109 protein-coding genes and 1 pseudogene (1 of these 110 running past the window's edge) are annotated in these 115,343 nt (G+C 38.4%); 75 read left to right on the top strand and 35 right to left on the bottom strand.

Translation table 11 applies throughout. The features are described from left to right. The 11 genes from DZB84_RS03950 to DZB84_RS03900 all read left to right on the top strand — a co-directional run. Positions 1 to 359, top strand: partial view of an NAD(P)-dependent oxidoreductase gene (locus DZB84_RS03950; protein WP_116350968.1) — the end only. The gene continues 1,012 nt to the left of window position 1, outside the view; the window shows 359 of its 1,371 coding nt (coding positions 1,013-1,371); the start codon falls outside the window, past its left edge; its stop codon occupies positions 357 to 359. Positions 360 to 388: 29 nt separating this feature from the next. Beyond that, positions 389 to 1,672, top strand: a complete 1,284-nt coding sequence (gene preA, locus DZB84_RS03945; protein WP_116350967.1) for an NAD-dependent dihydropyrimidine dehydrogenase subunit PreA — start codon at positions 389 to 391, stop codon at positions 1,670 to 1,672. A 19-nt stretch (positions 1,673 to 1,691) separates the two neighbouring features. Then, positions 1,692 to 3,110, top strand: a complete 1,419-nt coding sequence (gene hydA, locus DZB84_RS03940) for a dihydropyrimidinase (protein ID WP_116350966.1) — start codon at positions 1,692 to 1,694, stop codon at positions 3,108 to 3,110. A gap of 114 nt (positions 3,111 to 3,224) precedes the next feature. Beyond that, positions 3,225 to 4,700, top strand: a complete 1,476-nt coding sequence (locus DZB84_RS03935) for an NCS1 family transporter (protein ID WP_116350965.1) — start codon at positions 3,225 to 3,227, stop codon at positions 4,698 to 4,700. Positions 4,701 to 4,775: 75 nt separating this feature from the next. Then, entirely contained in the window at positions 4,776 to 6,098 is a 1,323-nt protein-coding gene (locus DZB84_RS03930; RefSeq protein WP_116350964.1) for a solute carrier family 23 protein, read from the top strand. Positions 6,099 to 6,125: 27 nt separating this feature from the next. Continuing rightward, positions 6,126 to 6,338, top strand: coding sequence for a hypothetical protein (locus DZB84_RS03925; RefSeq protein WP_116350963.1), 213 nt, complete (start codon positions 6,126 to 6,128; stop codon positions 6,336 to 6,338). 158 nt (positions 6,339 to 6,496) lie between these two features. After that, positions 6,497 to 8,104, top strand: coding sequence for a PucR family transcriptional regulator (locus tag DZB84_RS03920; protein WP_116350962.1), 1,608 nt, complete (start codon positions 6,497 to 6,499; stop codon positions 8,102 to 8,104). A 171-nt stretch (positions 8,105 to 8,275) separates the two neighbouring features. Further along, a complete protein-coding gene (locus DZB84_RS03915) occupies positions 8,276 to 9,742 on the top strand; it encodes a CoA-acylating methylmalonate-semialdehyde dehydrogenase (protein WP_116350961.1) in 1,467 nt (488 codons plus the stop codon). An 18-nt stretch (positions 9,743 to 9,760) separates the two neighbouring features. Then, positions 9,761 to 11,113: an aspartate aminotransferase family protein gene (locus tag DZB84_RS03910; protein WP_116350960.1), complete on the top strand. Its 1,353-nt coding sequence runs from the start codon at positions 9,761 to 9,763 to the stop codon at positions 11,111 to 11,113. Between the two features lie 95 nt (positions 11,114 to 11,208). Next, positions 11,209 to 12,309 (top strand): alanine dehydrogenase, encoded by a 1,101-nt coding sequence (gene ald / locus DZB84_RS03905; protein ID WP_116350959.1) that lies wholly within the window; start codon positions 11,209 to 11,211, stop codon positions 12,307 to 12,309. Positions 12,310 to 12,327: 18 nt separating this feature from the next. Further along, the gene (locus DZB84_RS03900) at positions 12,328 to 13,578 is read left to right on the top strand and encodes a M20 family metallo-hydrolase (protein WP_116350958.1); all 1,251 of its coding nucleotides are present in this window, start codon (positions 12,328 to 12,330) and stop codon (positions 13,576 to 13,578) included. Positions 13,579 to 13,775: 197 nt separating this feature from the next. On the opposite strand, the gene DZB84_RS03895 is transcribed toward DZB84_RS03900, so the two are convergent. Then, positions 13,776 to 14,093: a hypothetical protein gene (locus tag DZB84_RS03895; RefSeq protein ID WP_116350957.1), complete on the bottom strand. Its 318-nt coding sequence runs from the start codon at positions 14,091 to 14,093 to the stop codon at positions 13,776 to 13,778. Positions 14,094 to 14,241: 148 nt separating this feature from the next. On the opposite strand from DZB84_RS03895, the gene DZB84_RS03890 reads away from it, so the two are divergent. Genes DZB84_RS03890 through DZB84_RS03875 form a run of 4 tightly spaced genes read left to right on the top strand, consistent with a single transcriptional unit; the run spans position 14,242 to position 17,704 of the window. Beyond that, entirely contained in the window at positions 14,242 to 14,442 is a 201-nt protein-coding gene (locus DZB84_RS03890) for a hypothetical protein (protein WP_116350956.1), read from the top strand. A 47-nt stretch (positions 14,443 to 14,489) separates the two neighbouring features. Next, positions 14,490 to 15,635 carry a GNAT family N-acetyltransferase gene (locus DZB84_RS03885; protein ID WP_116350955.1) on the top strand — a complete coding sequence of 382 codons (1,146 nt, stop codon included), beginning with the start codon at positions 14,490 to 14,492 and terminating at the stop codon, positions 15,633 to 15,635. A gap of 11 nt (positions 15,636 to 15,646) precedes the next feature. Then, positions 15,647 to 16,912: a kynureninase gene (kynU, locus tag DZB84_RS03880; RefSeq protein ID WP_116350954.1), complete on the top strand. Its 1,266-nt coding sequence runs from the start codon at positions 15,647 to 15,649 to the stop codon at positions 16,910 to 16,912. Between the two features lie 48 nt (positions 16,913 to 16,960). Further along, a complete protein-coding gene (locus DZB84_RS03875) occupies positions 16,961 to 17,704 on the top strand; it encodes a hypothetical protein (protein WP_116350953.1) in 744 nt (247 codons plus the stop codon). 33 nt (positions 17,705 to 17,737) lie between these two features. Here DZB84_RS03875 and DZB84_RS03870 read toward each other — a convergent pair whose 3' ends face one another. Continuing rightward, positions 17,738 to 18,733 carry a zinc-binding dehydrogenase gene (locus tag DZB84_RS03870; RefSeq protein ID WP_116350952.1) on the bottom strand — a complete coding sequence of 332 codons (996 nt, stop codon included), beginning with the start codon at positions 18,731 to 18,733 and terminating at the stop codon, positions 17,738 to 17,740. A 268-nt stretch (positions 18,734 to 19,001) separates the two neighbouring features. Between DZB84_RS03870 and DZB84_RS03865 the strand changes: the two genes are divergently transcribed. Next, positions 19,002 to 20,048: a DmpA family aminopeptidase gene (locus DZB84_RS03865; RefSeq protein ID WP_116350951.1), complete on the top strand. Its 1,047-nt coding sequence runs from the start codon at positions 19,002 to 19,004 to the stop codon at positions 20,046 to 20,048. A gap of 92 nt (positions 20,049 to 20,140) precedes the next feature. Continuing rightward, positions 20,141 to 20,857 carry a gamma-glutamyl-gamma-aminobutyrate hydrolase family protein gene (locus tag DZB84_RS03860; RefSeq protein ID WP_116350950.1) on the top strand — a complete coding sequence of 239 codons (717 nt, stop codon included), beginning with the start codon at positions 20,141 to 20,143 and terminating at the stop codon, positions 20,855 to 20,857. 13 nt (positions 20,858 to 20,870) lie between these two features. Here the strand turns inward: DZB84_RS03860 and DZB84_RS03855 are convergent, their stop codons facing one another. The 3 genes from DZB84_RS03855 to DZB84_RS03845 all read right to left on the bottom strand — a co-directional run bounded on the left by DZB84_RS03855 (position 20,871) and on the right by DZB84_RS03845 (position 22,663). Further along, the gene (locus DZB84_RS03855) at positions 20,871 to 21,194 is read right to left on the bottom strand and encodes a hypothetical protein (RefSeq protein ID WP_116350949.1); all 324 of its coding nucleotides are present in this window, start codon (positions 21,192 to 21,194) and stop codon (positions 20,871 to 20,873) included. Between the two features lie 136 nt (positions 21,195 to 21,330). Continuing rightward, positions 21,331 to 22,329, bottom strand: a complete 999-nt coding sequence (locus tag DZB84_RS03850; protein WP_116350948.1) for an HAAS signaling domain-containing protein — start codon at positions 22,327 to 22,329, stop codon at positions 21,331 to 21,333. Continuing rightward, positions 22,316 to 22,663: a PadR family transcriptional regulator gene (locus tag DZB84_RS03845; RefSeq protein WP_116350947.1), complete on the bottom strand. Its 348-nt coding sequence runs from the start codon at positions 22,661 to 22,663 to the stop codon at positions 22,316 to 22,318. The genes DZB84_RS03850 and DZB84_RS03845 overlap by 14 nt, the downstream gene beginning before the upstream one ends. A 472-nt stretch (positions 22,664 to 23,135) precedes the next feature. On the opposite strand from DZB84_RS03845, the gene thiM reads away from it, so the two are divergent. Genes thiM through thiD form a run of 3 tightly spaced genes read left to right on the top strand, consistent with a single transcriptional unit; the run spans position 23,136 to position 25,378 of the window. Beyond that, positions 23,136 to 23,960 (top strand): hydroxyethylthiazole kinase, encoded by an 825-nt coding sequence (thiM, locus tag DZB84_RS03840; protein ID WP_116350946.1) that lies wholly within the window; start codon positions 23,136 to 23,138, stop codon positions 23,958 to 23,960. Then, positions 23,947 to 24,591, top strand: coding sequence for a thiamine phosphate synthase (thiE, locus tag DZB84_RS03835; RefSeq protein ID WP_116350945.1), 645 nt, complete (start codon positions 23,947 to 23,949; stop codon positions 24,589 to 24,591). Before thiM ends, thiE begins: the two co-directional genes overlap by 14 nt. Before the next feature lies 1 nt (position 24,592). Further along, entirely contained in the window at positions 24,593 to 25,378 is a 786-nt protein-coding gene (thiD, locus tag DZB84_RS03830; RefSeq protein WP_116350944.1) for a bifunctional hydroxymethylpyrimidine kinase/phosphomethylpyrimidine kinase, read from the top strand. 32 nt (positions 25,379 to 25,410) lie between these two features. Here the strand turns inward: thiD and DZB84_RS03825 are convergent, their stop codons facing one another. The 3 genes from DZB84_RS03825 to DZB84_RS03815 form a co-directional block, all read right to left on the bottom strand. Beyond that, complete coding sequence (locus DZB84_RS03825; protein WP_116350943.1) at positions 25,411 to 26,490, bottom strand: NAD(P)H-dependent flavin oxidoreductase; 1,080 nt, start codon at positions 26,488 to 26,490, stop codon at positions 25,411 to 25,413. A gap of 51 nt (positions 26,491 to 26,541) precedes the next feature. After that, complete coding sequence (locus DZB84_RS03820) at positions 26,542 to 27,312, bottom strand: class I SAM-dependent methyltransferase (protein ID WP_116350942.1); 771 nt, start codon at positions 27,310 to 27,312, stop codon at positions 26,542 to 26,544. Between the two features lie 124 nt (positions 27,313 to 27,436). Next, complete coding sequence (locus DZB84_RS03815; protein WP_116350941.1) at positions 27,437 to 28,699, bottom strand: sensor histidine kinase; 1,263 nt, start codon at positions 28,697 to 28,699, stop codon at positions 27,437 to 27,439. A 281-nt stretch (positions 28,700 to 28,980) separates the two neighbouring features. On the opposite strand from DZB84_RS03815, the gene DZB84_RS03810 reads away from it, so the two are divergent. Further along, the gene (locus DZB84_RS03810; protein ID WP_116350940.1) at positions 28,981 to 29,643 is read left to right on the top strand and encodes an oxidoreductase; all 663 of its coding nucleotides are present in this window, start codon (positions 28,981 to 28,983) and stop codon (positions 29,641 to 29,643) included. A 73-nt stretch (positions 29,644 to 29,716) separates the two neighbouring features. Here DZB84_RS03810 and trhO read toward each other — a convergent pair whose 3' ends face one another. The 3 genes from trhO to DZB84_RS03795 all read right to left on the bottom strand — a co-directional run bounded on the left by trhO (position 29,717) and on the right by DZB84_RS03795 (position 32,705). Continuing rightward, positions 29,717 to 30,622 (bottom strand): oxygen-dependent tRNA uridine(34) hydroxylase TrhO, encoded by a 906-nt coding sequence (gene trhO, locus DZB84_RS03805; protein WP_116350939.1) that lies wholly within the window; start codon positions 30,620 to 30,622, stop codon positions 29,717 to 29,719. Between the two features lie 66 nt (positions 30,623 to 30,688). Beyond that, complete coding sequence (locus DZB84_RS03800; protein WP_116350938.1) at positions 30,689 to 31,471, bottom strand: TatD family hydrolase; 783 nt, start codon at positions 31,469 to 31,471, stop codon at positions 30,689 to 30,691. Further along, positions 31,464 to 32,705: a helix-turn-helix domain-containing protein gene (locus DZB84_RS03795; protein ID WP_116350937.1), complete on the bottom strand. Its 1,242-nt coding sequence runs from the start codon at positions 32,703 to 32,705 to the stop codon at positions 31,464 to 31,466. Before DZB84_RS03795 ends, DZB84_RS03800 begins: the two co-directional genes overlap by 8 nt. Before the next feature lie 130 nt (positions 32,706 to 32,835). Between DZB84_RS03795 and DZB84_RS03790 the strand changes: the two genes are divergently transcribed. From DZB84_RS03790 to DZB84_RS25420, 6 genes are all read left to right on the top strand, one after another. Continuing rightward, positions 32,836 to 34,137, top strand: coding sequence for an MFS transporter (locus DZB84_RS03790; RefSeq protein WP_116350936.1), 1,302 nt, complete (start codon positions 32,836 to 32,838; stop codon positions 34,135 to 34,137). 257 nt (positions 34,138 to 34,394) lie between these two features. Continuing rightward, a complete protein-coding gene (locus tag DZB84_RS03785; protein ID WP_189655137.1) occupies positions 34,395 to 35,060 on the top strand; it encodes a GTP pyrophosphokinase in 666 nt (221 codons plus the stop codon). 74 nt (positions 35,061 to 35,134) lie between these two features. After that, positions 35,135 to 35,737, top strand: coding sequence for a TetR/AcrR family transcriptional regulator (locus DZB84_RS03780; RefSeq protein WP_116350935.1), 603 nt, complete (start codon positions 35,135 to 35,137; stop codon positions 35,735 to 35,737). A 111-nt stretch (positions 35,738 to 35,848) separates the two neighbouring features. Continuing rightward, a complete protein-coding gene (locus DZB84_RS03775) occupies positions 35,849 to 36,772 on the top strand; it encodes a DMT family transporter (RefSeq protein WP_116350934.1) in 924 nt (307 codons plus the stop codon). Between the two features lie 180 nt (positions 36,773 to 36,952). Beyond that, positions 36,953 to 37,738, top strand: coding sequence for an SDR family oxidoreductase (locus tag DZB84_RS03770; RefSeq protein ID WP_116350933.1), 786 nt, complete (start codon positions 36,953 to 36,955; stop codon positions 37,736 to 37,738). A gap of 150 nt (positions 37,739 to 37,888) precedes the next feature. Then, complete coding sequence (locus tag DZB84_RS25420; RefSeq protein ID WP_262983841.1) at positions 37,889 to 38,017, top strand: hypothetical protein; 129 nt, start codon at positions 37,889 to 37,891, stop codon at positions 38,015 to 38,017. 97 nt (positions 38,018 to 38,114) lie between these two features. On the opposite strand, the gene aspA is transcribed toward DZB84_RS25420, so the two are convergent. Continuing rightward, positions 38,115 to 39,533, bottom strand: coding sequence for an aspartate ammonia-lyase (aspA, locus tag DZB84_RS03765; protein WP_116350932.1), 1,419 nt, complete (start codon positions 39,531 to 39,533; stop codon positions 38,115 to 38,117). 291 nt (positions 39,534 to 39,824) lie between these two features. On the opposite strand from aspA, the gene DZB84_RS03760 reads away from it, so the two are divergent. The 6 genes from DZB84_RS03760 to DZB84_RS03735 all read left to right on the top strand — a co-directional run bounded on the left by DZB84_RS03760 (position 39,825) and on the right by DZB84_RS03735 (position 44,525). Continuing rightward, positions 39,825 to 40,478, top strand: a complete 654-nt coding sequence (locus tag DZB84_RS03760; RefSeq protein ID WP_116350931.1) for a pyridoxine/pyridoxamine 5'-phosphate oxidase — start codon at positions 39,825 to 39,827, stop codon at positions 40,476 to 40,478. A gap of 263 nt (positions 40,479 to 40,741) precedes the next feature. Continuing rightward, positions 40,742 to 41,053 (top strand): hypothetical protein, encoded by a 312-nt coding sequence (locus tag DZB84_RS03755; protein ID WP_116350930.1) that lies wholly within the window; start codon positions 40,742 to 40,744, stop codon positions 41,051 to 41,053. Between the two features lie 170 nt (positions 41,054 to 41,223). Further along, positions 41,224 to 41,793, top strand: a complete 570-nt coding sequence (locus DZB84_RS03750; RefSeq protein WP_116350929.1) for an RNA polymerase sigma factor — start codon at positions 41,224 to 41,226, stop codon at positions 41,791 to 41,793. After that, positions 41,768 to 42,571, top strand: a complete 804-nt coding sequence (locus DZB84_RS03745; RefSeq protein WP_116350928.1) for a hypothetical protein — start codon at positions 41,768 to 41,770, stop codon at positions 42,569 to 42,571. Before DZB84_RS03750 ends, DZB84_RS03745 begins: the two co-directional genes overlap by 26 nt. Beyond that, complete coding sequence (locus tag DZB84_RS03740) at positions 42,555 to 43,427, top strand: ABC transporter ATP-binding protein (RefSeq protein WP_116350927.1); 873 nt, start codon at positions 42,555 to 42,557, stop codon at positions 43,425 to 43,427. The genes DZB84_RS03745 and DZB84_RS03740 overlap by 17 nt, the downstream gene beginning before the upstream one ends. Continuing rightward, a complete protein-coding gene (locus DZB84_RS03735) occupies positions 43,428 to 44,525 on the top strand; it encodes a hypothetical protein (protein ID WP_116350926.1) in 1,098 nt (365 codons plus the stop codon). Positions 44,526 to 44,599: 74 nt separating this feature from the next. Here DZB84_RS03735 and DZB84_RS03730 read toward each other — a convergent pair whose 3' ends face one another. Continuing rightward, on the bottom strand, positions 44,600 to 45,253 hold the full coding sequence (locus tag DZB84_RS03730; RefSeq protein ID WP_116350925.1) for a carboxymuconolactone decarboxylase family protein: 654 nt from the start codon (positions 45,251 to 45,253) through the stop codon (positions 44,600 to 44,602). Positions 45,254 to 45,821: 568 nt separating this feature from the next. Between DZB84_RS03730 and DZB84_RS03725 the strand changes: the two genes are divergently transcribed. The 3 genes from DZB84_RS03725 to DZB84_RS03715 all read left to right on the top strand — a co-directional run bounded on the left by DZB84_RS03725 (position 45,822) and on the right by DZB84_RS03715 (position 49,895). Then, a complete protein-coding gene (locus DZB84_RS03725; RefSeq protein WP_116350924.1) occupies positions 45,822 to 47,387 on the top strand; it encodes an FAD-dependent oxidoreductase in 1,566 nt (521 codons plus the stop codon). A gap of 440 nt (positions 47,388 to 47,827) precedes the next feature. Beyond that, on the top strand, positions 47,828 to 49,462 hold the full coding sequence (locus DZB84_RS03720; RefSeq protein ID WP_116350923.1) for a S8 family peptidase: 1,635 nt from the start codon (positions 47,828 to 47,830) through the stop codon (positions 49,460 to 49,462). Positions 49,463 to 49,694: 232 nt separating this feature from the next. Next, the gene (locus tag DZB84_RS03715) at positions 49,695 to 49,895 is read left to right on the top strand and encodes a cold-shock protein (RefSeq protein WP_077617474.1); all 201 of its coding nucleotides are present in this window, start codon (positions 49,695 to 49,697) and stop codon (positions 49,893 to 49,895) included. Between the two features lie 125 nt (positions 49,896 to 50,020). On the opposite strand, the gene DZB84_RS03710 is transcribed toward DZB84_RS03715, so the two are convergent. After that, entirely contained in the window at positions 50,021 to 50,305 is a 285-nt protein-coding gene (locus tag DZB84_RS03710) for a hypothetical protein (protein ID WP_142759825.1), read from the bottom strand. 155 nt (positions 50,306 to 50,460) lie between these two features. Here DZB84_RS03710 and DZB84_RS03705 point away from each other — a divergent pair, with 155 nt between their 5' ends. Next, positions 50,461 to 51,159 (top strand): polysaccharide deacetylase family protein, encoded by a 699-nt coding sequence (locus DZB84_RS03705; protein ID WP_116350921.1) that lies wholly within the window; start codon positions 50,461 to 50,463, stop codon positions 51,157 to 51,159. A 115-nt stretch (positions 51,160 to 51,274) separates the two neighbouring features. On the opposite strand, the gene DZB84_RS03700 is transcribed toward DZB84_RS03705, so the two are convergent. Next, positions 51,275 to 51,469, bottom strand: a complete 195-nt coding sequence (locus DZB84_RS03700) for a hypothetical protein (RefSeq protein WP_116350920.1) — start codon at positions 51,467 to 51,469, stop codon at positions 51,275 to 51,277. A gap of 186 nt (positions 51,470 to 51,655) precedes the next feature. Here DZB84_RS03700 and DZB84_RS03695 point away from each other — a divergent pair, with 186 nt between their 5' ends. Further along, complete coding sequence (locus DZB84_RS03695) at positions 51,656 to 52,102, top strand: DUF6376 family protein (RefSeq protein ID WP_116350919.1); 447 nt, start codon at positions 51,656 to 51,658, stop codon at positions 52,100 to 52,102. A 43-nt stretch (positions 52,103 to 52,145) separates the two neighbouring features. Here the strand turns inward: DZB84_RS03695 and DZB84_RS03690 are convergent, their stop codons facing one another. After that, positions 52,146 to 53,597, bottom strand: coding sequence for an aldehyde dehydrogenase family protein (locus tag DZB84_RS03690; protein ID WP_223254389.1), 1,452 nt, complete (start codon positions 53,595 to 53,597; stop codon positions 52,146 to 52,148). A gap of 199 nt (positions 53,598 to 53,796) precedes the next feature. After that, positions 53,797 to 55,113, bottom strand: a complete 1,317-nt coding sequence (locus tag DZB84_RS03685) for a short-chain fatty acid transporter (RefSeq protein ID WP_116350917.1) — start codon at positions 55,111 to 55,113, stop codon at positions 53,797 to 53,799. 197 nt (positions 55,114 to 55,310) lie between these two features. Here DZB84_RS03685 and DZB84_RS03680 point away from each other — a divergent pair, with 197 nt between their 5' ends. After that, positions 55,311 to 56,672 carry a cytochrome ubiquinol oxidase subunit I gene (locus DZB84_RS03680; protein ID WP_116350916.1) on the top strand — a complete coding sequence of 454 codons (1,362 nt, stop codon included), beginning with the start codon at positions 55,311 to 55,313 and terminating at the stop codon, positions 56,670 to 56,672. A 12-nt stretch (positions 56,673 to 56,684) separates the two neighbouring features. Continuing rightward, positions 56,685 to 57,731 carry a cytochrome d ubiquinol oxidase subunit II gene (locus tag DZB84_RS03675; RefSeq protein WP_116350915.1) on the top strand — a complete coding sequence of 349 codons (1,047 nt, stop codon included), beginning with the start codon at positions 56,685 to 56,687 and terminating at the stop codon, positions 57,729 to 57,731. A gap of 455 nt (positions 57,732 to 58,186) precedes the next feature. On the opposite strand, the gene DZB84_RS03670 is transcribed toward DZB84_RS03675, so the two are convergent. Both DZB84_RS03670 and DZB84_RS03665 read right to left on the bottom strand, forming a co-directional pair. Further along, positions 58,187 to 59,587 (bottom strand): DUF4910 domain-containing protein, encoded by a 1,401-nt coding sequence (locus DZB84_RS03670; protein ID WP_116350914.1) that lies wholly within the window; start codon positions 59,585 to 59,587, stop codon positions 58,187 to 58,189. Positions 59,588 to 59,844: 257 nt separating this feature from the next. Next, positions 59,845 to 60,309, bottom strand: coding sequence for a DUF2663 family protein (locus tag DZB84_RS03665; RefSeq protein WP_116350913.1), 465 nt, complete (start codon positions 60,307 to 60,309; stop codon positions 59,845 to 59,847). A 269-nt stretch (positions 60,310 to 60,578) separates the two neighbouring features. On the opposite strand from DZB84_RS03665, the gene DZB84_RS03660 reads away from it, so the two are divergent. The 7 genes from DZB84_RS03660 to DZB84_RS03630 all read left to right on the top strand — a co-directional run bounded on the left by DZB84_RS03660 (position 60,579) and on the right by DZB84_RS03630 (position 68,453). After that, positions 60,579 to 61,208, top strand: coding sequence for a helix-turn-helix transcriptional regulator (locus DZB84_RS03660; protein WP_116350912.1), 630 nt, complete (start codon positions 60,579 to 60,581; stop codon positions 61,206 to 61,208). A gap of 155 nt (positions 61,209 to 61,363) precedes the next feature. Further along, positions 61,364 to 62,749: a tryptophanase gene (locus DZB84_RS03655; protein WP_116350911.1), complete on the top strand. Its 1,386-nt coding sequence runs from the start codon at positions 61,364 to 61,366 to the stop codon at positions 62,747 to 62,749. A 54-nt stretch (positions 62,750 to 62,803) separates the two neighbouring features. After that, the gene (locus tag DZB84_RS03650; protein ID WP_116350910.1) at positions 62,804 to 63,523 is read left to right on the top strand and encodes a ribulose-phosphate 3-epimerase; all 720 of its coding nucleotides are present in this window, start codon (positions 62,804 to 62,806) and stop codon (positions 63,521 to 63,523) included. A gap of 17 nt (positions 63,524 to 63,540) precedes the next feature. Continuing rightward, positions 63,541 to 64,698, top strand: coding sequence for an iron-containing alcohol dehydrogenase (locus DZB84_RS03645; protein ID WP_189655136.1), 1,158 nt, complete (start codon positions 63,541 to 63,543; stop codon positions 64,696 to 64,698). A gap of 39 nt (positions 64,699 to 64,737) precedes the next feature. Beyond that, complete coding sequence (locus tag DZB84_RS03640) at positions 64,738 to 65,373, top strand: transaldolase family protein (protein ID WP_116350908.1); 636 nt, start codon at positions 64,738 to 64,740, stop codon at positions 65,371 to 65,373. Beyond that, a complete protein-coding gene (locus DZB84_RS03635) occupies positions 65,370 to 66,797 on the top strand; it encodes a Sapep family Mn(2+)-dependent dipeptidase (protein WP_116350907.1) in 1,428 nt (475 codons plus the stop codon). The genes DZB84_RS03640 and DZB84_RS03635 overlap by 4 nt, the downstream gene beginning before the upstream one ends. 48 nt (positions 66,798 to 66,845) lie before the next feature. Then, the gene (locus DZB84_RS03630; protein ID WP_116350906.1) at positions 66,846 to 68,453 is read left to right on the top strand and encodes a PTS transporter subunit EIIC; all 1,608 of its coding nucleotides are present in this window, start codon (positions 66,846 to 66,848) and stop codon (positions 68,451 to 68,453) included. Between the two features lie 276 nt (positions 68,454 to 68,729). Here DZB84_RS03630 and DZB84_RS03625 read toward each other — a convergent pair whose 3' ends face one another. Continuing rightward, positions 68,730 to 69,296: a permease gene (locus DZB84_RS03625; RefSeq protein ID WP_116350905.1), complete on the bottom strand. Its 567-nt coding sequence runs from the start codon at positions 69,294 to 69,296 to the stop codon at positions 68,730 to 68,732. Between the two features lie 561 nt (positions 69,297 to 69,857). On the opposite strand from DZB84_RS03625, the pseudogene DZB84_RS03620 reads away from it, so the two are divergent. The 4 genes and pseudogenes from DZB84_RS03620 (at position 69,858) to DZB84_RS03605 (ending at position 77,128) form a co-directional block, all read left to right on the top strand. Further along, positions 69,858 to 71,035: pseudogene (locus DZB84_RS03620) on the top strand (iron-containing alcohol dehydrogenase). A gap of 283 nt (positions 71,036 to 71,318) precedes the next feature. Further along, positions 71,319 to 73,730 carry an AAA family ATPase gene (locus DZB84_RS03615; protein ID WP_411266253.1) on the top strand — a complete coding sequence of 804 codons (2,412 nt, stop codon included), beginning with the start codon at positions 71,319 to 71,321 and terminating at the stop codon, positions 73,728 to 73,730. After that, the gene (locus tag DZB84_RS03610; protein ID WP_116350904.1) at positions 73,699 to 76,209 is read left to right on the top strand and encodes a restriction endonuclease-like protein; all 2,511 of its coding nucleotides are present in this window, start codon (positions 73,699 to 73,701) and stop codon (positions 76,207 to 76,209) included. The genes DZB84_RS03615 and DZB84_RS03610 overlap by 32 nt, the downstream gene beginning before the upstream one ends. Positions 76,210 to 76,366: 157 nt before the next feature. Further along, positions 76,367 to 77,128: an NERD domain-containing protein gene (locus DZB84_RS03605; protein WP_116350903.1), complete on the top strand. Its 762-nt coding sequence runs from the start codon at positions 76,367 to 76,369 to the stop codon at positions 77,126 to 77,128. A 346-nt stretch (positions 77,129 to 77,474) separates the two neighbouring features. Here DZB84_RS03605 and DZB84_RS25175 read toward each other — a convergent pair whose 3' ends face one another. From DZB84_RS25175 to DZB84_RS03575, 8 genes are all read right to left on the bottom strand, one after another. Further along, positions 77,475 to 77,783, bottom strand: coding sequence for a hypothetical protein (locus DZB84_RS25175; RefSeq protein WP_223254376.1), 309 nt, complete (start codon positions 77,781 to 77,783; stop codon positions 77,475 to 77,477). An 84-nt stretch (positions 77,784 to 77,867) separates the two neighbouring features. Next, positions 77,868 to 78,572: a DUF4236 domain-containing protein gene (locus DZB84_RS25170; protein WP_223254375.1), complete on the bottom strand. Its 705-nt coding sequence runs from the start codon at positions 78,570 to 78,572 to the stop codon at positions 77,868 to 77,870. Between the two features lie 152 nt (positions 78,573 to 78,724). Next, positions 78,725 to 78,889 carry a hypothetical protein gene (locus DZB84_RS24800; protein ID WP_189655135.1) on the bottom strand — a complete coding sequence of 55 codons (165 nt, stop codon included), beginning with the start codon at positions 78,887 to 78,889 and terminating at the stop codon, positions 78,725 to 78,727. 45 nt (positions 78,890 to 78,934) lie between these two features. Next, positions 78,935 to 79,573, bottom strand: a complete 639-nt coding sequence (locus tag DZB84_RS03595; protein WP_411266252.1) for a DUF2238 domain-containing protein — start codon at positions 79,571 to 79,573, stop codon at positions 78,935 to 78,937. A 145-nt stretch (positions 79,574 to 79,718) separates the two neighbouring features. Beyond that, a complete protein-coding gene (locus DZB84_RS03590) occupies positions 79,719 to 80,879 on the bottom strand; it encodes a Ger(x)C family spore germination protein (RefSeq protein WP_116350901.1) in 1,161 nt (386 codons plus the stop codon). Between the two features lies 1 nt (position 80,880). After that, complete coding sequence (locus DZB84_RS03585; protein ID WP_116350900.1) at positions 80,881 to 82,311, bottom strand: spore germination protein; 1,431 nt, start codon at positions 82,309 to 82,311, stop codon at positions 80,881 to 80,883. After that, on the bottom strand, positions 82,308 to 83,393 hold the full coding sequence (locus DZB84_RS03580; protein WP_116350899.1) for an endospore germination permease: 1,086 nt from the start codon (positions 83,391 to 83,393) through the stop codon (positions 82,308 to 82,310). Before DZB84_RS03580 ends, DZB84_RS03585 begins: the two co-directional genes overlap by 4 nt. A gap of 225 nt (positions 83,394 to 83,618) precedes the next feature. Continuing rightward, positions 83,619 to 83,957, bottom strand: coding sequence for a hypothetical protein (locus DZB84_RS03575; RefSeq protein WP_116350898.1), 339 nt, complete (start codon positions 83,955 to 83,957; stop codon positions 83,619 to 83,621). A 295-nt stretch (positions 83,958 to 84,252) separates the two neighbouring features. Here DZB84_RS03575 and DZB84_RS25165 point away from each other — a divergent pair, with 295 nt between their 5' ends. Together DZB84_RS25165 and DZB84_RS03565 are read left to right on the top strand one after the other, a co-directional pair. Then, a complete protein-coding gene (locus DZB84_RS25165; protein ID WP_223254374.1) occupies positions 84,253 to 85,074 on the top strand; it encodes a M15 family metallopeptidase in 822 nt (273 codons plus the stop codon). 126 nt (positions 85,075 to 85,200) lie between these two features. Then, a complete protein-coding gene (locus tag DZB84_RS03565) occupies positions 85,201 to 85,809 on the top strand; it encodes a class I SAM-dependent methyltransferase (RefSeq protein WP_189655134.1) in 609 nt (202 codons plus the stop codon). 10 nt (positions 85,810 to 85,819) lie between these two features. Here DZB84_RS03565 and DZB84_RS25160 read toward each other — a convergent pair whose 3' ends face one another. Next, the gene (locus DZB84_RS25160; RefSeq protein WP_116350896.1) at positions 85,820 to 87,631 is read right to left on the bottom strand and encodes an HD-GYP domain-containing protein; all 1,812 of its coding nucleotides are present in this window, start codon (positions 87,629 to 87,631) and stop codon (positions 85,820 to 85,822) included. A 132-nt stretch (positions 87,632 to 87,763) separates the two neighbouring features. Next, positions 87,764 to 89,041, bottom strand: a complete 1,278-nt coding sequence (locus DZB84_RS03555) for an MFS transporter (protein ID WP_116350895.1) — start codon at positions 89,039 to 89,041, stop codon at positions 87,764 to 87,766. A 95-nt stretch (positions 89,042 to 89,136) separates the two neighbouring features. On the opposite strand from DZB84_RS03555, the gene DZB84_RS03550 reads away from it, so the two are divergent. From DZB84_RS03550 to DZB84_RS03535, 4 genes are all read left to right on the top strand, one after another. After that, on the top strand, positions 89,137 to 89,787 hold the full coding sequence (locus DZB84_RS03550; protein ID WP_116350894.1) for a nucleoside deaminase: 651 nt from the start codon (positions 89,137 to 89,139) through the stop codon (positions 89,785 to 89,787). A 43-nt stretch (positions 89,788 to 89,830) separates the two neighbouring features. Beyond that, positions 89,831 to 90,997, top strand: a complete 1,167-nt coding sequence (locus DZB84_RS03545; RefSeq protein WP_116350893.1) for an LL-diaminopimelate aminotransferase — start codon at positions 89,831 to 89,833, stop codon at positions 90,995 to 90,997. A 144-nt stretch (positions 90,998 to 91,141) separates the two neighbouring features. Further along, complete coding sequence (locus DZB84_RS03540) at positions 91,142 to 91,666, top strand: CBO0543 family protein (RefSeq protein WP_116350892.1); 525 nt, start codon at positions 91,142 to 91,144, stop codon at positions 91,664 to 91,666. A 96-nt stretch (positions 91,667 to 91,762) separates the two neighbouring features. Next, on the top strand, positions 91,763 to 93,007 hold the full coding sequence (locus tag DZB84_RS03535; protein ID WP_116350891.1) for an MFS transporter: 1,245 nt from the start codon (positions 91,763 to 91,765) through the stop codon (positions 93,005 to 93,007). 42 nt (positions 93,008 to 93,049) lie between these two features. On the opposite strand, the gene DZB84_RS03530 is transcribed toward DZB84_RS03535, so the two are convergent. After that, on the bottom strand, positions 93,050 to 94,018 hold the full coding sequence (locus DZB84_RS03530; protein WP_116350890.1) for a sugar phosphate isomerase/epimerase family protein: 969 nt from the start codon (positions 94,016 to 94,018) through the stop codon (positions 93,050 to 93,052). Positions 94,019 to 94,211: 193 nt separating this feature from the next. Here DZB84_RS03530 and DZB84_RS03525 point away from each other — a divergent pair, with 193 nt between their 5' ends. From DZB84_RS03525 to DZB84_RS03500, 6 genes are all read left to right on the top strand, one after another. Then, positions 94,212 to 95,201 (top strand): LacI family DNA-binding transcriptional regulator, encoded by a 990-nt coding sequence (locus DZB84_RS03525; RefSeq protein ID WP_116350889.1) that lies wholly within the window; start codon positions 94,212 to 94,214, stop codon positions 95,199 to 95,201. 48 nt (positions 95,202 to 95,249) lie between these two features. Then, positions 95,250 to 96,272 (top strand): Gfo/Idh/MocA family protein, encoded by a 1,023-nt coding sequence (locus tag DZB84_RS03520; protein ID WP_116350888.1) that lies wholly within the window; start codon positions 95,250 to 95,252, stop codon positions 96,270 to 96,272. 460 nt (positions 96,273 to 96,732) lie between these two features. Then, a complete protein-coding gene (locus DZB84_RS03515; protein ID WP_116350887.1) occupies positions 96,733 to 97,737 on the top strand; it encodes a Gfo/Idh/MocA family protein in 1,005 nt (334 codons plus the stop codon). Positions 97,738 to 97,894: 157 nt separating this feature from the next. Beyond that, positions 97,895 to 98,878, top strand: a complete 984-nt coding sequence (locus tag DZB84_RS03510) for an ABC transporter substrate-binding protein (RefSeq protein WP_116350886.1) — start codon at positions 97,895 to 97,897, stop codon at positions 98,876 to 98,878. 107 nt (positions 98,879 to 98,985) lie between these two features. After that, positions 98,986 to 100,488: a sugar ABC transporter ATP-binding protein gene (locus tag DZB84_RS03505; RefSeq protein ID WP_116350885.1), complete on the top strand. Its 1,503-nt coding sequence runs from the start codon at positions 98,986 to 98,988 to the stop codon at positions 100,486 to 100,488. Position 100,489: 1 nt separating this feature from the next. Continuing rightward, positions 100,490 to 101,548, top strand: coding sequence for an ABC transporter permease (locus DZB84_RS03500; protein WP_116350884.1), 1,059 nt, complete (start codon positions 100,490 to 100,492; stop codon positions 101,546 to 101,548). A 128-nt stretch (positions 101,549 to 101,676) separates the two neighbouring features. On the opposite strand, the gene DZB84_RS03495 is transcribed toward DZB84_RS03500, so the two are convergent. Then, positions 101,677 to 102,612, bottom strand: a complete 936-nt coding sequence (locus tag DZB84_RS03495; RefSeq protein WP_116350883.1) for an amidohydrolase family protein — start codon at positions 102,610 to 102,612, stop codon at positions 101,677 to 101,679. A gap of 242 nt (positions 102,613 to 102,854) precedes the next feature. Between DZB84_RS03495 and DZB84_RS03490 the strand changes: the two genes are divergently transcribed. The 10 genes from DZB84_RS03490 (at position 102,855) to DZB84_RS03445 (ending at position 112,182) form a co-directional block, all read left to right on the top strand. Beyond that, positions 102,855 to 104,318, top strand: coding sequence for an aldehyde dehydrogenase (locus tag DZB84_RS03490; protein ID WP_116350882.1), 1,464 nt, complete (start codon positions 102,855 to 102,857; stop codon positions 104,316 to 104,318). 16 nt (positions 104,319 to 104,334) lie between these two features. Beyond that, positions 104,335 to 105,111 carry a 2-keto-4-pentenoate hydratase gene (locus DZB84_RS03485; protein WP_116350881.1) on the top strand — a complete coding sequence of 259 codons (777 nt, stop codon included), beginning with the start codon at positions 104,335 to 104,337 and terminating at the stop codon, positions 105,109 to 105,111. 21 nt (positions 105,112 to 105,132) lie between these two features. Continuing rightward, positions 105,133 to 106,017 (top strand): acetaldehyde dehydrogenase (acetylating), encoded by an 885-nt coding sequence (locus DZB84_RS03480; RefSeq protein ID WP_116350880.1) that lies wholly within the window; start codon positions 105,133 to 105,135, stop codon positions 106,015 to 106,017. Positions 106,018 to 106,034: 17 nt separating this feature from the next. Next, entirely contained in the window at positions 106,035 to 107,057 is a 1,023-nt protein-coding gene (gene dmpG, locus DZB84_RS03475; RefSeq protein WP_116350879.1) for a 4-hydroxy-2-oxovalerate aldolase, read from the top strand. 12 nt (positions 107,058 to 107,069) lie between these two features. Then, on the top strand, positions 107,070 to 107,852 hold the full coding sequence (locus DZB84_RS03470; RefSeq protein ID WP_116350878.1) for a 2-keto-4-pentenoate hydratase: 783 nt from the start codon (positions 107,070 to 107,072) through the stop codon (positions 107,850 to 107,852). Positions 107,853 to 107,868: 16 nt separating this feature from the next. Next, positions 107,869 to 108,051 carry a 4-oxalocrotonate tautomerase gene (locus DZB84_RS03465; protein ID WP_116350877.1) on the top strand — a complete coding sequence of 61 codons (183 nt, stop codon included), beginning with the start codon at positions 107,869 to 107,871 and terminating at the stop codon, positions 108,049 to 108,051. A 120-nt stretch (positions 108,052 to 108,171) separates the two neighbouring features. Next, positions 108,172 to 109,020, top strand: a complete 849-nt coding sequence (locus DZB84_RS03460; RefSeq protein WP_116350876.1) for a DODA-type extradiol aromatic ring-opening family dioxygenase — start codon at positions 108,172 to 108,174, stop codon at positions 109,018 to 109,020. 31 nt (positions 109,021 to 109,051) lie between these two features. Continuing rightward, complete coding sequence (pobA, locus tag DZB84_RS03455) at positions 109,052 to 110,260, top strand: 4-hydroxybenzoate 3-monooxygenase (RefSeq protein WP_116350875.1); 1,209 nt, start codon at positions 109,052 to 109,054, stop codon at positions 110,258 to 110,260. Between the two features lie 93 nt (positions 110,261 to 110,353). Beyond that, entirely contained in the window at positions 110,354 to 111,970 is a 1,617-nt protein-coding gene (locus DZB84_RS03450; protein ID WP_116350874.1) for an ABC1 kinase family protein, read from the top strand. A gap of 11 nt (positions 111,971 to 111,981) precedes the next feature. Further along, complete coding sequence (locus DZB84_RS03445; protein ID WP_317616339.1) at positions 111,982 to 112,182, top strand: DNA-directed RNA polymerase subunit alpha C-terminal domain-containing protein; 201 nt, start codon at positions 111,982 to 111,984, stop codon at positions 112,180 to 112,182. Between the two features lie 16 nt (positions 112,183 to 112,198). Here the strand turns inward: DZB84_RS03445 and DZB84_RS24790 are convergent, their stop codons facing one another. Beyond that, positions 112,199 to 112,375, bottom strand: coding sequence for a hypothetical protein (locus DZB84_RS24790; RefSeq protein ID WP_189655133.1), 177 nt, complete (start codon positions 112,373 to 112,375; stop codon positions 112,199 to 112,201). A 143-nt stretch (positions 112,376 to 112,518) separates the two neighbouring features. Here DZB84_RS24790 and DZB84_RS03440 point away from each other — a divergent pair, with 143 nt between their 5' ends. After that, entirely contained in the window at positions 112,519 to 113,874 is a 1,356-nt protein-coding gene (locus tag DZB84_RS03440; RefSeq protein ID WP_116350872.1) for an MFS transporter, read from the top strand. A gap of 316 nt (positions 113,875 to 114,190) precedes the next feature. On the opposite strand, the gene DZB84_RS24785 is transcribed toward DZB84_RS03440, so the two are convergent. Further along, the gene (locus tag DZB84_RS24785; protein ID WP_189655132.1) at positions 114,191 to 114,355 is read right to left on the bottom strand and encodes a hypothetical protein; all 165 of its coding nucleotides are present in this window, start codon (positions 114,353 to 114,355) and stop codon (positions 114,191 to 114,193) included. A gap of 54 nt (positions 114,356 to 114,409) precedes the next feature. Continuing rightward, positions 114,410 to 114,655 carry a DUF2164 domain-containing protein gene (locus DZB84_RS03435; RefSeq protein WP_116350871.1) on the bottom strand — a complete coding sequence of 82 codons (246 nt, stop codon included), beginning with the start codon at positions 114,653 to 114,655 and terminating at the stop codon, positions 114,410 to 114,412. Positions 114,656 to 114,692: 37 nt separating this feature from the next. On the opposite strand from DZB84_RS03435, the gene DZB84_RS03430 reads away from it, so the two are divergent. Further along, positions 114,693 to 115,112, top strand: a complete 420-nt coding sequence (locus DZB84_RS03430; RefSeq protein WP_116350870.1) for a hypothetical protein — start codon at positions 114,693 to 114,695, stop codon at positions 115,110 to 115,112. The last annotated feature ends 231 nt before the right edge of the window (positions 115,113 to 115,343 follow it).

Genomic DNA, 115,343 nt, shown 5'->3' with positions numbered 1-115,343 from the left:
TTAAAGCAATTGAGTGCATCAAAATGGAGCTCGGTGAGCCAGGAGAAGATGGCAGAAGACGTCCTATACCAGTTGAGGGGTCTGAGTTCATTCTAGAGGTTGATGTGGTTATTAAGGCAATTGGGCAAACAAGATATATAGAACTTATTGAACAGTTTGATCTTGAGCATGATGGAGGAGTTGTAAAAATTAATCAAGAGACTCTTCAAACATCTAATAAAAAAGTATTTGCTTGTGGGGATGTGATTTTTGGTAAGGGTCAAGGAGAAGCAATGGTTGTTTCTGCTGCACAGCAAGGCAAGGATGCGGCATATGCAATTCATAAGGCAATGTTTGGTGCAGTATCTGAGATCGCGTAATAATTGATAAGGCAAAAGGAGGTTTATCGATGGCAGATTTACGAATTAATCTAGCAGGGATCGAATCCCCTAATCCGTTTTGGTTAGCATCTGCTCCTCCAACAAATTCCGGTTATCAAGTCCAACGTGCATTTGATGCTGGATGGGGCGGAGCGGTATGGAAGACATTAGGTGACCCGATTTTGAATGTTACCTCACGATTTGGAGCAGTAAGCTTCAATGGGCAAAGAGTGGCGGGCTTTAACAATATTGAGTTAATTTCAGATCGACCTATTGAGGTTAACTTAAAAGAGATCAAAGAAACAAAGAAGCTATTTCCGAATCATACGATTATTGCTTCATTGATGGTTGAACCAAAACAAGAAAAGTGGCACGAAATTGTAAAAAGAGTGGAAGAAGTGGGCGTAGATGGTTTAGAACTCAACTTTGGCTGTCCACATGGCATGGCTGAAAGAGGAATGGGGTCGGCATCTGGCCAGGTACCTTCACTTGTAGAGCAACAAACCTATTGGGTAAAAGAGGTAGCGCAAACGCCCGTCATTGTTAAGCTAACGCCAAATATTACGGATATCACAGCTACTGCGGAGGCTGCTACTCGTGGTGGTGCTGATGCGATTAGCATGATCAACACCATTAATAGTTTAGCAGGAGTTGATTTAGATACATGGAACACGATTCCACATGTCGGAGGTAAGGGTGCGCATGGCGGATATTGTGGTCCTGCTGTAAAGCCGATTGCCCTCAATATGGTCGCTGAATGTGCTAGAAGTCCACATATCAATATCCCGATTTCTGGGATTGGTGGAATTTCAACCTGGCAGGATGCGGTCGAATATATGCTGATGGGTGCCTCTGGAGTTCAAGTGTGTACGGCAGCAATGCATCATGGCTTTAGAATTGTGGAAGACATGATCGAAGGGTTGGATAATTATCTCGATCAAAAAGGGATTGCTTCGGTTATGGATATTGTTGGAAAGACGGTTCCAAAGTATTCTGATTGGGGTGACCTTGATCTTAACTATAAAATAGTAGCCCGTATCAATAACGATATTTGTATAAATTGTAATAAATGTCATATTGCATGTGAAGATACGTCACATCAATGTATTGATATGCTTAAGGATGGAAATGGCTACAACATCCTAAAGGTTAGAGAGGAAGACTGTGTTGGCTGTAACCTATGTTCAATCGTATGTCCGGTTGATGGAGCGATTGAGATGGTTGAAGTCCCAAGTGGGTTACCTCCAATGACATGGAATGAGCGCCAGGCTGCTATTGGTGCGGTAAGTTGTAAAGTAGACTCAGTAAAGTAATTTCTAGGGGAGGGTTATGATGAAGAAGATAATTAGAAATGGAACCATTGTAACAGCAACAGATACGTATCAAGCAGAAATTCTTGTGGAGAATGGCGTAATCAGCCAAATCGGGATGAATCTTTCGACTGAAGGTGGTGAAGTAATTGATGCAAATGGGTGCTATATATTTCCAGGTGGAATCGATCCTCATACCCATCTAGAAATGCCTTTCGGAGGTACAGTCACAAAAGATGATTTTGAAACCGGAACAATTGCCGCTGCCTTTGGAGGAACAACGACAATTATTGATTTTTGTTTATCCAATAAAGGTGAACCTTTAAAAGATGCGATTGATACATGGCACGGGAAATCAAAGGGCAAAGCAGTTATTGATTATGGCTTTCACCTTTCAATTGGAGAAGTAAATGATGCAGTATTAAATGAACTTCCATCCGTGATTGAAAATGAAGGGATCACATCCTTCAAAGTATTTATGGCCTATAAAAATGTCCTTCAGGCGGATGACGAAACCTTATTTAAAACACTACTTGCTGCTAAAGAATTAGGTGCCCTCGTCATGGTTCACGCTGAAAATGGAGATGTCATCGACTATCTTGTGAAAAAGTCTCTGAGTGAAGGAAAGACAGATCCAATCTATCATGCATTAACAAGACCTCAAGAGATAGAAGGAGAGGCAACAGAAAGAGCTGCAACCTTCGCAGGACTTGCGAATTCTCAGCTTTACGTCGTTCATGTTACATGTGCAGACGCTGTTAAAGCCATTACTGAAGCAAGAGAAAAAGGCTTTGATGTGTGGGGAGAAACATGTCCACAATATTTAGTTCTCGATCAATCGTATCTGGAAAAGCCCAATTTTGAAGGGGCTAAGTATGTCTGGTCACCACCATTACGTGAAAAATGGAATCAAGATGTACTGTGGAATGCACTAAGAACAGGGCAGCTTCAGACATTTGGTTCAGATCAGTGTTCGTTTGATTTTAAAGGTCAAAAGGAGCTTGGTTTAGGTGATTTCTCGAAAATTCCTAATGGGGGACCAATGATTGAAGAGCGATTAACGGTTCTATTCTCAGAAGGTGTCAAAAAAGGAAGAATTACCTTAAATCAGTTTGTAGACTTAACATCTACTAGAGTTGCGAAATTATTTGGACTGTATCCAAAGAAGGGTACAATCGCGGTTGGAGCGGATGCCGATATTGTGATTTTTGATCCAAATATCGAGCGTACCATATCTGCTGAAACTCACCATATGGCAGTTGATTACAGCGCCTTTGAAGGGATGAAGTTTACCGGCGAACCCGTATCTGTTTTATCTAGAGGGGAATTTGTTGTTCGTGATAAACAATTTGTTGGAAAACTAGGTGCAGGTCAATTCATTAAACGTGCAAAATACGGTGAGAATTTTGAAATGGCAAAGGATAAAACAGCCACAGTGTAATGTTAGTGAAAGGAGGGAGTTGATGCTCCTTCCTTCATTTAAGAAAAGGAAATGAGGTGAGTTCCGGTTTTATAATTCAGAATATTCAAAATAAAATCCAGAAAGGGTGTTGTCATGAAAAAAAACAGTAGTTATCTGAAATCTCCAGACTTGTTTCCTATAGGCCATGGGGCTAGAAAGATAAGTGCGCTTGGTTTCTCCTTGATTTGGGTTGGTATGGCAATTTTACTAGCGGCTTTTGCGATCGGGGGAGACGGGGTTAGACATTTACCTCTTGGATGGGTGATTGTTGCTACCATCATAGGCTCAGTGTTAATAGGTGTTTTTATGACGTTTATCGGTGATATTGGAGTAGAGCATGGGCTTTCCTTTCCAGTCTATATGAGAGCTCCTTTCGGTACGATTGGAACTCATATACCATCAGTAGTGCGTGGTGTAACAGCCTCTTGTTGGTTTGGAATTAATACCTATTTTGGTGCAACCGCCATGAATGCAATTTTAAAAACTCTCGTGGGATTTGATAACTGGTTTATCTGTTTTTTATTGTTTGCTGCCTTTCAGTTAGTTAACACAGCTCTTGGAATGAAAGCCATTGAGAGATTTGCAGATTTAGCTGCCCCTATCATTTTACTTATCTCGTTTTGGATGTTTATTTCCCTATCTGGAAAAGCGGCTGACCAAGGCAGAGATATTTGGACATGGGTTGAAAGTCCAGTTAATGGAACTGCTGCAATAACTGCATTTATGGTGGTTGTTATGGCAAACATGGGCTTTTGGGCAACACTTGCTGCTGATATGCCATCGTTATCCAGATTCTTTAAAGCTCCACGGTATGAAAGAAACTGGTTTAAACGAAACAAAGCCCAAATTGCGGGCAATGTTGTCGTTATGCCACTTGTCAATTTATTAATGATTATCATTGGTGCGGTGGCGTACGTTGCAGTCTTAAATTATGATCCTGTTGTTGCCTTACAAGAAGCAGCTAGTGGAATTGTATTAGTTATCCTTTTATTAATGATTGTTCTTGCTCAATGGTCAACAAATACTGCTGCTAACGTAATACCTGCAGCAACTATCTTTTCCAATGTGGGAGGACCAAAATATCCATTTTGGGCAGGCGTTATTACGGCCGGAATCATAGGGGTTATCATACAGCCTTGGAAATTATTTGGAGTCATCATTCCAGCACTACTTATTATTGGGGGAGTTCTATCAGCTATTGTAGGAATTTTATTTACTGATTATTACATCCTTAGAAAGAGACGTGTTAACGTTCCAGAGCTTTATGAGAGTGAGGGACAGTTTAGATATTCTAATGGAGTCAATTGGGCAGGTATGATGGCTTGGATCATTGGAGGTACTGCATCTTATTTCTTCTCCGCATATTCATTCTTTGTCGGATTTGGTGTGGGAGCGGTTATTTATTATGTACTCGCAAAATATTGGTATTTCAAAAAGTTTACCCAGGCAGAAATTGTTGATCCTGATGATGAAAAGTATTTAGGTATCACAGTGGGGCGTGACTGGGAAATCTCAGAAAATGAGGAAGTTGTAATTGCATCAGAAACGACGGTAGATTCAAAGATTTAGTTTTCTCAAAAGAGACGTAAACACAGTATTGGTTAAGTAATTATAGAAAAAAGCGAAAGTAAAGGGGGAAGAGGAATGAGCGGTGTAGATTCAAAAAAGGTTGTTTTAGGGATAAATGAGACACCACCTCCAGGGAAGTTTTTAGTATTAAGCATTCAGCACTTGTTTGCGATGTTCGGAGCAACAATCTTAGTTCCGTATCTTGTTGGGTTATCCCCAGGTGTAGCCCTTATTTCAAGTGGAATTGGAACGTTGACTTTTCTCATTATTACAAAGGGGCAGGTTCCTGCCTATGTTGGTTCCTCATTTGCATTTATCGCGCCAATCATAGCTGCAACCGCAGCGGATGGTCCAGGTGCCGCAATGATTGGTAGTTTTTTAGCAGGTCTTGTATACGGGATTGTTGCTCTCATTATTAAAGGAACGGGCCATAAATGGCTAGTTAAATTACTTCCACCAGTTGTTGTTGGACCCGTTATCATTGTAATCGGTCTTAGCCTTGCACCAACTGCAGTCGGTATGGCAATGAATGACGCAAATGGTGAATATAGTCTACTTCACTTTTCGGTTGCACTAGTTACACTGCTTATTGTAATTTTAAGCTCCATCTTCCTAAGAGGTTTTTTAAATTTAATTCCCGTTTTGATTGGGATTGTTGGCGGTTATATATTTGGTGCCATCGTTGGATTGGTAGATCTATCAGGTGTTAAGTCTGCTAAAATTTTTGAAATGCCAGATTTTCTTTTTCCTTTTGTCCATTATTCCCCCACAGTGACATTAAGTATTATTGCGTTAATGGTACCCGTTTCGATTGTTACATTATCTGAACATATCGGTCATCAAATGGTATTAAGTAAAGTTGTTAGTAAAGATTTGATCCAGAGACCTGGTTTACATCGCTCAATTATGGGAGACGGTCTTGCTACCATGCTTGCAGCCTTAATGGGTGGTCCTCCAAATACGACGTACGGAGAAAATATTGGTGTATTAGCGATTACGAGAGTATTTAGCGTTTTTGTTATCGGCGGTGCAGCAGTGTTTGCGATATTGTTTGGGTTTATCGGAAAAATTACGGCACTCATTAGTTCGATTCCAACTGCAGTAATGGGTGGAATTTCCCTATTATTATTTGGAATCATTGCTGCTTCTGGATTACGGATGCTTGTTGATAGTAAAGTAGATTTAGACGATAAACGTAACCTAATCATTTCATCCGTCATTTTAGTGGTTGGGATTGGTGGAGCTATCATGAAGTTTACAGCAAACTTTGAAATTCATGGGATGGCTCTGGCAGCTATTTTAGGGGTTCTATTAAATTGGGCTCTACCTGGAGGCGTAACTGGTGAAGAAGTTAATATGTATGAGGTTGAGTTAGATCAGAAAACAACTGCACAATAAAAGTATGATTCAAAGGAGTGTCCATACATGTCAGAATACCAAATCTTTTTACAAGAGAGAGACAAAATAGATTTTTTACTTCAAAAAGGCTATAAAATGACGAGTGTCATCGAAAATCTAAGTGGGGCATTCGTAGATTTTGAGAATAACGTTCAAAAAGAGACTTTACACATTATTACACCAGAAGGGCGTAAATATTTTGCGGTAATGCTTATCAAGCAACAACAGGAAGGTGCTTAAGAGTCTGTATCAAGATCAACATGTCAAAGCCGGTGTCTTTACTTAAAAGAGACTGGCTTTTTTAGCTGGTAAAAATTATTGGGAAAAACCCCCCTTTTATTCACCAATATCGTATATACTATAGGTAGTCTGAAAATTCAGTATAGGGGAGCTGTAGATTGAAATCATCTATTACCGTTGAAGATATTTTAAGTCGAAGGCATTTTGAAAACAGTAAAGTGATTGCTGGTAAAGAAGGACTCGGGCGACAAGTAAAATGGGTCCACGTTGTTGAAGTAACAAATATCAGGAATCTTTTAAATGGAAATGAATTAATTCTATCAACAGGAGTTGCTTGGAGGGATAATAAGGAAAAATTCATCTCAGTCATTGAACAGTTAATTGATTCACAGGCAGCAGGAATCTGTATTGAAATAGGAACATATACCTCATCGATCCCACCCGAAATTATTGATATTGCAAATAAGTCCCACTTTCCAATTATCCTTTTTTTACAAGAAGTCCCGTTTGTTGAAATTACCCAAGACATCCATGGACTTCTTATTAATCGCCAATACCAAGTGATTTCAAACCTTGAAAGTTACTCACAAGCATTAAATAAAAGATTATTAACAATCGATCATTATGTTGACATTCTAAAATTTATTAGAGGCTACCTCCATGTTCAAGTAATCATCCTCTTTAATAACAATGAATCTCTATTTATTCCAGAAGCTACCGAACAAAAACGTATGAACCTATTAGAATGTATAAAATCTCAGTCTGAAGATTCTACCTGTGTGGCGAAAAGCACCATCCATTTATTAGGTGAACGCTATGCCGAATTGGCGATCATCACTGAGGACAGAGAATTAACCGAATTTGATCACCTGATTTTAGATCGAACAGCAACAGCTCTTGCTCAGCTTTTTCTTCGAAACCTCTATGTCGAGGAAAAGCAAAAAGTAGAAGCAACTGAATGGATCAATGATTGGTTAGAAGGTGAACAAAGCCAAGAGTCAATCAATGAATATTTAGCATTGAATTCAACAAGTAAACCAAAAGGAGCCGTTGTTTGTATTTGTAAATTGGATGCAATTGGCGAGTACACAACAAGTGATTTAACCTATTTCAAAATGTTTAGCCGGGCTATTTTTGAACAGCGGGGTTTTACACTTTTTGTGGCTGAAAAAAGAAACAACATCGTTTTAATTATGCTCAATGAGCGAACAACTACGACATGGAAAGAAAGAGTTCAAGAGGGTATCCAAAGGCTTTTAAGCTCTGACATACATCGTGTAAAAGCAAAGCTTCAACCGGTACTTGGTATTGGAAAATTTGTAGAAGAGTTAACAGATGTGCATAAAAGCTATCAAACGGCTTTTGAAACAATTCGAATTCAAAACCGGATGTCTGTTCCAGCACAGAGTTATTTTTATGATGATTTACATATTTTTCGACTAATTTCATTGCTTCACAGACATATTGATTTACAGGAGGTGGTTCTGGAATATTTAGAACCAGTCATCGCATATGATAAAAAATATAATGGAAAGCTAATGGAAACACTTAAAACCTATTTATCATGTAACGGCTCTAAACAAGAAACAGCAAAGCGCTTATTTATTGTGAGGCAAACACTATATCACCGTATTCAAAAGCTAGAAAAACTACTAGGCTCAGACTTTATGAATCATGAAAAACGACTTGCTATTGAGTTTATGATTTTATCGTACGAGTTTTTAGTTTCATCCAAGCAGTTAAAAGAGAAAAAGGAAGTTCTTTAGCCCACTTTGTGAGTGGGTTTTTTAGTGCAAAGGTATTATTCATAATGTGGAAAAATTACAAGCAGTTATTTTACAGAATGTCTAATGAAAGCACTTTCAAATTAAAGGATAATGAACCCATAGGGTAAGGGCTAGGAATCGTTCGATTACGAAAAGGAGGAAATGCAAAATATGACTGTAGTTAAACGTGAAACAGATGTACTAAAAAACTATATAAATGGAGAATGGGTAGATGCTCTTGGAACAGAGACACTTGAGGTGCCGAATCCTGCAACAAAAGAAACATTAGTACGTGTGCCGCTTTCTTCAAAGGAAGATGTAGAACTCGCTGTAAAAGCTGCTAGAGAAGCATTCAAAACCTGGAAAAATACCCCGGTTCCAAAACGGGCAAGGATCTTATACAAATATCACTATTTACTTTCTGAGAACCATGAAAGGTTGGCAAGACTGGTTGTTCAAGAAAACGGTAAAGCATATAAGGAAGCACATGGTGAAGTGTTACGAGGAATTGAGTGTGTGGAATTTGCAGCAGGTGCTCCTACGTTAATGATGGGTGAGACATTATCCAACATTGCGGAGGATATTGACTCTGAAATGTTCCGCTACCCATTGGGGGTAGTAGGCGGAATTACCCCATTTAACTTCCCAATGATGGTTCCAATGTGGATGTTCCCTTTAGCCATTGCATGTGGAAATACGTTTGTATTAAAGCCATCTGAACGGACACCTATGCTTGCGAATGAGCTTGCACGCTTATTTACGGAAGCGGGGGCACCAAATGGAGTGTTAAACGTTGTTCATGGGGCACACGATGTTGTAAATGGTTTGCTAGATCATCCGAATGTAAGTGCCATATCATTTGTTGGCTCACAGCCTGTTGCCAAATATGTATATGAGCGTGCAGCTGCGCAAGGCAAGCGAGTTCAAGCCTTATCTGGTGCGAAAAACCACCATATTGTCATGCCAGATGCAGATATGGAAAAAGCGGTAGCTAATATTATCAGCTCTACTTTTGGTAGTGCAGGACAACGTTGTATGGCTTGTAGTGCAGTTGTCGTTGTGGGAGACGGTGAAAAATTTGTTTCAGCGTTAAAGGATGCTGCAGATCAACTAACAATAGGGAATGGAATGGATGATGAGGTGTTACTAACTCCCGTTATTCGCGAGTCACACTTGAATAAAGTTCTGGGCTACGTGGAAAAAGGGCTTGAGGAAGGTGCGGAACTCATAAGGGATGGAAGAAAAGAAATGGATGAGATGCCAGAAGGAAACTTTTTTGGACCTACTATTTTTGACCATGTGACTCCAGATATGACGATTGCTAAGGAGGAAATCTTTGCACCTGTTCTAAGTCTGTTACGTGCTAAGGATTTAGATGAAGGTCTTGACTATATTCGAAAGTCACGTTTTGGAAATGGCGCCACCATCTATACAAAGGATGCAAGGGCAGTCAGACAGTTTAGAGAAGAGGCAGAAGCAGGAATGCTTGGTATCAATGTTGGTGTACCAGCAACAATGGCGTTTTTCCCATTCTCGGGTTGGAAGGATTCCTTTTACGGTGACCTCCATGTAAATGGGAAGGATGGAGTGAATTTCTATACACGTAAAAAGATGATAACGTCCCGTTTCGACTATTAAAAAAGGAGGGAAGGCGGTATGACAAAGGTTACACACGGGGAAGACCTGTTAACAAAGGATAAGGATTATGTATGGCATTCGATGAAGCCATATAATCCGAATTCAACTCTTGTGATACAGAAAGCAGAAGGGTCATGGTTAACAGATCATAATGGGAAGCGGTATCTCGATGGAATGTCAGGGCTTTGGTGTGTGAATGTGGGGTATGGAAGAAAAGAGCTTGCGGATGCTGCTCATGAACAGCTTAAAGAAATGGCCTATTATCCACTAACACATAGCCATGAACCTGCGATAAAACTTGCTGAAAAGTTAAATGAAATGCTTGGAGACGAGTATGTCATCTTCTTTTCCAATAGTGGTTCGGAAGCAAATGAAACGGCTTTTAAATTAGTAAGGCAATATCATCAACAAAAAGGGGAGCACTCCCGTTACAAATTTATCTCACGTTATCGGGCCTACCATGGAAATTCAATGGGGTCGCTTGCCGCAACTGGTCAAGCGCAGCGTAAATATAAATATGAACCACTCGCACCAGGTTTTCTCCATGTTGCACCACCTGATTTATATCGATCAGAAGAAAAAGCAGATGCAAAAGCATCGGACCTACAGTCAGTAAAAGATATTGATCGTATGATGACGTGGGAGCTTAGTGAAACAATCGCAGGGGTGATTATGGAACCAATCATTACTGGTGGAGGTGTCATTGTTCCACCTGACCAGTACATGGCGGGGGTAAAGGAAGTATGTGAAAAACATGGTGCACTTTTAATTGTGGATGAGGTCATATGTGGGTTCGGTCGTACCGGTAAAGCATTTGGTTATATGAATTACGGGGTGAAACCAGATATTATTACAATGGCGAAGGGCATTACAAGTGCGTATCTGCCATTATCTGCAACGGCCGTCAAAAAGGAAATTTATGAAGTATTTAAAGGCTCAGAGGAATATGATTATTTCCGCCATGTGAATACATTCGGTGGAAACCCAGCGGCTTGTGCCTTAGCCCTTAAAAATCTAGAAATTATGGAAAATGAAAAACTCTTTGAGCGATCACAAGATCTTGGGATTCGATTAAAAGACGGTCTTTCGGCAGCTTTAGCGGACCATCCGTATGTGGGTGACATAAGAGGGAAAGGGTTATTGATTGGACTTGAATTAGTCAAGGACAAACAAACGAAAGAACCTCTTGAAGTTAATCAAGTGAATAAAGTCATAGCGGGCTGTCTGCAAAAGGGTCTTATTATCGGGAAAAATGGAGCCACTGTGGCAGGATATAATAATGTGCTAACCCTCGCTCCACCACTTGCGATTTCTGAGGAAGACTTAGAATTTGTCCAACAAACTTTGGTAGAAGAAATAATGGACTTGTAAAGAGAAATGCAACCAACACTCGTAATCTATTTGTTATTCTCATAGATTACGGGTGTGTTTGTCCTAAGAAAATGGAATGAGAAAGGTGGATGGGGATGAGGATTGGAGTACCTAAGGAAATAAAGAATAATGAAAATCGTGTAGCCCTGACTCCTGCTGGTGTCTCACAACTGGTTCAACATAATCACGCGGTTTTTATCGAAACAGGCGCGGGCAAGAACTCTGGATTCTTCGATGAGCTCTATATGGAAGCTGGAGCAACGATTGTCCAATCGGCTGCTGACGCATGGGCTTGCGATATGGTAATAAAGGTAAAAGAACCAATTCAAGAGGAATATCCATACTTTTATGACGGACTCATTTTATTTACGTATTTGCATCTGGCTGCTGATCGAGAACTGACACAAGCCTTGATGCAAAAGAATGTTGTGGCCATTGCCTATGAAACCGTTCAATTAGAGGATCGAAGTCTTCCTTTACTTACCCCAATGAGTGAGGTAGCGGGTCGAATGGCTACACAAATCGGTGCTTCCTTTCTTGAAAAAACAAAAGGCGGTAAAGGAGTTCTTCTTGGTGGCGTTCCTGGAGTAAGCCGAGGGAAAGTAACTATTATCGGTGGTGGGGTCGTTGGAATGAACGCTGCAAAAATAGCAGTAGGACTTGGTGCACAAGTTTCGATTTTGGATGTCAGTCCAACAAGATTACGAGAATTAGATGATATTTTTGGAAATTCGATTACGACCCTCATGTCTAATCCTTATACGATTGGCCAAGCGGTAGCTGAATCAGACCTTGTGATTGGTGCTGTATTGATCCCAGGTGCTAAAGCACCAAAGCTAGTGACTACTGAAATGGTTCGCTTAATGGAGGAAGGCTCAGTCATTGTGGATGTTGCTATTGATCAGGGAGGAATATTTGAAACAGCAACACATGTGACAACACATGCAAATCCTACATATACGAAACATGGAATCGTTCATTACGCAGTTGGAAATATGCCTGGCGCTGTCCCAAGAACGTCCACAATGGCACTCACGAATGTAACAGTTCCTTATATCCTACAGATTGCGAATAAAGGCTATGAGCGGGCTTTCGCAGAAAATAGATCCTTACAAAAGGGTCTAAATGTGATTGCAGGAAAGATCGTTTACGAAGGAGTTGCCAAAGCACATAATCTACCGTATGTAACTATTTAAAAATAGGAGGCTGATGCTATGAATGTCCAAACACTAACCATTAATAAGGAACGGCTTGAAGAAAGAATAACAGCTTTATCGAAAATAGGGAAAATTGGTGAAACAGGAGTGTGCCGCCTCACACTTTCTAAGGAAGACCGTCAAGCCGTCGAAACGGTGAAAGGTTGGATGGAGGAAGCGGGGTTAAGTGCTAGAATCGATCATTTTGGAAACTTAATTGGTCGATTGGAAGGGAAAAATCCAGACGAACCCATTTTAATGCTAGGGTCTCATATTGATTCCCAGCCCTATGGTGGAAGGTTTGACGGAGCGATAGGTGTATTAGGTGCCATTGAGGTTATTCAAACGATGAAAGAAAATCAGATTGTTCCAAACCAACCCATGGAGGTCATTGCTTTTTCTGACGAGGAGGGATGCCGTTTTAATAAAGGGTTATTTGGAGTTAGGGGAATCCTAGGGCAGCTTGAAGAAGGGGAGTTAGAACGGAAGGATAAAGATGGTGTAACCAGAAGAGAGGCTCTTATTGAGTTTGGATGTGATCCATCAAAATTTAAAGAATCAGAATACCCAAAAGGAAGTATTGGGGCATTCCTTGAGATGCATATTGAGCAAGGACCCGTTTTAGAAAGCATGAATAAACCGATTGGAATTGTAAGTGGGATTTCAGGTCCATTGTGGTTAACTGTTGAGTTTGAGGGCTTTGCAGGGCATGCTGGATCCGTTCCGATGCCGATGAGGAAGGATGCACTTGTTGGTGCAGCTAAGATTATCGTTGCTCTAAATGAAATCGCAAGCCAAGAACCTGGTGCTCCAACTGTTGGTACCGTTGGAAGCTTGCGAGTTTTCCCAGATTCACGAAACATCATCCCTGAAAAAGTAAGCTTTACGGTGGACTTGAGAGATATTGACATAAATAGACGTCACCGGCTTGAAGCCCAATTACGTAGTAAAATTAAAGAAATTACCGAGGAACATCAACTCCTTTGTAAAATTACCGAGGATACGAATAGTGAACCTCGTTATTGCGCGGAGTGGATTAAAGAAATCATGCGTAATGAGATGCAGAATATCGGATTGGAGCCAATGGAGCTCATGAGTGGTCCTTTTCATGATTCACTAGCGATGTCCTATGAATGTGATTACGGGATGATTTTTGTTCGATGTAAGGATGGAATCAGCCATAATCCAAAGGAATTTTCAACTTTTGAGGATATCTCACTTGGAACTGAACTTTTGTATCGCACTACCGTAAAAATGGCACAAGAATAAAAATAAAAAACGAATGTAGAACCTAGCTCTACATTCGTTTTTCTTCATTATTTATTTGTAAAAAAGTCTTTAAATGCCTGGGTTATTTCAATTCCTTGGAAAATGAATAGGCTTGTCACCGTTAACGAACATAATCCAATCATAATAAATCGAAACCACATATTTTTTCTCCTCCTTGATTTTTAAAGTTTAAAAAATCAAAGGGCCTTCACCACATAATTCGATTGATAAAAAATGGGCGTCATCCATGTGAGTTTTCGAATCGATTGGTTCACATCGATATTCTTTAACATCCCTTGAAGGACGAGTAATATGGATGTGATCGAAAAAAGCACCCAAGAAATCTTTAGTTTACCATCATCATTAAAAGTAAGATTATCATACGAAACTCCACTAATCGTTACCGTATTCTCTTGAATGTCTGATGATTTAAACGCATGGGAGTGTGCAATTGTAGCTGAAAAAGACATAATGGCTACAAACATAATGATGGCAAAGACTAATTGCTTCCTCATTTTTACCATCTCCCCATTGTTAATGTTACTATCATACATCGGATGAAATGAAAAATCCACAAAAAACTTTTTACAAAAACTGCGTAAAATTTTTTCTGAGAAATTGAAAAATGTGGTAATTGTGTTACCCTTAAGGAGGGGTGATGGAATGAGTAAAAGTAGGAGAAATCTCCTCATTGCCATTATTGGCAGTCTTCTAATAGTAACTTTTGGGGTTTTGAGGATACTAGAAATCAGGGATAACCATAAAATAAACATGAATCTAGCAGAAGCATGTATGGATAACGGTGGAACAGTCGTATTTGAAACAAAACATATTTTTAGTCTAACAGATGTTAGTTGTGAGTAAATATAAGTAGACTTTTGAATAATTACATATATTGGAGTTGTAGAATTATGGCAATCGAGAGAATGACAGAAGATCGATTTATGGATTCCGTTCGTTTATCGGAGTACGCCTTTCAGTATAAAGTCTCTGAAGAACAGCAAGAAGCTATCTTCAAGAAGCTTAAAAAGCATCAAATATATGGAATCTATGAAAATACATTGTTAGCTGCAAAGTTTCATCTCATTCCACTTACTACATATGTGGGAGAACAGTCTTTTAAAATGGGCGGAATTGCAGGTGTAGCGACATATCCGGAATACCGCAGGAGAGGCTATGTAAAGGAATTACTTACATATGCGCTTGACACAATGAAGAAACAAGGGTTTACCGTGTCGATGCTGCATCCATTTGATGTTTCTTTTTATCGAAAATATGGGTGGGAGCTTTTCAGTAATCGCTTAAAAACGGTTTTCCAGCGATCTGATTTAGTTATGCTTAAGCCAGTAGAGGGTTCGGTGAAGCGGTATCTCTTTGAAAATGTGAATTTAGATGAACTTAAGATGATATATCGTCAATATGGGTCACAGTTTTCTGGAATGCTAGTTCGTGAGGATGAATGGTGGAAGAGTGTGGTTGATGACCTACATATTGCGATTTACTATGATGCCTCTGAACAGCCAATTGGGTATATCCTATATGAATCCAAGGACAACAAGATGACTGTTGAGGAGTTTGTTGCCATCGATTTTGAAGCACGTCGTGGCTTGTGGAATTTTATATGTCAACATGACTCCATGATATCTGAACTCGAAATGATTACGTATGAAAAAGAACCATTGTTTTTTGCATTGAAGAAACAAAAAACAGTAAAACGAGAGGTTTTACCATATTTTATGGTTCGCATTGTCGATGTTGAGTCATTTTTAAAAGAATATAAATTTGCTGGAAACGAGACATTGAGGCTTCAGATTTCTGACCCTTTTGCATCTTGGAATGAAAAAACATTCCTTGTAAAAGAGGGTGAGGTTCGTGTTGTGAATGCAACAGAAGGTGCACTAAAGTTGTCTATCAATGCATTATCAGTGGCACTTTTTGGTCACAAGCGTCCAACTGAATTATTAGCGGCTGGAATGATTGAGGGAGCTGACCAGGATATAGAAGCTTTTGAAAAAATGATTCCGAACCGCGATGCCTACATGTACGATTTCTTTTAAGGAGGAAATCCATGTTTTTAGAGCAAGCTAGGAAACTAGATAGGGAAGATCCGCTCGCCAAGTTTCGAGAAGAATTTTATCTACAAGCAAATACCAATTATATGGACGGGAACTCGCTCGGTCTATTATCAAAGCGGGCGGAACAATCTTTGCTAGATTCATTGGAAGACTGGAAAGAATTTGGGATCGATGGCTGGACACAAGGGAGGCAGCCGTGGTTTTATATGTCAGAAAAAGCAAGTGAACTACTGGCTCCGCTTGTTGGCGCTTCACCTGAGGAAGTAATTATCACGGGCTCAACGACTGTTAATCTGCATCAATTAGTTTCTACTTTTTATCAGCCAAAAGGGAAACGAGCAAAGATTGTAGCGGATGAATTGAATTTTCCTTCCGATATTTATGCCTTGCAAAGCCAGGTTCGGATTCACGGATTTAATCCAGAAGAACAATTAGTTCGTGTTAAAAGCCGTGACGGTCGTTATTTGGCTGAAGAGGATATCATAGATGCAATGACGGACGAAGTTGCCTTAGTAGTTTTACCATCAATCTTGTATCGCAGTGGTCAAATCTTAGATATGGAGCGCTTAACGAATGAAGCCCATAAACGCGGAATATTAATCGGGTTTGATGGCTGCCATTCAGTCGGTGCAATCCCTCATTCTTTTTCCGAATGGGATGTGGACTTTGCGTTTTGGTGCAATTACAAGCATCTCAATGGAGGGCCAGGGGCAGTTGCCGGTTTGTATGTGAATCGCAAACATTTTGGAGTACGACCAGGTCTTGCGGGTTGGTTTGGGTCCAATAAAGAAAAGCAATTTGACATGGAGCATACGTTTACCCCTGCGGAAAGTGCTGGTGCGTTTCAAATCGGAACACCACATGTGCTGAGTTTGGCTCCGCTCCTTGGTTCACTTAACATGTTTGCTGAGGCAGGGATTGAACATATCCGAACGAAATCTCTTTTATTGACGAATTTTTTAATAGAGCTAATCGATACAGAACTTGTTGGCATGGGATTTACGATCGGCACACCACGTGAGGAATCTGTAAGGGGAGGCCATGTAGGTCTAGAGCATAATGAAGCAGCACGAATTTGCAAGGCTTTAAAAGAAAATGGAATCATTCCTGACTTTCGCGCTCCAAATATGATTCGACTTGCACCCGTTCCTCTCTATAATTCTTTTGAGGATGTTTGGAATGTCGTTCAAATGTTAAAAACTATAATGGAAGAAAAGCAATACGAAAAATATAAAAATGAACGGGACGTAGTAGCTTAAGGTATACCAATTTCGGTATACCTTTTACATCTTAAGGGAGGGAATTCTGTGGCAATCGCACCTTATTCAAAATTTGATACATATAAAAATAAAATATTGTCATTGCCAGTGGACTATATAGAAGAGGACTTGAAAAATGAGACATTTTTGTTGGAAAGGGACGAAAAGAAAAACCTAGAAATCTATTTTGCTCCGTTTGAATACGTGAATGAAGCCGCGAAGGTTTTGATTGTCGGTATCACACCAGGCATGCATCAGATGAAACGCTCCTATTCAACGATTCTCGATCCAACCAATAAGGGTCTAACCGATGAACAACTTCTTCATCAGGTCAAGAAAAACTCGAGTTTTGAAGGACCGATGAGGAAGAACTTAATTCAAATGTTGGACGAGCTGGGGTTGCACTCCCATTTAGACATTGCATCTACAAGTGAGCTGTTTTCAACGGCAAGTCATCTCGTTCAAACAAGTTCTGTGATTACATATCCTGTGTTTTATAAAGGAAAAAATTACAGTGGTTCGACGCCGAAAATGTTAAAAACAGATGTATTAAAGAAGTATGTGGTGGAATGTTTTGTAGAAGAATTAAAGAGTCTTCAAAATCCACTCATTATCCCTTTAGGGGTGAATGTGACCGCTGTGTTGGACTTTCTTGTGGAAAATGGCTATGTATCACCCGATTCCGTATTATATGGTTTCCCCCATACATCAGGAGGAAACGGACATCGTCATCGTCAATTTGCTGAGAATAAAGAACAAATGAAACAGAAATTGGTGACCTATTTTTCATGAAAAACTGCACCCTCAGATGGGGTGCAGTTTTGGTTACTCTTCAATTTTAATCGCAATTTTTCCGAACTGTTCTGCCTCATCAATCCGTTGCAATGCTTTGGCCGCATCTTCGAGAGGGAACACTTTATCGAGGACTGGTTTGATTTTATGTTCATTCACAAAGTGAAGCATTTCATTGAATTCTTCTGTGCTCGCCATCGTGGACCCAAGTAACGTATACTGGCCATAGAAAAATTCACGTAGATTGAAGTCCACCGTATCACCTGCAGAAGCCCCAAATGTGATCATTTTTCCACCTTTTCGGAGTTGTCCAAGGGATTTATGGAAGGTAGCTGCTCCAACTGTTTCAACTACAATATCCACTTTTTCACCATTAAGTGCTTCATTCCAGTCACTATTACTGTCAATCGCAACATCCGCACCTAATTCGAGTGCACGCTTAAGCTTAGCTTCTGAGCGTGAGGTAACAATGACCCGAGCCCCAACAGCCTTTGCAAAAAGTAAGAGGAACGTAACTGCGCCACTGCCGATTCCTGGTAAAAGCACGGTATCGGTTTCTGTTATTTGTGCTCGAGTGAATAACGCACGATAAGCAGTCATAGCCGCAAGTGAAAGTACGCCAGCTTCATCCCATGATAAATGTGTAGGCTTTGGACCGACATTTTCTGCAGAAATTGTAATTTTTTCAGCGAATGTTCCGTGGTCAGGTAATCCAAGAATCTCATGACCTTCAGGAGGTGCGTCACTTTTTTCTTTCCAGCCTAATGAAGGATTGATAATCACTTCATCCCCAACCTTAACGCTCTCGACACCAGGACCCACTTTCTCAACAACCCCAGCTCCATCTGATCCAATTACTAGAGGTGGCTCAGTCTCTTTATGTCTATGTAAAATAAATAAATCCCGGTGATTGAGGCCTGCACTTTTTAGTTTGACCTTCACTTCTCCGGCTTTTGGTTCTACTTCCTCAATATCTGAATAGGATGTTCCATCCATTCCAGGCACTTTATAATGTACAAACGCTTTCATATTTAGTTGTCCCTCCTCATTTGTAAGTATGATAGTTTTATTTTAATTGACCTTTACAGAAGATTTCAACTTATTGGATTGGGGAGGGGTGTTTGTTTGGATAAAACTAGAAGGTGCAGATCCGGAAAGTGTTTTAAACAAAGTTTTGCAACACCCCAAAACAAAAATCTTTTCTTTAAATTAACAAATATTCTCCCAACTTATACTCAACCTCATTTATCTAGCCTATACTTATAACAAACACCAAATCAGAAAGGGCTTATCAAACATGCAAAAAAGATTACGAGATTATGGGATTCAAATCGGCACCTTACCAACGGGGCCATTAAATAAAATCACAGATGTACAAGGTGTCAAAGTGGGGCACTCTACGGTTTCAAACGGAGACATCCAAACCGGAGTTACGGCCATCATACCCCATGAACAAAATATTTTTAACAATAAAGTGGTTGCTGCTTCATATGCTATGAATGGGTTCGGTAAGACGATGGGCACTCTTCAAATCGATGAGCTAGGGACAATTGAAACACCCATTTTGCTGACAAATACAATGAGTGTGGGGGTGGCTGCTAATCATCTCATCGGCTATAGCTTGGCGCAAAATAAAGAAATTGGTGACACCACCGGAACTGTTAATCCTGTAATCGGGGAATGTAATGATATGTTTTTAAATAATATTCGTAAGCAGTCTATCACGGTAGAACATGTTAGAGAAGCTATCGAAACCGCCGATACCCATTTTGAAGAAGGTAGCATTGGTGCTGGAACGGGTATGAAATGTTTTGGATTAAAAGGAGGCATCGGGTCGTCATCACGCATTCTTACATACCCGCACGGGACGTATACTCTAGGCATACTAGTGCTCTCAAACTTTGGGGAAATTGATCAGTTCCGATTAAATGGAATCCATGTCGGACCCTTAATCAAAACCAAGCTTCCTGTAAAAAGTCCAGATGGCGACAAAGGCTCCATCATGATAATAATCGCAACCGATTTACCTGTGACATCACGCCAATTAAAACGTATCATCAAGCGAGCTTCAGTGGGATTAAGCAGAACTGGTTCATTTATTGGAAACGGAAGTGGGGATGTCTTCATTGGTTTTTCAACTGCAAATGAAGTCAGTCATGAGAACAATGGCACATTACAGAAAATTGAAGCAGTGCATGAAGATGACTTGGATCAAGCGTTTTTAGCAACGGCTGATGCGACAGAGGAAGCCATTTTACAATCTTTAGTTACGGCAAAAACAACTACAGGTCGTAATGGAAACACACTTTATTCATTAGCTGAATTTATGGATGAAGTACTATAAAGAGTCGACGCAAATCAGCGGATTTGGACGTGAAAATGCTTGAACGGATGCAAATCCGCAAATCGAGAAGTAAAAAATGAGGAGGAGTCCAGATGAATAAACCAATTATTGGTGTGACATCTCATGTTGAGTTGGATTCTAAGCATACTCTCTCAAATGATTACATTCAAGCCGTCATTCAAGCGGGTGGCATTCCGGTTATTTTGCCAATCGGGATTGACGAGGATGTTTCACAGCTTGTTACTAATTTGGATGGATTGCTTTTAACAGGTGGGGGAGATATTGATCCTTTTCTTTTCGGAGAGGAACCGCATCCAAAGCTTGGAGCGATTTCGCCTGGACGGGATGATTTGGAACCGGCCATTATTAAAGAAATGATTGCCGCGGATAAGCCAATCCTTGCGATTTGTCGAGGGATTCAAATCTTGAATATTGCCCTTGGAGGAGACATGTATCAGGATATTTATTCGCAGCATGAGACCCAACTGCTTCAGCATTCTCAAAAAGCACCGAGGTATCATTTTGCCCATTTTGTAAAAGCGAAGGAAGGTAGTTTACTAGCATCGATTGCAGGGACTACCGAGTTTAAGGTAAACACAGATCACCATCAATCAGTCCGCCATGTTCCATATCCTCTTGATGTGTCCGGGGTTGCATCGGATGGAATAATCGAGGCAATTGAAAGCACCGGTCATTCATTTGTTTTAGGTGTTCAGTGGCATCCGGAAGGCTTGGCGGTTCGAGGGGATCAGATTTCAAAGCGTATTTTTAGTAGATTTGTAGAAAGTTGTTCAGAAAAAGGAGTTTAGCTTGGCTAAACTCCTATCTCCAGTACTCCAAATACTCATAATTGTCAGTGGGCACCTTTTTAATGACTTCGTTTGCTTCATTGCGATAAACCTCATACTCCCGGTAGATTTCAACTTTATTTCCGTTCACAATTTCCGTATCGAAGAACTGCATTTCTAATTCAGGAATTAATCCTTTGATTGCGTTTTCCTCATCCGAATTTGCGGTTACTTCTTCATCAGGAGAAAGACCAGAAACAGAAATGGCATTTTTGTATTCGAAGACATCATCTGCTTCAATTACACCGGTCACAAAAATGATAAAAACAATGCCAATTGCAGCCAAAAATTTATTCAATGTTACCAAACTCCTTTTTCAAAGTCTACTACTCATCTATATGCATCCTGAAAAAAGATTAGGACAACTAATCCCACAAGAGCCATAGGTAGTTTGGTAAATAAGACAAGGAGCCAGGAGAACCGTCCCTGTGGTCCTAGCGGATGTTGGATTTGCGGAATCCGTCAAAGATGCTGATGGCTGCAGAGACGATGAATGAAATGAGTACGGTTGCGATGAACCATGTTGTAAATTGGTGATCCTGAGTGTCAAATATGTTTGTCATATGCTTGATAAAGTCTTGGTTTAAGATATTGGGATTTATGAAGATTACGATGAATACAATGGCTGAAAATACTTGAAGGCCCGTATTGTAAATGGCCATTCTTTTCGTCCATTGCCCTTTGATAAATTTATATAGGGTCAATCCGATTTCCAAACCAATCACAACTAGAATAATCGGCCAAAATCCAAGCAACGCCTCTTGATTTAAAGCGGGGGTTACAAATTCGAGACCATCCTTACCGCCCTCATAGATACCTAGAAGTTGATTGGCATAAAAATATAGGGTTGCCCAGATTGCAGTCCATAATAGAGCACCAAATACTTCACATTTTGAGATAGCCTTCTTCTTTGGGATATAGGTGATATTTTTTAAATCATCTGGAGTCCATTTTTTCAGACTGGTGGTTAGTGGCTGATCATCTTTACCTTTATCCATTCTTTCAATAATGGCGAACACTAGTGTAAACCAAAGGAATGTTTGCATCGAAACGTCAATCATTCTCCAAATCCCCAAACCAATTAAGTCCAATACCACATTAATGATGGCTTCTTCCGCTTGATACCCGATAAAAAATTCGGCAACCACGGAGATGAGAGCAACTACTGCGGCAATCGGTACAATCATTTTCAGTAAGCTAACGTACACGTCAAAATAACGTGGACCAATAAGGTGCATGGGGCGGTCGAGATAATTATTCGCCAATTTTACAGGGCTTCCTAATTTCTCGAGTACGGTTTTTGTATCTTCTTCGTTGTAATCGTCAGGCAACATATCCTCAATGGTCGATCGTAGTTCAAGTGCGATATCGTCACGCATTTTTTCAGGCAGTCTTCTTGTAACCTCCTGAATGTAGATATCAATCAGATTCATAATCTTCCTCTCCCTCTAAAAGGCTGTATAGCTCTTTTGAATTTTGTATCCATTCCTTTTTTAACTGTAAAAAGATCTCGAGCCCGTATTCACTTAATACATAGTACTTACGGGGTCTGCTTTCAGTTGTATCCCAGCTGCTCGTCACCAATTCTTGTTTTTCTAGGCGGCGTAGCAGGGGATATAAGGTACTTTGGTCAATGGCAATTCCGGAGCCCTCTAACAATTGAACAAGTGAATATCCATATTGAGGGGTTCGTAATTGACTTAAAACCGCTAGTGTCAACGTTCCTCTTCTAAGCTCTGTCATTAATGAGTTTAATAAGTTACTCATTCACCCACCTCATTCTTTATTACTATATGTCATACAGTATTTAGTTTATACTATGTATCGTACACTATTGTTGTTCCGAAAGCAATGACCCAATTTAAAATAATGACAGAATTTTTTCGTATGGTATAATAAAGACAATTAAATATGAGTAGGGGAGCTCACACATGTGGGCTGAGAGTAAGCGAAATGTAGCTTAGACCCTTTAAGTGAGTGTTCAAAAAGGTAACAAATCAGAAGCAAGAAGATCAAGGAACTCGTGACTCGAGGACCGTAGCGTATGTTGTTGATACGTGAGGACCGGAGAGGTCGAGTGACGCAGAGATTCGCTGCTTATCATTTGGTGACTTTTTGAACATCCGCTTTAACCTGATTTGGATAATGCCAACGTAGGGAATTTATGAAAGTATGTGCGTTCATGCGGTATATCTATTTTAGGTATACCGCATTTTTATTTTGGATAGGAGGATGAAGGATGTTTGAACAGATTTTAGCTAATGTTAGGAATAAAACACCGCTTGTACATAATATTACAAACTATGTGACGGTAAATGACGTTGCAAATATGGTCCTTGCTTGTGGGGGTTCACCAATTATGGCGGATGATCCTAAGGAAGTAGCAGATATTACGAGCATTTGTAACGCTCTTGTCATTAATATTGGAACATTAAACGAGCGTACGATTGAATCCATGATTTTAGCAGGAAAAGCTGCAAATAAAATTGGGAACCCGGTTATTTTAGACCCAGTTGGGGCGGGTGCATCTAGCCTAAGAACAAACACCGTCTACCGTCTATTAAACGAAGTTCAGTTTTCAGTAATCCGAGGGAATCTTTCTGAAATAAAAACCGTTCATGCTGGCAGTGGTAATACTAAAGGTGTAGATGCCGCCGCTGAAGATGTCATCAATGAAGGAAATCTTGATGAAATGGTTCAATTTGCAAAAATGGTAAGTGAGCAAACACATGCTGTTATCGCAATTACGGGTGCGATTGATATTGTGGCAAATAAGGATGAAGCTTATGTAATCAGAAATGGTCATCCAATGATGTCAAAAATCACAGGAACTGGTTGCATGCTAACATCAGTTGTAGCTGCTTATTGTGGGGCGAATCCTCAGGAAGTTTTAAAAAGCACGGCCGCTGCGGTGAGTGCGATGGGATATTGCGGAGAACTAGCTCACCAAAAAGTAGAAGAATTAAACGGTGGAACTTCATCATTTAGAACGTACTTGATTGATTGGATGAGCAAGCTAGACTATACATTACTCCAAGGTGGGATGAACATTGAAAATCGATAAAAATGCAATGCTTTTATATGCAGTAACCGACCGTGCTTGGACAGGCAGTCAGACTTTAGTCGAGCAGGTAGAAGCTGCACTAGTGGGTGGAATTACCTTTCTTCAGCTCAGAGAAAAAAATCTCGGGTATGATGAATTTTTACAGGAAGCAAATGAACTTAAAAAGCTAACGGCTTTCTATCAAGTTCCATTTGTTATTAACGATAATGTCGAGATTGCGCTAGCATGTGATGCAGATGGGATGCATGTTGGACAAGAGGATATGGCAGTTGAAAAAGTTCGGGAATTGATTGGACCAGATAAAATTCTTGGAGTCTCCGCTCAAAATGTAGAACAAGCCATTGCCGCTGAAAAAGCGGGGGCGGATTACCTTGGTATTGGCTCTGTATTTCCAACGAACACCAAGTCAGATGCAAAGCCGATGACATTTGAAACTGTCCAAGAAATTTGCCGAAGTGTTTCGATTCCAATCGTTGCAATTGGCGGTATTACAAAAACCAATATCATGGAATTGAGTGGAAGTGGGGTAGACGGCGTTGCTGTTGTATCCGCACTCTTTGCACAGTCTGATATCACCGCAGCGACTAAGGAATTACGAAAACTTTCAACTGAGATGGTAGGGAGAGATTGACATGAAAAAGGTACTGACGATTGCTGGCTCTGACTGTAGTGGGGGAGCAGGAATTCAAGCCGATATTAAAACAATCACCGCTCATAAAATGTATGCAATGAGTGCAATCACGGCTCTGACTGCTCAAAATACAACAGGGGTATACGGGGTGCTTGATTCGACTCCAGAATTTGTTGGTCAGCAGTTAGATTGCATTATGACTGATATTTTTCCGGATAGTGTAAAAATAGGGATGGTGTCCTCACCTGAAATTATCGATAAAATCGTGGAAAAGCTAGAAGAATATCAACCTTCGAATATTGTCGTGGACCCTGTTATGATTTCTACAAGTGGTAGTAGACTATTGAGTGAGTCAGCGATGGATGCCCTCATTACGAGATTGATTCCACTTGCTACGATTATTACCCCTAATATACATGAGGCTGAAGCGCTTTGTGGCATGGAGATTCACTCGAAAGAAGACATGCAAGTGGCAGCCCAAAAATTATCTAACATGTATAAGGGTGCGATTTTGATCAAAGGGGGTCATCTTGAGGATACAGCAGATGATCTCTTATATAGCGATGGGGAACTCACATTGTTCCCAGGAGGTCGTATCGATAACCCAAATTCCCATGGTACAGGGTGTACGCTATCCTCAGCGATTGCTTGTAATTTAGCAAATGGCTTGGATATAAAATCAAGTATTCAAGAGGCAAAAGGGTATATTACGGGAGCTTTAGAAGCGGGACTTGACCTTGGAAAGGGAAGCGGACCGCTTAATCATTGCTATGCCTTAAAGAACTAAAAAAAATAGAAGCAGTGGATTTTAAGTAAAATTCACTGCTTCACTATTTTACTTTTTACATCGGAAATGATGGATTCTATTAACGTTTTAACACTTTGATTTTTGGATAACCGTGGACTTTGTCCAGACCAAAGGGACATGTAATCCTTGTTATTTTGTGAACCTGAAGCTTTTCGAATATCCTGTGTAAGTGAATTTTGAACCGGGAACTCAGGCAGATCTTTTTCGTATTCCCTCATGTTTAAAATAAAGGGGTTTATGAGTCCGCGTGCCGGCTTGCCCGAGAATGAACGGGTCACGACTGTTTCGTCTTCGAAAGCGTGAAGAATCGCCTCTTTATGTACTTGATGTGCTCCACTTTCAATACAAGTCAAAAATGCAGTTCCCATTTGAACAGCCTGTGCGCCTAAGCAAATGGAAGCCATTAAACCTCTTCCATCCATTATTCCCCCAGCGGCAATAACGGGAATATTTACATTGTCAGCAACCTGTGGGATAAGAGACATTAAGCCTATTAGGTTTTCCTGCTCCTCATTCATAAAGCTCCCACGATGTCCGCCTGCTTCACTACCTTGAGCAACCACAATATCCATTCCTGATTTTTCAACTTCAATGGCTTCTTTAACAGTCGTTGCTGTCCCGATTAACATAATATTATGTTGCTTTAATTCCGCGACCACACTTTTGGAAGGAAGTCCAAACGTAAAAGAACAAATCGGTACCTTTTCCTCAATGACAATTTTGATTTGTTCAACATATTTTTCATATGCATCGTGAAAAGAAGGAAGTTCAACATGATCCGTTGGAGGTAAATTTAATTTTTCTCGAATCGGGTTGAGTAAATGATTAGTTGATTTGACCTCCTCTTCTTTAGCGTTAAATTCGTTTGGAACAAATAAATTAATTCCGAAAGGCATGGAAGTTAATTGTTTGATTTCACTAATTTGTTCGCGAATTTGAGCGGGCGTCATATATCCTGCTCCAATCATACCTAAGCCTCCGGAATTTGAAACTGCAGCCACTAAATCCGAAGTTGTAATGCCACCCGCCATTGGAGCTTGAATAATGGGGTGTTCAATTTTTAACAGATTGGTAACTTGATTCATCAACAAACCGAACGCCTCCTCATGAAGATAAAGTGGAGGAATTCCTCCACTCTACTCCTAAAGTTTTGTTCCTTTTAATACTACGGCTTCTCCTTGGAAGGAAATGATTTTATTATTCTCAATTTGAATACGAAATTTTTGTTTTATTTTACTGGAAGCATGTAGCATATAGTCGGTTAATTCTGTTTTCTCAAGATCTGACAAATGCATCCGGTTACACCAACTCTCAAATTCAAAAGTCTTTTCAAAACGATAGAGTTCTTGGATTTCAAAACCTTCATTTTCTAGCATTTGGAGCCATTCACTCTTTTTCCAAGCACGGAAATGACTGTAGTCACGCTTTTTTTCTACCGTATTATAAAACTCATCAAATTCATCATTTTCTGGAGCAACATTATCATCTAACAAGAACTGACCACCTGGTTTTAATACTCGTGATACTTCACTTACGAAGCTAGTAATGTTAGGAAAATGGTGAGGTGCAATTCGGCAAGATACGATATCAAATGTTTCATCGGAGAATGGTAGATTTTCAGCATCCCCTTCAACAAATTCAACATTTAGATGACCATTTCCTTTAATGAATTTTTCCGCAGCCGCTAACATTTCGGGTGTTAAATCAAACGCTGTAACCTGCCCTACGAGAGGGGCGAGAGCATTTGCAGTATGTCCACCACCAGTAGCAATATCCAGAGCCAGTTCTGTGCCTTTGGCATCTGCCATTGATACTAATGTTTGTAAATCTCCACCTTTACGATGTCCTTCACTTGTTACGTAAGATGCAGCGCTTCGACCAAATTGTTTTTTTACGTCACTTTTTATGTCCATTCTGTTGCCTCCATTCGCTTAATACCTTCATTTTATAGGAAAACCTTACATAAGGATATTATTAAAAGATTATATAATGAGATAAGAAAATGTTATGGAAAGGAGGATTGAAATAGCCCCAATCTTACTCATGGGGCTCAGTTAAGGTAAGGGCAGAAGGGAATTGGAAGGTAAATTCGGTTCCTTCCCCAACAGTGCTTGTAACACGAAGTGTCCCTTTCATGGCTTTGACTATTCCGTAGACAACCATCATGCCTAGACCTGTTCCTTTTGATCCTTTAGTAGAATAATAGGGCTCACCAAGTCGATCAATTTGTTCCTTTGTCATCCCGATTCCTGTATCTCGAATGATAATGCTTACATTTTGCCGGTCGTAGCGGGTTTCTATGTATAGTTGTCCTCCACCGGGCATTGCCTCGATGGCGTTTTTCATCACATTGATAAAACATTGGTGAAACTTCTGACGATCTCCTTGAATCGTGCCTACCAAAGAAAAATTCGTAATCACTTCCACGGAGTGCTGATTTGCAGTGGGCCTTAAAATTGAAATAACCTGTTGCAATTCCCGTTTAATTTGAAGAGTTTCCACCGTATCTAATGCAGGTTTTGAGAATGTCAAATAATCTTGAATAACCCTTTCAGCGGATCTTAATTCATCTTTAATAATTAATAGGTACTCCTTTTGTTTGTGTCGGGGGAGGCTATTTGACATTAATAACTGTACAAATCCCATTGCAGCGGTTAAAGGATTTCTAATTTCATGGGAAATCGCTGCACCCAATTGTTCGACGGCATGAAGTTTTTCAGATTTTACAATCGTTTGCCGCATGAGGATATTGTTTCGAAAAAATTCAGTTAAATAAGCCATAATGCCTAATCCAATCGCTGGTATAACTAAATAAGCAAACCACGCATCGTAAATATTGATATGTGGTCTTGAAACTATAAGCGATGAAGCAGTTAAGAAGGATAAAACAAATGTCACAAGAACCGAAACACATATCCGTTTCATTGAATGCTGTTTCCAAAACCAAGGATATAATTTCCACAAAATAATAGCGGATGGTAAGTAAAGGGTAATCGTCGCATAAAACCCAAAGTTTATGCCGTAAATTCCTCTTATCACAATCACCGTTAAGCATAAAATCGGACCAATCCCAAGATAAAGACCACCTATTAAAACAGGAATCAGTCGAAGGTCAAAAAAGTGTGTAGGGGTTGGTCGATAAGAAAATATAAAGCAAACCAAGATAAGCACAACTAATCCGATGTAAGCTTCCCATTTTGAAAGGGTAAGGTTTCTTTTTCGTTCAAACCATATTAAGCCTATAAATGAAAGAATAATTAATAATGAAAGGTTAACCAAAATGTGCTTCGTAATTTCCATAACTCACCTTCCAAAATAGTATTAAAGTTTTATAAAATATAAAATAGTTCGACATTATAAGATGATTATAATATAGATTTAACTTTTTTGGTTAATATAAGCAAAATTTTTGGCGAATAACAGAAAAATGATCAATAAAAATAGTACATATTGCCCATCTTTCATACGCTAGTAAACAATTTTTTTTACAAAATGTAATTCAATAGATAATCAAACATGCATATTTTTTAATATTGGTTATACTTGTGAGAGAATCGTTTTCGTGAAGGGAAGTTGGCAAAGTGGAAGGGAAAACAGCATTAATCGCAGGGGCGACAGGGTTAATCGGAAATGAACTACTTCGGCTTTTGCTGGAGGCGTCTGAATATAAAAAGGTGTATGCCTTAGTTCGAAGACCCCTTGAAATACATCATTCGAAATTAATAGAGGTTGTTGTTGATTTTGATCGTCTTGACGAAGATAAGCAGTATTTTGCGGTTGAAGATGTGTTTGTCTGTTTAGGAACAACCATAAAAAAGGCAAAGACACAAGATGCGATGTATAAAATAGATGTCGATTACCCTGTTGAGATAGGGCGAATTGCGAAGGAGAGTGGTGCAAAGCATTATTTAGTGGTCAGTGCCATGAACGCAGACATCCAATCTAAAATATTTTACCCAAGGATGAAAGGTGAACTTGAGGAAATTGTTCAAAAACTAGGCTTCGAAAAGCTATCTATCTTTCGACCTTCTCTACTTCTTGGAAACAGGGACGAATTTCGCCTTGGGGAAGAATTGGCTGCGGTATTGATGAAGGGATTAAAGTTTCTATTTGTGGGTCCCCTCCGAAAATATCGAGCTGTTGAGGGGAAAACGGTGGCAAATGCGATGTACAAAGTAGCCCTTGAAAAAGAACAAGGGAAAATATTTTTTACTTCCCAGGAGATACAAGCAATTGGAAAGTGAGAAAAGGCGGAGATTTTCTTAGAAAAATAAGCTTGAAAAAAACTGCTCAGTTTTGATCTGAGCAGTTTTACATTTATACCAATTGATGTTCTTTTACATACCGGTTGTGTGGGTGGTCCTTGCATTCTTGGCTGCAGGCTCTGTAATGTTCGTGCTCACAGTCCTCGCAAAGAAGAAGATGCTTGTTACACTCTGGGTTTCCGCATTTCACGTAACGTTCTTCCGGTTTTCCACAATGATGGCATTTCCCAACGATCGTTTCCTCACCAGTACGGTTAACAGGTACTGAAATTCGTTCGTCAAAAACATAGCATTTTCCGTCCCATAAAGCACCTTTAGCCTCTGGGTCATATCCGTAAGTGATGATGCCGCCTTCAAGCTGTGAAACATCTTTGAAACCTTCCTTTACCAGAAAGCCTGAAAACTTTTCACAACGAATGCCGCCTGTACAATAGGTTAAGATTTTCTTATCCTTGTACTCACTTAAGTTTTCCTCGACCCATTTTGGCAGTTCGCGAAAGGTTTCGATGTCGGGGCGAATCGCTCCTCTAAAATGGCCAAGATCGTATTCATACGTATTACGCGCATCAAGAATAATAACATCCTCCTGTTGCATCGTTTCAAGAAATTCCTTTGGAGGGAGATGCTTGCCAGTGATTTGATTGGGGTTTAGGTCCTTTTCAAGACTCAAATTGACAATCTCAGGCTTCACCTTCACTTTTAACTTTTTAAAAGCATGTCCTTCACTTTTCTCTATTTTGAAGATCATGTCTGAAAAACGAGAATCGCTTCGCATGAACTCCATGTATGTTTCTGTTTGCTCCACAGTACCCGAAACCGTACCATTGATTCCTTCAGTTGCAACAAGGATTCTACCTTTTAATCCTAGTTCAGTGCAAAATTCAAAATGTGCATCTCTAAAAGCTTGCAGGTCATCGATTTCGATGTATTTGTAATAAAGTAAAACTTGATATTCCAATTTTTTTCACCTGTTTCATTTAATGCTTTTTGCTTTTTCTTTAAGTATGATATCAAAAATAGGGGTTCATGTTAAAGTACTTTTTATTTCCTGGTAACAACGATGTGTATTTAACACGAGTTGTTCTCGTATTTTATGTTCATTGATTCCATACAGAGTGGCAAGTTGACTACTTATTTTTCCTAAAAATAATGGGGAAGTGGGTTGATTTTTAAACTCATCCTCGAACGGCCACGGGCCATCGGTTTCGATTAAAAGTTGTTGAAGTGGAACCTGTTTTGCAAGCTTTTGATCGCGGACCCTGTAGCAAATTTCAGGTGTAACGGAAATATAATAGCCAGCATCAACTATTTTTTTCACCACATTCTCAGGGGCCTTTAGCCAATGGAAATGTGCAATTGGAACTTGTTTTTGCTGCAATAGGTCAAAAACAAGTTCTGTTTTATCATGAACGGCATGCAGAGCAACAGGTAGCTGATGTTGTACAGCAACCTCAAGACAGCGAGATAAAAAATCAAAATAATGCTCCAGAGAAAAGGAAAGTATTTCAAGATTGTAATGAGGTAGCCCAATTTCACCGATTGCCACGATCTTCTCCCTTTCAGCTTGTACTAATCCCCTCCACTCTAAAAAATCTTGTTCAACTGGTAGTGGTTGTTCAGGATGAAATCCAATAGCAGCATGGACAAAGTCTGGAAATTTATCTCGTAATTCAAGCGTCCGATAGGAGGAGGGGAGATCATTGGAAACAGCAATGACTCCTTTAACTCCGGATTCCTGCCATTTTTCTATTTGTGTCGGAAGCTTTTTTACATCATATTGTTCAAGATGAATATGAGCATCAATCATAAGTTTCTCCTTTTAGCGCGCTAATCTTATGAAAGGTTTCCTTACTTAATTCTTTAAAAGGAGAATCAGGCAGATGATCAAATAAATCAACTGCTTTTTTAGCTGCTAATAATGACTCATCTATTTTTCCAAGTTCAACTAGACATTGCGCCGTATAGGTTTCTTTTAAATAGAATTGTGACAAGTCAAAAGGATGGTGATGATAGGATGGAATGGCCACTTTTTCAAAAAAATGAATGGCTTCCTCATAACGTCTTAATCCCTGTAATGCTTTTCCTTTTTCAAGATAGAACCAATCCCTTAATCGCTGTTGGTTAAATTCAGGGTTATCTAAAAATTGATCCACCATCGTAAGTGCTTCATGATAATTGTGCTTCACCGCATTAAGAGATTCAACTTGAAAAAGTTTTGCAGTGATTTTTGCCATCTGGTCATCTGAAAAAACGGCATACTGATTCAATTTGGTTAGGTAATAATCATATTGCTCCCATTTCTTAGACATCATCGAATCAGCAGCTGCAAGCCGATACAAATCATCAATTCGATAAAATATTTTATTTTTTTGGGAGAAGGAAATGGCATCTTCCATGACCTTTTTTGCAGCTTCGGTATTGCCAACAGCAAAATAGAAAATGGCCTCATTATAATCAAGGTCTAATCTTGACATGGGATCGATATATGCATGATTTTTTTCTATTTCATATCGTTCCTGTAAGATAGTTTCTAATGCTTTTTCATAATCATGGTCAATAAAATAAGCGAGGCAGCGAAAAGATGCAATGCTCACTCTTTTTGTTGTAATATTCATTTGATCGTACAGATTTGCTGCTTGTTCAAGTGGTTGTTTCTCGTCGCCTTTCTTTTCAAAATAGCAACTGTATCCGTATAGCTCCAGCAATCTAGCAGCTTCGTACCCCTGGTTTAATTGGGAAACAAAAGGCTCAATTAGAGTTAACAATTTTTTATATTTTTCAGGGTATTCTTCGGAATCAACCATATATAGTTTTTCGGCCTCATCTAACACTTTTCTTAATTCATCCAAATTATCCTCATTTAAAAGCTGCGATAACTCAATCTCAAGTCTTTCTGCAATATAGTTTAAGCTCTCCATTGAAGGATTTGCTTTGTTATTTTCAATAAGGCTCAGCATGCCCTTTGTCAATTTTGTTCCAGCAAGCTCTTCTAATGTTAGTTTCTTTTGTTTGCGTAATTTACGAATGCGTTCACCAAGCATGATAAATAGGCACTCTCCCTATTTTTTATATTTTTGTTTAATTATATTAAACTTTTTGTTGAAAAGAAAGTATAATGGTGATATGATTTGTTTAATTAAATTAAACTTTTCCATTAATGGAGGAATTTGCATGAATGAACAACAAAAGCTTAAAAGAGCAACCTATCATTTATTTACCTTCACGATTAGTAAAATTATTTCCTCATTCGGCGCACAAGTTTACGCATTCGCAATAAGTTTTTATATACTTCAATTGACAGGCTCTGCAACAAGCTTTGCAACGAATCTCATTTGTAATTTATTACCGAGGGCGCTTGTGGCACCGCTTGCTGGTTATGCGGCAGACAAATATTCTCGGAAAAAAATCGTGATCATCTCACAACTCGTGACGACGTTAGCGATAGTCGGGCTACTTATTGTGAGTTTGACCTATGGTTTATCACTGATAGCGATTTATACGACAACGGTTGTGCTATCCATTGCCACCTCATTTACAGGTGTAACCTTTACATCATCGGTAACTGGCTTGGTTGATGAAGATCGTATCCAAAGAGCGATGTCGCTTAATCAGATTTCAATGTCATTTGCAGCGATTGGAAGTCCAGCAGTTGGCGGACTATTATATGGGACTGTCTCAATGGAAGTATTTTTAGAAATGTATATTGCAGCTTCCGTGCTTGCTGTTCTTCTTGAATCAACAATGAACTTTAACCTATTCTCAAAACGAAAGGCGAAGGAAGAGCAAGATCAAAAAGAAACCATGTGGCAAAGTATGAAAGCAGGAATCGGCTATTTAAAGACAAAACAAGTTCTGATGACAATGATCTGGATTTCTTTAATTATTAACTTCTTATTTGGGGCATTTGAGGTCGGTTATTCTTTCATTTTAATTGAAAAATTGAAGTTAGCTTCTCAGCATTTCGGTTTCACTCAAGGAGCATTTGCAGTTGGAATGCTACTATTTTCGATTTACTTCTCAATTCGAAAAGAAGTGAAGTTCCCGTTCCTTGTATCAAAGCGCGGAATTATTGGATTAGGGGTCATTATGGGCGCAATGGCAATTCCGTTAATGATTTCGCTATCCTATTGGTCCATTTTTACGTACTATTTTATCGCCATGTTTACATTCGGAGCTACGATTATTGTTGTGAATACACCAATCCAAGTGATGATGCAAAAAATGATTGATGATGATTTCAAAGGTCGAGTGTTCTCTATTCTTGAATCAATGGCTGTTGCATTAATGCCGCTTGGCATGATTATTTTCGGTTATTTGTATGATGTAATGCCAGGTCAATATATTCTAATTACTTCAGCGGTGGTATTAATTGGGGTAGTATTAGTCCTCGCAAGACCAAGTGTTGTCAGAGATGCACACCCTGAATTAAAGGAAAAAAATACTGTCGTTGAAAAAACAAGTACAGCACTGTAGACCTTTGGCCTTTCTCTAGAAATGGGGAAGGCTTTTTTTTGTGAAAGTAATGTGACAATGTGTCATTTTTGATTGACTAGTGACACCGTGTCATCTAAAATTTAGATAGTGAGGTGACACGATGCTATGTTAAAAACTGAATCTAAAAATGATCTAAACAGATTGAAGTTACGAAAGCTTGTTAAAAGGCTGCAAAAAATAGGTGTCAAAGCGTCAATCATAAAGAAACCAATTACATCTCATTAAGGAGACGAATGATGTCTGTAGGTATTAGAATGGACCAGCTAAAAGATATCAAGGTTGAGCTACTACGATTTATGATGTCGTATAAGTTTGCCCTTGAAGAAATGATGACCAAAATCAATATTTTAAAACAGGAATTTAAATACATCCATGATTACAACCCAATCGAACACGTTTCATCGCGATTAAAGTCGCCTGAAAGTATTTTAAGTAAAATCGACCGCAAAGGGTATGACTATACAATCGAGTCAATAAAAGAAAACATCCGTGATATTGCAGGAATTCGCATCACATGCTCGTACATCTCAGATATTTATAAAATCAGTGAAATGCTGCACCAACAAAAGGATGTAACGTTAATTGAATGTAAGGATTATATTAAACATCCAAAGCCAAACGGGTATCAAAGCCTGCATTTAATTGTCCAAATCCCAATCTTTATGTCTGACCGTGAGGACCATGTTTTCGTAGAAATTCAAATTCGAGCGATTGCAATGGATTTTTGGGCAAGCTTAGAACATAAAATTTATTACAAATATAATAAAGAAATTCCTCAGCATATGAAGGATGAATTAAAAGAAGCGGCCATCACTGCATCTCAATTAGATAAAAAAATGGAAAAGCTTCAGCAAGAAATGAACAAGCTAAAAGAATCAGCAAAAAGCGGAAGAGCTTTATAAAAATGATGAACGAATCCTTCTTCCATATGACTTTCTATCGTTAGTCAAATAACAGCAAAAAGGGAGAGGTGGAAGTGCCAAAACTTACATTTTTTAATTTACCTGAGGATAAAAAACAAACGTTAATTGACGCGGCTAAAAAGGAATTCTCCAGTGCCCCTTTGTTTGACGCTTCGATCTCAAATATTATCAAATCAGCTGGAATCTCACGTGGGAGTTTTTATCAATATTTTGAAGACAAGGAGGATGCTTTTTTCTTTTTATTAGGTGAGTTTGCGAAAGAGAAGAAGGCAGCGTTTCTTTCCATGCTCGAAAAGCATGAGGGTGACTTGTTTCAAACCTTTATTGACTTTTTTGAGTTGTTCTTACATGAAGATGAAAACCTGACATTTTTAAAAAATGCACTGCTCAATATGACCCATAAAATTGAGCGTACGTTTGATCGAATGATTAGTGAACATGAAGTAAACGAAAACTTTAAAATGCTTTGCTTACGAATTGACATCCGTAAAATGAATGTTTCAGACGAGGTAGAGTTATTCCATGCTATGCAAATCATTACATCCGTCTTGTTACGCAATTTAATCCATGCATTTGCCCATGACTTACCACGTAATGTGGCTATGAAAAATTTTATGACAGAAATGAATTTATTGAAAAAAGGACTTGTCCGGTAGGAGCCCAACTTGTGCTCCTTTCGGACATTTTATTTTTTTCGAGCCATTTTTCAATAGAAATGAAGTATAATAGATTGCATTAAGTATGGACTTCAGATTGGATGGGTGTGTGTGCAGAAACATTATTTATATGGCATTCTGTTGTTTGTGATGATGGCATGGGGGCTAAATATTGTTGCGATTAAAATATTGGTCCAAAACTTTCCTCCGTTCACCATTACTGGTTTACGAATTCTTGCTGCTGGTCTCGTCATTTTTGTCTTTTTATATGTAAAAAAGGATCTCCAGAAAATGAATCTACATGAGTTCGGCTATGTCGCACTAAGTGCAGTAACGGGAATTCTAGGTCACCAAGCCTTACTCTCCATTGGGTTGGTCAACACAAGTGCTACAAACGGCGCATCCATTCTAGCCTTAATACCGCTTGTCACCAATATTTTAGCGGTACTTTTCTTAAAGGCGAAGATGACATTTTTAAAGATATGCGGTGTACTCTTTGGTATGATTGGCATTTATTTTATACTGGTCCTTGGTGGGGGCTCTTTTACGGAGCTTTCAAGCGGCGATTTATTTGTGTTTCTATCAGTCATTGCGCAAGCGTTAAGCTTCATTTTTATCCGGAAAGCCTCTTACACATTAAATCCTAAAACGATTACTTGTTATGCGCTATTAATGGGGGCAGGGTTTTTGGTGATGTTAAGCTTTGCGGTAGAGGGTCAGTACATCCAACAGATTGGAACAGCCCCAGCTTATGTGTGGTGGGTTTTCATTGCATCAGCGATTATCTCGACCGGAATTGGAAACCTATGCTACAACTTTGCCATTTCGCAGCTCGGTGCGGGTGAGACGGCCATTTTCTTAAACCTTTCGCCGTTCTTTTCATTAATTGGATCGGTACTATTTTTAAATGAAGCCTTCAAATGGATCCAGTTAGTTGGATTTATTTTAATTGTGATCGGTGTTTTATTGGGGACAGAATTATTTGAACGAAAACAGCGGGTTGAAAGACAAGTCGGGGTTTCCGTGTCAAAATAGATAAGTAGGGTCAGCTCGTATTAGACGGGGCTGGCCTTTTTTTGGGGAGCATAGGTTGAGGGGGAGTGCACATAGGTAACAATTTATTAGTAATGGGGGAGAATTTTCCAGAGATTAACACAAAACGAAAAAAGTGAGCTAAAATTGAAGAATAGACTAATCTAAAGGAGTGACATACATATGGATTTGAATTTAGATGGAAAAACGGCCATTGTGGTGGCATCAAGTCAAGGACTTGGCAAAGCAATTGCAACACAGCTTGTACAAGAAGGCGCAAATGTCATGCTCGCAAGCCGCAACGAGGATAAATTAAAAAACGTCCAATCAGAGCTTTCAGCATTCAACAAGGGGAGAGTCTCTTATCTTCAAACAGACATCACAAACAAAGAAGATATCGAAGCATTTATAAAACATACTGTAGATACGTTCGGTACAATCGATATTCTTATTAACAATGCAGGAGGACCTCCTGCAGGAACATTTGAACAATTAGATGATGAAGCCTGGCAGGGGGCATTTGAATTAAATCTGTTAAGCTATATTCGAATGATTCGTGGAGCACTACCCTATATGCAAAAAAATGGTGGAAAAATCATCAATATTGCTTCTTCTTCCATCAAGATGCCTCTTCCTGGATTGATTCTGTCTAATACGTTTCGCTTAGGTATTGTCGGTTTAGCGAAGACATTAGCCGACGAATTAGCTCCATATAATATCTTAATTAATACGATCGCGCCTGGACGGATTGCGACAGATCGAGTGGCGCATTTGGACCAAGTAAATGCCGAGAAACTCGGAAAGCCGATTGAAGAAGTGGAGCAAATGTTCAAAGAAACCATTCCGTTAAAACGCTATGGCACGCCTGAAGAATTCGCAAACTTTGTTACATTTTTAGTATCTGATGTTAATACATATTTGACTGGTCAAGCCTACTTGGTTGACGGAGGTATGGTGAAGGCGATTTAGAGGAAGGAACCTGTTTCCCGAGAATAAAAGGGAGGCGGGTTTTTTGTTTCGACATATAAGATGGAGAAGCAAATCAGCCTCATGAGCGAGGACGCAAATCCTCCATATTTAATGATGAAAAAATGAAGGGGATTTCGGGAGGACTATCTTGTGGTTTTCCTCTTCATCATCGTTATGAAGGGGATTCCGAGCGAGCATCTTCGCTTTTATCCCCTTCATCAACGCTATGAAGAGGAATCCATGCGTGAATTCCCTCAGCTTTCCTCTTCATCTAGATAAGTAATAAAAAAGGTATCATATTCTCAACTATAGTGAGAGATGATACCTTCTTTCCCAAAGGGACAGTTTCAGTGCACTAGTGGTGCTCGACCGTTATTTAATTTCTCTCCAGCAAGGATGCTCCCGAAATCCCGGGTTCTGTCATTTCGTAAGGATTCAAAATAAGATCTAATTCCTCTTCGGTTAACACATCGTATTGCAAGCAAAGTTCACGTACTTGTTTACCATTAATAATCGCTTCTCTTGCGATACGAGCTGCGACTTCATAGCCGATATGTGGATTTACAGCCGTAATAATTCCAACGCTTTTTTCTACATATTCCTTCATACGGTCCTCATTTGCTTTGATACCTGTTAGACAGTATTCAGTAAATACATGAAATGCATTCTTCATAATGCTGAGTGATTGAATTAAATTAAATGCTAATACTGGCTCCATCACGTTTAACTCTAATTGTCCAGCTTCTGTAGCTAAGCAGATGGTATGATCATTTCCAATCACCTGGAATGCGACTTGGTTAATCATTTCAGGCATAACAGGGTTTACTTTTCCTGGCATGATGGAAGAACCCGGTTGTCTTGCTGGTAGGATGATTTCCCCAAGTCCAGCACGAGGACCTGATGCCATTAACCGCAAATCATTGGCGATTTTAGACATATTCATCATACTTATTTTTAATGCAGCGGAAACTTCCGCATAGGCATCGATATTTTGAGTGGCATCGACTAGATGTTCAGCACCAACTAAAGGAAGCCCACTAATATCTGCTAAATGTTTGACGACATTTTCAATATAACGAGGTGAAGCATTTAGCCCCGTTCCAACGGCAGTTGCCCCCATGTTCACCTCATACAAATGCTGGCGAGATTGTTGAATACGTTTTATATCACGTTCGACAACGCGAGCATATGAAGCGAACTCTTGTCCAAGACGAATTGGTACGGCATCCTGGAGATGGGTTCTACCCATTTTGATAATATGGTCAAATTCCGTTGCTTTTTGCTGAAAAACATCTTTCATATGTTCCATGGTTTTAACTAATTTATCAACTAAATTGAGTGTGGCAATATGAAGTGCTGTTGGAAACGCATCATTTGTAGATTGGGACATATTTACATGGCTGTTTGGGCTTAATTCATAATATTTTCCTTTTTCATGTCCAAGTATCTCAAGTGCACGATTAGCAATGACTTCATTTGCATTCATGTTAATCGATGTCCCTGCACCACCTTGGATTGGATCTACGATAAATTGGTCATGCAGTTTTCCATTTATAATTTCATCAGCGGCTTGTACGATTGGATTGCCCAGACCTTCATATAAATGCTGTACATCCATGTTTGCCAATGCCGCGGCTTTCTTAACCATAGCTAATGCGATAATTAAATCCTCATGAATCCGGTAACCAGTTAGCGGGAAATTTTCTACTGCCCGAATGGTTTGAACACCATAATAGGCATCAACCGGAACCTCTTTTTCTCCAAGAAAATCTTTTTCAATACGATATTGACCCATGACGTTCTCTCCCTTGTCCATATGCATGTCATCTATAATTTTTAAAAAGATGGATACAAATCATCCATCCCATTATATCATTTATTTTTTCTTTTTCACTAAAACGCTTTCATTATATTGAAATTCTATTATTTGGAAGTAAGCTATGCTCTGTTTTTGTCCGGACTAAGAGACGAAAAAGATGAATATGATTATTCTGAATCTCTTTTATGTAAATAATGGTATCCTTTGGGGGAATACCTATGACACTTATAACATCCAGCAAGACCATTGATGATTGGAGGATTTTATATGGAAGACATTCGAAAAGTGATTATACAGAGTAGAACCCTGACCGGACCTTTTCCCTCATTTGATGTGAATGATACACCCGACTATCCTCATGAACTATTCTTTGAATGGTTTAAAGAAGCTGTAAAGAATGGGGAACACGAACCTCATGCAATGATACTCTCAACAACAGACAATCATGGTTTTCCAGATGCCCGCGTTCTTATTGTGAAAGATGTAGATCAGCATGGCTGGTATTTTGCATCGAGCTCTCAAAGTGAAAAGGGTAAACAAATGAGGATTAATCCAAATGTAGCTTTAACTTTTTATTGGTCCCTGATAGGAAGACAAGTCAGAATACGTGGCAAAGTAGTTGAAATGGATAAAGAACGAAGTGCCAAGGATTTTTTAAAGCGTGGTACTCGAGCACGAGCAATTGCTTTACTTGGAAAACAAAGTTCGATACTTAATAATCAAAATGAGTTAGAAGAAGCAATATATAATGAAATGAAAAAGATACAACAGCATCCAAATATCATATATCCTTATTGGACTTTGTATAGAGTAAATCCAATAGAAGTAGAGTTTTGGCAAGCGGATGAAGAGCGGAAGCATACAAGAGTAAAATATAGGATAGAAGGGGACAAGTGGAGAAAGAACCTTTTATGGGCTTAGTTTTTACTCAATTTATTTGAAGGACCAATGTGATGCCTTGGGGAGTAGCTCTTGGACTTGCTACTATTTCCTACTATTATCGTCGTCGTGGGAAATGTAAATATTGCTATAGAGATGAAAAAATGTAAACATAGGTCAGGCCATTTTCACGTCAGGACTAAATGATTAAAATGCGGAATAGGATGATACTAAGTATTCTGAAACTTTTCTCGCGCTCATTCGTAAGTAATGGTATCAGCAGTTTGAGAAAGGAGGTTGAAAAAATGGTACGATACATGACATATGCGCTTCTGATTACTGCCGTAGAGGTAGCAGTTCTGTTTGGGATTTCCCTTTACTTCGATGCAAACATGTTAACTACCATGTTTTTCGGCTCTTGTTTCTTTATTCTAGTTGCATTCCTAATGGGCTCCTCGGGCGATATTTTCACAAAGAACTCAGAGGTTGCCGTTTTCAATTCATTTCTAGGAAGCTATAAACCAAGACATGAAAAAGCAAAACTAACCATCAGTCCATTTTTAACAGGATCACTTCTATGTCTTGTTGTGTATTTTGTAGCGGACTATATTCTATAAAAGCTAGATAAGTTTTGGCACCTTTCCGTTTGGAGGGGTGCTTTTTTGCGTGAACCCAAACAGCACCATTGCAACCTCTCCATTCTAAATAGATAATTTAAGCAGAAAACTTTTTACAGAATTTAAATCCTTTTAAAAATCTTTTCGTCTTAGTAATTGAGGTGATAAAAATGCCCGAGGATCAGGAACTGATCGAGGAAATCTTGCAAGGTAGCCAGGCGGCGATGGAGGTACTAACTAGGAAGTACTACAAACCCATCTATGCGTTTGTTTATCGAAAAGTAGGAAACAAGGAAATGGCCTATGATTTGACACAGGAAATCTTTATAAAAATGATGCAGCGAATCAAATCGTATTCAAATAAGGGAAGTTTTAAAAGTTGGCTCTACACTATCGCCGTGAATCATTGTCGGGATTACTGGAGAAGTGCCGCCTACAAACAAACATCTAAGCAAACAGAGCTTCAAGAAACAATTAAGAGTGAATACAGTAATATTCCTTACATATTTGAACGAAAGGAAACGAGGGAGCAGGTGAAGGCAGCGATTAATAGTCTACCAGATATACAGCGGGAGGCCGTGATTCTGAAATACTATCATGACATGAAAATACAAGAGATCGCAGATATCACGAATGCAAATGTATCGACTGTCAAATCAAGGCTGAAGCAAGGACTCGGAAAAATTGCAACAGCTTTAGAAAGAGGTGAAGGATATGGACAACAACAGACAAAAAGATAAATTCGATGATGAAATCTTTGAGTTGGAACAGGAACTAGAGATGTCACTTGATGAATTTGATGTGGAATTTCCAAGTGAATCTGAACTTATGATGACCATTGATGCTATGAGACCTTATGTCCCTTCGAAAGAAAGTAAATGGGAAGCTCTTGTTGCCAGTGTATCAAATGTCCTCATGCATTCAACAAGGGAAGTCTTTTATTTTTCAGCATTGTTTTGGGGTTTAAATCTTTTGTTTTTAGTATTCGGTGTATTATCAGTCTTTATTTACAAAATAGATCCCTATCTCATCATGTTGTATGTTGCACCACTTCCAACAATTGTCGGGTTTATAGAGGTGTTTAAAAGTAGTAATACCGAAATGGTGGAATTAGAGTTGTCTTTTAAATTTAGCCTGCAGGAGATTATTTTTTCAAGAATGCTAGTCGTGGGCGTTTTTAATGTCGCTTTAAATGTTCTTTTAACGATAAGCTTCACCATCCTGTTACCCGAGCTTATGCTTGGAAAGTTAATTCTTTATTGGGCAACGCCTTTAACCATCATTGCAGCCATTATGTTAGTAGTATCCTCAAAGTATCGCAGTGCACACACGTTTAGCGGTGGAATTGTCCTTTGGACTGTAGCGGCACTAGCGCTCACGCATCAAGATGTCATCGAACGAATCGAAACGATCTCGGCATTGGCTTATATTTTGGTAACAGTTGTGGCATTGATTTTTATCGTTGTTAAAATGATGACTATTTATAAAAGGGGAATTTCATATGAATTTAACGATTGAAAATGTGTCAAAAGTCTTTGATGATAAAAAGGCTTTGGACTCCATAAATTTAGAATTTACAACCGGTGTGTACGGGATTTTAGGTGCGAATGGTTCAGGGAAGACGACATTGATGCGTATTCTCGCGAGTGTGATGAAACCTTGCTCCGGAAGAGTTTTACTAGATGGTGAGGACATTGCTGTAATGGACTACCGATATCGAGATGTGATCGGGTACTTGCCACAGCATGTTGGCCTTTATAAAAATTTCACGGCTGAAAAATTTCTACTTTATATTGCGACCCTGAAAGGGCTAACGAAAGAAGAGGCAAAGGTTAAGGTTGCGGATACATTAGAGTTGGTTGGGCTAGCCGATCAAGCGAAGAAAAAAGTAGGAAAGTTTTCAGGTGGGATGAAGCGCCGTGTTGGCATCGCACAGGCTCTACTAAACGACCCGAAAATTATAATCGTGGATGAGCCGACAGCAGGTCTTGATCCTAAAGAAAGAATCCGGTTTCGAAATCTTTTATCGCAAATCTCAACAAATCGAATCGTTTTGTTATCCACACATATTGTGTCAGATATTGAGTTCATTGCGAAGGAAGTGCTGATTTTAAAAGCAGGAAAACTGGTTCAAAAGCAAACACCTCAAGATTTGTTAAGAGGAATCGAAAACAAGGTGTGGTCGGTTACTGTAAAAAATGAATCTGAAATCACGAGATTCCAATCGATTTACAAGGTGGGCAATATTGCACGTGTCGGCGACAGCTTTCAGCTTCGGATTTTGAGTGATGTCAAACCTCATCTAAGTGCTACACATGAACATCCTAATTTAGAGGATTTATATCTTTACTACTTTGATGAGGAGGTGGCATAAATGGAGTTGTTGAAATTTGAGTTATATAAAATTTTTAAACAAAAAGTGGTTTATATTGCGTTTTTGCTATTGATTGTGTTCTCGACGGGCTTTACATATTATCCTGGTGCTCACCAAGAGAGAGAATTGTATAAGCCGTGGGAAGGGACGCTTACGGAGGAAAAGGTAGAGCTTGCAGCAAAGGAAAATGATGCTTTCAATAAAAAAATGGAAGATATGGATGAATTCGCTGTGTTGTCTGATGAGGAATGGACCAAGAGTGGAATATACGAAACCATCGCATGGGGTAAACAGGTAGAAAGCAATGCGGTGCAAAAAATAAAATATCTTGCAAAGGAAAGTAACTATAATACTAAGCTTGAAATAGCCATGCTAAAAGACATTGATACAACCTATTTTGCTTATAACAAAGGACCGAAACAAATTATTGATTATGCGAGTATATTTTCGCTAATGATAACAGGAGGTATGCTGCTAGTTGGGCTTTCTACCATTTACACACAGGAATATAGCTCTGGGGTTGATAACTACATTCTTAGCTCAAGAAATGGGAGAAGGGCGCTTTTATGGTCAAAACTAGGTGCCGCCTTAATCTACACAATTGTGGTTGTCATTGGATGGGAGATCTTCAATCTCGCGTGGAATCTTATTCAATATGGAAATGGTGGTTGGGAGACGTCGCTACAGTATTACTTTAAATACTACTTCTCACCTTATAGCTTTACGATGCTAGAATTCCATCTTCTTCAACTAGGTTTCCATTTACTTGGGGCATGTAGTTTTGCCATCATGATTGTGCTTGTATCGGCTATATGTAAAAATGCGTTGATTTCTCTTATCATTAATGGGGCAATTTTTGCGATACCATACTTTCTAGTCGAGTTGGCTAGATTACCTGGATGGGTAGAGGATATTTTCCAATTTTCCTTCCTTTACTTTATGAATGTCGAGCCATTCTTTGATGATTTTAAAACAATCAATCTGTTTGGGTTACCCGTTCTTTACTCAATCGTTGCGGTAGTTGTGATGATTGTTGTCGTAATTGTGGTTCCTTTCGTAACATCACTAGTCGTGAAACATAAAGAAGTTACGTCTTGAATGTAATCACCTGCTCCGAGGAGTGGGTGATTTTTTTAAAAAAGCCCCAGTGCATACTGGGGTAGAAGGTTAACTTATTCTTCGTAGCTTTGGATTAGATTGGCTAGGTGGGCATAAGCACCGCCTGCCCGAAGTGCTGCAGTTACCAAAATTGCCTCGGCAAGCTCCTCACTCGTTGCCCCTAGCTTTTCTGCATTCTTTGAATGAACATCAATGCAGTATGGACATTGAGTGGCGTGTGCAACGGCAACAGCAATAATTTCTTTAAACTTTCTACTCAATTTTCCTTCTTTTGTGGCTGTCGCACTAAATGCACCATACGCTTTGAAGCCATCTGGGGCAAACTTTCCTAATTGGCCAAGATGTTTTAAATTTGATCGAGCGTAAAGTGTATCGGGAGCATCTTGATTTTTTGCATTATGTACATGTGTACTATGGGTTACAGCACCACCGGCTTCAATCGCAGCTACAACAAAGACGGCTTCAGTTAACTCTTCTAAAGATGCACCGGCTTTTTTCGCACCTTTTGTATGCGCATCAATACAATAAGGACACTCTGTAACATGTGCAATCGAAACCGCAATAATTTCCTTTTCTTTCTTAGATAATGCTCCTTCTTTCATAACTGCCTCGTCAAATGCATTCATCGCTTTTAATTGTTCTGGCGCAAGGTCCTTAATTTTCGTAAAGTGTTTTACATTTTCTTTCGGATAAAAGCTCGAAGCCATATGGAAACCTCCTTTTCGATTCAAGATAGTTTTACCATTCTTTTTGAATAGCATTCGGTGAGTCGTTCTTGTTATAGGTGGCGGGTGATTGGTTCCGAACGGTGGCTTGTTAAACCAGGAAAGTTCTTCATAATCCGGATAAAGACCCGAACGAAAGCCGAACGAATCAGGAAGTGCCTTCATAATCCGGATGAAGACCTGAACGGAGGCAGAATGAGTCAGGAAGTGCCTTCATAATCCGGATGAAGACCTGAACGGAGGAGAGATGAGATAGGAAGTGCCTTCATAATCCGGATGAAGACCTGAACGGAGGAGAGATGAGATAGGAAGTGCCTTCATAAGCCAGATGAAGACCCGAACGGAGGCAGAATGAGTTAGGGAGTGCCTTCATAACCCGGATGAAGACCTAATTGAATGCCGAATGAGTTAGAATAATCCTTCATTCCACGGACCATTTTTCAATGGGCTCTATTTTATACATAGCCCTATTCTCTCCCCCCATGTATGATACCCAAATTACTGGAAAACCTAATGGCAAAATTACTTTTTTAGGAAATGAGGGTTTATTGTGGCAAATGAGAAGAAGCTTCCTGAAACACCTGAGCCATTATGGAGGGTCGATGTTGACATTCCAACTTTTCCTTCGCTTGAGGAGGATCTTGAAGTCGATGTAGTGATTGTGGGTGGGGGGATAGCCGGCCTAACCTCTGCTTATGTATTAGTAAATGAGGGACTGAAAGTTGCCGTATTGGAGGCTGATCAAATACTCAATGGTACCACTGGACACACGACTGCGAAGGTAACCGCACAGCATGATCTCATCTATGATGAATTCATCACGAACTTCGGGAAGAGCACAGCAAGGCTTTACTATGAAGCAAACACTGAAGCCATTCAATTCATCGAAAAAACAGTAAACGAGCATCAAATTGATTGTGATTTTAGCAAGCAAGATGCCATCATCTACTCAACAACCGATGAATATGCACAAAAGCTTGAAAAAGAAGCACAAGCGTATGAAAAGATTGGAATTGATGGTGAACTTGTTGGTAGTGTTCCTTTTAAAATTGAAGTGAAAAACGCACTAATCATGAAAAATCAAGCACAGTTCCATCCAGTCAAATATTTAGCACATCTCGTTAACATCATAAAAGAAAAAGGTGGACTCATTTTTGAACATACAGTTGCCGTGAATGTTGAAACGGGAGAAAAGCCAGTAGTCCTTACACGTAATGATAAGCGGGTTAAAGCTGGTTTCGTTCTGGCTTGTTCTCATTTCCCTTTTTACGAGGGGGCGGGTCTCTATTCTGCAAGAATGAAAGCAACACGTTCATACATAGTCGCTGTGAAAGCAAAGGAACATTATCCAGGTGGCATGTATATTAGTGCGGATAAACCTACACGTTCGCTTCGTTCTGCTTCAAAAAATGGGGAAGATTATATTTTAATTGCTGGAGGTAACCATCAGACTGGTGAAAGAAATGACACATTGGAAGACTATAATGCATTAGGTTCGTTTGGTGAACAGGTATTTGACTTAGAAGATATTCAATACCGCTGGTCGGCGCAAGATCTTCAAACATTGGACAAAATCCCGTATATCGGGGAAATCACAACGGGTGAACCTAATATTTTGGTTGCAACAGGGTTTCGCAAATGGGGCATGACAAATAGTACAGCAGCTGCTCTATTATTTAGAGATATCATCCTTAAAAGAAATAACCCGTATCGTGATTTGTATTCACCGGCTCGTTTCTATGCACATCCTTCTCTGAAAAATTTCTTTGTTAACAATGCGAAAGTCGTCAAGCATTTAATCCAAGGGAAGATGGAAATGCCGCAAAAAAATGTGGCGGATATTCCGAATGGGGAAGGTGCGGTCATTTCTATCGAAGGGCATCGAAAGGGAGCCTATAAAGACGAGAACGGAAAACTCTACATTGTAGACACAACATGTACACATGTAGGCTGTGAAGTACATTGGAACAATGGTGAAAAATCATGGGATTGCCCTTGCCATGGTTCTCGATTCTCCTACACGGGTGAAGTCCTAGAAGGTCCAGCAGAAAAGCCATTACAGCAATACGATTATACCATGCTCGATAACCTCACATCAGAGGATTCGGGGTATTAGAGCCATAGGGACGGTTCCTGTGGTCCCCAAAAAATGGGGACCACGAGAACCGTCCCCGTGGTCTCTTTTAACGCATAACAGCGTTGATTCCCTATGAAAGACTATTATACTACCTTTTTTGGATATTTTGGCTTGTATAGATTTGTAGTGAGAATAACTTTGTGGTAACAAATAACTGAATATTGCAAATGGTATTGACGTCTGCGATTGAAAAATTGTAGTGTAATGGAGGGCAGAGTCCATTTCACTTTTCTATCCACGAAATTCAACTAATCTCTTAAAATAAAACTTTCCCATTACATAATTCACGGCAGTCAAAGTAAAAAAGCTACAGATGTCTTTTTTACTTTTTAACTGTAGATATGATACATAGAAGGGAGCGTGCCATTTACAATACCATACTCTTTCTTTGACCAAAACTAAAAAATGGAGGTATGTGAATGAAGAAATTAGTTAGTTTTTCGATTGTTCTTTTACTCATGTTATCGATGTTTGCAGGGGTATCCTTTGCCGATCAGCCAGACAATGTAGGGAAAGGAAATCTAGATTTTGTTGAAGGTGAACTCATCGTTTCGGTTGAACCGAAACAAAAGGGGAATGCTGATCTTACGATTCAAAGTGCAGATAGTTTAAAGGGACAGGAAGACGTGCTAAAAGCGAAAGGATTCTCAATCATTGACACTCTCCACGTAGAAGATACTTCAGTCAAACCACTTCTTAGTAAAAACTTTAACAAAAAAGTCGTCGACAAAATGGGCTTGGTCTACTTAGTAAAATACTCTCCGGACAATTTCAAATCTAGCACTCTTGCAAAAAATGAATTACGCAAAGAGCTAATGAATCTTGGTTTCAAGGTAAGATATATTTCAGAAAACTATAAGATGATGGCCATAGAAGGAACAGCGACAATTCAAGCTGTTCACCAAAATCAAAAATGGCAATACGACATGATTAAGGCGCCACAGGCTTGGACGATCACGAATGGTTCGAGTGCGGTTAAGGTTGCTGTATTGGATACAGGGATTGACCATAATCACCCTAGTCTAGCAAACTTTGTTAATACTAGCTTAGGTAGGAGTTTTGTAGGTGGAACGACGATGGATGTTCAAGGCCATGGCACCCATGTGGCAGGAACGATTGCCAGCTATGGCTCAGTTTCAGGAGTGATGCAAAATGCAACTCTTATCCCTGTGAAGGTTTTAGGTGATGATGGCTCTGGTTCCTTATACGGAATCACACAGGGAATTTTATATGCTGCTGATATTGATGCAGATGTCATTAATATGTCTTTAGGTGGCGGCGGGTATAACCAAAGCATGGATGAGGCAGTTCAAACTGCCACTGCTCAGGGAACAATTGTCGTTGCAGCTTCTGGTAATGATGGTGCATCAAGTATTTCCTATCCAGCAGCATATAGTAGTGTAATTGCGGTTGGGTCTGTAACTTCAAGCGGAACTCGCTCAAGCTTTTCAAACTATGGATCTGGTCTAGAGTTAATGGCACCTGGCTCAAGTATCTATAGCACCTATCCAAATAGTCGATATGCCACTTTATCAGGAACATCGATGGCGACACCGCATGTTGCTGGGGTAGCGGGGTTAATACGAGCGGCTAATCCGAACATTTCAGTATCACAAGCTAGACAAATTTTACGTGATACAGCTCAAGCAACTGGAAGCTTTACGCAATACGGGTATGGAATAGTCGACGCTCATGCAGCAGTTGTTGCCGCATCTGGAGGCGGTGGAACCCCACCACCACCATCCTCAACGGAAACAGTCACAACAGTGTCAACGAATTACAGCTACTATTATCGTGGGGAAACAGTTTATGTCACAAGTACGGTAAAAGATTCCAATGGGGCAGCAGTTGCAAATGCAACCGTTAACTTCAAAATCACACGTCCAAATGGAACAACTGTTACATCTTCCGCAACAACAAACTCATCAGGTGTAGCCACGTGGTCAATCGGAACGAACTATTCAACTGCAACGGGAACATATCGCCTAGATGCAACCGCATCAAAAAGCGGATATTCGAGCAGCACCGCATCAACTACGTTTAGAATTTACTAGGTAGCACAAGGGCATAGGGACGGTTCTTCGTGGCACCTTAAAATTGGGAGCCACAAGAACCGTTACCAAAGTTTAAAATTATTATTTGCTATTTCTAATCATATCTGTTATTCTTAAGAAGAATTATCTTTGTTCTTTTTCAGATTAAGAATGTATTTTTGTTTTTCGTCTAAGGTATTTGAACACTGATAGTAACACATGTGTGGATCGACACACTAGGAGGCAAATTAATATGGAACAAGGTAAAGTTAAATGGTTTAATGCAGAAAAAGGTTTTGGATTCATCGAGCGTGAAGGTGGAGACGACGTATTCGTACACTTCTCAGCAATCCAAGGCGAAGGTTTCAAATCTTTAGACGAAGGTCAAAGTGTAACATTTGATGTAGAACAAGGACAACGTGGTCCTCAAGCATCTAACGTTAGAAAAGCGTAATAATAACCTTTAACAACCAAGAGGTGTACCGATTTCGGTATACCTCTTTTTTGATTTTAGAAACCAAAAGGACGGTTCCTGTGGTTCCTAGGGCACCACAAGAATCGTCCCCGTGGTCCTACAGTTCAATCCATTTTCCACAATTTCACTGTTTGCGCAGGTGCCATTCTAGATTCCATTGAAATGGTCAGTTCATATTTTACCCCATCAATCAGTAGTTCTGAGACTTTGTTGCTCGTTACATGTTTCACAATGGATAGGGTCTCTACTTCTTTTCCTTCCTCTGTTAGGTATTCAACAACTGCATAATGAAACTTCTCTGGTTCTTCATACCATTTATACCAATCTTCTAATTCAAGTTGAATCACATTGCCCTTTTCAAAAAATGATTTAATGAACCTCTTAAACAAGTAAAATCTCCCCATTCCAAAAACTGGTTTTCTATATGTATCTAATTTTAATATAATGGAAGTTGATAAAAATGAAAAGGAAACCAGAGGGACGGTTCCTGTGGTTCCATTGGGAAACACAAGAACCGTCCCCGCGGTCCAAAAGGAAGTTATATATGAAAAGAAAAATTGTGGTTAGTGGTCTCGTCATTTTGTTTTTGTTTCTGATGTTATTTGGAACATATAGGTTAATGAATTCTAGGTCATTCCAGTTATTTGGGGGGCTTACACAGCAAGTTGAAACAGATCGAAAGGTGGTTGCCCTCACATTCGATGATGGTCCATCTGAAAATGTGAACGAAATCTTACCGTTATTGGAGAAGTATGATGTGAAGGCAACGTTCTTTTTAATTGGTCAAGATATGGAGAAATTTCCGGAAGAAGCAAAGAGAGTTGTGGAAGCGGGGCATCAGGTTGGGAATCATACGTATTCTCATAACCGAATGGTGTTCAAATCACCTTCCTACATAAAAGAAGAAATCAATAAGACCAATCAACTTATCCGCGAAGCAGGATATGAAGGTGAGATTGATTTTCGCCCACCAAACGGCAAGAAGCTCGTCGGTTTACCTTATTATCTGCATAAACAAAATATAGATACCATCACATGGAATCTTGAGCCTGATAGCTATTTCACAACTCCGGGAGAAAAAATAAAGTATGTAAAGGAAAAAACTTCACCTGGATCCATTATTTTGCTTCATCCAATGTACGATGATATTGATAAAGTGCTAGCGGAAATTGAAGGTGTCATTCATGTATTAGTTGCAGAGGGATATTCGTTCGTAACTGTTAATGAGCTTCAAGAGTTGTGACCAGTTTGAAAAACCGGACAAATCCAGTTGCATACAAAAAAAGAACCTATTCATACAAATGGGTTCTTTTTCCTTTTTATGTTGTTAAGTATGAGTACGTGCATCAGATTGCTTATTAAACACCCATTTTTCTGCGAGTATTGCTTGGTTTCTTCGTTTGTTGGCTTTTCATCTTTTTGGTTGATAGATCAGCATTCATTTTTCCTTTACCACTAGAGGACTGGTTCTTTTTATTTGCAAGCTGCTGCTTCATTGCTTCTTGCAGGCTGATTTTCTTTTTTGGTGCTTCGGATTGATTATTCTCGGTCATAGGAATGACCTCCTTTTTATAAAAATGGTAGTTATTCCAGTATAATCTATTTTCGTTTAATAAGAAAGAAGGTACTGAGTGAAACCAATCTCTACGTTTTGGTAAAAAAATCCTCAATCCCGAAATATGAAACCTTTCCCGTTTTCTATCGTATATAGAGTATGCTTACAAAACGGAGGGGATTATTTGAAGAAAGGTTTTATAGTGTTTTCTCTACTCGGGTTGCTTTTTCTTGGGGCTTGTTCCGTCCTAGAGGATGTTAATAATACAGTAACGTATGTGAATGAGGCGACAGATTATGTCAATGAGGTGAGTACCTTTATTAATGAGGCACCAACGCTGGCAGAGCAGGCGGTTACTGATGAACAGGCTAGAGACGATCTGGAGACAAGGCTAACTGAAATTCAGGCTGATATGGTAGCATTCAACGAACTACAGCCACCAGAAATGGCTGCAGACCTTCATCAACAAATCGTTGATTATAACCAACAAGCAGAAGAAGGGATTACTCTTTATTTAGATAATATTGAGAGTGGACAAATTGATCCAGCTCTTTTTGAAAATAGTGAAGTATTTCAAACGTTACAGAACGTAACCAATACAATTGATCAAATTAAAAATTTAGGTGAATAAAACGAGGCGCATCCTTCATATAGGGTGCGCCTGTATGTTTACATTAAAAAGGGTATTTCCGGTCCGTTGTTTGAACTGAAACCCATTTTGTGACGGTAAATTCATCGACCATCCAAGGATTTCCGAATCTACCTAAACCACTTGCTTTATTTCCTCCGAATGGGATGTTTGGTGCATCGTTAACTGTTTGGTCATTCAGATGTGTCATGCCACTGTCAATTTGCAAGGCTAATTCTTCTCCACGTGCAAGGTCACTTGTGAAGATTGCTGAGCTAAGTCCGTATTCGGTATCATTTGCGATTTCAATGGCCACTTCATCGCTTTCGGCCTTAATAATGGTGGCTATTGGGGCAAATAATTCAGTTTGTGCTAGTTTGCTAGAACGATCCACATCTACAAACACATATGGTGTTAAGACATTGCCGATTCGCTGCCCCTCTAAGGCTAATGTGGCTCCATCCTTTTTAGCATCTTCAATAAATGCAACCGCCTTTTCAAGCTGACGTTCATTAATGAGTGGGCCAATAATCGTCTTCGGATCACGTTGATCCCCATAAGGAACAGCCTTAGCTCTTTCTACAAACTTTTCAACAAATTCATCATAGACATCCTTATGGACAATCATTCGGTTGATAATCATACAAATTTGACCTTGATGTATAAACTTTCCGAAGATGGCAGCATGAACTGCTTGGTCAACATCTGCATCAGAAAGTACCACAAAAGGGCTGTTTCCACCCAGTTCAAGGGCAACTCGCTTTAAGTGCTGTCCCGCAATTCCACCTATATGACGACCTACTGCAGACGACCCAGTAAAACTAATAAGCTTTGCGTGCTTGTTTGTTAGCATGGCATCGCCGATTTCATTAATATCCGTCAACACCACATTTAATACACCCTTCGGAAGACCAGCATATTCAAATGCCTTGGCAATGATGGAACCACCTGAAAGACCAACCTGAATATCCGGTTTGTGTACGACACTGTTTCCAAGTGCAATAGCAGGTACAATCGACCTTAATGATAGATTCAAAGGAAAATTAAAAGGGGAAATAGATGAAATAACTCCTAATGGTAACCTATAGATATGGTTCATCTTTTCTGCTGAACCTGGAATTTCTTTTACCTGATAGATTTCATCCGCATACTTAATCGATTCCTCTAGTATTTCCAACGCAAGATGATGTTCAATATTGCTTTTTAAAATACTTCCACCTGTTTCGAGATTAAGGATTTCTACGATTTCTTCACGATTATTTTTAAGAAAATCTGCAACCTTTTGAAGCACCTCTCTTCGTTGGTTAACAGTAGATTTAGCCCATTCTTTTTGAGCGTTGCTGGCTATTTCAAATGCCTCTTCTACCTGGTCTTTCGTCGCCAACTTGACACTTGTAATAACGGAACGATCGAAAGGATTAAGGATATCATAGGTCACGTCACTATTTCCATTTACCCACTCGCCATTAATATAGCTTTTACTTGTTTCTGCATTGATCAAATGATTTGTCACTTCTTTAAATTGCTGCATGTAAAAACCCCTTCCTCTTAAAAGTTTGGTAGCGCTTACAAAAAAGTATAACAACTGAATAAAATATGGAAAGCTAGTTGTTACTCTATGTGGAACACTTTGGACTTTTTTCGGAAAAATACCCAAAGAGAAGCTACGATGATCAGCCGTAGCCTCTCGTTACAGATTAATACACAAAATAAATCAAAATCGATGTCACAATCCCAATCCACACACTTAGTAGAATACAATATCCCATGATATGACGGATATGGAGTCCTACAATACTTAAAATCGGTAACGCCCAGAACGGTTGAATGAGATTCGTCCATGCATCTCCCCAGCCGACAGCCATGGCAACAACCGCTGGGTCAGCACCAAGCTCAATCCCGGCAGGAACTTGAAGTGGTCCCTGAAGTGCCCATTGGCCACCGCCAGATGGTGCAAGGATGTTGACGAGTCCGGCGGTCCAGTAAGTGAACACACCGAATGAATCGGCGCTCGAAATCGAAGTCATACCGGTAATAATCGCATCTGCAAGCCCAGAGCTACCTAGTAGTGCAATAATTCCCGCATAGAATGGAAATTGTAGAATAATAGGGGAGATAGATCCAGCTGCTTCTTTAAAAGCCTTCCCGTATTGCCCAAGTGAACGATGGAAAATCAATCCTAGTGATAAGAATAGAATATTAATAAGGTTCAAGTTTAAATCCACACTTTTTGAGAACTGAAGCAATACATAAATGATTCCAACTAAACCAATTAATATTCCCAAAACAGGTGTGTTTTCTAACCGTATGGCAGGCGAATTCTTTTCATCATTGGATACCATCTCTAGCTGTGGCTGTTCTGGTTTTGCCGTATACGGGATGATATTCTTTTTCGGAGCCATGAGTAGGATAAAAATAGGAATGGTAATAAGTAGTGCAAAGAAAATGATAATCGTACCTGGGTGGAAGATCGTTTCAGAGGTTGGGATAACACCCATTACATCAGCTAGAAAGTGATTTTCTGTAGCGATTGTTAGAAGGATGGAACTGGAAAGTCCTGCAGTATAAAGTACGGTAGGTGCGTATGCACATGCGACCAACAGGGGGAAGTGGGCATTTTTATTCCTTTTTCCGACCTCACGAGCGACGATAGCACCAACAACCACCGCAAGTCCCCAGTTAATGTAATACGCGGCAGCAGAAATCAAAAATGTAAATAAATAGGCCTTTGTTGCCGTATTGGCTTTAGCTGAAATTGCCTCTAAGCCTTTTCGGACAAACGGAACCGAAGCAAGAACCATCCCTGTCATAAGCAAGAGCACCATCTGCATCGTAAAAGCTAAATAAGTCCAAAATCCATCCCCATACGACTGAAACAAATTCAACGGATCGGCAGGCGCCGTAAAAAAGGCCAAGACAAATACAAACAACGTCATCAACACAGCAATAACAAATGCATCAGGCAAATACCGCTGAATCACACGTGAAAAGCGTTCTGACACCCTGTTTAACATGTTTTCCCCTCCTTTTACTACAAAAGTATGATGGTAAGGATTTTTATATGTCTGATTAAAATCGAGAAAACACGTTGTCCGTTAAATGTCTCGAATTGCTTATTAATGATGGAATTTACGATTATTCCTTACATACTTTTTCTCATTCAAGAAGAAAATACATTAGGTGGGAAAATTAGGAAGGGATGTAAAGACATATGGATGACTTATTTATAGCACGTTCCTTATTCGGTACGACAATGGCATTTCATATCATATTTGCAACAATTGGAGTTGGGTTACCATTCATGATTCTTATTGCAGAGCTAATATACCAGAAAACGAAGAACTATGAATATGTTGTGATGGCAAAGCGTTGGACTAAAGCTTTTGCGGTTCTACTTGGAGTTGGTATTCCGACAGGCACCATAGCAGGTGTACAGCTGTCCTTACTATGGCCGGGTTTCATGGAGGTTGTTGGACGTGTTATGCCACTTCCTTTTCAAATTGAAATTTACGCTTTCTTTGTTGAAGCTCTTTTTATGTCAATATATGTGTATGCTGCAGAAAGAATAGCCCCATGGATGAGGATTGTCAGTTTAACCTTAGTGGCTTTAGGTGCACTTGCATCTGCAGTATTAATTACAAATGTTCATGCTTTTCAAGGAACCCCAGCAGGCTTTCGCTATGAAAACGGACAATTTGTAGATATTGATCCATGGGCTGCCTTTTTTAATCCAAGCTTTTTTGTCACTGCCTTACATGTTGCATTATCAGCCTATGTCGTCGGTGCATTTGTAGTTGGTTCTGTCTCTGCATACAAAATGTTAAGAAATAAATATGGATCAAGACTTTATTTATTCCATCAAAAAGCATTAATGATCAGTCTTGTCATTGGCGGTATTTTTTCTTTTCTAACGGCTATAAATGGGCATGAATCAGCTCAATATTTACATAGATATCAACCTGAAAAACTTGCTGCTGCTGAAGGTCTGTTTGAAACTCAATCACGTGCTCCTTTAGCAATTGGGGGTTTTACAGATAGGGAAACAGAAGAAGTGAAATGGGCCATAGAAATACCTTGGGCTTTAAGCTTTCTAGCTGGGAATAGCTTTGATACAGTCGTTGTCGGATTAAATGATTTTCCTGAAGAGCTATGGCCGCCATTATTTATACACACTCTTTTTAATGTAATGGTTGGAATTGGTTCTCTACTTATTCTTATTTCTTTATTCGGACTGATTTGGAAAAAAACATTAAAGAAAAAACAATTTCCAAAAATCTATCTTTGGTTCATGGTTCTTTCCGGTCCACTAGCAATTGTTGCAATAGAGAGCGGATGGATTTTCGCTTGTACTGGCCGTCAACCGTGGGTTATTTATCACGTATTAAAAACGGCCGATGCTGCAACTACGGCTCCAAACTTAGGAATTCTATCCTTATTATTCTTTAGTGTTTACCTTATTTTAGGGATATCGGTTGTTTCCGTACTTTTGTATTATTTTAAAAAGAATACAGTGTTTGATGATTTCAATAGAGCTGAAAAAAAAGGTATTCCTTTATTCGGTTCAAATTCTTAGGAGGAAGTCAACATGGCTGATGCTCTTATTGCGATTACTGTTCTGTGGGGATTTGTGTTTATCTATGCTGTCATGGCAACAATGGATTTTGGAGCAGGTTTTTGGTCGATGATTTATTTAAATCGAGACAATGTAAGTGCTACTAACATTGCAAACCGTTATCTATCCCCAACTTGGGAAGTAACAAACACATTTATCGTTGCATTAGTAGTAGCTATATATAGCCTTTTCCCAAACGCAACTTATACATTAGGGACAATTCTTTTACTACCAGGAAGTCTGATTTTACTCTTATTAGCATTAAGAAGTGCTTTTTTGGTTTTTTCGAATATTGCTACGGAGTACCGGAAACCATTAACTTATATATCGGGGATTACTGGTATTATAATACCCGGAATATTAATTAGCGTCCTACCTATCACTCATGGGCATTACATTGAATATGAGAATGGAACGGCTATTTTAAACCTAAAAACCCTTTTTACAAGCCCTAATGAGTATGCTTTTATAGGGTTTGCGATTACCAGTACATTGTTCTTATCTTCATTATTATTAGCTGACTATTCGAAGGTATCAAAGGAAATGAAAGCATATAAGGTGTACTTAAGAGGTGGACAAATATTAGGACCTTTATCGCTAGTAATGGCTTTCTTCATTATGTTCACGTTAAAAGATGAGGCACCCTGGGTATATACTCGGATGATCGAGGACCTACCTTTACTACTTTTATCAGTAGGATTATTTTTAATTGGAGGATTAGGGTTATTTCTTCCATCTTTTTTCGAAAAAGGAGTAAGAGGAATGCCAAGAATATCTGTAATAGCCATAACCATTCAATATTTGGTTGCTAGTTACGTTTACGGTAAAGCACACTTGCCATATATCATCTATCCAGATATTACGATCGAATCAGCTTTTACCGATCCAAATTCTTTCCGAGCTGTTTTTACAACATATATTATTGGATTCGCCATTCTCTTTCCAGGATTCATCTACTTCTGGACTATATTTATGAAAGATAAAAAGTACTTACAGCAAGCTAAAGATGCAGAAAAATAACCAAAGGGACGGTTCTTTTGCTCCTAGAAACCACAAGAACTGTCCCCTGTACGGAGTTACTTGAATCCAGTGTCGGGCAGGCACCTTTTTGAGATAAGAGACCTTAATACGACCATAAAATATAAGGTGGACGAATTAATTGAATTTGGGACTTCCTTCATGCAATTGTAGGGGAAGAGGCTTCAATTTAATAGATAATGGCGTAAACAGAGATGATGAAATATCATTCACTAATTAGCAGGGGTCGTAAAAAAAAGGGACAAGACCAACACAAACAACGTCATCAACACAGAAATAGCAAACGCATCAGGCAAATACCGCTGAATCACACGAGATAACGGCTCTGACACTTTGTTTAACATTTTTCCCTCCTTTTTAGAGGTATGAGGGGGGGAGGTTAATCGTTACCTAACAAGCAGGGCCAAATGACCCTGCTCGTTGTTTATTGAGTAATCTTATTTTAATGGTTGCTCATGATATAACTCAGGGTCTGCTTTAACTTTATGTCCTTTTTTAGGTTTTGGTCCCATATTGTCAAAACGAGCTTGATCATAGATGGCAGAACCTACGATTTCAGCAACATCTTGGAGTTTTTCTTTGCTAATTTTGTCTAATGAGTCTTCTGGGGTATGATACCAAGGCTCTGATGGACTATGAATGAATAAGGCAGCTGGGATTCCAGCTTCTGCAAATGGAACATGGTCACTTCTACCACCAGCATAAAACGGAGTAGGCTCCCCATTCAGTCTTGTACTTGATGCTTGGGCAAGTTCAGTTACTAGATTTGGTTGACCATCAAGTGTAGCCATTGTTAAATTACCTGCATCCCGACTTCCTACCATATCTAAATTAAAGTTTGCAATAATACGGTTGAGGTCGTCTTCTGGTAAGTTTGCCACATAATGTGCAGAACCAATTAGCCCAAGCTCCTCAGCACCAAACGTGATGAAACGAATTTCTGTATCTGTAGGAATGTCTTTAAATACACGGGCTAACTCAAGTGTCATAGCTGTGCCCGATGCATCGTCATTTGCTCCAGGTGCACCTGCCACGGAATCATGGTGCGCACCAACGACAATTACATCATTTGTATCTTTCTTCTTATTAGTTGGCTTCTTTGTTGCAATGACATTATGGGAAATACTTTCACCAGTTCTTGCACCTTCAACCTGAAGGGAGGTAGGAAGAACCTCTCCACTTACTAGTGCATCATAAAGTGCATCACCTTCTGCTTTCGTTAAAGCAACAGCAGGCACATACTTATCATTCGCTTCTCCAAGAGTCCCATTTAAAGCCCCTGAAGTATTGTTGAAAATAATGACTCCTAAAGCTCCTTTTTCTGCAGCATTTAACACTTTCTCTGCAAACGAGATTTCGCCACGCTTAATAAGAGCAATTTTTCCAGTAAGGTCAGTGTTTTGAAGTTCTGCAACTGTCCCTAATCCTGCATAGACAAGTTCTCCTGATACATCCCCGTTGACTGTGTATGTGAAGGAACTTGGGTGGAGGGAACCATCATAGCCATTTACCGAAAGTTCGATTGAGCTTGGAGGTGTATAGCCATAGAAGGTAAACGGTTGAATTTCAGTTTCATATCCGTAGGATTCGAATTGTTCTTTTATGTATTGAACAGCGTTGTGTTCTGCTTCCGTCCCTGCGACACGTGGTGTTTCAGAAAGGTGAGCAATGTTGTTATAAATATTGTCTACATTAAGTTGATTAATCACCTTGTGATCAAAGAACTTCTCCTTCTGAGATTGTGTCACTTCGATTGGTTTCGCGAATACTGCAGGTGTTGCAATTGCCCCAAATGCGAGAGTTGTGGTAAGTCCAAACGATATCACTAGTTTTTTCATGAAATGCCTCCTCTTACTAGATTAATAGTATACGATAAAATTTTATATCATTTGGAAAATTCTGATAAGAGAACTTGTCCTTAGAAACATTTAGGTCGAAACTCATATTTCCAATAAATAACGATACAACCGGGACAATTCTCCCGTGAGGAAAATACTTCCAAAATGGAAGAGGATATATGGAGGCGTGGGTATTATCCACAAAAGGCTGCCTACCCAATGTGCTAAAGCGTGGGGAAGGCAGCCTTTCTTGTACTCTATTTTGTTTTATGATTTATTTTTATATCATGTTTTTTCACATATTCATAGATTTGTTGATTTGTTTTATCATCATATTTTTTCACCCATTCTTTATTAGATAAATCAACAATTTCATTTCGTAGGGAATGATATTCATCTTTCGCTTTTTCTTTTAGATCAAAGGTGAATTTTGAAGTGAAGTATAACACTGCCCCGAAAAATACGTCCCTAGCTATATTTTTATTAGAAAACATCATATCGAAAAATGCAGTATTTCCAAACGCAAATGGGGTGTATATGAAATACTTAATAATTGTGTAGAAGGCATATCCAATTAACGTATACAAGAAGAATCTATGCATGGATTTTTTTCTATTATGCTTTTCGTTAAAATCAAGTAAGCGATCCAGTGAATCTCCATCAGCCCTTGATATACTAGTTCCTTCCTGATGCCAAGGTGCTGAAAAACTATTATCTGACATTGTACTCCTCCTAACATGAACTTTTATTCATCCACAATTCTATTCGTTTGGTACATTTTATTTTAGGTTCAGTAGGATTATGACAAGCTTCCTGTGAAGTGATTGTATAAGCAAGACTTTTTGATGGGAATATGGAAATTTTTCAGTTCCTCGAAATCTACTTTAATCTTTATATTGCTAGTTAATGCCATTTATAGGTAATATAAAATTACAACAAGCTTTTTTTAGGAAACGGGATAATACATAGAGAACAAAGAAAGGAGATAACTATGGAGGATTTACGCAGCTACATACCTTTAATTAAGTTTTTCGGTCAATTTCTTGGTACGGATGCAGAATTGATCCTGTATGATACCAAAAAAGAAATGATTGAATTTGTTTATAATCCATTCAATTCACAAATAACGGAAGGAAGCCCAATTCCTGAAATGGAAAAAAGGTTTATTTCACAAGAATTATTTAAGCAAGAAGAATTTATTGTGAATTATCGGGCCTTTTCTTCTGATCGAAATAAATTAAGGTCTGCCTCATATTTTATTAAAAATTCTGAGGATGAGTTAATTGGAATTTTGACCATTAATTATAAGGTGGATGAATTAATTGAACTTCGATCTACATTAAATCGATTAATTAGTGGTTCCGAGCAGTTTACCTTTAAAGGTGAAAACTTTTATGAAAGCTTTAATTTATCATTCGAAGACTTAATGAATAATACGATTCAAGACGCATTGAAAAAATATAATGTACCACCTGATCGCTTATCCCATGATGAAAAAATGGATTTAATTCGTACACTAGATGAGAAGGGGACTTTTTTACTTAAAGGATCAGTAGCAGAATTAGCAAAGGTTTTGCAAACATCTGAAACTTCGATTTATCGATATATAAATAAGCTTTAAATATAATTTTTAGAATCTCTTTTCTGTTCATTTACAGAAAAGAGATTTTTTTTACTAAATTTTAATTTTTTTGACTCTTGTAAACGTTTTCTCAACGTGTTAAAATATTTACAGGATGAAAAAATATTACCATTCGTAGAAAGGATGAATCCCAGATGAAGTTTATGACTGCAGAACCTTTTAGAATTAAAATGGTAGAAAGAGTGAAAAAAACGACAAAACAAGAAAGACAGCAATGGTTAAAAGAAGCTGGTTTTAATGTTTTTAAGATTAAAGCAGAAAATGTATATATTGATTGTTTAACAGACAGTGGTACCTCAGCAATGAGTAGTGAACAATGGTCCGCACTTATGCTTGGTGATGAATCATATGCGGGATCAAAAAGCTTTTATAAATTACAAGAATCTGTAGAAGATATATTTGGTATGCCGTATGTTCAACCGACACACCAGGGAAGAGCAGCGGATTATATAATGGCTAAACTGTATGCTAGAGAAGGAAGATATGCGATTGGAAATATGCACTTTGATACATTTAGAGGAAATGCTGAAGTGTTAGGTGCCTTGGCAGTTGATTATGTTATTGATGATGGGAAGGATACGGCAAGCCCTGCTCATCCGTTTAAAGGAAATATAGATGTTCAAAAAATGAAACGATTAATCGAAGAAAAAGGCTCTGATCAGATTTCTGTCGTTATTATAACGGTTACTTGTAATAACAACGGTGGGCAACCCGTTTCCATGCAAAATATCAGGGAAGTAAGTCAATTGGCAAAAGAATATAATATCCCTGTTGTCCTCGATAGTGCTCGTTTAGCTGAAAATGCTTACTTCATTCAACAAAGGGAAGAAGGATATCGTAATAAGTCTATTAAAGAGATTACAAGGGAAATGTTCTCCTATTGTGAGACTGCGACGATGAGTTCTAAAAAGGACGGAATGGTTAACATTGGCGGACTTTTTGTAACACGAAATAAAGAAGTTTTTGAACAGGCTCAACAACTTGCCATCGTACATGAAGGATTTATAACATATGGTGGATTAGCCGGCCGAGATTTGGAAGCTCTTGCTGTGGGGCTTCAAGAAGGCTGTGACGAACAGTACTTAGAATATCGAATAAACCAGGCAAAATATTTAGGTGATAGATTACTAGAAAACGGTGTTCCAATTGTCGAACCTACAGGTGGTCATGGAGTATATGTAGATGGAAGAAGATTTTTCCCACATATACCTCAATCAGAATTTCCTTCACAAAGATTAGTAGTTGCACTATACGAAGAAGCTGGGGTTAGAGCAGTTGAGATTGGAGCGTGTGCGTTTGGTTCCAAGGATCCAGTAACTGGTGAGCCAATCTGGCCAGATATTGAAACTATGAGGATTGCATTATCACGAAGAGTATATACAAACAGTCATATGGATGTAATTGCAAATGCACTTGGTGAAATTTATAAAAATCGTGACCAATATAAAGGAATGAAACTTGTATATGAGGCTCCGATAACATCATTAAGACACTTCACAGCAGGTTTCGAGCTATTGTAAAAAAGTAATAGATTGAGAAAAGACACAACTAGTTATACTTAGGAGGAATCTTAAATGAAAAAATATATTAAAATCGCAGCAGGACTCGCTCACGTAAACTACGGGCATATTGCAGCAATTGTAAAAGAAGCATCAGATGCCGGAGCTGATTATATTCATTCAGATGCAGCTGATATGTACGATTTGAGAAACATGCAGCTAATGGGAGGGCACCAAATTATTGAAGGTATTCGTCCAGTAACGGATAAACCTATCGAATGTCACATCTATACGCGTGAATGTGATCGCTTGTTTATTGAAAAAATTGCTGCAGCTGGGGCAAATATGCTCATCATCCCTGCAGAGCAATTCCTTGGTGCTCCTTTAGCGTATATAATCAACTATTGCAGAGAATTCGGAATGAAAGTTGGATTAACGATAGGATGTTACACGCCACTGTCATTTGTTGAAGAGGCAATTTATGATATTGATCGTCTACATATCGTCGTTCATGGTGTAGACGAAACAGATGGCAAGGATAATTGGGGGTGGAGAAGATCCTCACTTGATTTAGTAAAAAGAGCGAGAAAACTAATCAATGAAAAAAATCCGAAATGTGAGCTTGCAGTTGATGGCGGTTTAAGAGCCGATAATTTAGCAGAAATGGTTGGTGCGGAACCTGACGTTATTATTCTATCATCTGGAATTTTTAAATATCCAGAGGGGATAACTGCTGGAGTAAAAGCTTGTAGAGAGGCGATTGATAAGGCAAGTATTGAGTATTTCGGCGAATAATGATTGGGGGAGACGGTATGAAGTTTTCATTTTATTCACCTGTACGAATTCATTTCGGTCGTGGTTCACGAAAGGTCATAGGAAAGCGTGCAAAATGCTATGGAACAAAGGGCCTTATCATTCGAACGCCGATTCGTAACTCAGATCGGGAGAAGTACTTTACTGAGATTACTGAGAGTTTAGTTGAAAATGGTGTCCAATATATCGTCTTTGATCAAGTCAAACCGAATCCGACTACTAGTATCGTAGATGATGCTAAACAGCTTGCAATTGAAGAAAAGGTAGATTTCATTCTTGCGTATGGTGGCGGTTCTTCCATGGACACAGCAAAAGCGGTTGCCCTAAGGGGATATAATCAAGAGTTTAGCTGGGATTATTGTTTCAGCGAATGTTCTGATCCGTTTCAAGATAAGGATGAAACAATTAAGGCACTACCTCTCTTAGCGGTTACCACTACATCAGGAACAGGTTCCCATGTAACACAAGCAGCTGTTATATCCGATATCGAAAACGATGATAAATTAACCATTTTTCATTCTTGTTTATTTCCAAAAGAGAGTTTCGTAGATCCCGAGTTAATGGTATCTGTACCTAAACATATCACGGCAGTAACAGGGTTTGATGCCTTAAGTCACGCACTAGAAAGTTATTTAAATCCGCGTGCCTCTTTATATACAGAAACGCTCTCATTGCAGTCAATATCCTTGATTACGCAAGTGTTACCGAATGTCATACATGATCTCGGTAACCTTGAGTATCGAGAAAAACTTGCATATGCAGATACATTATCAGGAATTTGCCTTTCCAATGCAGGTGCAGAAGCTCCGCATCCAATAGGGGAAATAATAAATGGGTATTATCCTGACTTAGCTCATGGTGAAACATTGGCGTATGTTTATCCATCTTTTATGAAGCATGTAAGTCATGCTAAACAAGAAAAGGTAGAAACTTTACTTACAATTTTAAAGGATTTTGTACCTACAGGTGACCTTTCATTGGGAGAGAAAGCATATGAAACCATGAAAAACTTCCTCTCAGCAATTGAACTGACGGATGTGTTGTCAAAGATTGAAATCGAAGAAGAAAAACTTGCCAAAATGAAAGAGAAACTTGTCTTTAATTTGCCCTTAACAAATTCGAAACAGCTTCAAGAAATACTGGTTAGCAGCTTGTAGGTTCTACTTTTACAATTCTATGGAATTGAGGGGAAATCGATGAAGTACCTTATTGATTCAGCGAATCAAGTAGAAATTGACGAGTCATTAGAGATGGGTATTTGCGGGATCACCGCAAATCCATCCCTTTATGTAAAAGATAATGTCAATTTTTATGAGTTTTTAACAAGAAACAGTAAAAGAGGCTGTTTATTGACAGGGGAAGTACTTGGAGATAGCGTGGAAGAAATGCTGGAGCAAGCTGAAAAAATCACACAAATCTCTGATGATATTATTATCAAACTAAATTATTCTCCACAGAGTTTAAAGGTGGCGAATGTATTAAAGAATAAAGGGATCAAGACCGCAATGACACTTGTATTTGATGTCAACCAAGCACTTTTATCAGTAACTGCGGGCGTATCCTACCTATTCCTCTTTGTAGCGAGGAATGAAGAATTAGGAGTAGACGGGTTGGAATTTGTTAGAGATGTTTCAACCATTATAAAAAAGAAAGACTATGAGGTAAAAATCGTTGCTGCAAGTATTCGTACGAAATATCAGCTTCAGCGCGTAGCACAAGATGCAGATTATATTGCGGCTCCTTTTAAACTAATTAAGGAAAGTTTCCTGCATCCTTCTACACTTGCTGGTGCAAAACAGTTTGAAACAGATATGAAGGGTTGTTTTGTATGAATATGGAGGTGATGTCTGCAAACAGTATTGTCTACTCTTATTATGAAAAACTACAGCAGTATGAAGAAGAATTGTTTAAGGATTTGGCTGATTTAGTTGCAATTCGATCCGTTTTAGATGAAAAGACAGCAAGTACAAATTCACCATTCGGAAAAGGCATACGTGATGTATTTGATAAAATGCAGGAAATTGCAAGAAGAGATTCTTTCCGGGTCTCAGATTTTGATGGCTACGCAATGCATATTGAACAAGGTAGTGGTGAAGAGATTGTTGGAGTATTGGCACATTTAGACGTTGTGCCTGAAGGAAATCGGGAAGACTGGATCTTTGACCCATTCATTCTAACCGAATTTAATGGAGAATTGTACGGAAGAGGAGTTAATGATGATAAAGCACCAGCACTTGCTGCTTACTATGCGATGAAAATTTTAAGAGACTTAGGTATCTCTTTTAACCGAAAGATTCGCCTTATCTTAGGAGGTGCTGAAGAAACGAGCTGGGAGTGTATGAATCACTATTTTAAACACAACCCACAACCTACAATGGCTTTTTCACCTGATGGAGACTTCCCAATCGTGAATGGGGAAAAAGGAGTTGTACAGGGATCGTTTTTTTTAGATAGTGACAAATCTTCGACCGAAACAGGGACTCATGAGTTAGTATTCATTGATTCGGAAAAACAATGGGGTTTCATTTGTGAGAGAATACGAGTCGTTTTTAGAAGTAGTAATCCCGAAAAATTAGCATCTTCTCTAACAGGAGCATCAAAAATAGAGATAAATGACAAAAATGTAACCGCTTACTACATTGGTGAAAAACAGTTGTCAAGGAATCCCTATAAAGGAGAGAATGTTTTCTTTGCGTTTGCAGAAGATTTACTTTCCTTGGGTAATGAGATTACAAACAGTAGCGATTTTCAAAGATTTATAGAATACAAGTTATTGGATGATGTTTATGGCAAAAAACTAGGTCTCTTTTATGAAACGGAAGAAATGGGTCATTCAACCTTTGGAATCACTTTTATTACGTTTGATGGCAATGAATATGAGCTCGGATTTGACTACAGATATCCGAAACTGAATTCAAAAATAGATTTGAGTGAACAGTTTAAGGAAATTGGGAGTATTCACGGTTTATCTGTAATCATTCATAAAAAAATAGCTCCTTTGTATGTGGACCCTAACTCGACCTTAATAAGAAATCTAAGTGAAGCTTACCGGAATGTTACGGGAAAGAAAGCTGAAGTAATGACTAAAGGGGGGATCTCGTACTCAAGAGCACTAACCAATTGTGTTGCCTTCGGTCCAACCTTCGAAGGGGATAATCCAAACACGCATAAACCTAATGAAAAAATCAAGATTGAAACATTGTATAAAGCAATCATTATTTATTGCGAGGCAATCCGACTATTAGCAACAAGTTAACTCATCATGACATTTCCACTCTATTTTATAAAACGGGGAGAGATTAAGATGAAGGAAAGAATACAAGTATTCGCTGGTTCAATGATGATTCCGATTATACTTCTAGTTGTTGCGGGGATATTTATCGGGGTCGGTGCTGCTTTTGCAAATATAGAAAACGTAAATGCGCTTCATCTAGGTTGGTTAATAAAAGAAGGGAATTTCCTACATGATTTCTTTACAATCATTAATAGCTTAGGGTTCATGGTAATGAGATTCTTACCTGTATTCTTTGCGGTAGGAATAGCCTACGGATTAGCGAAAAAGGAAAAAGGATGGGCTGCAATGGCAGGCGTTGTCCTTTTCCTCGGAATTAATACAATTATTAATACGATGTTAACAATCAATAATCTAACACCAGAAACAACTACAATTGATGCTTTAATACAATCAGGTTATTCAGAGCAGGATGCTAAAAACTACAATTCATTATTTGGTCATGTTTTAGGTATCTTCAGCTATAATATGGGAATATTTTCAGGAATAATTGCAGGTATTGTTGCGAGTCTTATCCATAATAGATATTGTGAAAAACAATTGCCAAATGCATTATCATTCTTCGCAGGCCCAAGATACGTTCAGATTATGGCATTTATTGTAGTCTTGCCAGTTGGGATTATCATGTATTATGTATGGCCAATAGTCGGAATGGGGCTTTCCAGCTTAAGTAATTTTATTACTACAAGCGGATTAATTGGTACATTTGTTTTTGGTGCAGCAGATAGGGCACTCCTTCCACTCGGAATCCACCATCTCATTGCGTTTCCAATCGAATATACAAAGGTTGGGGGAACAATGATGATAGATGGAACGGTATATGAAGGAGTACGTAACATTATGCTTGCACAAATGGGATCGCCAAATGAATCTGAATATATTGTCCGTAACTTTACGACAGGTAGAATTCTATTCCATTTCGGTGGACTTCCAGGTGCAGCTTTGGCTATGTATATGACTGCAAAGAAGGAAAATCGTAAGAAGGTAGCAAGTTTATTAATCCCTGCTGTAGCGACAGCCGTATTAATTGGTGTTACTGAACCGATTGAGTATACTTTCTTATTTGTGCAACCATTGCTTTATTTCTTGATTCATGTTCCTTTATCTGGACTATCTTATGTGATTACAGAAGCCCTAAACGTTTCAATTATAGGTACGGCAGTTCGCGATATGTTCCCTAACCTGTTACAAACTGAAAAGGTGAACGCATTATCCTTGCTATTCCTAATACCAGCTTATTTTGCTGCGTACTATTTTAGCTTCCGTTGGGCAATTTTGAAATTTAATATAAAAACACCTGGTCGTGAAGATAAAGAAAGCATGATTAAACTGTTTACGAAAAAGGACTATAAAGAATTAAAAGATCTAGAGAAAGATGATCAAATCTCAGGAATCGTTAACGCACTTGGTGGTATCGAAAATATTGACAATATCACAAATTGTGCAACGCGACTACGAGTTGAAGTAAAAGATGCTAAGCTAGTAGATACCGACGAAAAGTGGGTGAATGAACTTGGGGCACAAGGGGTTGTGCGGAATGGAAACTCCCTACAGATTATTTACGGTACCCAAGTTATCACTTTAGCGGGTCAAGTGAAAACGGCAATCGGTATGGAATAATAAATAGTGAGAATACTAACCTTTGAAGGTGTGCCAATTTGGTGCACCTTCAACGTTTGGTGGTTATTAATTATTCACGGAGTATTATTCCTCATTACTGTGAGAGGAGACTTTATTATGCCAATTCATCTTTTACTGAAATCCCTCATGCTTCAATTACTTCTAATATTGATTTACGTAATTTCAACTTTATACCGCAATACCGCACTCTTATCTTTAGGGATCAGAGGGACGGTTCTTCTGTTCCCTATGAACCACTAGAACCGTCCCTGTGGATTATGAGAAAACATCAATGCCTAATGAAAGAAGGAGAAAAACGGTCATTATACAACCAGCTAAAATGGCTTTTCCCTTGTGTGCAGGATCGGAAGCTTGGAGTAAGTGTCTGAAATAAAGAATAGCCCCAGCTGTAATCAAGAGAAGTTCGAATAGGAAGCTTACAAAAAAAGAATTCCATAAACCTAAACCAAGAAGAGGGAGGTCGCCTGCGTTTCCCGGGAGAATGGGTAGATCGGGACGATGAACGATTAAATCCAAAACCCAGTGGCTAAAAGCTACAACTCCAATTATCACCCCTGATCTTTTACCCCAATAACGACCCGCAAGAAACTCTGCTAGAATGGATAGCAACATGGCTCCTATGAAAGAATGCGTATAAAATGCAAAAATCATCATCTTTGCATAGCCACCCTCGCCGATTGGTTCCATTGACTCTATCCCGCCTAAATTAAATGGAATAAAGGCAATATCAAGTAACTGAGTGCTGACTAATAGCGACCAAAGTGGCAGTTCTGGGGTTTTACTTTTTACTGCAGCAGCAACTCCAAAATGTCCAGCGAACATCTCAACCATCTCCTAATAATAGAAATAAGAATGAATAATCCATGTAATTATAATTAACTTTAATATTTTTCGTTTGTGATAATTGTGAAATTTGTGTAATTTTTGTGGTTAGGGTTTTTAACAAAAAACTGGCGCTCCTTTCGAAAATTGCTAGTCTAATTCCTCGGTTACACTCTAGAGGTTTTAGACTTTTTTCTCTCAAAGTCCTTAATGTTGCTAATTAATTTTTCCTTGATATGAGTCCATTTGTTAATATGTGGGCAACAAGTGATAAAACTTGTGACAATCGCTTGTGAAAAAATAGCAGAAGTAGTACATTCTTATGACCGTAATCAATTGGTTTAAATTTTAATTCAATACAAGCCTTCCCAGACAGGTTGATGGTAGATTAAGGTGTAAAACACGCAATCAAGGTGATGACAGAACCCAACCTAGTAGTCTTTAATCATAATTGTTGAATAAAATGATTAATAGGTGAAATATTGGTTAAATCAAATCGAAAGAAAAAAGGACGTTGCAACTCGTCCAATTATTCTTAGCAACCAAAACTAGGGGGAAGGTATGAATTCAATATCAAGTGTCTATATGCCTAAAGCTATTTTTTATGGCAATGGTTCCTTTAAACAATTAGGGGCTGAAACTAGAAAACTAGGAACCAGCGCTCTTATCATCAGTGACAAGGTTATGGAGAAACTGGGTTATGTTGATGACTGCAAAAAGATGTTAAATGAAGAAGGGATTCTTTGTTCAACCTATTTAGGAATTGATTCCGAACCCACTGATCTATTTGTATATGAAGCCCTCGAAATATGTATACAAAATACTGTGATGTCATTATTGCATTAGGTGGGGGTAGCTGTATTGACACTGGAAAAGCTGTTGCTGTATTGGCTACGAATGGTGGAGATATCAGTGATTTTATGGGGAATAAAAAAATGGCTGATAATAAGGCTATTCCTCTAATTGCCATTCCAACCACTGCAGGTACTGGATCAGAAGCAACAGATGTTACAGTCATAATAAATACAAGTAATGATGTAAAAATGATGATTAAACAACCGGCGTTTTTACCAGAAGTCGCGATTGTTGACCCTAAACTCACACTATCTTCTCCTACACATATCACTTCAGCAACTGGGGTAGATGCCCTAACTCACGCCATAGAAGCATACATTTCAAGACGTTCACATCCATTTATAGCCACCCTTGCCTTATCTGCAATAAAATTGATTTACGACAATATTGAAGAAGCATATAAGAATGGGAATAATATAGGCGCAAGAGAAAAAATGTCATTAGGCGCCTTAAAGGCTGGTATCGCATTTTCAAATGCATCTGTTTGTTTAGTTCATGGAATGTCTAGACCAATCGGAGCCATATTTCATGTCCCGCATGGAGTTTCAAATGCCATGTTGCTACCAGCCATTTTGGAATATAGTAAACCAGCTTGCATTAATAGGTTAGCTGATATTGGACGGTTTATTAAGCCAGAGTTAAGCCGTTATTCTAACGAAGAAATGGCAAATATTGTTGTACAAGAAATAAAGAAACTTTGTTTGAATTTGAACATCCCCAACATGAAGGAATGGGGGATTGAAAAACAAGAATTGGATAAAGTTGTTGGAAAAATGGCGAAAGATGCTATTGCAAGTGGGAGCCCTTCGAACAATCCAAGAATTCCAACTGAAGAAGAAATTATTGAATTATACCGACTTTGTTTTGATTTTAAAAATGAATAGATGAATCCATATTGTAAATCCCAAAAACTAGTTCACAGCTTCTGAACTAGTTTTTTATTTTTCATATGACTACCTTCATATCACTTTTAGGCAAAAAGAAGGATTTTTCGACACAGTAATGGAAAGTATTTAACAAGAGGTAGAGCTTTGTCGATATGGACATGATTGCTGAAGCAAAGATAATATAATGAAATTGACGTTAAAGTAAGAAAAGCAGTATCGGTTAAGTTCGCAATAAATTAAAAAGATACTTAAAGCATAAATAAAAAAGGAGTAAGGACAAGTGGCTGTTGAGGATACAATATTAATCAAAATTGGCAAATCGTATAGAGAGGGAATGTCAACTGAAGATTTATATAATGCAACAAGTGTTAGTTGGAAAATTAGTAGAGAAAAACTTCAATCGGGCGATTATAAATTCTATTGTGCAATATATAATAACAAAATTAAAGAAGTCTATGAGTTCATTGGATATGAAAAAGATGAAAGACCAGAAAAAGAAGGACGTTGTATCTTAAAAGGAAAAATAGCAGAAATGCAAATTCGTAATACCCTTTTAGACTTAGATGTGAGCAATTTGCACAAAGGTTTAGGTAATCCAATTAAGTATGAAAACATGGAAAAATTATTGAAAATCGCTAAAAAGGAAAATGAACCAACAGAGGATCCCTATACAGTTGAAGCAGAAATTAGAGAGTTTTATATGGAACCTGTTTTAATAAACCTTTCAAAAAAGGTAACAGAAATTAAAACAATTAGTACTCAAAAATCTAATTGGATTACTAGAGTAGATGAAGAAGGAATTTATGTTGAAACTGAATCATCTAGAGAAAAACATCAAAATGGTGAAAAGGAATCACCATGGGAGTACATCACTTTTGAATTTATTATGCAGGGATGGAAGGAATTTATTAAAGTTAGAACTGCTACACAATCTGACTTTATCAAAACTAAAGGTAGATCTTCATTTCTAATGGCCTTTTTTAGTCAACTACCTTTTGTAGGAGTAACCACAAAGGATACGAAGGTGGCAATAACCCTTAAGGAGTTTACAACCGACCAATTACCTGAAGGTAATATTGAACTTACTTTATCCTTTTTGGATGAAATCATTAAAGATAATGTAGACCCGAGAAAAATTAATTCTATTTTTAAAGAAGAGAAAATTATTAGGTTAAAATCCAGGGCACGACAGGGATTGAAGCTCTTAGGGTTTTTAAATGAAAAGCATGAACTCAATAAAGCTTTAATTAATGAATACCAGACAAAATCAGATAGTAAAGTCATCTTAAGAAATCAAATAACAAAACTGGACTATTTCAACCTTGTAAGAAGGCTACTTCCTTTAACTGAGAATTTACAAAAACAAGATAAACTTAAATGTTTCAAAGGGATTGGGATGCTTATTGTTCGTAGTTCCCTAAAAGATAATTTAATGAAAGAGTCTGTTGCAGAATATCGGACAAGAAATATACTAAGTTGGTTACAGGAATTAGATATTGTAGATGAGGAATGGGATTTAATTAATCAAGAAAATGAAATTGAGTATGTAATAAATTCGGGTGCAAGTATTGCACAAGAGGATGGTCAGAAATTGCTTTCAGCAAATGAAGTGGTTACACATATTGACAAATATATAAAAAGTAAAGGTTTCTATTATGAAAAAGAAGAAATAATAAATCTATTTTTAGCCTTAAAAACAAAGCCATTTGTTATACTGTCCGGTATATCTGGTACCGGTAAAACTAAAATTGTTCAATGGTTTTCAGAAAGTATTGGTGCTACTGAATCAAATGGACAATTTAAACTAATCCCTGTTCGCCCGGATTGGAACGATGGATCAGATTTATTAGGATACCGTGATATCAAAGGGGATTTTGTTGAAGGTCCATTAACTAAAGTAATAAAAGAAGCAATGGTCAATCCAACTCTGCCGTATATCGTTTTATTAGACGAAATGAATTTGGCACGTGTAGAATATTATTTCAGTGATATTTTAAGTGTTATGGAGAGTAGACGCTGGGAAGATGGAGAATTAGTGACTTCGATCTTAATATCTGATGAAATTGCGGAAACAAATATTAGTTTGCCGTTAAATTTATATATAATAGGCACGGTGAATATGGATGAAACCACCCATCCATTTAGCAAAAAGGTTTTAGATCGTGCAAATACAATAGAGTTTAATGAAATACATTTAGACTTTCTTGACTTTTTAAATGAACTACCAGAAATATCTCCGATTAAAATTGGTAATCGGACATTGCTTGGAGAGTATCTGCATTTAAAGGATGTTTATGTGGAAAATCCAGAATTAATAGAAAAAACAACAAAGGAATTGGTTCGACTTAATGAAATATTGAAACCAATAGGTGCTCAGGTAGGTTACCGTGTTCGCGATGAAATATGTTTCTATATAGCATATAGTCAAGCTGCAAATTTGTTTTCGTTTGAACAAGCATTGGATAGATGTATCCTTCAAAAAATTTTACCAAGAGTCGCTGGTAGTGATACAAGGGTGGAGGAAGTTTTAAATAACCTATATAAATTCTGTACAAATAGATTATTTGATGAAGATGGTTTATTAGATATGGGAGATTTACGCAATGTTAAATTTCCAAAGAGTGCAAGAAAAGTAATTGAGATGAGAAGGAGGCTGTATGATGGCTTTACTTCCTTCTGGCTTGGCTCCTAATGATGTAGAACTTGTATACGTTGATACCGCCCATTTCACTCTTGTTATAAAAGGGAAACCTTATCATGAAAAATATCATGGATTATTACAATATAAACAACTAGATTTTCATGATGTAATGAACTTTGATGTCAGGGGTAAACATATTAACGCCAAAAAAGTATTTGATGTGGAAACTCAAGTACTAGTCGAACCAACAAATCAGAGACCAATATTTTTTGAAAACGGAAGTTATCAAATAGTTGTTTCACCAAAAGATAAGAACGATCTTTCGTTCTATCATGAACATCCTTTACTGAGAAGAGCAGTAGGAAGAGTTGATATTGGAGATAATTATTTTTTAATGGGGAGCTTACAGTTTCAAAATGAAGTTGGTTTATCAACATTTGAAATTCGAAGTGGGGAAGAAGTACTTTTAGAGGTAACTATTGAAATATTTCCGTCGAAGCTAGATTACAAAGCTGATTATAAAAAACTTCTTAATGAGGTAAATGATGAGATTTATAACTTAGCTTTTCATTTTATTAAGAAAACATATTTTGGAGCTAAAGTAAATGTTGAAGGAAAACCATCAAGAAGCGAATTTTATCGGTTACTTGACTTTCATTTTGAAGGATTAATAAAAGCAATACAACACATAGAGTCACAACCCAATCGTAAATTAATTACTACTCACATTCACGCTAGGGGAGATCAGCTCGGTAAATTAGATCAAAGAGGCAGACAATATATTAGGAAGCGTCCACATTTGCTTATTGATGTTAAATCAGGAATTGAGATTGGAAATAGAGTGGTTTTGCCTAAATCTGGGTTGAAAATCAAAAAAGACCATACCACCGATACACTTGAAAATCAATTTATTAAATGGATAATGAGTAGGCTACAGAACAAAATTTCTGATTTATTCGAGAAGGTAACAAGTAAAAATAAAAGGTATGAAGTAGAGCCTGATCCAGATTTAGTTGGAAAAATTCAAACAATGCTTTCAGGCTTAGATAAAAAATTGAAGAATTCATTTTGGAATAAGATAGGAAAACTAGATAGGTCGGTAATGAGTCTTGTAATTCAAATGGCACCAGGATATCGGGATGTATTTCAAACCTATTTAATTCTTTCAAAAGGACTTACATTACAAGGAACTCTTTACCAAATGTCTGTAAAAGATGTTGCTACAATGTATGAATATTGGACTTTTATCAAGCTGGGGCAAATCCTGAATAAAAATTATGAACAAATAGATCAAGATATAATTAAGGTAAATCGGGAAGGTATGTTTGTTAATCTGGATACGAAATCTACTGCAAAACGAGTATTTCAACATCCCGTAACAAAGGAACAAATCATATTAACATATCAAAAAGCTGAACGTAATTTACCTACTTTATCTCAAAAACCAGATACAACACTAAGTATCGAGAAAAAGGGTAAAGACTTTAAATACAATTATATTTTTGATGCTAAATATCGTATTGATTTTGCTGTCGAAGGTAGCTACTACCAAAGGCTTTACGGAGACCCTGGACCAATGGAAGATGATATAAATACAATGCATAGGTACAGAGATTCTTTAGTTGTTCAACAAAATGGTCCATTTGAAAGAACTGCGTTTGGTGCATATGTATTATTTCCTTGGAATGATGAGGATTTATACGAAAACCATCATTTTTATCAGAGTATTGGTAAGGTGAATATTGGTGGTTTGCCTTTTCTACCAAATGCTACACGATTGGTTGAGCAATTTATAGAGCATTTAATTGAAAAAAGTCCAGAGGAAATTCAGAAGGAAGGAATTTTACCGAGGGGTTCTAAAGAAGAGTGGATTTCCACTTTTGATGAATGGGTACTTGTAGGGACGGTAACATCAAAGGTAAATTATGAAAGATGTATCAATAATCTTTTTTACTATATTCCTTCAAGAAACTTAAAAAGAGGCTGGCAGGAAGCAAAGTATGTTGCATTATATTTAGTTAATGGTATAGCATCTAAAAATGGCATAGTTTGTTATGGGAAAATAACTGAAGTGAAATTTGTTAAAGGATTTGAAATCAATGAACTCCTTATCAACGATTCTACTGAATATGTAAAATTTGAAATAGAGGTTTGGAATTCACTATCTCAACCAATTAATCCTGTTGGTTATGGTATCTCAATTTATTCAATTACCACATTATCAACATTAAAAGCTGCAAAAGAGCTACCGGAGATATTCATGAAATCAAAGGAAGAAAGAACAATTTGGCGAATGTTAAGGAGAATTTCAGATCAGGTTACTGTTGATTTGGATGCGAAAAATTTAGATAAAGCGTCAAAAATTAAAAGATTTCAATTTAAAAATGTTGTGGTGAACTTGGATAACGAGGTTAGACAAATGAATATCATTTATGATCACGGTAATAAGGTAATTGGTTATGAAGAATTAATTAAAAAGCCTTCAAGTGTGTTTAAACAAATAATTGGAATAATAGAAGCTGGGGAATAGTTAGCTCAAAAGTAAGAAGAGTCTTAATGGCTCTTCTTTTTTAGTAATATTTACCTACTGATTATCAAAAAATGTAATATTTTGTGGTATAATTTAGAAAAATATAGAAATTACATTTTTTTAATGGAAAACATTGCCATGGTCAGGAGGAAAAGAATTGGAGCTACTATTAGGTTTAGTTATATTTGCCATTCTTGTAAGTCTTGGATTACCTAAAGTTAAGGGATTCCTCGGAGAAGCATCAGTTCGCCTTTATTTAAACAAGCTTGATAAAGAGAAATATCAAGTTTTTAATGATGTTTTAGTACCATTAAAAAATAGAAAAGCTTCTCAAATTGACCATGTTGTCGTGTCACCTTATGGAATTTTTGTAATTGAGACAAAGTATTATAAAGGGTGGATTTACGGTGATTCCAAGAGTAAATATTGGACGCAAGTAATCTATAAGCGCAAAGAAAAGCTTTATAATCCAATATGGCAAAACTATGGTCACATAAAAGCATTGCAGGAATACCTGGGGATAGAGAACGAAGAATTCTATTATTCTATTGTTTCCTTTAGCAACCGCGCTACCTTAAAGAAAGTTGAAACAAGTGGCTTAAATACTAGTGTTACTTATTCATCACGTCTTGTAAGTACAATTTATGCCTATAAAAAGGTTTTATTAACAGCTGGACAAGTTCGCCATATTGCAGAAAAGCTAGAAAAGATATTAAATGCCGGTGGTGAACAGAAAAAGCAGCATATTAAAAAAATAAAAGACTCACAACGTTTTTATCAATATAAAATTAATGCTAACATATGCCCTAAATGTGGTTCAAGCCTTGTTGAACGAAAAGGTAAGTATGGTGCTTTTTGGGGTTGCAGTAACTATCCAAAGTGTAGATTTGTTTTGAATAATAAACAGGCAAATATTTAGTTAGAGATGCTTTTGGTTTAGTTGATTTTTATTATTAACATTAAACCTAAGCATCTCCTCAACAATCCTTTCTTCGTTTTAAACCCAACGCAAATACAGGTTTGTTAGGTTGTTAGGTATCAAGGAGCCAATCTAAAATGAAGTGGTACTGGATTTGTTTTCATAATGATTTGCTGCTGCTTTTGTCTTTTATAGGAAAGGCCGACCCACCGTATGAGACGAAGAAAAGTATATTTTAGAAATGAGGCCTCTGAAATACCAAAGCATAGGTGTTCCGTTAATGGATTACTCGTACAGAGTCCTTGCAATGATGCTGCAGAACTCTGTGCTTTTTTGTGTGGTTCCATTATTTTACTAGTTTTTCAACAGGTTGGAAGCCCTTAGTCTTTAAAAACTTCATGTTGTGCTCAAAGTTGTTGAGCGAATCGGAACAATCTATGGCTTCAAGATTTAAACTCTTAAAAGTTTCCTTATCTATTTTGACCGATACTATTGTTTCCTTTTCAGTATGCCCGGTAACAGTATTGAGCCGTTCGTCGTTCGCATGAATATATACATAATCGATTGGTAATAAGGCAAATAGATCACCAGCAATCCGAAGAACACAGCTACACACATAGTCCTGCTCAATGTCTAGCTTTTTGGTTTTTGGCATGGCCTTTCTTGAAAGCTTACCTGTTTTCGTTAAGGATAAGATTTCATCTGGAACGACAGAGGAAGAATGGACGTCAAATTCAACCTAAAGATAGGATGGATCCTCCATGATAAATTCAAATCCACTTCCAAATTCGGCTATGTCATCGAGAGGGGCAAATTCATCTAAAACTTGGAAATAGGTATCAGGGTCACCTTCCAACACCTTGGATGCAACTTGTACTAAATGTTCCCATTCTTCGTATTCCTCTTGATCCTTTTTCTTTGCAGTCTCTATGGCAGACAGTAGCGCTGCCTTTTTCTTCACGTCTTGCTTAAATAATTTTTCGAAAAAACCAGGCTTATAGTCGTTTGCTGCTTTTCTTGCAGTAGTCTCATTCGGTCCTGGATGTCCAGGTAGATAGGGTGGAGGAGCCTGTCTTAGTTCTTCCCAATCGACAGGTGTATCGCATTCCTTATGAATTGATTTAATCATTTCAAGCTTATTCTCGAAGAGTTCCACCTGATACTGATTGTATTCCAGCTCCTGCAGTTTTTGAGCTTCACGTTGCTGTCTTTTCAGTTCATTATGTTGTTTATAAGCGTTAGATCGGTAATTTCGTCCCGAACTCGAAGTGGTTGTGTAAGAAATACCACTACCTGGAATGCCAGCAGTTACTCTTCTTTGACCCCTCGAATTCACGGAATAACGTAGACCTTTCACTCCAAAGCTAGCACCAACCCCACGTTTCGATACATTTACTCGCACACCGGGTGCGATCTTAAAGCTTTTGCGAAAGCTAAGTCCCATATTTCTTCACCCCGCAATTTATTTTTACCTATTATATCAAGTATTAATGAGAGGAAGGAATATACCACGAGTGTTACTCTTCTTGGAAGCAGAAGGAGAGAAAAAAACAGGAAAACTCACCATTAAGGGTGAGTTTTAAGTGTTATTCTACCTTATTTTTTAAAACGCTCATCGTTCTTTCGCGCAAACGCCCCGCCTTCACGAAGAGTTTCAGCTAGAGCGCGTTCAGCAAGCATTTCCATACTAACTTCTTCTTTATACTGATTTTGAGTAGAATCGTTTTTCGATTTATTTTGAATGTTTTTCTTATCTGTCACGGTTGCTCCTCCTTTCTTTTGTTAGTATGTCTCTATATGTAGCTATCATGATTTTTCCAATTTATTTAATAAACGATTATGTAATTTACTGAAAATAAGTAATGCAAGAATTGCTCCTATAAAGCTTAATGACATATCCCATTGAGTATCCCAAATATCACCCTGAGTACCTAAGAAGTCTCTTGCCGCCTTTCCTCCATGTGCTATTTTAGAAACTAGCCACTCAATAATTTCATATAGGGCTGCAATTGCTAAGGTAGCACTTAAAACAAAAGTATTTATCCAAAAACCTTTCTTCAACTCGGTTTTTCTTATTATGATTTCTCTAATGACAATTGCTAAAAGCCCTTTTAGGAAATGTCCAAACCGATCATAGTGATTCCGGTTTAGATGGAATTCCTCTTTGATCCAATTAAAAAGAGGCACTTTTGCATATGTATAATGACCGCCAACAAACGTAAGAATGCAAAGAATTGCAATAATCACATAGGCTAAAGTTGTAAAACGAAATTTTTTGTATGTGGATAGTAGAATAACTAGACCAAGAACTGCTGGAAATACTTCTAATGCCCAATCACGATATGTGTCAGGTTTTATTCCTGACCAAATCAGTATAGAAATGACGATGATTAGAAGGAAAATATGTATACGTGTACTTTTTTTATCTTTCTTCAATGGTTTCACTCCGGATAAAAGGGATTTTAATTAGTAGTATTTCAATACAAAGATCATACAATTCCTTGCAGAGTTAGATGTAGCTAAAAAACATTTTCTGATATGAATTACAAAGACACCTGACGAATTACGTCAATTGTTTTTTTCTGGGCAATCATTCTTTAATCTCGATTTTTCGATTTTTGAATGAGCCGGAGTGTTCAAGTGTGATATGCGCTTCAATCGACTTTAAGCTGTCTTCTTGAAGTAAGCCATCCTGGCTTTTTAGCTTTTTCCATTCAGCAGGATGCTTTCTGTATAGCTGATGCTCTAAGTTCAAGAAATCAACATTATGCTCTCGACCTAATTGATACAATTGTCTTATTTCAGAAATAACTCCCTTTTTAACGAACTTCTCCATCGCGTTTACATTAATCGTATTGTTCGTTATGCGATTACTTACTTGTCCATCCGCCATGAAGAGGATGGTAAAACGGAATCTTCCGTCTTGTTTTTCAGGATGAACTTTTACCATTTCATGATCAAGGACGGTAATAAATTCAGGGTGTGTTTCGTCCGGTACTAGTATGGATGCGCGTACTGTTTCTGGTGTCAGCCAGCGTATGCCTTTTATTTTCTCATATGGAAAATAGCCTTTGTATTTTTGGTTACCTAGAAAAAAGGCCCCATCAATAGCTAGTTTCCCCTCATTTTTTTTATTTTTCTTCCACTGAGTATCATCAATTGAAAGCGAAGGGATATACGTAGTTCGACCTGGGTCAAAAAATTCACGTACAAATTGATTTAATTTTACAGGCTTGATGGTCGAGCTTTGCTCGTAAGAACTTTTTGGACTATGAAGAATCGTATTTAATGAATTTTGATTGAAAAATCCAGTTGTTGACAAAACATCAAGTATGGAATCCTTTGTCCCAAAAATCCATGGAGTTGGGCGGAATTCGTAGTATCGTGTCAAGCCATCAAATATACTATCCAATCCTTGTTTGAGTGCATTTTCGCTTAAAACAATTGCGGTGACATGTGCCCAGAGAAATCGTTCTTGGGCAGTATGATAGGCTTTGAAAAAAGCATCGATAAAGGTTTTTCCAGTCGTTTCGGAAACATATACTTCAGGTGGTCCTTTGTCACCACCCTCTCTTTTTGCAACAGACGTTAGTCCAATCATTTGAATCGAGACAAAATATTTCCCATCTCGGTAATCGACGCCGATAGCGGTGGCGAAGTTTTGATTTTCAATTTCACCGATGTCATTGCAAGCACTAACAAGGACAAGACATAAGACAAGAGTAATTGAACAGGTTATTTTTCGCTTCATCCTACTTTCTCCGCTTCTGTATAAATGATATTCCAAATTTTTTCCGTTTAAAGGGATCCACAAACAGGGCCGCTAGATATTCTTTAAATGTTAATGATGCGGCTGGTTCAAGATAAGCCACCCCAAAGGACTCCAATTTAGATAGATAAATAAGAACACTAAAGAATCCAACAAAAAGCCCATATACTCCTAAAAAAATAGACAGTAATATCGTATAAACTCGAAGGATACTAACTGTTCCTACTAATGATTGATTGACAAGTGTGTAGCTTGCAACAGCGGTTAATGCAATGACAACAATCATCGTCGGGGATGCAAGACCTGCCCGAATTGCTGCATCACCAATAATGATACCGCCGACAATGGATACCGTTTGACCAAGAATAGTGGGCATGCGGACGCCAGCTTCTCTTAACAATTCGAACAAACCAAGTATAAAGATGGCTTCGAGACCAATAGGTAATGGCAATCCTTCACGAGAGACAACGACAGTGGCTAATAAGGCAAACGGAAGCTGGTCAATATTGACAGAAGATAGCGAAACCCAAAATCCTGGTAGGAAAATGGCGATTAGCAATCCGACAAGTCGAATAAACCGTCCAAACAGAACAAAATAGTAAGGAAAATGAACATCCTCTGGCGATTTAATGAGCTCAAAAACATTAATTGGTCCTATTAACACAGAGGGTGAGCCATTGACAATGATGATAAATCTTCCGCGTACCATGCATTCAATGATATAGTCCGGGCGTGTCACATAATCAAATAAGGGAAACAACGAAAATGTACGATCGGAAATCCATTGTTCCAATTGACCACTGCTTACAACGCTTTCCGATTGAAAGGTAGCGAGTCGTTTCCTCGCTTCCTCAATGATGTCCTTATTGGCTTTATCATGTAAATAAAGCAATGAGACCTCTGTTTTACTCAACGTTCCTAAGGTGAATTTCTCGGAATAGAGTTGTGCAGATTTCATTCTTTTTCGAATTAAGGATATGTTTACATTCATTTCTTCGGTAAAACTATCCTTTGGTCCCTTAATCGAAACCTCTGTCGTTGATTCTTGAGGGTTTCGTTGTGGCACTTTACTAATATTGAACACATGAAAGAATGGGGTTCCTTCTCTAAAAAAAATCAGGGAACCAGAAAACACAAGATTCACCATTTCTTGCATGCTTTTTATATGCTGGACAGGTGGGAGCTCTTGGGAAAACTTGCGTGGTTCTTCATGCCCAATACTTAGGACGATTCGGTTGAAATACTCGTTTAACTGTGATGAATCAAGCATTCCTTTGCAATAAAAAGCTTGGAGAAACTCATCGTTTTCAATCGGTATAAATTCAATATCGGCATAATGTCGAAAAAAATCTTTGATTTCATCACATGTTAAGTTTTCGTTTTCTAATAAATGATCGAATTCTTTCATGTTCATAGACTTTGGGTTCCTTTCTTCATTGGCAAGTAGCAAAAAATCAATAAAGCCAACGAAAGTAACACAGCACTTATAAATGCAGCTGGATAAAAGTATCTCCCAATCAGTGTTTGTACCCACATGTCACTTAATGGAAGGACCGTCAATAATGCTAAGAGAAGGGAGGTGACAATAAACATCTTCTTTTTTTTAGAGGGCGAGGTATGGCATTTAACCATATCTGCCAATAAGTAAAGACCCAATGAAACCCGGATAAGTTCGCCACTTAATAATTGAAACACCGCCAAAAAGTCAACATGTGAAATATAATTTCCCAACGTTATGAGTCTCCATTGTTCAAAAGCTGGGAACCTCATATCAGAGGAAACCGCTGGACCAAAGGATGCCAAGGAACCCGTTGTTGGACCTAGGATTAGACCAGCTAAAATCGTAATCAGTATGAAAAGGTTAAAAAACGTAAACGATTTTTTTAAGTGATGCTGAAGAAGTAACAATACAAGGAAATCTGCACCTCCACCAAGAACGATAATGGCCCCTTTTACAACGGGTTGATAACCTTCGACAAGAACAGGAAATAAATAGGAATAATCTTTTTCGTTAAAAGTAAACGTAGCTACAAAAATTCCAAGTACCCAAACAATCGGCAATAATATCGTGGACACATAGACAATCGATTTTAAGCCACTATAGGCTGACCAAATACAAATCAAAAGGAAAGGAAGCATCACAACAAAGGATGGTGTATGCGGTAAAAAATAAATATTGACGGATTGAATCAAATCATAAAATGAAATAGCACTAATCGTAAAAACATAAACCACAAGGATGGCGATGACTACGCGAGAAACCGTGACTCCGGCTCGTGTTGAAATCCAGTCATAAAGACATAGTCGCTGTTGATTTTTTTTCATGATTAAATAAAGGATGAATCCCCATAACAGGAGGATCGCATAGGCAAACAATACAGATACCCATGCATCACGTTTTCCTGCTGAAAGCAAATGGGGCATGATGAGCACATGATTGGAAATCCCAATAAAAAGTATGAGAACAAAAATTAACTGAGTACGCGAGAAATGCATTCCACCACCACCAAATAAGTTCCACTCCTGTTAGGATTTGATTGTGTTACCAAATTATGCATAACGAGAGGGTGATGGTTAAATTTAATGTTGGGGAGGGTGACTTTTTATAAGGTAGACATGTAAACAAGCCACTCGCAATATGAAGTGGCTTGTTTTACATATTAGGTAACCTAGATAGTGAATTTTCAGAGATGATGAATTCGGCATGATGTAGTAAATGACTCATTCCTTAAGCTGCCGTATATAAAAGAGGAGCTCTCCAGCTTCCGTTTCAGCTATAAATACTCCCGTATCATTTGTAGAATACACAGCTGTTCCTTTTGGTAATTTTGTTGCAGAAAAATTCCATCTGAAGAGTAACGCTTTATTTGTTTCGCCCATTTTCTCTCCTTTTTGGAAACTCTCCTTTTTCTTTTGAAACCATTCCAGGTCGGTTGCATTTGAGTACACATTTCCGTGATATAGGAGGATATCTCTATCCTTATTCTTAACACTGATAATCGTAGCTCCTAAAACAAGCACTAGGAAAATCGTTAGGAGTAGAAGTATCATTTTCCTCATAAACATCCCACCCTTTTAAATTGAGAAAAAACAATTAAGGTAACTGATAGATTAAGAGTAACAGTTAAAATGAGTATATGAAAGTGGGTATTTGGTAAAAAATCGTGATAGATCGGTCAAAAAACGATTGGTATTTAAAAGATAAGTAACATGGAACCACAAGAACCGTCCCCCTGGCCCATTAGTACTTTCTTCATGCTAAAAACTTACAACTAATTCCCTGTGTCGATTCTTGTAAAATATAGTAGAATGATAGGTGGAGATAAAAGATATCGATTAGGGAAGAGGAATTACATTGAAGAAAGTAATCATCGGGTTGGTACTTGTATTGGTGGCGTCCTCTCTATTTTTTACGAGGGAAGCTTTTTCTGATATTTTACAAGAAAGCTATACTTCGATTAAGGAAGTCGTGATTGGAAAAATCGCCTTAAGCAAAGAGAGCAATGGGGAAGCATTGCCGGAAAAAGTGGACGCACCTGAGACCCAAACGGCAGGTGAACAGACAGAAGTGGCTCCTGAAGATGCGAAGCCAGTTATTGATCCTAATGATCCATTTTTATTGTTAGTAAATAAAGAGGTTGGGGTATTGGATGAAACCTATGTACCACAAAATCTTTCGGTTCCTAATGTAGCATTTTCCACGTCCGTATCGGAACGTAAATATATGGTAAAAGAGGCTGCTGATGCTCTTGAACAATTATTTGCCGGGGCAAGTAATGATGGAATTACACTACATGCACAATCTGGCTACCGTTCTTATGGTACACAGAATATGCTTTATGATTCTTATGTGCGTGCACATGGGGAAGAAGAAGCAAGTACATTTAGTGCAAAACCAGGGCAAAGTGAACATCAAACGGGTCTTGCGATGGATGTGACTAGTGATAGTGTTGACAACCAGCTTGTACAAGAGTTTGGAGAAACCGTGGAAGGCAAGTGGGTTGCCGAGCACGCGGCTGAATTTGGATTTATCATTCGCTTTCAACAAGGTAAAGAAGATATCACAGGCTATATGTACGAGCCATGGCATCTTCGCTATGTAGGTGTAGAACATGCGAAATATATGACAGAACATGGACTAACATTAGAGGAATATCTTGGTGTAGTAGAAAAATAGACTAGAAGAGCTCCTAAACAGGGCTCTTTTTCTTTTGTGCATTGATTTACATGATCAACAACCTTTACAATAATTGTAATCATAAAGAGTGCGATTCATTAATATCTACAAATGGGGGTGTTTAAAATGAACATCGAACGCCAAGTTGAGATTTTTAATAAGCAAGCGGGTAAGTATTATAAACGAGCCAAACAAAAAAATATAGATTTTCGACTGAGGAGTAAGCTTCTACAGTCCGCCACAGGAAATATCTTGGAATTATCGGTTGGAGCGGGAATGAACTTTCAATTTTATCCAAAGTCATCGAGAATCACTGCGGTTGATTTTAGTCCTAATATGCTTGAACAAGCAAGAATCGTGGCAGCGGAACAAGGGCGTCAGGTTGATTTTCGACTTGGAAATGTGGAAGAGATCGCTCTGCCTGAGAATAACTATGACACGGTGATCTCAACATTGTCTCTTTGCTCATACCCTCATCCTGATAAAGTACTTACGCAAATGGCTTCCTGGTGTAAGGAGGACGGGAAGATTCTTCTCTATGAACATGGGATTAGCACAAACTCATTCGTTGCCTGGCTTCAACATAAAACAAACTCTTTTTATATGAAAAAGGTAGGGTGTCATATGAATCGCGACATTCTGAAGCTTGTGCAAGAATCTCCACTATCCATCGTTAAATCAGAGCATTACATGTTACATGCTGTACATCTTATTTGGGCAAAGCCAGTTCGGTAAAACAACCGTTTTATTTCCCATTAAAAGACTCCTTAATCGAAACAAATTCGTTTATATTCTCCAAAAAGAGGTCGACTAGTTGAGGATCAAAATGTTTTCCTTTTTGGTCCTTGAAGTATTCCATTATCCTTTTCATTTCCCATGCCTTTTTATAAACTCGATCGGTGCTTAAGGCATCAAATACATCTGAAATAGCAGCAATTCTTCCGTATAAGGGGATTTCTTCACCTTTCAAGCCTTCTGGATAACCACTACCATCATATTTTTCATGATGGGTCAAAGCGATTATCGCTGCAGCATCCAAGATTCTCCGGTTCGAATGTTTTAACATTTGATATCCAATGGTGGTATGAGTTTTCATGATTTCGTATTCTTCTTTTGTTAATTTTTGAGGTTTGTTTAGGATTGAATCTGGAATGCCAATTTTCCCAACATCGTGTAGGGGAGAAGCACTTTTTAGTAGTTCTGCCTCTTCTTTGGACAAACCGTATTTTAATGCCAATAATTTAGAGTACTCGGCTACCCGTCTAACATGGTTACCGGTTTCTTTTGAACGGGTTTCTGTTATTTCCCCAAGTGTAAATAAAATTTCCTTTTGGGTGGCTTCAAGTTCACTTGATAGCATTTCATTCTCAGAAAACGACTCAGCATATCTTTTTGTTATGATAATGGATTGAGCTCCAATAAAGGCAACAATTCCAAGTGGTGACAAAATGGTGGTATTAATCATTTGGGCGTCAAACATAAGATCATTGATCGCTGTTCCAATCAATATTAAAAGCGATAGACCAATCACATATGCGCCAACCTGCTTTAATTTGATGCCTTTCATGATTAGGTACAGGATGTAAGAGAACGTGATAAGTAATATAACATAGAGAATATAAACTAAGTTCGTAAAAATAACTGATTCAGTAACCAGAACGATTACGATACAAATTACTGAAAGAATCATCACAATCTGAACTGGGATTTTCTTTTGCCCAGTAGGAAATTTTAACGAAAAATACTTTATAAAGAGGAGTACACTACAAAAAATAGTAAGGAAATTTAATTTAAGTACAACATTCCAGCTTAAATCAGGAAAAAAATATAAAATGGATGTTTGTCCTACTAATAAGATACTAAATCCATAAACGAGACAAAATAGTCCAAAATAGAGAGGCACACGGTCTTTTCTTCGATTAAAAAATATATTTAGATGATTAAAACTGATAATAAGAAAAGCACCAATACTAAACCATTCAATAAACGTATCACGTTTCGCTTTATGTTCAATTTCAGAAGGGTTTCCTAAATAAACGGGTCCCATAATTCCAGTATCACGAAAATGAAAATTGGATACTTGTAATAGAACTTGTGTATTCTCCTGAGAAACATTGAAAAAGATTACTTTTGGAGTCCCTTTAGGTACCATTTGGTCTTTTGTTTTTGCAACCTTTCCGTTTTCTATAACTAGATGATTATTAATCCATAGTGTATAAGCACTAAAAACTTGAGGTATATAGATTGCCTTTGTTTGCCCAAGCGAATTTATAGGAAAATGAATATCCAATTGATAGGTTCCGTAGCCTTTATGGGTACCCCAATAACCTGGAACTTTCATAGAGTGTTTTGGAGGATATTTTTGAGATTCTAAATCACTAGGACTTAACAAATGGTAAGGATAAAAATTCCAGTATCCTGCTAAATTTAATATCTCATCTTTTGGTTGAATCACGATTTCTCCATTTTTAATTAGTGTTTCTTGTTGGTTTTGACACCCAGCCATAAAAAATATAAAAAGGGAAATGAATAAAATTAGGGATCTTTTATGTTGCATAACCTACTCCATCTATCTCAGTTAGTTGATTTACATATTGGCCATTACTTCTTCATTTTTTCCTTCTATTCAAAAAACATACAAAGTGCCAGGAACCTTTGGGGTACCTGGCACTTCTATACATCTATGATTCTATACTGATGCTTCCTGTATATTTGAGCTTTCTGCTGTTTTCACATATATGATTTGCCTTCGCAGGATGAATACATATGCAAAAAATGCGAAAATGATACTTAATGCGCTATATAAAAAGACCGCTTTGAAGCCAGCATGAAGGGAAATAAATCCTAAGCATATAGCTCCGATACCACTACCCAAATCTTTGGCAGTGAAAAAAGTTGAGTTCCCTGCGCCTCTTCGATTAGGTGGGCAAAGCTTAATCATCACAGCATTTAACGCTGGCTCTACAAAACCTAATCCTAATCCGTAAAGGATGCCTGATAGGATGAAATAACTTAAGGAATGGGCATAGGCTAAAACCACAAATGAGAGCGTCATAATGATTAATCCAGGGATAATGACTAATGAACTTCCATATTTATCGGCCAATTTTCCTCCAGCAACTCTCGTGAATAATAGGGCAATTGAATAAACCGTATAATATAAACCGATGTCTTCGATTCCTAAAGATAGAGCGAAGGTTGGAATAAAGGTTAACGCTACACCCATCCCAACATAAACAAAAGCAGTTACTAAAGCTGTTGGAAGAGCTGTTTTTTCATAAAGCAGTTCTGAGATTTTTCTTTTTCGAGTTGATGATTTGCGTTCAACGTTTGTTTTTCCTTTTTCATATGTAATAAATAGGCTACAAAGAATTGAAATTAAGCCAATCAAACCAGCAACGATGAAAAGTACTTGATAATTAAACTGTTGAATAAGATAAATGCTTAAAGCTGGTCCCACTGCCGTTGCAAGTGTATTAGATAACCCAAAATAACCAACACCTTCAGCCAACCTACGTTTTGGCACAATATCCGAAATAACGGTCCCGGATGCATTGGTGGTTGCACTGAATCCTATTCCATGTAGACTTCTCAATACTAACAGAAGACTAATTGAAAATGCAACAACGTATGAAAGAGTGATAAATGCAGTTACCACAGCCCCAATAATTAGCACAATTCTACGACTCTTTTCATCTATTATTTTGCCGAAAAGAGGTCTGAAAATGATTGCTACAAACATGAAGAAACCAAACAGCATACCTGAAATCGAATTATCGCCACCTAGATGGATTGCATATAAGGGGAGCCCCGTCATTAACATATTATTGGCAATTTGTGTAGACATAGCATAAAAAAACGTTAGAAAATAATATTTCGTCCATAATTTTTCTGTATTCTTATTCGTTCCGTGCAAATGAAGTCCTCTTTTCATGAGTGATGTTGTAATGATTATATCAATTATCAATATGGCAGTCTCTATTTGAATTTATATTGCTAAAAATATTCCCATTACTTTACAATTAGTATAATCTTAACAGTTCTAGAAAAGAGGTTTAAAATATGGAATTCGCAAGTTCGAAACATGATATCTGGCGCCACTGCTTCCAAGAGGCTTGGAGGTCCTTTCAGGAGGGATCACGCCCAATCGGTGCGGTTGTTGTAAATGGCGATGGTGAAATTGTTGCAAGGGGGAAAAGTGCGGTATTTGGTGAGTTGTCAGATTCCGTGGTTTTTCATAATGAGCTTGCCCATGCTGAAATCAATGCATTGCTAAAAATTGATAATCGTGTCCATACCAAAGTAAATCATTATACACTCTATACCACAATGGAACCATGCCCACTTTGCTTTGGTGCGTTATACATGAGTGGGATTAAAAATCTTGCTTATGCTGCAAAGGATAAATATGGAGGAAGTACAAATTTGCTGGGGACAACCCCATATTTGAGTCGGAAACGAATTCAAGTCGAGGGGCCGATTCCATTTTTAGAGGATCTATCTATATTATTAAATGTCTATTTTGACCTGAAAATGGGTTATGAAAAGGGACTAGCTGTGATTGAAAAAATGAAAGACGACTACCCAACAGCGGTGGCGTTAGCAAGTGAATGGTGGAAAGAAGATCGATTGAAAGATTATCAGAATCTACAAATGGAAGAAGTTTACGAGATGATGCTTTCATCGGTGAAGGTTTCACCTAAACTTTCATAATCTTGTTATAATAGTAGTAATTCGAACAAATGAGGTGACAGCATTGAAAATCACACTCTCACAGAAAATGAACGAGTTTGGGGAATCGGTTTTTACCGAACTAGCAAACTATAAAAAGCAAAAAATGCGTGAGGGACAAGATATTATTGACTTAAGCGTGGGCAGTCCGGATTTGCCGCCACCTCCTTATGTCATTGAGGCATTGGCTACTCATGTTCAAAACCCTTCATTATATGGGTATTCATTAACTGGAATAGATGAATTGCATGATGCCATTTCTGATTACTACAAAAGAAGATTTGTTGTTCCTGTTAAAAAGGAAAGTGAAGTATTAATGGTTATGGGCTCTCAGGATGGACTTGTTCACTTTCCAATGGCATTTGCCAACCCAGGGGACTTGGTTCTTGTTCCAGATCCTGGCTATACAGCATATGCAGCTGGTATTGCATTAGCCGGTGCCAAGCCATATGGCATGCCATTGAAAGAGGAAAATCAGTTTTTACCGGATTTGGATGCCATTCCTGAGGATATTTGTCAAAAGGCAAAAATGATGATTTTAAACTTCCCTGGTAACCCTGTGCCAGCACTTGCAACACAAAGCTTTTTCGAAAAAGTTATCCAGTTTGCGAAAAAATATCAGATTGTGGTCCTTCATGATTTTGCCTATTCGGAGTTGTACTTTGAGGAAAAACCGATTAGCTTTTTATCGATAGAAGGTGCAAAGGAAGTTGGGGTTGAATTCAACTCTCTTTCAAAAAGCTTTAATATGGCAGGGTGTCGGATTGGATATATGGTGGGTAATCCTGATATCATTGCTGCCATAAACCGACTCAAATCAAATCTCGACTATGGTGTATTTTTGCCCATACAAAAAGCTGCAATTGCTGCATTAAGGGACACCTCAAGCTTCAGTGAAAACTTGAGAGAAACGTATAAAAAACGACGTGACCTGTTAGTGAATGGGCTAGCTGATGTGGGCTGGCAAGTGGAATCTCCAAAAGCATCGATGTTTATCTGGGCAAAGGTTCCAAGGGGCTTTACATCCACTGAATTTACGTATCGCTTAATTGATGAAGCGGGAATTGTGGTAACTCCAGGTAATGCCTTTGGTCCGAGTGGAGAGGGCTATGTACGAATTGGTCTTGTTCAAAATGAAGAGACTCTTAAAAATGTTGTCAAACGATTAAAAGATATCCCGTTATTAAATTAGAATTACGACCTAACTTTGGGTACATTGCTTGGAAGATACCTTTCATTTTTTACATAAAACAGACGAATCAAATATTAGATTCGTCTTATTTTATTGTAAATATCTGGGTATTATAAAAGTACTACTTGTTCAGGAGTGTAACCAATGCACCTAATCTATAATGCCTTATTCCTTTTGGCCGCGGTAAAATGGGGCGATTGGAGAAGGTGGCGTGAATATTACCCAACTATTTTGTTCTTTTTAATAGGGGATCTTTTAAAAAACGTATTTTACCATGATTACTGGATTTGGACGTATCAGGAAACGATATTTGCAAAAGACATTCTCAGCAATCATACATTTATTACTTTATTAATTATGTTTGTGGCTTATCCCGCAACAACTCTCATCTATCTAGGGCACTTTCCTGAAAAAAGATGGAATAAGGTACTCTGGATTGGCCTGTGGGTGTCTATATACGTTATAGTGGAATACATCAATTTGAAATATTTGCACCTCATCAAACACCACCATGGTTGGACGATCCATTGGTCGTTTCTTTTTAATCTCGTTATGTTTCCGATGCTTAGACTTCATCAGAAACAACCCCTGATTGCGTGGGGCTTATCTATTATTTGGATTATATTTTTATTAAATATGTTTCCAATTCCAATGAAATACATAAAGTAAAATTTATATGGAAAATGGCATTGAAATAGGATATAGTTATTCATGATAAAGGGAACTCATGTTTGGAGTTCCTTAATTTGTGATGGGAGAGAATGTATGAATACAACAAATGAACGAGATTTTAACCATTGGAAAAAGAATATTATTCTTTTTCTGGGAAGCCAAACGATTTCTCTGTTTGGATCGGCATTAGTTCAATATGCGATTATGTGGTATATCACCCTTACCACACAGTCAGGTATTATGATGACCATCTCGATTATCTGTGGATTTTTACCGACGTTTTTCCTTTCACCTTTCGCAGGCGTTTGGGCTGACCGATTTAATCGTAAAGTGTTAATCATTCTGGCTGACGGAATGATTGCTGTTTCTACATTGATATTAGCCATCTTGTTCTTAATGGGATATGACTCCATTTGGCTCCTTTTTGTCATATCAGCGATCCGGGGACTAGGAACAGGAATCCAAACACCAGCGGTTGGCGCGATTTTACCTCAAATTGTTCCACAGGATAAATTAACGAAAACAAATGGAGCAAATGGTAGCATTCAAGCTGTGATTATGCTGATTGCACCTATGGTCAGTGCAGCATTGTTAACAGTAGCTTCACTAGAAATAATATTCTTTATTGATGTTATTACGGCAGCGATTGCGATTACGACCTTGCTTGTCTTTCTTAAGATTCCTTCCCATGCGAAAGCAAACGAACAGCAACATGTCAGCTATCTTGAAGATTTTAAGTTAGGTGTAAACTATATTAAACAAAGTGAATTTTTGAAGCCATTTTTTCTTTTCTTTGCAATCTTTTTTGTGGCTATGGCACCAGCAGCATTCCTTACACCTCTCCAGGTTGCGCGGAGTTTCGGGGACGATGTGTGGCGGTTAACGGCCATTGAAATTGCCTTTTCAATCGGGATGATGGTCGGTGGAGGAGTGATTGCCACTTGGGGTGGCTTCAAAAATAAGATTCATACGATGACATTGGCGAGTGTCCTATTTGGTCTAACAACAATTGGCCTAGGTATTGTGCCGGTTTTCTGGTTGTATTTAGGTGTTATGCTGATTTGCGGTATAGCGATGCCAATCTTTAATACACCAGCAACCGTATTATTGCAGGAAAAAATTGAGGAAAACTTTCTAGGAAGGGTTTTTGGGGTATTCAGTATGATTTCCACCTCGATGATGCCTCTTGGAATGTTAATTTTCGGACCAATTGCGGATATAGTAAAAATCGAATGGCTCCTCATTGGCACGGGAATCTTCATGGTTGCACTGTCCTTCTTCCTTATGGGAAGTAAAGCGCTTGTGAAAGCAGGGGCACCAGTGCCGGTTCAAGAATAGCAAAAAGGGAGAAGCATCCATTAGCTTCTCCCTTTACAATACTTACGTCCACCACATTTCACCTATAGATTCCTTCACCATTACGGGTTTAAGCGTTTGAATAGCTTTTGTAAATCCTTCATCAATGGACATTAATCCGTCTTCATGTTCGATGCTCACGACATAATCATAGCCATACAGACGAAGGGTACTAATGATATCAGCCCAAACTTTAGAATCATGACCAAATCCAACTGTCCGGAAATACCATGATCGATTTTGCATATCGTTATAAGGAGTCATATCTGTGAGCCCATTTCGATTCGTGTTCGGTTGATCAATGATTGTATCCTTTGCATGGAAATGGTGGATTGCATTTTCACGTCCAAGTATTTTAATAGATTCAACAGGGTCAATTCCTTGCCACCACATATGACTTGGGTCAAGATTTGCCCCAATTGCTGGACCACAAGCTTCTCGTAAACGTAATAGGGTAGCAGGTGTATGTACGGAAAATCCGCCATGTAATTCGAGACCAATCTTCACATTATGCTTTTGAGCGAAGGCTGCTTTTTCCTTCCAATAAGGGATGATTTTTTCTTCCCATTGCCATTTTACTATTTCTTGATATTCATTTGGCCATGGAGAAACAGGCCAGTTTGGATATTTTGCGTTTTCATGGTCACCCGGACAGCCAGAAAATGTATTTACAACAGGGACACCAAGCTGTTTTGCTAATTTAACCGTTTTCAAAAATACAGAATCTGCTTCTGAAGCGATGTGTTTTTGAGGGTGAAGAGGGTTGCTGTGACAACTTAAGGCGCTAATTGATAATCCTCTTTTAGAGATTTTCTCCATAAAATCCTTTTGTTTTTGTTCATTATCTAATAATTCATCAACCTTACAGTGGGCATCACCCGGATAACCCCCTGTACCTAATTCTATCCCTTCAATTCCTTTTGCAGCCACATGATCCAGCATATCGTCAAGACTTTTTTCAGAGAATAAAACTGTAAAAACCCCTAACTTCATAAAGTGTCCTCCCCAAAATGGTGTTTTGTAATCCGTTACATTATATTATAGCAAAAAATATATAAAAACAATATTCAAAATTGTTGAATTATAGGTTAGTGGTTACATCTTGACATAAATATTCAGAAAACTTACAATTATAATTGTAATCGATTACAAATATTTATCATAGAATTGAAAGTGGGGACCAACAATGGCGAATATTCAACAGGTAGCTCAAAAAGCAGGTGTATCCGTTGCAACGGTTTCAAGGGTCCTTAATAATGCTACGTCTGTTAGTCCTAAAACAAGACTTAAAGTTGAAAATGCAATTAAAGATCTTAATTATGAACCTAGTATGTTGGGAAGAAATCTTCGAAACTCTGAAAGTCGCCAGTTATTAGTGTTACTTCCGAGTATATCCAATCCATTTTACACCGAAATCATAAATGGGATTCAAAATACCGCAATTGCCAATAGCTATAATATACTTCTTTGTGAAACAGACTCAATTCCACAACGAGAAAATATTTATTTTAATATGGTTAAGAATAAATTGGCTGATGGAGTTATTTCGATGGATCCAACAGTCAATATGCATAAGCTTAATGAATTAGCAGAAAATTACTCCGTAATTCTTTGTAGTGAATATGATGAAGGCGGAAGTATCCCTTACGTTACCATTGATAATGAATTGGCAGCCTATCAGGCTGTAAAGCATCTGATCAAATTAGGTCATGAAAAAATTTCGCTCATTAATTCTGACGAAAAGTTCTTGTATGCTCGACAACGTCGGAATGGATATGAAAGAGCATTAAGGGAGTTTAACATTCCAATCCGAGATGAATGGATTTACCACTCAAAAGAACTAGAATTTCAAAATGGCGTTCAAGCAATGAGGATTTTGTTTCAATCGGAGGAAAAGCCAACTGCTGTCTTTGCAGTATCTGACACTTTGGCTATAGGCGCTCTAAAAGGAATTAATGGATTTGGCTTACACGTGCCAAATGATGTTGCAATCGTTGGTTTTGATAATATTAGCTTTTCAAACATGACAAATCCAACATTAACAACGATTTCACAGCCAATGTATAAAATGGGCTGCATTGCAGCAGAAATGCTGATTAATAGCATTCAGGGGGAGAAAGTTGAGAGTGTTGTTTTAGACCATGAACTAATTATTCGTGAATCAACGATGGGCTAGGATATCCTGCCTCACCTTAAAATTAAATGACTAGGGAGGTTTTTATACGTGGGTATAAAAGTAGGCATTATCGGTTGTGGTTCGATAACACGACATAGGCACGCACCTGAGTATAAGGCAAATCCACATGTTGATGAAATCATCTTTTATGACCGAAATCCAGAAAGAGCTAAGAGTCTAGCAAAGGAATTTGGTGGGCGAGCTGTGGAAACAGTAGAAGAATTGTTAAATGACCCCTCTATCATAGCGATTAGTGATTGTTCATCCAATGATGCCCACCATATTAACACAACTAATGCATTGTTAAGTGGAAAGCATGTTTTATGTGAAAAACCATTAGCCATTAGTGTAAAGCATGCTGAGGAAATCCTCGAAGCAGAACGGAAATCTGGAAAAAAATTAATGGTTGATCATAACCAACGATTTACCCAAGCTCACCAAAAAGCAAAAGAAATTTTAGTCAATAAAGAATTAGGTGAGGTTTTAACCTTCAAAACAACCTTTGGTCATCACGGACCAGAAAGCTGGGGTGTAAATAAATCAAATTCCACTTGGTTTTTTAAAAAAGAACGTTCACACTCAGGTGTTGCCGGTGATTTAGGAATTCATAAAATAGATTTAATCCATTACCTCTTAGACGACGAAATTGAAGAAGTTCATTCTTTCTTTGGTACATTGGATAAAGTTGATGAAAATCGATTGCCGATTGAGGTTTGCGATAATGTTGTATGTGCATTAAAGACGAGGAAAGGGCGTCTAGGAACGGCTTCGTTTTCGTGGACGTATTACGGTTCAGAAGATAATTCGACGATCATCTACTGTCAAAAAGGAATCTTGAAAATCTATCATGACCCTGAAGCCCCGCTACTGGTAGAAAAGAAGGATGGCTCGATTAAGAAGTATGAATTAGGGGCAATACAGACGAATGATAACCAAACAAATACAGGAGTGATTGATGCATTCATCGATTCAATCATTCGTGACGTCAAACCTGCTGTTACAGGTGAACAAGCAATTGCTTCACTTAGAGTTGTTGAAAAAATATTAGGCTCACAAGTTTCATACACTTAAAATATGTGAGAATTAAGGAGTATGCCGGTTTTGGTAAAAATGATAATTTATACCTAAAAACAATTGACTGAATATTGTTTATCTTATACTATAAATGTAACGGATTACATTTGCAGTTATTACTTTCCGATTGGTGGCAATATTAGGCTTGTACAGGTTAATTGTAATCAATTACAAGTTTGTCAGGAGGGTTGACATGTTGCAACAACTTGCAATTAACTGTGGAAATCATCCATTTAAAGGATAGGTTGGGTGCATAAAATGAATGGAAATTTCCAGCAATTGGAGATGTTGATTTTTCAAATAAATTTAAAGCGCTTTCTATTGCGAGCTTTAGAGGTCCTTTAAGTGTAGAAATCGAATTTACATCTTCAGATCCAGCAAATCTTAAGGAATAAGACGATTCTGTGAGAAAATCCTTTGAATATCTTTCAAGATTAATAGGATAAGAGGAGAGAAGATGAGTAATATTGGGCTTGTTGGTTTGGGATTCATAGGAAAAACGCATTTAGAGGCATACCAACAACTTGAAAATTGTAGAGTAACTGACATTTGTTCACGAAATGAAGGTAAGGACAAAGATATTATTCAAAACTATAACGGGTCATTTGTTTCGGATTACGATGAATTATTAAGTAATAAGGAAATTGATATTATTGATCTTTGCGTTCCTACATTTTTGCATGAAGAATATATTATCAAGGCTGCTAGAGCAGGAAAACATATCATTTGTGAAAAACCATTAACCTTGACAATAGAATCAGCCAATCGAATTATGAATGAAGTAAATAAAAATGGTGTCAAGCTATTTGTCTGTCATGTACTTCGATTTTGGCCAGCATATAAGGCGATTAAATCTTTATCTGAAACTGACAAATTAAAAGATATTCAAATTATTCATGCGAAGAGATTAGGTCAGGTACCTAAATGGAGCGATTGGTTTTTGTATCCTGAAAAAAGTGGCGGAGCCCTATTCGACCTTCATATACATGATATTGATTTCGTCTATTATTTATCGGGCGAGGTTGAGTCAGTGTATGCAGTAGGAAATAAGAATAAGTATGGTGCGTGGGATCATGTCATGACCACCCTTACCTTTACCAATAAAAGTAAAGCTTATGTTGAGGCATCCCAGCGAATGCCAAAAGGATATCCTTTTACAATGTCATTACGAGCACAAGCGATCCAAGGGACTCTAGAATTTAATTTGATTGCTGGTGAAAATATTGAAAATATAGAGGAAGCTACAAATCAATTAATTTATTATAACCACGAGGAAAGATTAGCTCTTCCCATTGAAAAAAAGGACGCCTTTCAAAATGAACTATCGTATTTTGTGAATTGTGTCGCAAAGGACCAAGAAAATCTTATAGTTCCTTTACATGATGTGCTTTATACTTTAAAACTTCTAAATGCTATTGAAGTGTCCTTAGAAACAGGGAAACAAGTTTCAATTGCGTACTAATACCCTACATACAACAAGAATCCTCAAAAAAACTACAACATGATGTTAACTCCTAGATGAAAACAATTATATTTACTAGTAGGAAATTAATAATTATTTGGTTTCACTTTCTATTTTGAAATAGATTGCTAGTTAAAAAACGAGGGGGTTATTTTTTATGAAAAAAGCTTTACGTTTATTCTCGTTGTTGGTTTTACTTCTAATTCCTGTACTGAGTGCGTGTAGTGATTCAGAAAAAACAGGGGACACGACAACTGGGGGTTCTGGAGAAGGTTCAGGTAAAAAGTACAAGGTTGGTATTTTAGCTCCAGCGGTAACACATGGATGGGTTGCTGCGGTTGCTTATCATGCGGAAGCTCGTGCTAAAGAACTTTCCGGTGAGATTGAGTACCAGATTCAAACAAGTAGCAATGCAGCTGAAATGACTTCACAATTAGATGATTTAATGACCTGGGGTGCAGAAGCGATTGTAGCGTTCCCACAATGGGAAGGGATGGAAGTACCTATTCAACGTGCCTTAGATGAAGGAATCAAAATTGTTAACTTTGATATTGTCATTGATGCTGAAGGTGTTTATCGTGTAGCAGGAGACAACGAGGATATGGGCGTTCAGGGTGCAAATTACATTGTTGAAAAAATCGGTAAAGAAGGGAATGTTGTTATTCTCGAGGTTCCATCCTCAGGCTCAGTTTCAGAGCTACGTAAGAAGGGATTTGTTGAAACAATTGAAGAAATCGCTCCAGATATTAAGCTTCATACTTATGCAACTCAGTTTACAAGGGAAGATGGTTTGAAAGACTTTGCGGATATTTTAACAAGCCTTGATAAAATTGATGCTGTCTACTCATTGGATGATGAAACCTCTATTGGTGTATTACAAGCAATCAATGAAGCGGGAAGATCAGATATAAAAGTAGTAACTGGTGGCGGTGGAATGCAGGAATATTTTAAAATGATGCCAGAGAATGAAGATATCTGGATTCAATCTGCACTATACAGTCCAGCTATGGTTAAGGATGCTGTTGATGTGGCACTTAAGGTTTTAAAGGGTGAAAATGTTGACATGGAAACCATTATTCCTACAACCGTTGTTGATAGAGAGAATTATGAAGAATTCCTTGACGAGGGTTCACCTTATTAAAAAATAGAGCTCGCTAAACTTGAGGGCTATGGCAATGCTGCTATAGCCTATCTCTTTTACTTGCTTTTTGAGTGTTGTAATGATTTTAAAGGTTTGGAAGTGATGACATGATAATTGAGATGAAACATATTCGAAAATCCTTTGGAAGCAATGATGTACTTAAGGATGTATCCTTTTCCTTAAAAGGCGGTGAAATCTGCGCATTGCTTGGAGAAAATGGGGCTGGTAAGTCCACGCTAATGAACATATTGGGTGGAGTCTTGCAAATGGATTCTGGTTCAATCCATATTGATGGGAACCAAGTGGAATTTGCTAAACCAGCAGAATCTCAGGAAGCAGGAATTGCTTTCATTCATCAGGAACTGAACTTAATCAACGATTTACCAATCTATGAAAATATGTTCCTTGGTCGTGAGCTAAAAACAAAAAGAGGCAGTCTGGATTTAGAAAAAATGTATCAAGATACGAAAGAAATGTTTAAAAAAATGAATGTTGAACTAGATCCAAATAAATTGGTGCGTGACCTTGATGCTTCCTATAAACAAATTATTGAAATATGTCGGGCTATGATGACAAAAGCATCTATTATTATTATGGATGAACCGACCACTTCCTTAACTGACCAGGAAATTGAGCGAGTATTTGCGATGATGAGAACACTTAAGGAGCATAATGTCGGTATTATTTTTATCTCCCATAAATTAAATGAAGTGATGGAAATTTGTAATCGTTATCTCGTGCTGCGTGATGGAAAAGTGGTGTCCGAAGGAAATGTAACTGAAGTAACGACAAATGATTTGGCGCGATACATGGTAGGACATGAAGTGAGAACAGAACCTTTATCTAGGGAGAAGAATCTTGGAAATGAGATTCTGCGTGTAGAAGGGTTAACTACAGGTCATATTTTTAGAGATATTAGTTTTTCAATCCGAGCAGGTGAAATAGTAGGTTTTACTGGACTACTTGGAGATGGTCGAAGTGAACTTTTTCAATCTGTTTTTGGAGCTTATCCAATCTCATTTGGAAAAATTATCTTAAATGGGAAAGAGGTTAAAATCACGAGTACGACTAAAGCAATCAAAGAAGGAATTGCGTACCTGCCACGAAATCGTAAAGAAAATGCGATTATCAAGGATATGAACATTTTAGAAAATGCATCAATTGTTACGTGGCCTACATTTTCAAAACGGGGTACAATCAATACGAAAATGCATCAGGCGATTTTTGAAGAGCAGAGGATAGCATTACGATTAAAAATGGGGGAACTTACAGATGGCATCACGAGTCTATCTGGAGGCAACCAACAAAAGGTCGTCCTAGCAAAATGGTTAGCGGCTAACCCAAAACTTCTTATCTTGGACAATCCTACCCAAGGTGTTGACGTAGGGGCAAAGGAAGATATATATGACATTATCTTGAAACTTGCTGAAGAAAACATAGCTGTTGTTGTTCTTTCCAGTGAAGCACAGGAAATCATTCGTGTCTGTGACCGAGCAATCGTCATGTACCATGGAACCATTCAAGGAGAAGTCGCTGGAGAAGCTATGAATGAGCATGCCATCATGAGTCTTGCTACGGGTGGGGACTTAAGTGAGGGAGAGGTAAGCTAATATGAAGCCAAGTATAGAGCATACAACGATAAAAAATAAAAAAAACTTCTTTGATTGGTTTAAATATAAATGGTCAAATGATCCACTATTCAGTATCGCAATTGCATTAATTATTATGATTATTTTACAAACCTTGGTTTTAGGTTTTGATTACAATTCTTTTGGGGAATGGTCTCAATCATGGATTAACAACTGGATTAATATTTTACGAAATAATGCAGGTACAGCTATTGTTGCTTTAGGAATGACGTTTGTTATTATGACAGGCGGTATTGATTTAGCAGTTGGTTCAACCTTGGTTGTTACAGGTGCCTTTTCAATGATGCTTTTAGATACGGGTACAAAAGGATTTCTAGGAATAATGGGAATTACAGGCGTACCTGCAATGATGATCACGATCGTATTCGTATTACTAGCAGGATATCTTTTAGGTTCACTTATTGGAGTTAGTATAACAAAGGGGAATGTACCCCCATTTATTGCTACATTAGGAGCAATGATGATTTTTAGAAGTGTTACACAGCATTTTATGCAAGGGTATAATCCTACTGTACCAGTAGAATTTTTACAGATTGCTAGCTTTAAAATCGGAAATTACATGATTATGCCAATTGTTTATTGGGCGGTCATTGCGTATATTCTCTACTATGTATCGAAAAGAACAACCTTTGGAAGGCATATCATTGCGGTCGGATCAAATGAAAGGGCTGCTAAGCTTTCTGGTATTAATGTAGAGAAAGTGAAGCTCCGTGTATACGCTCTAATGGGGTTGCTAGTGTCAATTGCTGCAATTATCCAGGTTTCACGAATTGGATCAATGGACTTTTCTAATGCAGGTAGAGGAATGGAAATGGATGCTATCGCAGCAGCGGTTGTTGGGGGAACAAATATGATGGGTGGAAGAGGTTTCATCCTGGGAACTGTTTACGGTATGTTAATTATTGCTGTTATGAATAACTTACTTAATCTTTTCGGTGTGCCACCGTTTTTAAGGGAAGCATTTAAAGGGGTAATCGTAATTGCGGCTGTTTTATTGCAGAAAAAAGAGAAAGCTTCATAATGCATTTATTAACTATAGCGAAAATCTGAGTACATCACTTACATATAAGTGGTGTATTTTTTTACCGCACCGTTTCTGTCTAAAAAAAGGAAAACTCCTTATTTTTGATAAGGAGTTTTACCTATGATTTATCCAAGTAACGAAACGACACCCTGTTGATACTTTTCCTCAGGTGGCCATACAGCAAGGTCAAAGGGATAATCTGAACCAGGTACGACTCTGTTATGTCCAACTGTTTTACAGAGGAATTCGAGACTTTCTTGGTTCCACAAAACGGTGTCATACCAGAAGCGTTTTATGTACTCAGATGGTGGGGCTTGAAGGTTTGTGGATACTAGTTTCCATTGCTCATACCCCTTATCCAATCTCCCAATTTGATATGGAAGGAATCCACCTCCATGGGCAAATAAAATTTTCACATTAGGATATCGATCAATCAGTCCACTTAATAAAATATCAGTTGCACAAATGGTCGTTTCCCACGGAACACCGATAAGGTTTGGCATCATTCTTCTTTGAAGTCGTGGATCTTCCGCTAAAAGTGGATGGATAAAAACGATGGCATTAAGCCGGTTTGCTTCTTCAAAAAATGGAGTGAAAAATTCATCAGATAACATTCGACCTGGTAAGCCAGGACCGATGATGACTCCCTTTAGTCCAAGATTCATTCCTTCTTGTAAAATTTGAGCTGCTTTGTCAGGATTCGTAAGAGGGACAGTTCCGAGTGCTGAAATTTTCTGTGGTGCTGTTTTTGTCCATTGTGCTAACGAATGATTGTATACATGAGAAATATCAGATGAAATGTCATCAGGAAAATCATACAAGAAAAGCTGTGGAATGGGTGAAACAAGGGAATGGGTGACGCCTGCTTTCTCTTGTTCTTTTACATAAAGATGACTGTCAATGAAAGCTTGTTTGAGTTCAAAGCCCCATTTTTCATTCACCACTAAAAATTCATCCTTGTTCGCTTCTTTTTTTACCCATTTTGCGTTTACTGTTTGTTGATGATCCTTTAGCCATGTAATGACATCAGGTGGGATAAAATGTGTGTGAAAATCATGCATTGCCTCTACCTCCTAGTTAGTAACGTTGTTCATAGTACGTAATATAGCAAAGAAGTATGTACTTGAAAAGGTAGAATCAAAAATATTTCGACTTGTTAGACAACTATATTTTTCGGAAAATGAAATTTATTTTGTAGTTGTTCCACATAGAGAAACAACAGTGTTGTTTATGACATCGATAGAGGGTACGATACAGTCATAAATTATCAAAAAATTTTGTTAATAAAAGGAGGAATTGTTTCATGCAAGTAGAAACAAGAGTACAAGCAATAAATTGTTTACATTTTATTAACGGACAATTTGTTGAATCACAGAATCAAAAAACATTTACCAATATCAATCCTGCTACCGAAGAGGTACTGGGAACTGTTGCAGAGGGTGGGAAAGAAGAGGTCGACTTTGCTGTAGCTGCTGCCAGAAGAGCTTTAAATGGAAAGTGGAAAAACACAACAGTTGAGGAGCGTTCGAAAATACTTCGTCGGATTGGAGATTTAATCCTTGAAAGACAAGAGGAGCTCGCACGCCTAGAATCTTTAGATACTGGAAAGCCATTCTGGTTAGCAAATAGTGTTGATATTCCACGTGCAGCATATAACTTCCACTTTTTTGCTGATTATATGGTCTCAGTAAATACGGATGCGAATTTACAAGACGATAAAGCCTTACATTATACCCATCGTCGTCCGGTTGGGGTGGTTGGGATTATTAAGCCATGGAACCTACCGTTACTGCTGCTAACTTGGAAATTAGCACCATGTCTAGCAATGGGGAACACAGCGGTCATCAAACCAGCTGAATGGACACCCATGACTGCAACAGTCTTGATGGAGATTTGTAAAGAAGCCGGAGTTCCGGACGGGGTTGTCAATTTAGTTCATGGATTTGGTACCAACTCTGCAGGAAGTGCAATCTCTGAGCATCCAGATGTGGATGCAATTTCCTTTATCGGTGAACCGGGAACGGGATCAGCGATTATGAGAGCGGCTTCTAACTCATTGAAAAAATTATCCTTTGAGCTTGGTGGAAAAAATCCAAATATTATTTTCGCGGATTCCGACCTTGATGAGGTTGTTGAAACGACGATTAAATCAAGCTTTATTAATCAAGGTGAAGTGTGTCTATGTGGTTCGAGAATTTATGTGGAACGTCCAGTATACGAAGAGTTCTTAAACAAGTTCTCTGAGAAAGTGAAGGCATTAAAAGTAGGTCAACCGGAAAATGCAGATACCAATGTCGGGGCATTAATCAGTAAAGAACATTATGATCGTGTGAATAGCTATCTTGAAATTGCTCGCAATGATGGTGGGAATTTTGTAACAGGTGGAAATCGTCCCGAGGGACTAGACAAAGGCTATTTTTTAGAGCCTACGATTATTACAGGGCTGGATCGAAATTCTCGTTGTGTGCGTGAAGAGATCTTTGGACCGGTTGTGACGGTTACTCCATTTGATATTGAAGAAGAAGTCATCATGCAGGCAAATGATACGCATTACGGTTTAAGTGCGACCATTTGGACGAATGATCTCCGCCGTGCTCACCGTGTAGCCCACCAAATTGAAGCCGGAATAATTTGGGTCAACACATGGTTTTTGCGTGACCTTCGTACACCATTTGGTGGCATGAAGCATAGTGGTATCGGCAGAACCGGTGGAATGCATAGTCTTGATTTTTACTCAGAATTATCCAATATCACAATCAAACTTTAAGGAAGGGTGTGTGACCGTGTCAAATAAAATCGAACAATTTGCCTTGCAATTGGCTGAAGCAGAGTCTACTCGCATTGGAATTGAAGCGCCAACTTCAGTAGATTCAGAGCTAACAGTCAAGGACGCTTATTATATTCAGCTTGAAAATATTAAAAAAAGGGTAGCGGAAGGACAGAAGATCGTCGGGAAAAAAATCGGGTTAACCTCTTTAGCGATGCAGAATCTATTAGGGGTAGATGAACCGGATTACGGCCACTTATTGGACAGCATGGTGGTCGAAAATGGTGGAAAGATTTCGATTGACAAAGTACTGCAGCCTAAGATGGAAGGTGAGATTGCATTTATTTTAAAGAAGGATTTACGTGGTCCGAATGTGACTGCGCTTGATGTACTTCAAGCAACCGAGTATATCGTTCCAGCATTAGAAATCGTCGATAGTAGAGTGAAAGATTGGAAGATTAAGCTTGCAGACACGGTTGCCGATAATGCATCTTCTGGGTTTTATGTACTTGGTGGAAAACCAACTAAAGTAGAAGATATTGATCTCGAGTTAATCGGGATGACTCTATCAAAGAACGGCGAGTTGGTTAATACAGGTGTCGGTGCAGCAGCATTGGGAAATCCCGCAAACTGTGTCGCATGGCTAGCGAATAAACTTTCTGAATTTGATATACCGCTTCGCGCAGGAGAGGTTATTTTATCGGGTGCCTTATCAGCGGCAATAGAAGCACATGAAGGTGATTCATTCACTGCACGATTTGCCCACATAGGTCAAGTGAGTGTTCGTTTTTAAAAATAGGGAGGGGAGAAATAGATGTCAAAAGTAAAAGTTGCCATTCTTGGCTCAGGAAATATTGGCACAGATCTTATGCTAAAACTTCGTAGGTCTAACATACTTGAATTAACGACCGTTATTGGAATTGAACCAGAGTCAGATGGATTAAGAAAAGCTCGAGAGTACGGGTTTGAAACGATTGATACTGGAATAAACGGATTTTTAGAAAGACCCGAACTGGCTGATATTGTGTTTGATGCAACAAGTGCGAAAGCACATATCCGTCATGCCAAACTTTTAAAAGACGCTGGAAAGCAGGTGCTCGATTTAACGCCAGCTGCAGTAGGGCCATTCGTTGTACCCTCTGTGAATCTAGGGGAGCATGTGGAAGCAGAGAATATTAACCTCATAACTTGTGGAGGTCAAGCAACGATTCCGATGGTTCATGCGATTAACCGCGTCCAACAGGTTGAGTATGCGGAAATTGTCGCAACGATTTCAAGTAAGAGTGCAGGACCAGGAACGAGAGCTAATATTGATGAATTTACGCAAACAACTGCCCGTGGAATTGAAAGGATTGGCGGCGCAAGAAGAGGAAAAGCGATTATCATTTTAAATCCAGCAGAACCTCCTATTATCATGCGAGACACCATTCATGTCATTGTCGAGGGTGAATCTGTTCAGCAGGAAGAAATTACAGCTTCAATCAAGGAAATGGAAAAGCAGGTTCAAGCCTATGTACCAGGATATCGTCTGAGACAAGAGCCAATCTTCGATGACAACCGAATTACCGTCTTTATTGAAGTAGAAGGGGCTGGCGATTATCTACCGAAGTATTCCGGAAACTTAGATATTATGACTGCAGCCGCCGTGAAAGTCGCCGAAGAATGGGCACAGCATAAAGTTTCGAAAGTCAATGTTTAAGGGAGGGGGAATAAGAGATGACCAATGATAGAGATGTATTAATTACGGAAGTTGCATTGCGAGATGGTAGTCATGCGATTAGGCATCAATTTACCGTTGAACAAGTCACAAATATCGCCAAGGCTTTAGATGAAGCAAATGTTCCTTATATCGAAGTATCCCATGGTGATGGGCTGGGAGGCTCGTCCTTGCAATACGGACTATCCCTAACAAATGAATTGGAGTTAATAGAAGCGGCAGCATCAGTTGTAAACAATGCGAAAATTGCTGTCCTTCTCTTACCAGGGATTGGAACAATGCCAGAGTTAAAGCAAGCGGCCCAGTTAGGAGCGAAAATGGCTCGAATTGCAACACACGTCACGGAGGCTGATGTTTCACCGCAGCATATCGCCACAGCAAAGGATCTTGGACTTGAAACAGTTGGGTTTCTTATGATGTCCCATATGGCACCAACTGCAAAATTAGTCGAACAAGCCAAATTAATGGAAAGCTATGGTGCCGATACCGTTTATGTCGTTGATTCGGCTGGAGCCCTCTTGCCACATCAAGTATCAGAAAGAATTCGTGCTCTCAAAGATACGTTGACGGTTAATGTTGGTTTCCATGCCCATAATAATCTTTCCTTAGCCATGGCCAATACACTTGCGGCCATTCAGGAAGGAGCTACTAGAATTGATGGTAGTATTCGCTGTTTAGGTGCAGGGGCTGGGAATACACAAACGGAAGTACTTGTTTCCGTCCTCGATAAAATGGGGATAAAAACGGGAGTCGATCTTTTTAAAATGATGGATATTGCAGAAGAATTGGTTGCACCAATTTTAGAGAAACCACAGGAAATTACAAGAGATAGTCTTGTCCTTGGCTATGCAGGTGTCTATTCAAGCTTCCTGCTTTTTGCTCAGCGTGCTGCGAAAAAATTCAACATTGACTCGCGCGAGATCTTAATCGAACTTGGAAGAAGACAAGTTGTGGGTGGTCAAGAAGATATGATCATGGATGTAGCAGCAGAATTGGCAGCAAAAAAGCATGCTGTCGTTTAAGGAGGATATCGAATGAGCCAATATAAAGAAATTGCCCAATACCTCGTTTCAGCAGAAGTTGAAAGACGCGAAGTTCCAAGAGTTACAGCGAACTTAAAGCCAGATTTAACGGTTGAAGAGGCATATCTTGTTCAGGAAGAAATCGTCAACATGAAAGTAAATGAAGGGAAACGTATTGTGGGTCCTAAGATGGGTTTAACAAGTCCGGCAAAAATGAAGCAGATGGGAATTACAGATCCGATTTACGGCTATGTGTTTGATTATATGTTGATTGAAAATGGAGGAAAGGCTCGCCTAAGCGACCAAATTCATCCTAAAGTTGAGGCGGAAATTGCGTTTGTAATTGGCGAGGATATAGAAGGTCCTGGTATTACAGGGGCACAGGTTTTAGCAAAAACGGAATATGTATTACCGGCACTTGAGTTGATTGATAGCCGTTATGAAAATTTCCATTTTACCTTACCGGATGTAATTGCCGATAACGCTTCTACGTCACGCGTTGTGTTAGGGACAACACTGAAGAAGCCTGAACAATTTGAGCTTGACCTTGTAGGTGCCACTTTGTCCATTAATGGTGAAATAAAAGAACTGGGTGCAGGAGCTGCAGTTCTTGGTCACCCGGCAAATTCAATCGCGATGCTTGCGAATATGCTTGCAGCTAAAGGTGGAAAGATACACAAAGGTGACATTATTTTATCTGGCGGGATTACGAGTGCCGTAATGTTGCAACATGGTGATGTCGTAAGTGGTAAATTCGATGGATTTGGTGAAGTTAGTTTCACTGTAACAGATTAAGAGAGGAAGGGTCTTCATGCCAATTATACACGTGCAAATGATGGAAGGCAGACCGAAGGAGAAAGTCGCTGAATTAATTCGTAATGTAACAAACACGGTCTCTGAAACTTTAGGTTCGGATAAGGAAACCATTCGAGTACTCGTTACTGAAATTCCAAAAACACATTGGGGTAAAGCGGGAGAACCCGTTGGAAAATAGAGTAATCACAAAGGGGAAGCAAGATTGATAGCTCTTGCTTCCCATATTCACATTTTAATTGAGGGCGTTTTCCAAAGAGCTTGATAGATTCGAATAATCTTATTTTAGGAGGGAATTAGGATGACAATTGAATGTAGCATGCTTGTACCACATGTTCCATCTATGTGTCATGCAGATCAAGTACCTGAGTTCCAACAGGATATGGCTTCTGCGATGAATGAAATAGGGAAGAGACTAAAGGAGATCAAACCGGATGTCATCGTCTTAGTTTCTTGTCACTGGCCGTCAACCTTTTTTCATTATGTTGATTGTACGTCAGTTCATAAAGGGATCTTAACTGCGATTGAAGCACCTGATTTAATTAAGGATGTTCCATATCACTATCCTGGTGATGAAGATTTGGCGAAAGAATTGGTAAAAGCGGGTGAAGAGGCAGGTCTTCAGGTTCAAGGGGTAAATGATCCCTATTATGTATGGGATTATGGCAGTGTAGTTCCATTGCGCTACTTAGTTCCAGACGAAGATATTCCCGTCATCAATTTATCAGTTACGTTGGCTGCATCTATAGAAGAGACCTATAGGTGGGGGCAAGTTATTGGTAAGGTTCTGCGGGAAAGTGATAAAAAGGTAGTCTTTATTTCAAGTGGTGCCCTCTCTCATAACCTAGTAAGGGGTAGACATAATAAGCCAACCGTTACAGAACATGCGATGGATAAACAATTTATTGAATTTATCATGAATAAAGATTATCAGTCAGCTTATGACATGCTTCCGGAGTATGCACGGTTTGCGAGGGTAGAATCTGGTGGGCGTCATCTTGCAATGTTATTAAGCATTATTGATGAAAATGCAGAACCTACTTATCTAGCAGATGGTCAATCATCTGGAAGTTGGAATGCTCTCATTACATTTGGTTTAAGAAAATTATCTGACATGGCTAATTTAGAAGAAAGCGAATATGCAAAGTAATCGATTAAACCAAATATAAAGGGGGGAGATCATGAAAACGAAAGTGGGGATCATAGGGGCAGGTCCAGCAGGACTCATGCTTTCCCATTTACTACACCTACAAGGAATCGAGTCAATTATCCTTGAGTCACGTTCCCGTGAGGCTATTGAAGGAACCGTTCGTGCTGGAGTGTTGGAGCAAGGTACTATTGACCTTTTGAATGCGACAGGTGTCGGAGAGCGGATGATGAGAGAAGGACATGTCCACGAAGGAATTGAATTGCAATTTAAAGATAAAAGGCATCGCATTGATTTCAAAGAGCTTACTGGTGGAAAGAAAATTATGGTGTACGCCCAGCACGAAGTTATAAAAGACTTAGTAGCTGCACGCCTAGAAGCGGGTGGACAAATATATTTCAACGTCAGTGATGTGAGCTTACATCAGTTAGAAACCGACACACCGAAAATCAAGTTCCGTAGTGAGGCTGGAAAAGAACTTGAGGATATGGAATGTGATTTTATTGCGGGATGTGACGGTTTTCATGGTCCAAGTCGAAAAGCCATACCTGACCGTGTAAAGGTCGAAAAGCAAAAGATCTATCCATTTGGATGGCTTGGAATTTTAGCGGAAGCACCGCCGGCAAACCCAGAATTAATCTATTCCAATCATGAACGAGGCTTTGCTTTAATTAGTACGAGGTCTCCTGAGATTCAACGTTATTATATCCAGGTAAATCCTAACGACGATATTAAAAACTGGTCTGATGACCGAATTTGGGCAGAACTTCATGCAAGAGTGGACATGGATGGATGGAGTTTAAAAGATGGTCCGATTATTCAAAAAAATATTGTTTCAATGAGAAGCTTTGTTTGTGAAACAATGAGATATGGTCGCCTTTTCTTAGCTGGTGATGCTGCCCATATTGTTCCGCCAACTGGCGCGAAAGGATTAAATCTAGCACTTGCTGATATCCAAGTCCTGGCCAAGGGGATTAGTGAATTCTATCAAGTTGGTAAAGACGAAACTCTTGATCAGTATTCAGAAATTTGTCTGCGACGGGTTTGGAAAGCCCAACGATTCTCATATTGGATGACGACGATGCTCCATCGAGATTTTGAACATAGTAGCTTTGAACATGGCATCCAGCTAGCAGAATTAGAGTATCTGACTTCATCAAGGGCTGCCATGACAAGTCTATCCGAAAACTATGTAGGATTACCTTTAGAAATACCGTCCAATGTCGAAAAACTACAAATATAAAGACACCTAAAAGCATTTCTTTTTTAAAGGAGAAATGCTTTTTATATTGAAATATTTCTAATAGGAACGTTTGGGGAAATGAGTGAATGCTAAATGAAGACGAGAAATAAGATTGTTCGAATGTCCAAAGTCCTTTCAATGGCTTTTGTGATTTTTATTAAAATCTATTGGTTTAAGTTTCGTAAAAAGCCACAGAAGGAATGGGATAAACTATGGGCGGATATTGGTACAAGGTTTCGTAAGACACTTTTTGAATTGGAAGGTCTACTCATTAAGGTTGGTCAAATCTTAAGCACGAGGGCCGATTTGCTACCCGAACCTTTTATTAAGCAAATCCAAGACCTTACCGATAAAGTGCCTTCGTCAGATTGGAAGGTTATTGAAGAAATTCTTAAAGAGGAGTGGGGGAGCTCCCTTTATGAGATTTTACAATCAATCGAAAAAGAGGCAATTGCTTCTGCGTCGATTGGAGAAGTATATAAGGGAATCTTATCAAATGGAGAAAAAATTGCCGTTAAAGTCCAAAGACCACAAATCCAATCAATACTTAAAACAGATTTCCGAACATTGGCTATTATCATTTGGTTTGCTGATCATTTTGTACCTGTTCCAAAGGGGTTTATCAACTTTAAGGTTCTGTTTAAAGAAATAAAACAAGTGATTGAGCGCGAGTTGGATTATTCAATGGAGCTACATACCCTTGAAATTTTTAAAGAACGTTTTAAGAATCAAGATGGAGTTATTATCCCTAAGGTCTACCCTGAGTATAGTACATCAAAGGTTCTCGTGATGGAATGGGTAGACGGAATCAAGATTTCAGACATCGTCGATGTGCAATCGTTGGATCGAAAACGTCTTGCCCAGAATTTAATTGAACTCTTCCTTCCTCAATGGCTCGAACCTGGTTTGTTTCACGCAGACCCGCATCCGGGGAATGTCCTTTTAACAAAGGAAGGTCAAATTATTTTACTAGATTTCGGTATGGTTGGAGAAATCTCGAAAAAAGATGCTACGAACTTTCAAAGGTTGGTTGAAAGCTTTCTTACCAAGAATTATACAAAGGCAGTCGAGTGTTTATCGCAGTTGGGATTCTTATTACCTGAATCTGACCATAGAACGATGGAGAAACTACTAGAGGAATGGATGTCGTTTGATTTGTCCCAATTAAAGGAAATTGACCTAATCGCATTAAAACGTGAAATGAATGACATTGTTCAGGCACTCCCCATTCAGGTCCCAACACGATTTGTCTTTTTAGGTCGCTCCTTCGTCGCAATTGAAGGGATTTTACTCCATTTAATCCCTGAGGAAGAGGCTTTAGATATCGTTAAGCCTGTATTTATGAATTGGCTACATAAAAGTGGTAATCGGAAATGGACATTTGTCTTGAATTGGATTCAAGCTCTACCGGTGTTTAAGATCTTTCATTCAGTTCAGGACTTCTTACAGTTACCTCAAACATTAGAAAATTTGAAGGAAGTTGAACAGCGAAGAAAATTTCAATTTACGATTTATGAAAATAATAAAAAGCATTTATTCCTGCTATCTTTATTTGGTTTTTCTGGAATTGCAGCCGGCATGATTGCTTCGCAATCATTGTTCCTATACATTTCTGCCGGGATCGCGGTTATATCGGGGATAGGGTATTTTATGATGAGTAATAGACAGAAAAAGTGGATGAAGTATATGCATGAAAAAAGAAAAAGATAAAAGGGGAAAATATGATGGCTGAAATAGATGAATTAAAATTAAGCAAACCAGCATTACGTGCCTTGCATGGAGCGGGATACGTCATGCTAGAGCAGTACACGAAGCTAACCGAAAAAGAAGTGTTGGCCCTACACGGAGTCGGCCCAACTGCCATAAGGGAGCTCCGAAAAGCTCTCGAAGAAAAGGGGCTTTCTTTTAAAGTTGAAGAATAAACGAAAATCGCGAGGATCATTCCCCGCGATTTTCTTGTTCATTACGCTTTTTATTTTGATTATAAATATACTGGATCATCTTCATTGTTCGACTACCTTGAATCATAATCACAATGGTATAGATGGTTGTTAAAATAACTCCAAGGATCGCAATCCAGAACAGTGTTGTGATTTTCGTAGCTCTACTTAACATATCAATCCCCCAATTCTTAAATCTATTTGTAGTTTTTGCCACGATGAGGAGATTATCCATGCATTTTTAACGGAATGTATTTTTCCACCGGAGAAAAAGTTTGTATGATACACTATTTAAACTAGGTAAAAGGGGAGTACATCATGTCTGATACTATAAAAAAACCAACATTATTCATCATTGCGATTGCATTGGGGGCCATTTTAAATCCACTTAACACCACGATGATTACGGTCGCTTTACCGTCGATACAACAGGATTTCGAGCTTTCATCAACTGATACTTCATGGTTAATCGCCTCTTACTTCATAGTAAGTGCAATTTTTTTACCAATTATCGGAAGACTTAGTGATTATTATGGAAGGAAACGAATTTTTCTAATCGGATTATTGCTCGTCTTGATATCATCTGTCCTTGCGCCAATGTCGAAAAGCATGATGATGCTTCTAAGCATGAGATTGATTCAAGCGCTTGGCACATCAGCACTTTATCCAGCAGGGATAGGGATGGTCCGCTTGTATATTAAACAAAATCAAAATCGAGTGATAGGTACGTTAGCGGTTTTTGCAACTACTTCCGCTGCGTTTGGACCAACGATTAGTGGTTTACTGATTCAATATGGAGGCTGGTCTGTTATTTTCTATGTCAATTTTCCGGTCATTTTTCTGTCTGCACTTTTAACGTGGCTCTATATCCCGAAAGATGAGCCAATTAAAGGGAACGCTTTTAAATGGGATATTGTCGGAATGATTCTATTCAGTGCTCTTATCACAAGTTGTATGGTCTTTTTGCTATCATTGGAAGGCGGCTTTAATGGGTGGTCTTTGATTGTTTCGATTGGTTTGTCGATTCTTTTTTATACGTATGAAAAAAAGAAAGCAGATCCTTTGATCAATGTCGTCTTTTTGCAAAGGAATCCTACGATTTCTATTATTTATGCACAGTACATCTTAGCAACGTTGATATTCTTCTCAATCCTTTTGTTTGCGCCGATCTATTTACAGGAGGTTATCGAGCTGGGTTCAGAATACACTGGATTGATGATGTTGGCGTTATCCGTATTTGCGATGATCACAACACCAATTGCCACCAGATGGGCAGAAAGAGTGGGATACCGCGTTCCGTTACTTGTTGGCGCGGGAATTGGAATTGTGGGAGTCGCATTCCTTTATATGACTACCAACAATTCCTCGTTGACGTGGATTGTCCTGGTTTTGGCGGTGTTTGGAATTAGTAACGGTCTGATGAATATTAGCCTGCAAAACCTGTTATACACATTTATTGGTGTCGCTCAAACAGGAATTGCGTCGGGTTTGTTGATGACTTCAAGATTCATCGGAAACATCCTAGCATCAAGCATATATGGTGTCGTTTTTGCGATTGGGCTAAATGATATGAGTAAAAATTCGATGGCGATCGTTTTGTTGGCTGTTTCACTGGTCATCATTCCGGGCATGTTTTACGTAACGAATCAAAAAATGAAGACAGAACAATGGTAAAGGAACAAGCCATAATGCATCGAGGGCATTATGGCTTGTTTTTTATCAAAGCTAAAACATATTGATTTGGGTGTTGCAAAATGTCTATGCGGGAAGGTCTCGGAGACAAAACTAGTTCAAATTTTAATTAAAATGTCTCTGATAAGCCGTTTCAAGGACAAATCCGATTAAATAACTGGATGAATTGTCCGTGAGAAGTCTTCTCGAAGACAAACCTAGAGCAAATGCTTTACAAAATGTCCTTGAGTAACAACCATGTCCCTTTAATAAACAAAATATTCCTAGATTAAGAAGGATTCTTCCTTTTTCTCTCGAACTATTTAGGTAGATTTTTTTTCAATTTTATAAACGTTTCAACCGACTCATCAAGCAATCTTTCACGATTCATGTCTTCGTTGACATCAGTATCAACTTCCATCTCTGATTTGAAAACACCATATGTATCATCTGGATCAAAAAGATTATTGTTGTCTTTTTTCATACGGTTGCTCACACTCCTCGTATAGTAGTGTTAGCAACCGTATGAAAATCTACTCTATCTTTTAATAGGTCTTTCGAGCGTTAAAATTTCATCGTCAAGAGAAGCGAATTGTTGATCCACAACCGCTTTTACATCATGGACGGCAGCATTGTAGATATGTGGTGCCAGTTTTTCTTTTACAAAATGTAATACCTGTTCTGCTGCAAACTCACTGATTTCTTCGTCTCTTTCAAGTGAGAAAAATTCCTGTATATCGGAAATCATGAATTGCTGTTGTTCTTTTGTAAGCTTAATAAACAATAAAAACACTCCTTACATTTGAAAGGTGGATTTCGCAATGAAATTGAAAACCATTTTGATCGTCATTCCACTACTTCTTGTCCTACTATACAGTTTTACATACGTACCTCACAAGTTATTTGATATTAATCCTTCCGATGTTTCAAAAATAAATATAGTCGATGGGAATTCGGGATTTAGATTTGATATTACTTCAGAGGAGGAGATCCACCGAATCATCAAGAATTTAAACGAGGTTACGTTTAAAAAGGGGAAGCCCTCGGCAGGCTATATGGGATATCGCTTTGACACAACCATTTACAACAAAAAAGGAGATCCAATGAAAGAACTAATCATTAACTCTAGTGACACCCTTCGATACAAACGATTCTTCTATACAACAACAGACATCCCACTTGAATATGAGTTCATCGATGAAGTAGAGAACCAGAGGGACGGTTCTGTTGGCTCTCATTAGTTAATTAAGGAAAAAAAGGGAACCCCCGGAACAGACTAACGGTTACACTTCAGAGGTACAAACAAGTAAAACGCGTAGCAAAAACGCATTTGAATTCACAGTAAAATGATATGCTCCCCTAAAGGTAGACAGATGAAATAAAAAAATCTGTTTCCTTTGGGGGAGTTTTTTGTATGGCTAAAAGTAAGTTTTCTAAGGAAGAAAAATATAAAATTTTAAAAGCTTATGAAA

It is taken from the genome of Bacillus sp. HNG, from assembly GCF_003400205.1.
In the GTDB taxonomy this organism is placed as follows: Bacteria; Bacillota; Bacilli; order Bacillales; family Bacillaceae_L; genus Ferdinandcohnia.
This window is presented reverse-complemented; position numbering and strand designations above follow the sequence as displayed.

Coding starts and splice junctions, on each gene's coding strand:
- preA (WP_116350967.1), top strand. CDS start 389: ATGGCAGATTTACGAATTAATCTAGCAGGGATCGAATCCCCTAATCCG.
- hydA (WP_116350966.1), top strand. CDS start 1,692: ATGAAGAAGATAATTAGAAATGGAACCATTGTAACAGCAACAGATACG.
- DZB84_RS03935 (WP_116350965.1), top strand. CDS start 3,225: ATGAAAAAAAACAGTAGTTATCTGAAATCTCCAGACTTGTTTCCTATA.
- DZB84_RS03930 (WP_116350964.1), top strand. CDS start 4,776: ATGAGCGGTGTAGATTCAAAAAAGGTTGTTTTAGGGATAAATGAGACA.
- DZB84_RS03925 (WP_116350963.1), top strand. CDS start 6,126: ATGTCAGAATACCAAATCTTTTTACAAGAGAGAGACAAAATAGATTTT.
- DZB84_RS03915 (WP_116350961.1), top strand. CDS start 8,276: ATGACTGTAGTTAAACGTGAAACAGATGTACTAAAAAACTATATAAAT.
- DZB84_RS03910 (WP_116350960.1), top strand. CDS start 9,761: ATGACAAAGGTTACACACGGGGAAGACCTGTTAACAAAGGATAAGGAT.
- ald (WP_116350959.1), top strand. CDS start 11,209: ATGAGGATTGGAGTACCTAAGGAAATAAAGAATAATGAAAATCGTGTA.
- DZB84_RS03900 (WP_116350958.1), top strand. CDS start 12,328: ATGAATGTCCAAACACTAACCATTAATAAGGAACGGCTTGAAGAAAGA.
- DZB84_RS03895 (WP_116350957.1), bottom strand. CDS start 14,093: ATGAGGAAGCAATTAGTCTTTGCCATCATTATGTTTGTAGCCATTATG.
- DZB84_RS03890 (WP_116350956.1), top strand. CDS start 14,242: ATGAGTAAAAGTAGGAGAAATCTCCTCATTGCCATTATTGGCAGTCTT.
- DZB84_RS03885 (WP_116350955.1), top strand. CDS start 14,490: ATGGCAATCGAGAGAATGACAGAAGATCGATTTATGGATTCCGTTCGT.
- kynU (WP_116350954.1), top strand. CDS start 15,647: ATGTTTTTAGAGCAAGCTAGGAAACTAGATAGGGAAGATCCGCTCGCC.
- DZB84_RS03870 (WP_116350952.1), bottom strand. CDS start 18,733: ATGAAAGCGTTTGTACATTATAAAGTGCCTGGAATGGATGGAACATCC.
- DZB84_RS03865 (WP_116350951.1), top strand. CDS start 19,002: ATGCAAAAAAGATTACGAGATTATGGGATTCAAATCGGCACCTTACCA.
- DZB84_RS03860 (WP_116350950.1), top strand. CDS start 20,141: ATGAATAAACCAATTATTGGTGTGACATCTCATGTTGAGTTGGATTCT.
- DZB84_RS03850 (WP_116350948.1), bottom strand. CDS start 22,329: ATGAATCTGATTGATATCTACATTCAGGAGGTTACAAGAAGACTGCCT.
- DZB84_RS03845 (WP_116350947.1), bottom strand. CDS start 22,663: ATGAGTAACTTATTAAACTCATTAATGACAGAGCTTAGAAGAGGAACG.
- thiM (WP_116350946.1), top strand. CDS start 23,136: ATGTTTGAACAGATTTTAGCTAATGTTAGGAATAAAACACCGCTTGTA.
- thiD (WP_116350944.1), top strand. CDS start 24,593: ATGAAAAAGGTACTGACGATTGCTGGCTCTGACTGTAGTGGGGGAGCA.
- DZB84_RS03820 (WP_116350942.1), bottom strand. CDS start 27,312: ATGGACATAAAAAGTGACGTAAAAAAACAATTTGGTCGAAGCGCTGCA.
- DZB84_RS03815 (WP_116350941.1), bottom strand. CDS start 28,699: ATGGAAATTACGAAGCACATTTTGGTTAACCTTTCATTATTAATTATT.
- DZB84_RS03800 (WP_116350938.1), bottom strand. CDS start 31,471: ATGATTGATGCTCATATTCATCTTGAACAATATGATGTAAAAAAGCTT.
- DZB84_RS03795 (WP_116350937.1), bottom strand. CDS start 32,705: ATGCTTGGTGAACGCATTCGTAAATTACGCAAACAAAAGAAACTAACA.
- DZB84_RS03790 (WP_116350936.1), top strand. CDS start 32,836: ATGAATGAACAACAAAAGCTTAAAAGAGCAACCTATCATTTATTTACC.
- DZB84_RS03785 (WP_189655137.1), top strand. CDS start 34,395: ATGTCTGTAGGTATTAGAATGGACCAGCTAAAAGATATCAAGGTTGAG.
- DZB84_RS03770 (WP_116350933.1), top strand. CDS start 36,953: ATGGATTTGAATTTAGATGGAAAAACGGCCATTGTGGTGGCATCAAGT.
- aspA (WP_116350932.1), bottom strand. CDS start 39,533: ATGGGTCAATATCGTATTGAAAAAGATTTTCTTGGAGAAAAAGAGGTT.
- DZB84_RS03760 (WP_116350931.1), top strand. CDS start 39,825: ATGGAAGACATTCGAAAAGTGATTATACAGAGTAGAACCCTGACCGGA.
- DZB84_RS03755 (WP_116350930.1), top strand. CDS start 40,742: ATGGTACGATACATGACATATGCGCTTCTGATTACTGCCGTAGAGGTA.
- DZB84_RS03750 (WP_116350929.1), top strand. CDS start 41,224: ATGCCCGAGGATCAGGAACTGATCGAGGAAATCTTGCAAGGTAGCCAG.
- DZB84_RS03745 (WP_116350928.1), top strand. CDS start 41,768: ATGGACAACAACAGACAAAAAGATAAATTCGATGATGAAATCTTTGAG.
- DZB84_RS03740 (WP_116350927.1), top strand. CDS start 42,555: ATGAATTTAACGATTGAAAATGTGTCAAAAGTCTTTGATGATAAAAAG.
- DZB84_RS03735 (WP_116350926.1), top strand. CDS start 43,428: ATGGAGTTGTTGAAATTTGAGTTATATAAAATTTTTAAACAAAAAGTG.
- DZB84_RS03730 (WP_116350925.1), bottom strand. CDS start 45,253: ATGGCTTCGAGCTTTTATCCGAAAGAAAATGTAAAACACTTTACGAAA.
- DZB84_RS03720 (WP_116350923.1), top strand. CDS start 47,828: ATGAAGAAATTAGTTAGTTTTTCGATTGTTCTTTTACTCATGTTATCG.
- DZB84_RS03715 (WP_077617474.1), top strand. CDS start 49,695: ATGGAACAAGGTAAAGTTAAATGGTTTAATGCAGAAAAAGGTTTTGGA.
- DZB84_RS03705 (WP_116350921.1), top strand. CDS start 50,461: ATGAAAAGAAAAATTGTGGTTAGTGGTCTCGTCATTTTGTTTTTGTTT.
- DZB84_RS03700 (WP_116350920.1), bottom strand. CDS start 51,469: ATGACCGAGAATAATCAATCCGAAGCACCAAAAAAGAAAATCAGCCTG.
- DZB84_RS03685 (WP_116350917.1), bottom strand. CDS start 55,113: ATGTTAAACAGGGTGTCAGAACGCTTTTCACGTGTGATTCAGCGGTAT.
- DZB84_RS03680 (WP_116350916.1), top strand. CDS start 55,311: ATGGATGACTTATTTATAGCACGTTCCTTATTCGGTACGACAATGGCA.
- DZB84_RS03675 (WP_116350915.1), top strand. CDS start 56,685: ATGGCTGATGCTCTTATTGCGATTACTGTTCTGTGGGGATTTGTGTTT.
- DZB84_RS03670 (WP_116350914.1), bottom strand. CDS start 59,587: ATGAAAAAACTAGTGATATCGTTTGGACTTACCACAACTCTCGCATTT.
- DZB84_RS03665 (WP_116350913.1), bottom strand. CDS start 60,309: ATGTCAGATAATAGTTTTTCAGCACCTTGGCATCAGGAAGGAACTAGT.
- DZB84_RS03660 (WP_116350912.1), top strand. CDS start 60,579: ATGGAGGATTTACGCAGCTACATACCTTTAATTAAGTTTTTCGGTCAA.
- DZB84_RS03655 (WP_116350911.1), top strand. CDS start 61,364: ATGAAGTTTATGACTGCAGAACCTTTTAGAATTAAAATGGTAGAAAGA.
- DZB84_RS03650 (WP_116350910.1), top strand. CDS start 62,804: ATGAAAAAATATATTAAAATCGCAGCAGGACTCGCTCACGTAAACTAC.
- DZB84_RS03645 (WP_189655136.1), top strand. CDS start 63,541: ATGAAGTTTTCATTTTATTCACCTGTACGAATTCATTTCGGTCGTGGT.
- DZB84_RS03640 (WP_116350908.1), top strand. CDS start 64,738: ATGAAGTACCTTATTGATTCAGCGAATCAAGTAGAAATTGACGAGTCA.
- DZB84_RS03635 (WP_116350907.1), top strand. CDS start 65,370: ATGAATATGGAGGTGATGTCTGCAAACAGTATTGTCTACTCTTATTAT.
- DZB84_RS03630 (WP_116350906.1), top strand. CDS start 66,846: ATGAAGGAAAGAATACAAGTATTCGCTGGTTCAATGATGATTCCGATT.
- DZB84_RS03625 (WP_116350905.1), bottom strand. CDS start 69,296: ATGTTCGCTGGACATTTTGGAGTTGCTGCTGCAGTAAAAAGTAAAACC.
- DZB84_RS03610 (WP_116350904.1), top strand. CDS start 73,699: ATGGCTTTACTTCCTTCTGGCTTGGCTCCTAATGATGTAGAACTTGTA.
- DZB84_RS25175 (WP_223254376.1), bottom strand. CDS start 77,783: ATGCCAAAAACCAAAAAGCTAGACATTGAGCAGGACTATGTGTGTAGC.
- DZB84_RS25170 (WP_223254375.1), bottom strand. CDS start 78,572: ATGGGACTTAGCTTTCGCAAAAGCTTTAAGATCGCACCCGGTGTGCGA.
- DZB84_RS03590 (WP_116350901.1), bottom strand. CDS start 80,879: ATGAAGCGAAAAATAACCTGTTCAATTACTCTTGTCTTATGTCTTGTC.
- DZB84_RS03585 (WP_116350900.1), bottom strand. CDS start 82,311: ATGAACATGAAAGAATTCGATCATTTATTAGAAAACGAAAACTTAACA.
- DZB84_RS03580 (WP_116350899.1), bottom strand. CDS start 83,393: ATGCATTTCTCGCGTACTCAGTTAATTTTTGTTCTCATACTTTTTATT.
- DZB84_RS03575 (WP_116350898.1), bottom strand. CDS start 83,957: ATGAGGAAAATGATACTTCTACTCCTAACGATTTTCCTAGTGCTTGTT.
- DZB84_RS03565 (WP_189655134.1), top strand. CDS start 85,201: ATGAACATCGAACGCCAAGTTGAGATTTTTAATAAGCAAGCGGGTAAG.
- DZB84_RS25160 (WP_116350896.1), bottom strand. CDS start 87,631: ATGCAACATAAAAGATCCCTAATTTTATTCATTTCCCTTTTTATATTT.
- DZB84_RS03550 (WP_116350894.1), top strand. CDS start 89,137: ATGGAATTCGCAAGTTCGAAACATGATATCTGGCGCCACTGCTTCCAA.
- DZB84_RS03540 (WP_116350892.1), top strand. CDS start 91,142: ATGCACCTAATCTATAATGCCTTATTCCTTTTGGCCGCGGTAAAATGG.
- DZB84_RS03535 (WP_116350891.1), top strand. CDS start 91,763: ATGAATACAACAAATGAACGAGATTTTAACCATTGGAAAAAGAATATT.
- DZB84_RS03530 (WP_116350890.1), bottom strand. CDS start 94,018: ATGAAGTTAGGGGTTTTTACAGTTTTATTCTCTGAAAAAAGTCTTGAC.
- DZB84_RS03525 (WP_116350889.1), top strand. CDS start 94,212: ATGGCGAATATTCAACAGGTAGCTCAAAAAGCAGGTGTATCCGTTGCA.
- DZB84_RS03515 (WP_116350887.1), top strand. CDS start 96,733: ATGAGTAATATTGGGCTTGTTGGTTTGGGATTCATAGGAAAAACGCAT.
- DZB84_RS03510 (WP_116350886.1), top strand. CDS start 97,895: ATGAAAAAAGCTTTACGTTTATTCTCGTTGTTGGTTTTACTTCTAATT.
- DZB84_RS03505 (WP_116350885.1), top strand. CDS start 98,986: ATGATAATTGAGATGAAACATATTCGAAAATCCTTTGGAAGCAATGAT.
- DZB84_RS03500 (WP_116350884.1), top strand. CDS start 100,490: ATGAAGCCAAGTATAGAGCATACAACGATAAAAAATAAAAAAAACTTC.
- DZB84_RS03495 (WP_116350883.1), bottom strand. CDS start 102,612: ATGCATGATTTTCACACACATTTTATCCCACCTGATGTCATTACATGG.
- DZB84_RS03490 (WP_116350882.1), top strand. CDS start 102,855: ATGCAAGTAGAAACAAGAGTACAAGCAATAAATTGTTTACATTTTATT.
- DZB84_RS03480 (WP_116350880.1), top strand. CDS start 105,133: ATGTCAAAAGTAAAAGTTGCCATTCTTGGCTCAGGAAATATTGGCACA.
- dmpG (WP_116350879.1), top strand. CDS start 106,035: ATGACCAATGATAGAGATGTATTAATTACGGAAGTTGCATTGCGAGAT.
- DZB84_RS03470 (WP_116350878.1), top strand. CDS start 107,070: ATGAGCCAATATAAAGAAATTGCCCAATACCTCGTTTCAGCAGAAGTT.
- DZB84_RS03465 (WP_116350877.1), top strand. CDS start 107,869: ATGCCAATTATACACGTGCAAATGATGGAAGGCAGACCGAAGGAGAAA.
- DZB84_RS03460 (WP_116350876.1), top strand. CDS start 108,172: ATGACAATTGAATGTAGCATGCTTGTACCACATGTTCCATCTATGTGT.
- pobA (WP_116350875.1), top strand. CDS start 109,052: ATGAAAACGAAAGTGGGGATCATAGGGGCAGGTCCAGCAGGACTCATG.
- DZB84_RS03450 (WP_116350874.1), top strand. CDS start 110,354: ATGAAGACGAGAAATAAGATTGTTCGAATGTCCAAAGTCCTTTCAATG.
- DZB84_RS03445 (WP_317616339.1), top strand. CDS start 111,982: ATGATGGCTGAAATAGATGAATTAAAATTAAGCAAACCAGCATTACGT.
- DZB84_RS24790 (WP_189655133.1), bottom strand. CDS start 112,375: ATGTTAAGTAGAGCTACGAAAATCACAACACTGTTCTGGATTGCGATC.
- DZB84_RS03440 (WP_116350872.1), top strand. CDS start 112,519: ATGTCTGATACTATAAAAAAACCAACATTATTCATCATTGCGATTGCA.
- DZB84_RS24785 (WP_189655132.1), bottom strand. CDS start 114,355: ATGAAAAAAGACAACAATAATCTTTTTGATCCAGATGATACATATGGT.
- DZB84_RS03430 (WP_116350870.1), top strand. CDS start 114,693: ATGAAATTGAAAACCATTTTGATCGTCATTCCACTACTTCTTGTCCTA.